This window comes from Mycobacterium sp. NGS51 (genome assembly GCF_059812525.1).
Genome location: NZ_JCALCV010000008.1, coordinates 1 through 115,343, shown reverse-complemented (window position 1 = coordinate 115,343; position 115,343 = coordinate 1). Strand labels below are relative to the sequence as shown.

The following is a 115,343-nucleotide window of genomic DNA, read 5'->3' as shown; positions in this document are numbered from 1 at the left end:
CAGCACAGAGTGTGCCAGAGTGCCAGCAGTCAGGCGCAACGTGGGAAACTGGGGATTGTGTTGATTTCCGCGTTTCCCGCCGGGTTGCTGCAGTGCAACTGCTACGTGCTGGCGCCGCATCCCGGGGCCGACGCCATCATCGTCGATCCCGGTCAGCGGGCCATGGGCCCGCTGCGGCGCATCCTCGACGAGAACCGGCTGACCCCGGCGGCCGTGCTGCTCACCCACGGCCACATCGACCACATCTGGTCAGCTCAAAAGGTGTCCGACACCTTCGGCTGCCCGGCCTACATCCACCCCGAGGACCGGTGCATGCTGACCGATCCGATCAAGGGATTCGGCCCGCGGCTGGGCCAGGCCCTGTTGGCGGCGATGTTCCGCGAGCCCAAGCAGGTCGTCGAACTCGACCGCGACGGCGACAAGATCGACCTGGCCGACATCGCCGTCACCGTCGACCACACCCCTGGCCACACTCGGGGGTCGGTGGTGTTCCGGGTAACCGTCGACGGGTCCGACATCGTGCTCACCGGTGACACGCTGTTCGAGCGCTCGGTTGGGCGCACCGACCTGTTCGGCGGCAGCGGCCGCGACCTGCTGTGCTCGATCGCCGACAAACTGCTGGTCCTCGACGACAAGACCGTGGTCCTGCCCGGACACGGCCCCAAGACCACGATCGGCGCTGAACGCCGGCACAACCCGTTCCTCGAAGGGCTGTGAGCGGGTGACTCAGTTCCAGGCTCCCAAGGGTGTGCCGGATTACGTCCCGCCGGATTCGGCGCGGTTCGTCGCGGTGCGCGACGGGTTGCTCGACGCCGCGCGGCGGGCCGGCTACAGCGACATCGAGTTGCCGATCTTCGAGGACACCGCGTTATTCGCGCGGGGGGTGGGGGAGTCCACCGATGTGGTGTCCAAGGAGATGTACACCTTCGCCGACCGCGGCGACCGGTCGGTGACGCTGCGCCCGGAAGGCACCGCCGGGGTGGTGCGCGCGGTGATCGAGCACGGGCTGGACCGCGGGGCGCTGCCGGTCAAGCTGTGCTACGCGGGCCCGTTCTTTCGCTACGAGCGCCCGCAGGCCGGCCGCTACCGCCAGCTGCAGCAGGTCGGGGTGGAGGCCATCGGCGTCGACGACCCCGCGCTGGACGCCGAGGTGATCGCCGTCGCCGACGCCGGCTTCCGCTCTCTGGGTTTGGAGGGGTTTCGCCTGGAAATCACCTCACTGGGTGATGACACCTGCCGTCCGCAATACCGAGAGCTATTGCAGGACTTCTTGTTTCAACTCGACTTGGATCCGGAGACCCGCAGACGCGCCGAGCTCAACCCGCTGCGGGTGCTCGACGACAAGCGCCCGGAGATCAAAACGATGACCGCCGATGCGCCGGTGATGATCGACCACCTCTCCGATGTCGCCAAGCAGCACTTCGAGACGGTGCAGGCGCATCTCGACGCGCTCGGCGTGCCGTATGTGATCAACCCGCGGATGGTGCGCGGTCTGGACTACTACACCAAGACCACCTTCGAATTCGTGCACGACGGGCTGGGCGCGCAGTCGGGCATCGGCGGCGGCGGCCGCTACGACGGGCTGATGCGCGTGCTGGGTGGCCAGGACCTCTCCGGCATCGGGTTCGGTCTCGGCGTGGACCGCACCATGCTGGCATTGCAGGCCGAAGGCAAAACCGTTGGCGCGACGACACGGTGCGACGTGTTCGGAGTACCGCTGAGTGAGCAGGCCAAGCTGCGGCTGGCGACGTTGGGCGGTCAACTGCGTGCCGCGGGCATGCGGGTGGATGTGGCCTACGGCGACCGCGGACTCAAGGGTGCGATGCGGGCCGCCGACCGGTCCGGCGCGCGGTTCGCGCTGGTGGCCGGTGACCGCGAGATCGAGGAAGGCATCGTCGGCGTCAAAGATCTTGCCTCGGGCGAGCAGGTGGACGTTGCGACGGACGCGGTTGTCGCCGAGGTGCTTTCGCGGCTCACCCCTTGACCGCGAGCGTGCGTGTTCCCGGCTATCAGCCCGGCGTGTCGACCGGGGACGCGCACGCTCGCGCACAATGGCGTCAGTGCTTGACCTGGTTGAACGGCACACCACGATCGGCGGCGTATTCACGCGGAAAGCCCAGGACCCGTTCGCCAATCACATTGCGCGCCATCTCGGTACTGCCGCCCCCGAGCGCCGCGGTCTGCCGGGACAGATAACGTTCGCCGATGGCGAGCAGTTCGTCGACCACCCCGAAGCTGCCCGCGATCGCCAATGCGGTGTCGACCTCGAGTTCGATGGCCTCGGCATGGAAAAGCCGAATCAGCGTGCCCGCGGCCGGCGGTAGCGAGCCGTCGAGCACGCCGCGGTAGACGTGGTCGATCAGCTGATCACGCACCGCACGATGCACCAGTGCCCGGCCGGCCTTCTCACGGACCCGGTCGTTGCCGGTCTGTCCGATCGCCTGCAGCAGCACGCCGTAGTCGGGTGTCTTCTCCTGGGCGTTCTCGCTGCCGCTGCCGCTGGCGAACTCCGAGCCGCCGCCCACGGCGCGCCGCTCGTGATAGAGCTGGCGCGATGCGACGTCCCAGCCCTTGTCGACTTCGCCGAGCACATCGTCGTCGCTGAGTTCCAGGTTGTCGAAGAACTCCTCGCAGAATTCGGTGGAACCGTTGACTTGTTTGATGCGCCGCAACGTAATTCCGGGGCTGTCGATGCGCACCAAGAACATGGTCAGCCCGTCGTGCTTGGGGACCTCCCAGTTCGTCCTGGCCAGCAGCAGCCCGTAGTCGGCGGCGAACGCTCCGGTGCTCCAGGTCTTCGCGCCGTTGACCACCCAGCTGCCATCGCGCCGCTCGGCGCGGGTGATCACGCCGGCCAGATCCGACCCGCCGCTGGGCTCGGAGAGCAGCTGAACCAGTACCTCATCACCGCGCAGGGCCGCTGAAATGTGTTGACGCTTCTGCTCTTCGCTGCCGGTGTCCAGAATTGTCGCGCAGCAGATCGTGAAGGTCGGTGTGTTGAGTATCAGCGGCATCTCGTAGCCGGCGCTCGCGGCGTCGAAGGCCTTCTGATATTCGATGCTCAGCCCGAGCCCGCCGTACTCGACCGGGAAACAGATCCCGGCGAACCCGCCGTCGTAGAGTCGCCGCTGCAGTTCGCGGGCCCGCTGCCATGACTCCTGCACGCCGCGATCGGCAAACGGCGGATTGCCTGGATCGATGCGCGGCATCGCCTCGGCCAGCCATCCGCGGGCCCGCTCGGCGAACGCGGCCACCGACTCGCTGGTGCGGGGAGGTGCGGTCATGACGGCAGCTCACGTGACGGCATGCGGCGCCTCCCGAGAGTCTCATTCGTCGAAAACGGAAATGACGTTACCAGAGGTCATGGGCCGCCCCGCGGCTTGGTCAAGGTGAATTGGTCGACGGCGGTGAGCGCGCCGAGTGATCCGGTGATCGCGTAGTGCGTCGCGGTGATCGATGTGTTGCCCCCGGGAGGGCCCGGGTCGACATCGAATGCCGCGAAGCCGTAGGGATGCGTGCGGTCGCGAAACGCCGACCATGGCGCGTCCTCCACGACATAGATCGGTGCTTTGCGTCCGGTCGCCGGGTTGAGTCGGCCGACGCCGGTCACGACCCGACATTTGGGCCGGTCGAAGAACATCGTGTTCGACGGCGCCGATGTGCCACCTCCGCCGATTACTACGTGCACGGTGCCCTTGGTGGCGTCGATGAGGTCGGCGCGGGTGTCGGCCGGTCGGGGGGTTCTGGTTTCGCCGTCCAACGCTCCGCGCACCGGATGTGAGCGTTCGTAGTGGTGTTCGTGACCGCACACCACTAAATCGACCTGGTAGCGGTCGAACAACGGTAGCCATTCCTGGCGGATGCCGAGGTCGGCGCCGTTGGTGCGGTCGGTGGTTGAGATCGCCGTCTGGTGCATGCAGACGACCACCCAGTCCACGTCGGGGTCGTGCCGCGCATCGGCGAGTTCAGCTTCCAGCCAACGCTTCTGCGTGCCACCGGAATAACCGTGCACATAGAAGTTGCCGCCGTCCTGAAAGCACACGTCGTCGTTGGACAGGCTGATTACCCGCACCGACCCGGCGGTGAAGGAATACCACAATCCGCGCAGCGCCGGGTCGGCTCCCGAGTCGGGCAGCGCAAAGTAGGTCTGGTAGGCCTCGAATCCGACCGCGCCGTTGCCCAATTCGTTTTCGTGGTTTCCCGCCGCCGGCATCCAGGGCCGGTAGCGCGCCGAACGTGAGTTGTTGTCGAACCAATCGGTCCAGGAGCGGATCCGGTCGTGGGCCAGGTTGGCGTAACAGAGGTCGCCGTTGACCAAGTTGAACAGCGGGCCGATGCGCTCGATCGCGGTCGTGGTGTCCGCGGCGGCCGGCGAGCCCAGGTTGTCGCTGGTGTACGTGGTGCCCGTCAGCCTGCCGAGCGTCGGGGTGGCCTGATCGCCGAAGCTGGTGAAACACAGTGATTTGCGTCCCGACGGCGCAGTGCGCACCGTGCCCAGCTCTGGGCTGGTGCCATCATGCACCGCGGCGTAGACGTAATCGGTGTCGGGAGCCAGATCGGTCAGCGCCGCATGGTGGACGCGAACTTCACTGCGCGACTTCGCGTCCCGGTAGACGCGGGTTTCGGCTTGGACCGTGCGCCCGAAGCCAGACGTCGGCATGCCCACCAGCACCCGGGGGTTGCCTACCGCGTCGGTGGTCTGCCAGGACACCACCACGTCGGTGGCGGCATTCCGGCCGAATTGCAGATGCAGGCCCCGCACCGGCGGTGCACCGCTGGCGTCGGGCTGCGTCCACACGGCCGGTCCGGGCGAGCGCAGCAGCGTTGCCCCGGCACCGCCGATGCCCACTCCCGCAATCGCCGCCGCCCCGGCCGTCAACAGCGTGCGGCGGCTGATGCCCGTCTCGTCGCTCATCCCTGCTTCATACCGCACCCGACAGCAGATTTCTGCGTTGGCAGTAACGCTCCGCTAGCACCAACTGTTGCAAGATGACACAGTGTGTCCTAACGTAATAATTAGTGTCATATCCCTACGATTCAGGGAGCCGCTGATGGCCACCACGTTCACCGATTCCAAAGCCGACTTGATGCGGCGCGCACAAGACCGCTTGGCTGCCAATGTGGGTGAGTCGGCGTTGTCGACCCGCCAGAAGCTGGCGCTGACCTGCCGCGCCCTGTTCGACCAAGGACATGATTCAGGGCTGGCCGGACAGATCACCGCCCGCGCCGAGCAGCCCGGCACCTACTACACCCAGCGGCTGGGATTGGGCTTCGACGAGATCACCGACGCCAACCTGTTGCTCGTCGACGAGGACCTCAATGTGCTCGACGGCCCCGACGATACTGGTATGGCCAACCCCGCCAACCGTTTTCACAGCTGGATCTACCGCGCCCGGCCCGATGTGCAGTGCATCGTCCATACCCACGCCTTCCACGTCGCCGCGCTGGCCATGCTGGAGGTCCCGCTGGTGGTGTCCCAGATGGACACCACGCCGCTCTACGATGACTGTGCATTTCTGGCGGAGTGGCCGGGGGTTCCGGTCGGCAACGAGGAGGGCGAGATCATCAGCGCTGCCCTCGGCGACAAAAAGGCCATCCTGCTGGCTCACCATGGCCAGATCGTGGCCGGTGCCAGCGTCGAGGAGGCGTGCTCGCTGGCGGTGCTCATCGAGCGCGCGGCCAAACTCCAGCTGGCCGCGATGTCGGCCGGCACGATCAAAGAACTACCGGAGAAGCTGGCCCGCGAAGCCCACGACTGGACGCTGCGGCCGGAACGTAGCCGGGCGAATTTCGCCTACTATGCGCGCCGCGCGCTCACGCAACACCCCGACGCCCTGACCAGCTGACCGAAGGAGTCCGCAGTGCCGAAAATTCACGGCATCATCGCCTACCCGGTGACTCCGTTCGCCGCCGATTCGGGCACGATCGACACCACGGCGTTGACCGCGCTGGTCGACCGGCTGGTGCGCGCCGGCGTCCACGCGATAGCCCCGCTCGGTAGCACCGGCGAGCTGGCTTATCTCGACGAAGGCGAGTTCGACACCGTCGTCGACACCACCATCGCCGCTGTCGACGGCCGGGTGCCCGTCGTCGTCGGTGTGTCAGACCTGACCACTGCCAACACGATTCGGCGTGCGCAGGTGGCCGAGAAGGCCGGCGCCGACGCGGTGATGATCCTGCCGGTGTCCTATTGGAAGCTGACCGAGCGCGAGATCGCCACGCATTACCGCAGCATCGGCGAGGCGATCGGAATTCCGATCATGGCCTACAACAACCCGGCCACCAGTGGCATCGACATGAGCCCGGAACTGCTGGTGCACATGTTCGAGAGCGTCGAGAACCTCACGATGGTCAAGGAGTCCACCGGCGACCTGTCCCGGATGCAGCGCATCGCCGAACTCAGCGATGGCCGGCTGCCGTTCTACAACGGCAGCAACCCGCTGGTGCTCGACGCGCTGCGGGCCGGCGCCGCCGGATGGTGCACGGCGGCCCCGTGTCTGCGACCGCAGCCATGCATCGACTTGTACGACGCCGTGCGGGCCGGCGATCTGCAAACGGCGCAAAAGATCTACGACGACCTCAAGCCGCTGTTGCAATTCATCGTTGCCGGCGGGCTCGCCACCACCGTCAAGGCCGGATTGGAGCTGCTCGGTGTCGGCGTCGGAGACCCGCGCCGTCCGCTGCTGCCGCTGGACGACGCGGGCCGCGATACGTTGCAGAAATTGCTGCCCGCTTGACAAGAACTCGAACTGGCGTTCGAATAGTGTATGCGGTGGGACGCCCAGAGCATCGACGTCGATGACGGCGCGCTGCCCGGTTTGCAGCGCATCGGATTCGTCCGCAGTGTGCGGACCCCGCAGTTCGACGGCATCACATTTCACGAGGTGCTGTGCAAGTCGGCGCTGAACAAGATCGCCAACGCCGCTGTCTTGCCGTTCCGGTACACCGTCAACGGCTATCGCGGCTGCTCGCATGCCTGCCGTTACTGTTTTGCCCGGCCGACCCACGAGTATCTGGAATTCAACTGCGGCAACGACTTCGACACCCAGGTCGTCGTCAAGACGAATATCGTCGACGTGCTCCGGCGCGAGCTGCGCCGTAAGTCCTGGTGCCGCGAGACCGTGGCCCTGGGCACCAACACCGATCCCTATCAGCGCGCTGAGGGCCGCTATGCGTTGATGCCCGGCATCATCGGTGCGCTCGCGGAGTCGGGCACACCGCTGTCGATCCTGACCAAGGGCACCCTGCTGCGGCGCGATCTGCGTCTGCTCGCCGACGCCGCCGGGCAGATTTCGGTCCGGGTGGCCGTCTCGCTGGCGGTCGGCGATCCCGAGTTGCATGCGGCCGTGGAACCGGGCACTCCCGGGCCTCGCGCCCGGTTGGGGCTGATCGCGGCGATCCGCGACGCCGGCCTGGACTGCCATGTGATGGTGGCGCCGGTGCTGCCGCACCTGACCGATTCCGCCGAACAGCTCGACAGCCTGCTGCGCCAGATCGCCGCGGCCGGTGCGACCGGCGTGACGGTGCTGGGCCTGCATCTGCGCGGATCGACACGCGGTTGGTTCTTGTCGTGGTTGGGCCGCACCCACCCCGAGCTGCTCGGCGGGTATCGCGAGTTGTACCGGCGCAGTGCCTATCTGCCGCAGCAGTACCGCGACGAGCTACGAGACCGGGTTACGCCGCTGATCGCCAAACACGGTCTGACCGGTGATCGGCGCCGCCCCGACCCGGCGCCGGCAGCAGTGCCCGCAGGGGCTTTGCAGCCCACGCTGTTCTAGCCGAGTTCTGCGGCGCGGAAGGTGTCGCACTGGTTGGGGTCACCGGTCTGGTAGCCGACGGTGAACCAATGCTGCCGCTGCTCGGATGACCCGTGGGTCCACGACTCGGGGTTGGTGCGTCCGGTCGCCTGCCGTTGAATACGGTCGTCGCCCACCGACGCCGCTGCCGACAGCGCGTCGTCAATGTCCTTGTCGCTCAACGGCTCCAGAAATGGCACACCGGTACTTTCCTGCTTGGTGATCGACGCGTAGTGCGCCCACACCCCGGCATAGCAGTCGGCCTGCAGCTCGGTGCGCACGCCGTTGCCGCCGGCACCCTGCGCACCGTGCTGGGCGCGGCCGAGTACCCCCTGCAGGTTCTGCACATGATGGCCAAACTCATGCGCCACCACGTACTCCTGTGCCAATTTCCCGTCGCTGGAACCGAATTGGTCCACCAGCACTTCGAAAAAGTCCGTGTCAAAATACGCCGTCTTGTCCAGCGGACAGTAGAACGGGCCGACGTCGCTAGTGGCCGCGCCGCAGCCGGTGCTGACCTGGCCGCTGAACAGCCGCACGCGCGGGCGGGTGTAGCCGCGCATCAGCTGCTTCCACACGCCGTCCACCGAGTTGCCGGTAGCCACCACGCGGCACTGGACGTACTTGTTGGCGTCGGCCCCGGTGCGGCAGGTGCTCAAGTCAAAGCCCGGCGCGACGTCCTGGTTGGTGTTCATCGGTTGCTGGCTGAGCACATTGCCCGGATCGACGCCGAGGAACATGGCCACCACCACGATCACCAGCCCGCCGAGACCGCCGCCGATCGCCATCCGCCGACCGCCGCCGCCGGACGACGACGTGGTGCTGGTGTCGATCTGCATACCCTCGTTGAAGGTCATCGCACGCTCCGTTTGCCGCTAGATCGGGTCGCCGGATCAGCTTTTCACACTACGGTTCGGCGCGCCGGTGGATGAGCGCTCCGTGGCTCAGCCCGGGCCGTCGCTGGCGGCAGCCAGCAGCGGTACGACGACGTCGCTGATCGGCGTGGCCAGGCCATGCGTGCGCGCCTTGCGGACGATCACCCCATTGCGGATATCCCACTCCAGCCGCCGGTGAGCCTCCCGGTCGGCCAGCATCGAGGTCCCCATATCGGTCGGGGCGCGGCGGAATATCTCGACCAGCTCCTCGACCACGTCATCGCCGAGGTCGGCGCCCTCGGCGCGGGCCACGGCAAGGCATTCAGCGAGGTAGCGGCGACTCAATGCGGCAACGTCGTCGCGCCCGAACATGCCGGACCGCCGGCCGGTCAACACCATCAGCCCGGCCAGCGCATTCACCAGCAACTTGCGCCAGGCCGAGGTGGTGAAGTCCGGTTCGCCGTCCACCACGCAGCCGGCCTCGCGCAGCACCGTGGCGAGCCGGTCGGCGGCCGGACCAGTGGGCAGCACCAGCCGCGGCTCGGTGCGTAGCCGCACCCACCCGTCCGGCTCGGTCTCGGCGCTGTACCAGACGATGCCCGCCAGGACCGTTGACGACGGGCAAAGCGGCTGCACCTGCTCGACCTGTTCCACTCCGTTCTGCAGCACGGCCACGATGGTGCGCTCATCGCACAGGCGGGCCAGCCAGTCGGCTGCGGCGTCGTTCTGCGTGGCTTTGATCGCGAGGATGACGATCTGGACCGGGGCGCTGATCTCGCTCGGGTCGGTGTGCACTGGGCCCGGCACCACGATCGGATCGGCGCCGTCGGGCCGCAGTTCGATCCGGTCGCGTGGTGTTCGCCCGCACAGCAGCACCCGATGACCGGCCGCATGCAGATACGCCGCGACCGTCGTGCCGACAGCACCGGGACCGACAAGGGCAATATCCATGACGAGCGTTGAAATTACCGCCTCTAGACTGGGCTGTCGTTCCCAACCGTTTTGCAGAGGAGTAGTTCGTGCTGCGCAGTCACGTCGCCGGTTCGTTGCGCGCCGCCGATGCCGGTCAGAAGGTGACGTTGGCTGGTTGGGTGGCGCGCCGCCGCGACCACGGCGGGGTGATCTTCATCGACCTGCGCGACGCATCCGGCGTGTCCCAGGTGGTGTTCCGCGCAGCTGATGTGCTGGAGCAGGCGCACCGACTGCGCGCCGAATTCTGCATCGCGGTCGAGGGCGTCGTCGAGATTCGCCCGGAAGGCAACGCCAACCCGGACATCACCACCGGCGAGATCGAAGTCAACGCGACGGCGCTGACCGTCCTGGGCGAGTGCGCGCCGCTGCCGTTTCAGCTCGACGAATCCGCCGGCGAGGAGACCCGGCTGAAGTACCGCTACCTCGACCTGCGCCGCGACGGGCCCGGCGGTGCGATTCGGTTGCGCTCCAAGGTGAACGCCGCCGCGCGTGCGGTGCTGGCCGAACACGACTTCGTCGAGATCGAGACACCGACGATGACCCGCTCCACCCCGGAAGGCGCCCGCGACTTTCTGGTGCCGGCCCGGCTGCAGCCGGGCTCGTTCTACGCCCTGCCGCAAAGCCCGCAGCTGTTCAAGCAGCTGCTGATGGTCGCGGGCATGGAGCGCTACTACCAAATCGCCCGCTGCTACCGGGACGAGGATTTTCGCGCCGACCGCCAGCCGGAGTTCACCCAGCTCGACATGGAGATGAGCTTCGTGGACGCCGACGACGTATTGGCGATCTCCGAACAGGTGCTCCGCGCGCTGTGGGCGCTGATCGGCTACGACCTGCCGTTGCCGTTGCCGCGAATCAGCTACGCCGAAGCGATGCGGCGATTCGGCTCCGACAAACCCGACCTGCGATTCGGGCTGGAGCTCGTCGAATGCGCAGAGTTCTTCAAAGACACCACATTTCGAGTGTTCCAGGCCCCTTATGTCGGGGCGGTGGTGATGCCGGGCGGGGCGTCGCAGCCGCGACGCACGCTGGACGGCTGGCAGGACTGGGCCAAGCAGCGCGGGCACAAGGGTCTGGCCTATGTGCTGGTGGGAGAGGACGGTGCGCTGTCCGGGCCGGTGGCCAAGAACCTTTCCGACACCGAACGCGCCGGCCTGGCCGACCATGTCGGTGCCGGGCCCGGCGATTGCATCTTCTTCTCGGCCGGGCCGCCGAAGTCCTCGCGCACGCTGCTGGGCGCGGCCCGCATCGAAATCGCCAAGCGACTGGACCTGATCGACCCGGCCGCCTGGGCGCTGACCTGGGTGATGGACTTCCCGCTGTTCGAGCCGGCCGACGAGGCCGCCGCCGCCGGTGAGGTTGCCGTCGGCGCCGGCGCCTGGACCGCGGTGCATCACGCGTTCACCGCGCCCAAACCGGAATCGGAGGCAACCTTCGACACCGACCCGGGCAGCGCGCTGGCCGACGCCTACGACATCGTGTGCAACGGCCACGAAATCGGCGGCGGCTCGATTCGTATCCATCGCCGCGACATCCAGGAGCGGGTCTTCGCGATGATGGGTATCGACGCGGCGGAGGCGCAGGAGAAATTCGGATTCCTGCTGGACGCCTTCACCTTCGGGGCACCGCCGCACGGCGGCATCGCGTTCGGCTGGGACCGCATCACGGCGCTGCTGGCCGACATGGATTCCATCCGGGAAGTCATCGCGTTCCCGAAATCCGGCGGCGGCGTGGACCCCCTGACCGACGCTCCGGCGCCGATCACCGCGCAGCAGCGCAAGGAATCCGGGATCGATGCTCGCCCCGAGGACCGAGATCGACGCTAGCGCCGATTTCCGCGCTCATTTGGAGCGCTGACGTCGATTTCCGCGAAGCGGATAACGCGGGTCGGGCAAGCTGCCTACATGGACACCAACAACCTGGCTGCTCTCATCCCCTTCGCCGGGACCCTGGGCATCGACGTCGCCGAGGTAACCCCGCAGCGGGTGACAGCCACCATGGATTGGGCCGAGGACCGGTGCACCACGGGCGGAATCCTGCATGGGGGAGCGCTGATGGCGTTCGCTGACACGATCGGCGCACTATGCGCGGTGGCAAACCTCCCGCCGGGAGCCGGCACCGCCACAATTGAGTCGAAAACGAACCTATTCCGCGCCGTGCGCGCGGGCACCGTCACCGCAATTTGCGAGCCGCTGCACGTCGGGCGGACCACCATCGTCGCGCAGACCAACCTCACCGACGACCGCGGGAAATTGGTCGCCCAGGTCACCCAGACCCAGGCCGTGCTGACCGGATAGCCGGGCGGGTGCGGCCAGCGGCCGCTAATGCGGGATCGCTTTCGACCACAGTTTTCTCAGCGTGGTCCGGACCGGATGTCCCGACCGCAAAATGTTGACCACTTCCGTCGGAAACAGCGTTTGGTTGGGACCGCATTTGGGCCAGGCCTCGGGCCCTTGGGTCTTCAGCACCCGTTCGGCCACCGCGATCTGTTGCTCGCGCGAGGCGTCCGCCGGCGAGCCGACCCCGCCGTTGGCGTCCCACGTCGACTGCTTGAACTGCAGGCCCCCGTAGAAGCCGTTCCCGGTATCAGCCGACCAGTCGCGTCCCGACTCGCATTCGGCCACGGCGTCCCAATTGACCGCGTCGGCATAAGCCACGCCGGTGGCCGGATCAATCACCAGCGAAATGGCGATGACGACGACTGCGCCTTTCATCAATGACTTGCACAACGTTTTCGAAATTGATGCTGCACCGTGATGCGCCATTAACGACATGTAACAAACCATAGTGAAAGCTGTCAACAGATGAGGCTGAATTCGCTTAGCGAGATGCTTGTTGTTCTGGGGTTTAAACGGTAAATCGGTACAGATGTTGCCTCTGTTATTTTAGTGATAACTGATGTTTGAGTTGCCGTATTTATATTCCTGTGATTGATGTTACTCAAGTGGTTAGAGTTGCAGATGTTGTCAGAGTTACATCAGTGACGAGCACAAGCTGGGTCTTCAGGCCCGTCGCAAACCCGCGGGACCGTTAGTTCGGCTCGTTGAGGAATTCCTCGACCAGCCGTTTGGGCGCCTGCGTCAACCAGGCCTCGGTGAGCAGTTCGGCCAGCCCGAGCTCGTCGATCTCCGCCAGCCGAACCAGCACCGCCGGATAGCCGTCGAAATGCGGAGTGGTGAAATACACGTCCGGCTCGTCGTCGATCAGCGCGAACTTGACGCCCTCGTCGGCTACCCGGATACCGAGGATGTCGCCGGCAGGAGGCTCAATACCCGATGCCGCCAATGCTTCTCGGTCGGACGCGCGTAGCGGACGCTCCCAGGCGACCAGTTTCTTGCCCACCCGCCAATCGTGGGGTGACCGCTCCTCGGTGAGCGGGAGCTCGGCGACGATACCGGCGACGTCGTCCCAGGTGGCCACCCCATAATTGTGCGCCCGCAAGCTAATGTGCGGATCGTGTTGCACTTGCGGGTGATCGCCCCGCCGGAGTTGCGGGACGACCTGGTGGAGCTGCTCGAGCGCGAACCCGGCGTCGCGCACATCGCGCTGCACAAGCAAGCCGGCATCGACCCAGCCGGCGATCTGCTCACCGCCGACATCGCACGGGAAGTGGCCAATGACGTCGTCGAGCGGCTCAAGGCACTGGGGCTGGCCGATCGTGGAGCGATCACCATGGAGGCCATCGACACCGTGGTGTCCAAGGCCGCCTACCGGGCCGAGAAGAAAGCGCCGGGGGATCCCGCCGACGCGCTGGTCTGGGAGGAGCTCATCGGGCGGACCCGTGAGGAGTCCACGCTGAACCTCACGTTCCTGTTGTTTTTGTGCCTGGCCTGCCTGATCGCTGCGATCGGGGTGATCACCGACTCGACGGTGACAGTGGTCGGCGCGATGGTGGTCGGTCCGGAGTTCGGTCCGTTGGCGGCGCTCTCGGTGGCGCTGGTACGACGGCGGATGGACCTGGCCCGGCGCGCGTCTACCGCGCTGGCCGTCGGGTTTCCGGTGGCGATGGTGGTGACTGCGATCGCCACGCTGGCCGGCGAGGCGGTCGGTTGGGTGGACCTGGGCAACCTGCGGGAGTTCAGGCACGTCGACTTCATCTTTCAGGTGGGCCCGTTGTCGGTTGTGGTCGCGCTACTGGCCGGCGCCGCCGGCATGCTGTCGTTGGTGTCGGCGAAGTCGGCGGCGCTGGTCGGAGTGTTCATTTCGGTCACCACGGTCCCGGCCGCCGGATTCGCGGTGGTGGCGGCCACCACCGGCGATTGGGGTGTGGTCGCAAAATCGGTGGCGCAGTTGGCGATCAACCTGGTCTGCATCACGGTGGCCGGCGTACTGGTGCTGACCGTGCGGCGCGGCGGCACCGCAAGTCGGCTGCGGCGTTCCTAGGATCGCTCGGGTGACCGACCGCTACGGAACCGACGTTCTTGCCAATGACCCGCACAGATCACGACGAATCCGCTCGGTCGAGCTGCCGGTGGAGCTGGGCATGGTCGTCGAAGACGCGCAGACCGGCTACGTGGGCGCCGTGGTGCGTATCGAATACGGGCGCATGGACCTCGAGGACCGGAACGGTCGCCGCCAAGGCTTCCCGGTGGGCCCCGGCTACTTGATCGACGGCAAGCCGGTGATCCTGACCGCGCCGCGTGGCCACGCGCCCAAGGCCCCCGCGCGTACGGCGTCGGGTTCGGTGGCGGTTGCCGGCGCCCGCGCCCGGGTGGCGTCAGCCGGCCGGATCTACGTCGAGGGCCGCCATGACGCCGAGCTCGTCGAGCAGGTCTGGGGTGACGACCTGCGGATCGAGGGCGTGGTGATCGAATATCTCGGCGGCGTCGATGACCTCGTCGGCGTCGTCCGGGAGTTCCGCCCCGGCCCGGCGCGGCGGCTGGGCGTGCTGGTCGACCACCTGGTGCCCGGCTCCAAGGAGGCCCGGTTGGCCGAAGCCGTGCGCCGGGGACCCGGTGGCCCGCACACGCTGGTGGTCGGCCATCCCTTCGTCGACATCTGGCAGGCCGTCAAACCGAACCGGCTGCGCGTGTCCGAGTGGCCCGTCGTACCGCGCGGCATGGACTGGAAGCACGGCATCTGCCAGGCGCTGGGCTGGCCGCACGCCGGCCAAGCCGACATCGCCGCGGCGTGGCAGCGCATCCGTAGCCAGGTGCGGGACTGGCAGGATCTGGAGGCGGCGCTGATCGGCCGGGTCGAGGAGCTGATCGACTTCGTGACCCAGCCGCAGGTCAGCTGAGCGGCGCCACCTGCCCGCCGGAGAGGCGTCGGTAGGTGTAGGTCTGGATGAGCGTCGCCAACGGGCCGGCCACCAGCAAACCCACGGCGCAAATCACCGTTCCGACCAGCAGCACCGCATACTGCACCAGCCAGGACAGCAGTGCCCCGCCGACGTTGTTCTTGGCCGTGCTGATGCTGGCCTTCAACCCGGCGACGGGGGAGAGGGACCGGTCGACGACGAACGCGACGGCGAACTGGGCGAGGAATCCGATGATGATGCCCGGGACGACCAGCAGCGCCAAACCGACCGCGGTCACAACACCGACCAGCAGGGCGGTGAGGATCATCGCGCCGAAGTTGCGCGGCTTGAAGAACGATCCGACGCGCACCGGCTTGCCGTCGGCGATGTCGAGGCAGCCGGTCAGGAAAGCGGCCTGGATGAACATCGACAGCGCGAAAATGACGATGTAGCCGACGATCATGACGACGATCGAGGTGGCAGTCAGCGTTCCGGTGACCGAGGTGTCGTAGTACCCGTCGCCGCTGACGGTCACCGTGTCGGTGTCGGCGGTGGCGAAGATCAGCGCCACCAGGACACCGCCGAGCACCATCAGCAGCAAAACGTAGAGCAAGGTCGAGATGATCAGCGGGCCGGCGTTCTGGCTGAACTTGTTCCACGCCCAGTTGAACGCATCGCCGACGTCGAATCCCTGGCGCGGCGGCGGGTAGCCGCCCGTCTGCGGATAGCCGGGCGGGGTGGGTGCATAGCCGGGCGGAGCACCGGGAGGCGGGGGCGGGGGTGCCCCGTAGCCCGGGGGCGGCCCATACCCGGGCGCTGGGTAGCCGGGGTTTGTGCCCGGCGGATCGGTTGGGCTGCCGGGGTGCTCCGGGGGTCCGCTCATCTGCCGCTCCTAGCTGGTGGGCTGAAATATCGCGTCCGCCGAACGTAACAACAATTCGCGCTCATCGCCGGGAACGCGCCGTCGACGGCGACGTGGTATGCCTGAGTTCGTGTCCGACGGTCTGTTCGACGTCCCGGCGAGCCTCACCGAACCCGCTCACGACGGGTCGGCGGCTGCGCCGCTGGCTGTGCGCATGCGGCCGGCAACCCTCGAGGAGGTGGTCGGTCAGGATCACCTGTTGCAATCCGGTTCGCCACTGCGCCGGCTGGTCGAGGGCTCGGGCGTGGCGTCGGCCATCCTCTACGGTCCGCCCGGCAGTGGGAAGACCACGCTGGCGGCGTTGATCTCGCAGGCCACCGGCCGACGGTTCGAGGCGCTGTCGGCGCTGTCGGCCGGCGTGAAGGAAGTCCGGGCGGTGCTAGAAGGGGCGCGTCTGGCGCTCCTTAGAGGCCAGCAAACCGTGCTGTTCATCGACGAGGTGCACAGGTTCTCCAAGACGCAGCAGGACGCGCTGCTCTCGGCCGTGGAGAACCGGGTGGTGCTGCTGGTGGCGGCGACCACCGAAAACCCGTCGTTCTCGGTAGTGGCGCCGCTGCTGTCGCGGTCATTGATCCTGCAACTGCGGCCACTTTCCACCGACGACATCCGCACCGTGGTGCAGCGCGCCATCGAGGACCCGCGCGGCCTGAACGGTCGCGTCCAGGTGGCCGCTGATGCGGTCGAGTTACTGGTGCGACTGGCCGCCGGCGACGCTCGCCGCGCGCTGACGGCGCTGGAAGTGGCGGCCGAGGCGGGGGAGCAGGTCAGCGTCGAGACCATCGAGCAGTCCCTGGACGAGGCCGCTGTCCGCTACGACCGCGACGGCGACCAGCACTACGACGTCATCAGCGCGTTCATCAAGTCGGTGCGCGGCTCCGACGTGGATGCCGCGCTGCACTACCTGGCGCGGATGCTGGTCGCCGGCGAGGACCCGCGGTTCATCGCCCGCCGCCTGATGATCCTGGCCAGCGAAGACATCGGGATGGCCGACCCGACCGCTCTGCAGACTGCCGTCGCCGCGGCCCAGACCGTCCAGCTGATCGGCATGCCCGAAGCCCAGTTGACTCTCGCGCATGCCACCGTGCACCTGGCCACCGCACCCAAGTCGAACGCGGTAACCACCGCGCTGAGCGCGGCGATGGCCGACATCAAGGCCGGCAAGGCCGGCCTGGTGCCGCCGCATCTGCGTGATGGCCACTATTCGGGTGCCGCGGCGCTGGGCAATGCCCAGGGCTACAAATACTCCCACGACCATCCGGATGGCGTTGTCGCGCAGCAGTATCCGCCGAACGAAATAGTCGGTTCGGACTATTACCGCCCGACCGCGCGCGGCGGTGAACGCGAAATCGCCGGCCGCCTGGAACGGCTGCGCGCGATCATCCGCGGCAAACGCGGCTAGCTGCTAGCCCGCCGCAAGCGAGCTGGCCAGCGAGCGGCCGGCGTCCAGCACATGGCGTTCGGCGATATCGCGGGCGCGCTCGGCATCGCCGTCGCCGAGAGCAGCGACCAGGGCCTGGTGGTCGTCCAGCGCGTGATGCTCGTGTTCGGGAAATACCGCCAGGAAGTTCGACGGCACCACTCGCACGGCCTGGCGGATCTGTGCCATCAGCCGTGGCGAGTGCGCGGCCCGGTGGATCTCGCGATGAAACCGCCAATTCGCGTCGACGATGCGGCCTTCCCCAGCGCGCGATTCCACGTCGGTAGCCAACTCGCGCAACCGCTCGATGCCCTCGGGGGTGACCCGCTGCGCCGCCCACGCCGCGGCCTGACCGGTTAACACGCCGAGAATGGTGAAGCTGTCGAGCACGTCGTCGGGGCGGATGCCGATCACGGTGACGCCGCTGCGCGGCGCTACCCGCACCAACCCGTCGTAGGACAACTCCAGCAGCGCCTCGCGCACCGGGGTCCGGCTGGTGGCGAACTCCTTGGTGATCGCGTCGAGGTCGAGCCGGGTGCCGGCGGGCAGCGTGCCGGTGAGGATGCGGTCGCGCAACTCCCGCGCTGCGCGCTCCCGCACGGTACCGGCGATATCGACGTCGCTGCTGGTCATAGCGCGACTGTAGCCGAACCAGACATCTAACACTTGAAATCTGATATATCAGATGTTAGACATCAGAACATGACCACTTCGCGACAGATGGCGCTCGTCGCCTTCATGCAGGCCGGCAACAGCTCGGTGTACGCGGGATCATGGCGCCACCCCGCCACCGAGCACCGCTACCTGGACGCCTCCTATTACGCCAAGATCGGCCGGCAACTCGAAGAGGGCTGCTTCGACCTGATGTTCTTCGACGACCGGCTGGCGATGCCGGGAATCTATGGCGGGTCGGTCGCCGACGCGGTGCGCTACGGCGCGCGGCCGGTGAAGCTGGACTTGTCCATCGTGCTCGGGGTGCTTGCCCAGGCAACATCACGCATCGGGTTGGGCGCGACCTGCTCGACCACCTACTACCCGCCGTTTCACGTGGCCCGCACGTTCGCCACCCTCGATCATTTGTCGGGCGGTCGCGCGGCGTGGAACGTGGTCACCTCGGTCAACGACAGCGAGGCCCAGAACTTCGGCGTCGACGCGCATCTGGGCCACGACGCGCGCTACGACCGCGCCGACGAGTTCCTCGACGCCGTGGCCGGCCTGTGGGACACCTGGGAGGACGACGCGGTGCTGCACGACCGGGCCGGCGGGCACTATGCCGACCCGGACAAGGTGCACGAGCTCGGTCACGTCGGCGAGTACTTCTCGGTGCGCGGGCCGCTCACCGTGCCACGCGGCCCGCAGGGACGGCCGGTGATCATCCAGGCCGGCTCCTCGGGCCGGGGCCGCGAATTCGCCTCGCGCTGGGCAGATTTGATTTTCACCGGCGACCCGGGAATCGAGGTGGCCCGCAGCCACTACGCCGACCAGAAGGAGCGGATCGCCGCCACCGGCCGCGACCCGGAGTCGGTCAAGCTGTGCCCGATGGCCTACGCGGTGGTCGGCGAGTCCGACGATCACGCCAAGCACCGCGAACAGGTCTTCCTCAACGACCTGGTGCACCCGATGGCGTCGCTCACCCTGCTGTCCGAGCTGATGAACTACGACTTCTCCCGCCACGACCTCGACGACCCGATCACCGACGAGTTGATCACATCGGTATCCGGTATCCGCGGGCTGGTGCAGAACCTGCGCGCCCACATCGGCGGCGACACCGTCACGTTGCGCGACCTGGCCGGCCACCGCGCCACCCTGCTGCAGGGGCCCCGCTTCGTCGGCACCGGCACGCAGGTCGCCGACCAGATGGAGGAGTGGTTCCACACCGGTGCCTGCGACGGATTCGTCCTGGCCGCAACGCATTTGCCCGGCGCCTTCGAAGACGTGGTGCGGATGGTGGTTCCCGAGTTGCAGCGGCGAGGGCTGTTCCGCACCGGCTACCACGGCGCGACCCTGCGCGACCACCTGGGTTTGCAGCGGCCGGCCTGCCGCAGCGCATGATGCTCGACGGCATCCGGGTGCTCGACATGGCCACGCTGGCCGCCGCGCCGCTGGTGGCCACCTACCTCGGTGAGTTCGGCGCCGAGGTCGTCAAGGTCGAACAACCCGGCGGCGGAGACCCGATCCGCAGCTGGGGACACCAGCGCGACGGGGTCGGGCTGATGTGGAAGTCGGTGTCGCGCAACAAACGTTCGATCACCTGCGACCTGCGGGTCAACGAGGGACAAGCGCTGTTGCGTCGTCTGGCCGGGCAGGCCGACGTCGTGATCGCCAACACCCGGCCCTCGACATTGGCGAACTGGGGGCTGGACTACGGCGCGCTGCGCAAGGTCAACGACCGAATCATCATGCTGCACATCACCGGATATGGCCTGTCCGGCCCGAAAAGCGACCGCCCGGGCTTCGGCACCCTCGGCGAGGCGATGAGCGGATTCGCCAACATCACCGGCCAGGCCGACGGACCGCCCACGCTGCCCCCGTTCATGCTCGCCGACGGGGTGGCATCGCTGAACGCCGCCTACGCAGTGATGATGGCGCTGTATCACCGCGACGTGCACGGGGCACCCGGCCAGTTGATCGATGTCAACCTGATCGATCCGCTGGCGCGGCTGTTGGAGCAGACGCTGCTGGGCTACGACCAACTCGGGCTGGTGGCGAGCCGGGCAGGCAACCGCTGGGACATCTCGGCGCCGCGCAACACCTACCGCACCGCCGACGGGCGCTGGCTGGCGATGTCGGGCAGCTCACCGGCGTTGGCGCTGCGGGTGTTTCGGGCCATCGGGCGCGCTGACCTGGTCGACGACGCCGACTTCGCCGATCCGCAGCGGCGGCTGGCGCGGGCGCGCGAGGTCGACCAGGTGGTGGCCGATTGGGTGGCCGGCAAGACACTGGCCGAGGCCATGAAGATCTTGGACGCTGAAAACGTCGCGGCCGCACCGGTTTACGACATCACCGACCTGGTCGCCGATGAGCAGTTGACCCACCGCGAAGTGTTCGTCGAAGTCGACGACGATCAGCTGGGCGCCATGACCGTGCAAGCACCGGTGCCGCGGTTCTCCGCAGCACCCGGCCGCGTCGAGCACCTCGGCCCCCGGCTCGGTGAGCACAACGCCGAGGTTTACGGCGAGTTGCTCGGCCTGTCTACCCCCGAAATCGACGATCTGCACGCCCGCGGCGTGCTGTGACCAAGGAGATCCACCGATGTTGTTACGCCGCTCGGAGCTGGCCGTCCCCGCCAGCAACGACCACATGTTCGCCCACGCCGCCGCCTCCGGCGCCGACCTGGTGTTCCTCGATCTCGAGGACGCCGTCGCGCCGGCGCACAAAGAGACAGCCCGCGCCAAAGCCATTGCGGCGCTGAGAGAATTGGACTGGGGACGCACCGTTCGAGCGATTCGCATCAATGGCCTGGACACCCAGTGGTGCCACGACGACCTCATCGAGGTCGTCACCCAGGCGCGCGACCATCTCGACACGATCATCATCCCCAAAGCCCGCACCGCCCGAGACGTCTGGTGGGTCGACGTGCTGCTGACCCAGCTGGAAGCCAAGTTGGAGTTGCGGCGCCCGATCGCCCTCGAGGTGCTGATCGAGGAAGTCGAAGGCCTGGCCAACGCCGAGCAGATCGCGGCGGCCAGCCCCAGGCTGGACGCGGTGATCTTCGGGGTCGGCGACTTCTCGCTGTCCCAAGGAGCCAGGGTGGACACCAATTTCGTCCCGCTCGGCGACTACCCGGGCGATTTTTGGCACTATGCCCGCAACAAGGTGTTGGTCGCTGCCCGCATCGCCGGTATCGAAGCGATCGACGCGCCCTATCCCGACTACCAGGACCTCGACGGGTATGAGCGCGACGCGCGGCGGGCCGGGCTGCTCGGCTACACCGGCAAGTGGGCGATCCACCCCAGCCAGGTCCCGGTGGCCAACCAGGTGTATGCGCCGACGCCGGCCGAGATCGAGCTCGCCGAGCGCAACATCGCCGCCTATCGCGACGGCGAGGACAAGGGCCTGGGCGCGGTCGGCGTCAATGGGGTCCTGGTCGACGCCGCCCATGTCAAGATGGCGCAGGCGACGCTGGCGCGCGCCGCCCTGATCGACGGGGCGCGCTAGGGATCTGGCGGCGACCCGCGGCGCCCGGCTTCGCCGCGCTTGCGATCGCCTACACCAACTCGGGCACCCGCAGGTGGGCCAGCGCCAGCTCGAACTCACCGACGTCGTACTGGTCGGTGCCCAGGTCGCGAAGCCGGGAAGTGCGCAGTGAACGGGCCGCATCCCCATTGCGCTCCATCGCCTCAACGCTGTCGAACGTCGACGACGACACCGCCCGCCAGGAGGCGCGGTCCAGCATCAGGCTGGCGCTGCAGAAACCCTCGAGTTCCTCGATCGCGGGCAGCACCGACTCCCGGTAGAACGCGATGGCCTTGTCGAATTGATCGGGCCGCACCTTGAGCCAGGTGGCCCGCACACAGGCGCCCGGACCGGAGTGGTGGTCGCGGTGCAGCACGGCGATCTCCCAGTCGTCGACGGTCGGGCTGCCGCCGAACGCCTCGGCGGCCTGATCACGAACCGGCCGTACTCGCTCGCCGCTGGCCTGCATCGCCTGTTGGGTCTCCCAAGAACTGGTCGCGATGCAGCGACCGGCCTGACGGTCGACCAACAACGACACACCGACACATCCGTCGATCTGCTGGAGTGTGGGCATGACCACATCACGAACGTGCGCGACACCCGCGTCGATGGACGACGGCTGCGCCTCGATGGTGGTAGAGCGCGCGTACACGATCACCCTCCCTTTCTGGTCGAATCCGCTTGGCGGCAGCGCCCCGGTGGCGCCACCGGTCCAGTAACCACCTTCCTCCAACCGGATAAGCGTCGCAATGGTTTTGCGGCGGGTCGGGGCTTGCGATTGGGAGGTAGCCGAGTGCGGCCCGTAGGCTGGTCAACGTGGACAGCGATGTGCTGGAGGTGGACACCAAGCGTCGCCGCATCGTGGATTTGACCGAGGCGGTGCGCTCGTTTTGCGCGTCCCGCGCGGAGGGCTCGCGTGCAGAGGGATTGTGCAACGTGTTCGTTCCGCACGCGACGGCCGGGGTGGCGATCATCGAGACCGGCGCCGGTTCCGACGACGACCTCGTCGAGACGCTGGAGCGGTTGCTGCCCCGTGACGACCGCTACCGGCATGCGCACGGCTCACCGGGCCACGGCGCCGACCATGTGCTGCCGGCCCTGGTTGCGCCGTCGGTGACGGTGCCGGTAGCCGGTGGCGAACCGCTGCTGGGCACCTGGCAGAGCGTGGTCCTCGTCGACCTCAACCGGGATAACCCCAAGCGGTCGGTGCGGTTGAGTTTCGTCGGCGGATAGCCACCCGGGCGGGGCCGGTCGGCACGATCGCCGATCTGTGCAGGCCGGTAAGGTAATGCGGTCGATTTAATTACTAGGACAGCGACGGACACGTGCAGACACACGAGATCAGGAAACGGTTCCTCGATCATTTCGTGAAAGCGGGCCACACCGAGGTGCCCAGTGCTTCGGTGATCCTCGACGACCCCAACTTGCTGTTCGTCAACGCCGGCATGGTCCAGTTCGTGCCGTTCTTTTTGGGGCAGCGCACTCCGCCGTACCCGACGGCCACCAGCATCCAGAAGTGCATCCGCACGCCGGATATCGACGAAGTGGGCATCACCACCCGGCACAACACATTTTTTCAGATGGCCGGCAATTTCTCGTTCGGCGGCTATTTCAAGCGTGGCGCCATCGAATTGGCCTGGAGTCTGCTGACCAACAGCGTCGCCCATGGTGGATATGGCCTGGACCCGGAAAGAATGTGGGCCACAGTCTATTTCGACGATGACGACGCCGCACAATTGTGGCAGGAGGTCGCCGGCCTGCCGGCCGAGCGGATCCAGCGCCGCGGGATGGCCGACAACTACTGGTCGATGGGCATTCCCGGGCCGTGCGGCCCGTCCTCGGAGATCTACTACGACCGTGGACCGGAGTTCGGGGTCGAGGGCGGCCCAGCGGTCAACGAGGAACGCTACATCGAGATCTGGAATCTCGTGTTCATGGAAAACGAGCGCGGCGAAGGCACCACCAAGGAAGATTTCGAGATCCTCGGACCATTGCCGCGCAAGAACATCGACACCGGCATGGGAGTCGAGCGGGTTGCGTTTCTGCTGCAGGGCGTGCACAACGTCTACGAGACCGACCTGCTGCGCCCGGTCATCGATGTTGTGGCCGCACGCGCACCGCGTCAATATGATGTCGGCAACGCTGACGACGATGTGCGCTACCGGATCATCGCCGACCACAGCCGCACCGCGGCGATCCTGATCGGCGACGGAGTCAGCCCCGGCAACGACGGCCGCGGCTACGTGCTGCGCCGACTGCTGCGCCGGGTGATCCGCTCGGCCAAACTGCTCGGCATCGAGGACCCCATCGTGGGTGACCTGATGGCCACCGTCCGCGACGCGATGGGCCCGTCGTACCCAGAACTCGTCGCCGACTTCGACCGGATCAACCGGATCGCGGTGGCCGAAGAAACCGCGTTCAACCGCACCCTGGCGTCGGGTTCACGGCTGTTCGAGGAGGTGGCCGGCGCCACCAAAGCCTCGGGTGCCACGGTGCTGGCCGGGCCGGATGCGTTCACCCTGCACGACACCTACGGATTTCCGATCGAGCTCACCCTCGAGATGGCCGCCGAAGCCGGGCTGCAGGTCGACGAAGCCGGCTTCCGGGAGTTGATGGCCGAGCAGCGCGGTCGCGCCAAAGCCGACGCCGCCGCGCGCAAACACGCACACGCCGACCTGAGCGCCTACCGCGAGTTGGTGGACGCCGGTCCCACCGAGTTCACCGGCTTCGACGAGTTGAGCTCGGACGCGCGGATTCTGGGTATCTTCGTCGACGGCAAACGGGTGCCGGTGATCGCGCATGGCCCAGAAGGGGCAGCAGGCGCCGTTGAACTGGTCCTGGACCGCACTCCGCTCTATGCCGAATCGGGTGGGCAGGTCGCCGACGCCGGGACGATCAGCGGTACCGGCGCCGGCGAGACCGCACGGGCGGCGGTCACCGATGTGCAAAAGGTCGCCAAAACCCTGTGGGTGCACCGCGTCAATGTGGAGTCCGGCGAATTCGTCGAGGGCGACACCGTCGTCGCAGCGGTTGACGCCGGTTGGCGCAAGGGTGCCACCCAGGGACATTCGGGCACCCACATGGTGCACGCCGCATTGCGACAAGTGTTGGGGCCCAATGCTGTTCAGGCTGGCTCGCTGAATCGGCCGGGCTATTTGCGGTTCGACTTCAATTGGCAGGGCGCGTTGACCGATGAGCAGCGCAGCCAAATCGAGGAAGTGACCAACCAGGCGGTGCAGGCCGATTTCGAAGTGCACACCTTCACCGAACAACTCGACAAGGCCAAGGCGATGGGCGCGCTGGCGCTGTTCGGCGAAAGCTACCCCGACGAGGTGCGGGTCGTGGAAATCGGCGGGCCATTCTCACTGGAACTCTGCGGCGGCACGCACGTGCACAATTCGGCGCAGATCGGTCCGGTGACCATTCTGGGTGAATCCTCGGTGGGTTCCGGGGTCCGCCGGGTGGAGGCCTACGTCGGATTGGAATCGTTTAAGCACCTGGCCAAGGAGCGCGCGCTGATGGCGGGGCTGGCGTCGTCGCTCAAGGTGCCCTCGGAGGAGGTGCCCGCCCGCGTGGCCAACCTCGTCGAGCGCCTCAAAGCCGCCGAGAAGGAGCTCGAACGTGCCCGGCTGGCGAATGCCCGCGCCGCTGCGGTGAACGCCGCAGCCGGCGCACAGCGCATCGGTAACGTGCGTGTGGTGGCGCAGCGGATGTCGGCGGGAATGACGGCCGGTGATTTGCGTTCGCTGGTCGGCGACATCCGCGGAAAACTCGGCAACGATCCCGCCGTCGTCGCGTTGATCGCCGAGGGCGACAGCGGCACGGTGCCGTATGCGGTCGCCGCCAACCCTGCCGCCCAAGACCTCGGGATCCACGCCGACGACCTGGTCAAGCAGCTGGCCGGAGCGGTCGCGGGGCGCGGCGGCGGCAAGCCGGATCTCGCCCAGGGCTCGGGCAAGGACCCGGCGGGCATCGACGCTGCACTCGACGCGCTGCGGGCGCAGATAGCGCGGGTCAGCTGAGTGGATACCACAGCGCACCGCCTGCCGGATCGGCCCGGCCGGGACGATCCTGGACGGGGTCGGCGGCTGGGCGTCGATGCCGGCAGCGTGCGCATCGGCGTGGCCTGCAGTGACCCGGACGGGATCCTGGCCACCCCGGTGGAGACCGTGCGCCGCGACCGGTCCGGCGGCCATCTGCGCCGGCTCGGTGAGCTGGTCGCCGAACTCGACGCGGTCGAGGTGGTCGTCGGGCTGCCGCGCACCCTGGCCGACCGCACCGGCCCATCGGCGCGCGACGCGATCGAGTTGGCCGATCTGCTGGCCCGCCGGATCGCGCCCGTTCCGGTGCGGCTGGCCGACGAGCGGCTGACGACGGTCGCCGCGCAGCGGTCGCTGCGGGAGGCCGGTGTCCGGGCCAAGGGCCAGCGCGGAGTCATCGACCAGGCGGCGGCGGTGGCGATCCTGCAGGGGTGGCTCGACCAACGCCGCGTCGCGCTGCCCGGGGAGCTCGACGGTGCGTGACGGCAGTGGACACGGCCGGGCCCAACCTCGTCGCGATCGCCAGCCCCGCGAAGCCGGGCGCAGTGGGTCGCGACCAGGTCCGGTTGCGGTTGGGCCCCCTCGCCGCACGATGACGCGCGCCGAGCGGATCCGCGCCGAGCGGGGCCGCCGGCGTCGACGCATCGTCGGAGGGTTCGCCGCGGTCCTGCTGATCGTCGTAGTCGTCGCGGCCGTCTTCGTCGGTTCCAAGTTGTGGCACACCTTCGGCTCGTCGACCGACTACCGCGGTAGCGGCAAACAGGATGTGGTCATCCAGGTCCAGGCCGGCGACTCGACCACCGCGATCGGCGAGACCCTGCACGATCGCGGCGTGGTCCGCACGGTCCGGGCGTTCATCGACGCCGCGCACGGCAATTCCGCCATCTCGGCCATTCAGCCCGGCTTCTACCGGATGCGCACCGAAATTCCCGCATCGTCGGCGGTCGAACGACTCACCGACCCCGACAGCCGGGTGGGCAGGCTGGTCATCCCCGAGGGCCGTCAACTCGACGACACCACCGACGTCAAGACCAACGCCGCGACGCCCGGCATTTTCACCCTGATCTCGCGGGCCACCTGTGTGGAACTCGACGGGGACCGGCATTGCGCGTCGGTGACCGACCTGCGGACCGCGGCCGCCGACACCCCGCCGTCGAAGCTGGGAGTGCCCGGTTGGGCCGTCGATCCGATGACGCAGATGGGCGCCGATCACCGCCGGATCGAGGGCTTGATCGCGCCCGGAACGTTCAACGTCAACCCGTCGGCCTCCCCGCAGACGATTCTGTCGACGCTGATCAGTACCAGCGCGGTGAGCTACGTGAAATCCGGGCTGCTCGATACCGCTAAGGCGATGAACTTGTCACCGCATGCCGTGCTGGTGGTGGCGTCGCTGGTGCAACGCGAGGCCACCCCGGAGGACTTCCCGAAGGTCGCCCAAGTCATCTACAACCGGCTCGCCGAGCACCGCACCCTGGAATTCGACTCGACGGTGAACTATCCGCTGGATCGCCGGGAGGTCGCCACCACCGACGCCGACCGCGCGCAGCCCACACCGTGGAACACCTACATGTCCGAGGGGCTGCCCGCGACGCCGATCTGTTCGCCCGGCACCGACGCGCTATCGGCCGCCGAACACCCCGAGCCCGGTGACTGGCTGTACTTCGTCACCATCGACGCGCAGGGCACCACCCTGTTCACCCGGGACTACCAGCAGCACCTGGCCAATATCGAGCTGGCCAAACACAACGGTGTCCTCGACTCCGCGCGATGAGCGTAGCCGCGCGGAGCGCGGCGGCGAAGAGCGCAATCAGACCCCGCGCGCTAGACGCGCGGGCGTCCTCGGCTCGCCGATCGCACATTCGCGCTCTCCGCAGTTGCACCTGGCGGCCTACCGCGCGCTGGGCCTGCAGGACTGGACCTACGACCGCATCGAATGCAGCGCCAACGAACTGCCGGGCGTCGTCGGCGCTTTCGGGCCGGAGTGGGTGGGTGTTTCGGTGACGATGCCGGGAAAGTTCGCCGCGCTGGCGTTCGCCGACGAGCGGACCCCGCGCGCCGAGTTGGTCGGTTCGGCCAACACGCTGCTGCGCACGCCGCGCGGCTGGCGGGCCGACAACACCGACGTCGACGGCGTCATCGGCGCGCTCGGCACCGCGCCGGGACGCGCGGTGGTGTCCGGCTCCGGCGGCACTGCACCGGCGGTGGTGGTCGCGCTGGCCGAACTCGGTGTCAGCGGCATCACCGTCGCCGCACGCAACCCCGATAAGGCCGCCCGGTTGGTGCAGCTGGGCAACCGGATCGGCGTCGCGACCCGGTTCTGCGAGCTGGACAGCGCCGAGCTGGCCGATGAAGTGGCCGCCGCAGGGGTGCTGGTCAACACGCTGCCGGCGGATGTGGCCGAGCGTTATGCGGGCGTTTTGGCTCGGGTGCCGGTGTTGTTGGACGCCGTCTACGACCCGTGGCCGACGCCGCTGGCCGCTGCGGTCGGCGCGGCCGGTGGGCAGGTGATCAACGGTCTGCAGATGCTGCTGCACCAGGCGTTCGCGCAGGTCGAACAATTCACAGGCCAACCCGCGCCCCGAGCGGCGATGACCGTGGCGTTGGGTTAGCCTCCCGCCGTGACGGCGGCCGTATTGCTGTGGATGGGTGCACTGACCGGCTACGACATCGCAGCGCGGCGGCTACCCAACTGGTTGACGCTGCCCGGGTCCGCGGTGATTCTGTTGGCCGCCGTCATCGCCGACCGCGGAGTGCCGGCGCTGGCGGGTGGCTCGGCGCTGGCCACGATATATCTGCTGGTGCACGTGGCGTCGCCGTCGGCGATGGGCGCCGGAGACGTGAAGCTGGCGCTCGCAACGGGCGCGCTGACCGGCCGCTTCGGCGTCGACGTGTGGGTGTTGGCGGCGCTGGGCGCGCCGCTGTTGACCGCGGCGACGGCGACGGTCGCCTTGCTTCGGGGCGTCCGCACCGTGCCGCACGGCCCGGCGATGTGCCTGGCCAGCCTGGCCGCGGTGGGGTTGGCGGCACTGTAGTCGTCGTACCTTCCTGGTAGGTAGGTCGACTATGGACAACGCCAAACCCAACTCAGGGCCCAATCCAGCGGAACCTAGGCCGGTTGCCGTCGTAGGCGACGTCTCAAGGCCGCCGTTGACGCTGGGGCGTTGTCTCGCACAGTTGCTGCCGCAGCGGAAGAAAATCATCGGAAGTGAACAAAGCCCCGGCGACATGACCCGCAACGGTCAGGGGTCATCCGGGGCAGTGCACGACGAAGTCTACCGGCAATGACCGACACTGAGGAGCCTGGCACATGGTTGGAGGCCTGGCTGTCGAGGCCGCGGTTTGCGGTCTATCTGGCGGCTGCGGGTGTGGATCGACGACGAGCGCTGGAACTTTACGAATGGAACACCGCCTTGTCGGCTGTATTTCTGCATGATTTGGCGCACCTGGAAGTGGCGTTGCGCAACGCTTACGACGCCGCGATCACGGCTAGCACAACGGCGGGGCTGCCGCATTGGACGACCGACCCATACCGGCTGTTTCCGGTTCGATGGCGAGCAGCGCGTGATGGCACCCGAATTGATGCAAACCGTGCTCCGCGCGAGCAGATAGAGCGAGCCGTACGGGAGGCGGGTCCTGGTGCGCCACCCGGCAAGGTAATCGCCGAATTGACGTTTGGGTTCTGGCGCTACCTGTCCACAACGGCGCACCACCATCCGCTGTGGATTCCACATCTACACAAGGCTTTCCGACCTGGCACGAGCCGGCGAGCGGTGGAAGATCCGGTCGGCCGACTGCATCAGCTCCGCAACCGGATCGCGCACCATGAACCGCTACTGCGGCGCGAGCCGGGGCAAGGTGTACTGAGCCTGACGACCCGCCATCTGCTCGACCGGCTTGCGGATCTGTTAATGGTTGCCGACCTGATTTCGCCCGAGCTGCGCGACTACATCGCGGCGGCGAGCAGTGTGCGGGACAAGCTGAGTGACCTTCCGCTGTAAATTACTGACAATACGAAGGCCCGGAGCTCCGAGTGTCTCGACAACGCACGTTCGCGGGGCAGTGATTGATGATCGTCTCTGGCGCCGGTCGCTTAGCTTGGCGCGGCTTGGGCGGTAACGACGAGATCAAGCGCACTGAGAACACCTGGGTTGGCCGCACACACTGCTGGAATTGCGTTCACCACCCGGGCGGCGGTAGCAGTTGAGCCGGGCAGCTCGCCGCCATTGAGCGCGAAGTCGAGCTGAACCGGGGGATCGCCTTCGACGGAAATCCGGGTGAGCCGTCGAGTCGGGCTACCGGACGCAATCGCAGGCTGCCAGTCTTCGACCGCCTCATCGGGCATCGACCAGATCGATGAATAACGCAACCGCGGCTGACCAGCGACGATGCCGTCGAAGCGCATCCGCACACTGGCGATCGTGCCGGCCGGGATCTCACCGGCGTCGAAGCGGTAATGACGACCGGCAATCGCGATGTCCCGGTCCTCGCGGACTTCGTCAAGCCGTAAGCCCAGTCCTTGGGCCAGGAGTCGTAGGGGCGGGGTGACGGTCGCGATCATTGATCCAGGCGGATACATCCGCGCGTCCTGTTCAGCCGTTCGACCGAAGCCCAGCATGGCGAAGAAACCGGGCACCCGATAAGCCCCGCACGGAATACGTTCCTCGACAGAGACCTTTGCGGGCAGTTCACACATACTCGCCGCGTGCACGGCAAGGATGTCGGTGGCGAAGCCCGGCGCGATACCGGTTGCCAGCAGGGAGCTGTTCCCTTGCTGGCATGCCGCTTCTAGCTTTTCTCTCAAGGCGTCGTCAAGAGAGGGTGGGTGAAATAACGCGTGATATGACGGTGTCACGACATTTTTTCCGCTGGCGAGTATTGCGGATATCTGGTCGGCGATCTCGCTAGCTTCGCGGCCGGATACAGCTGCGAAGTAGCTAACGCAGTCGGCGTCCAGCACAAGCAGATCATCAAGGCTGTCAGTGGCCACCACACCAATGGCGGCCTCGTTGACCAGTTCGCCGGAGTCTCTGCCGACCTTATCGTGGCTGTGAACGAGTTGGCCGACCAGCTTGAAACGTGGCGACCTAAGGATCTGTCGGAGCGCGATAGAGCCGGTGTAACCGGTGCCGACATGTGCTATCCGATACCGCTGTCCCATATCGAGTCCGCTCCTCAATCGCGGTTGCTGAGCGTCAAGAACGGTACGCTGGCCGGACTGCGCTCAGGCGTGGTTCGGCTGGGAAGGTATTGACTGGACCGCATCGCCCGCCGAACGTGAAGCGCCATTGCCAGATTGAGGCGCATTTTTCCGCAACAGCTTCACGTTGGGCGTTCACGCCGGCTTTTGGGTGGCGAGAACCCGGCGTGGGAGGATGGGACACGTGTTGCGTTGGACCACTGCTGGTGAATCCCACGGCCGTGCGCTGGTGGCCGTGGTGGAGGGCATGGTCGCCGGAGTCACCGTCACCTCCGAGGACATCGCCGACCAGCTGGCCCGACGGCGCCTCGGCTACGGCCGCGGCGCGCGGATGAAGTTCGAACGCGACCAGGTCACCGTGCTGGCCGGGGTCCGGCACGGCAGCACATTGGGCGGGCCGATTGCCATCGAGATCGCCAACACCGAATGGCCCAAGTGGGAAGAGGTGATGGCCGCCGACCCGGTCGACGCGGCGGCGCTCGAGGTTGCCCGCAATGCGCCGCTGACCCGGCCACGGCCCGGCCACGCCGACTATGCCGGCATGCTCAAGTACGGCTTCGACGACGCCCGCCCGGTGCTGGAGCGGGCCAGCGCCCGCGAGACCGCCGCTCGCGTCGCCGCCGGCACCATCGCCCGGCTGTTCTTGCGCCAGGCCCTCGGCGTCGAAGTGCTCTCCCACGTGGTGTCCGTCGGCGGGTCGGAGCCCTACGACGGTCCGCCGCCGCAGCCCGAAGACCTCGCAGCGATCGACGCCAGCCCGGTGCGGGCCTACGACAAGGCGGCGGAGGAAGCCATGATCGCCGAGATCGAAGCCGCCAAAAAGGACGGCGACACCCTCGGCGGCGTGGTGGAGGCCGTGGCGGTGGGCCTGCCGGTCGGCCTGGGATCGTTCACCAGCGGCGACAACCGGCTCGACAGCCAACTCGCGGCCGCGGTCATGGGCATCCAGGCGATCAAGGGCGTGGGCATCGGGGACGGGTTCGAGACCGCGCGCCGCCGCGGCAGCCGCGCCCACGACGAGATGTATCCCGGTCCCGACGGGATCGTCCGCTCGACCAACCGGGCCGGCGGGCTGGAAGGCGGTATGACCAACGGCCAGCCGCTGCGGGTGCGCGCGGCGATGAAGCCGATTTCCACCGTGCCGCGGGCACTGGCCACCGTCGACATGGCCACCGGTGACGAGGCCGTCGCCATCCATCAGCGCTCCGATGTGTGTGCGGTGCCGGCCGCCGGCGTGGTGGTCGAAACGATGGTGGCGCTGGTGTTGGCCCGTGCGGTGCTGGAGAAGTTCGGCGGCGATTCCCTGACCGAAACCCGCCGCAACATCGACGCTTACCTGCGCACTGTCGCCGAGCGGCAACCCGCCGCCGAAGCTCGGGTGTCGGGGTAATGGCGCCGCGGGCCGTACTGGTGGGGTTGCCCGGATCGGGCAAGTCCACGATTGGACGACGGCTGGCCAGAGCGGTCGGGGTCGAGTTGCTCGACACCGACGCCGCGATCGAGCAGCAGACCGGGCGCAGCATCGCCGACATCTTCGCCACCGACGGCGAGCAGGAGTTCCGTCGGATCGAGGAGCGGGTCATCCGTCAGGCGCTGGCCGATCACGACGGGGTGCTGTCGCTCGGCGGCGGTGCCGTCACCACCCCGGGCGTCCGAGACGCACTGGCCGGCCACACGGTGGTGTTCCTCGAGATCACCGCGGCCGAAGGGGTGCGCCGCACCGGCGGCAACACCGTGCGCCCGTTGCTGGCCGCGAAAGACGAGGCCGAGAAATACTCGAAATTTAAGGCGCTGATGTCGCAGCGGATTCCGCTGTACCGGCGCGTCGCCACCATCCGGGTGAACACCAATCGCCGCAATCCCGGCGCTGTCGTCAACTACATCGTGTCGCGGCTCGAGGACCCGGGCACGGCGGGTCGGGGTCGCCGTCGCGCGCCGTGGCGGCGCACGGCGCCGTCCGCGCTGGACGACAGCCCCGACACGGCACCCCAAAAGCCGGCGTCGCCACCGACTCCGGCCACCCCCGCCGCGCTGGCCGCCCGCCGCGCCGGAGCGCGCAAATGAGTGACATAGCCACCCCGGTCACTGTGCAGGTGGCTGTCGATCCGTCCTACCCGGTGGTGATCGGCACCGGGCTGCTCGGCGAGCTCGACGAACTGCTCTCTGGTCGACACCGGGTGGCGATCCTGCACCAGCCGGTGCTGGCCGAAACCGCGGAGGTAATCCGAAAGCGCTTGGCCGACAAGGGCGCCGACGCTCACCGCATCGAAATCCCCGACGCCGAAGCCGGCAAGGATCTGCCGGTGGTGGGATTCATCTGGGAAGTGTTGGGCCGCATCGGAGTCGGGCGCAAGGACGCGCTGATCAGCCTCGGCGGCGGAGCTGCCACCGACGTGGCCGGCTTCGCGGCGGCGACCTGGCTGCGGGGCGTCGACATTGTGCACATACCCACCACGCTGCTCGGGATGGTCGACGCGGCCGTCGGCGGCAAGACCGGGATCAATACCGATGCCGGTAAAAACCTGGTGGGCGCCTTTCACCAGCCGGCCGCCGTGCTCGTCGACCTGGCCACCCTGGAGACGTTGCCGCGCAACGAAATCGTGGCCGGCATGGCCGAAGTCGTGAAAGCCGGTTTCATCGCTGACCCGGTGATCCTGGATCTCATCGAAGCCGATCCGCAGGCCGCGCTGAACCCGACCGGCGACGTGCTGCCTGAGCTGATCCGCCGCGCGGTCACCGTCAAGGCCGAAGTCGTGGCCGCCGACGAGAAGGAATCGCAGCTGCGCGAAATCCTGAACTACGGGCACACTTTGGGTCACGCCATCGAGCGGCGGGAACGCTACCAGTGGCGCCACGGCACCGCGGTGTCGGTGGGGCTGGTGTTCGCCGCCGAATTGGGCCGGCTGGCCGGGCGGCTCGACGACGCCACCGCGGACCGGCACCGCACAATCCTGACCTCACTGGGATTGCCGGTCAGCTATGACGCCGACGCGCTGCCCCAGCTATTGGAATACATGGCCGGTGACAAGAAAACCCGCTCCGGCGTGCTGCGGTTCGTGGTCCTCGACGGGCTGGCCAAGCCCGGTCGCTTGGAGGGTCCGGACCCGGCGCTGCTGGTGGCCGCCTATGCGGAGGTCGCAGCCCAGTGACGACCGTCAACGTGATCAATGGGCCGAATCTGGGTCGGCTGGGCCGCCGGGAACCCGACGTGTACGGTGACACCACCCACGACGACCTGGCCGCAATGATCGAACGCGAGGCCACCGAGCTTGGGCTGAAAGTGGTTGTGCGGCAAAGCGATAACGAAGCACAGTTGCTGGACTGGATTCATTCCGCCGCCGATGCCGAAGAGCCGGTGATCCTCAACGCCGGCGGCCTGACGCACACATCGGTGGCGCTGCGCGACGCGTGCACCGAGCTACGCGCGCCGTTGATCGAGGTGCATATCTCCAATGTGTATGCCCGCGAGGAGTTTCGGCGCCATTCGTATCTGAGCCCGATCGCCAGCGGGGTGATCGTCGGCCTCGGCGTGCAGGGCTATCTGCTGGCGCTGCGCTATCTGGCCGGCGTTTAGCGCTGATCCTTCTCGGTTTTGGGCACCGGCTCGGTCTGCTCCGCCTCCGCTGCCGCGGCGGTCTCCTGGTCGTAATCGGCCAGCTTGATTTCTTCGGTCGGTGACTCGCTGTAGGCCGGCTGCGGTGCGGTGTGCTCGTCGCGCTCGGCGGTGGCGACCGCACCGGCTCGTTCCTCGGGCATTGCGCCGCCCTCAGCCGCAGCCGTCGCGTCGTCAGGCCGGACGGCGGCGAACACGTCGGTGTCGACCCGGTCCTCTTCAGCGCCGGGGCGAGGGGCGTAATCACCCTTGCGGTCAGTGCGCCAACGGCCGACTGTCGCCCCGGCGATGCCGCCCAAAAACACCAGCAGCGCAGTGAAGGCGGCGAAGGTGGTGATCTCGTTGATCAGCCCGCCGACATAGAGGCCCTTGTAGACCAGTCCGATCAGCCAGGCGACCACGCCGCTGAGCACCCCGGCGACCAAGCCGGCCAGCAGCCACGTCATCGCCAGATCGTCACGACGGTCCGGGTCGGGGTTTGCCCTGGCGTCAGCGCGGCCGTCGATCACGCCCCACACGACGACGCCGGCAAGGAAGAGCAGCAGCAGCACAATGCTGATCATGGCGGCCGCAGTCTGAAAGGCATTGATCAATGCGCCCTGGAACAGGCGGACAACGACCATCGCGGCGGCAAAGACCAGACCACGCAGCATCCAGTTAGTCATGAGGGCACAGCGTAGACGAGTACCGTCGTCGGGCGTGACACATTCTCAGCGTCGAGACAATCTCAGCCTCCGAATTGACGGCAACGGGCTGGACGCGATGCTGATCACCGACCTGATCAATGTGCGATACCTTTCCGGATTTACTGGCTCGAACGCCGCGTTGCTGGTCTTCGCCGACCGCCGGCCCCCGGTGCTGGCCACCGACGGCCGCTACCGCACCCAGGCCGCTGCGCAGGCACCCGACGTGGAGGTGGCCATCGAGCGGGCCTGCGGTCGTTACCTGACCGGACGGGCCGCCGCCGCCGGCGTGCAGCGGTTGGGCTTCGAGAGCCACGTCGTCACCGTGGACGGGTTCGACGCCTTGGCCCGCGAGGCCATGGGCACCGAGTTGGTCCGCGCGTCGGCGACCGTCGAAGCGCTGCGCGAGGTCAAAGATGCCGGCGAGGTAGCCCTGCTGCGGCTGGCCTGCGAGGCGGCCGATGCCGCGCTGACCGAATTGGTGCAGCGCGGCGGGCTGCGGCCGGGCCGAACCGAACGCCAGGTGGGCCGCGAGTTGGAGGCCCTGATGCTCGACCACGGCGCCGACGGCGCTTCGTTCGAGACGATCGTGGCCGCCGGAGCCAATTCGGCGATCCCACATCACCGGCCCACCGACGCGGTGCTGGCCACCGGCGACTTCGTCAAAATCGACTTCGGGGCGCTGGTCGGCGGTTATCACTCCGACATGACCCGTACCTTCGTGCTGGGTGCGGCCGCCGATTGGCAGCACGACATGTATCAACTGGTCGCTGCCGCCCAACAAGCCGGCCGCGAGGCGCTGCGGGCCGGAGCGAGTCTGGCCGACGTCGACGGCGCGGCGCGGCGGGTTATCGACGACGCCGGGCACGGTGACCATTTCGGCCACGGGCTCGGCCACGGGGTGGGGCTTCAGATCCACGAAGCGCCGGGGATCAGTGCCGGCGCCGCCGGTACACTACTGGCGGGCTCCGTGGTGACTGTGGAGCCCGGTGTCTATGTGCCCGACCGCGGCGGTGTTCGCATCGAAGACACCCTCGTTGTGTCGGACGCGGTGCAAGCCCCTGGGCAGACCCCTGAATTGCTGACCCGGTTCCCCAAGGAACTGGCCATTCTCTAGGAGACTCGTGGCATCGACTGCCGACTTCAAGAACGGACTCGTGCTGGTGATCGACGGCCAGCTGTGGCAGATCGTCGAATTCCAGCACGTCAAACCCGGCAAGGGGCCGGCGTTTGTGCGCACCAAGCTGAAGAACGTCGTCTCCGGCAAGGTGGTCGACAAGACCTACAACGCCGGGGTGAAGGTGGAGACGGCCACCGTCGACCGCCGCGACACCACCTATCTGTACCGCGACGGCTCGGACTTCGTGTTCATGGACAGCCAGGATTACGAGCAGCACCCGCTACCGGAGTCGCTGGTCGGCGACGCCGCGAATTTCCTGCTGGAGGGCATGCCGGTGCAGGTCGCCTTCCACAACGGGTCGGCGCTGTACATCGATCTGCCGGTGACTGTCGAGCTGGAGGTCACCCACACCGACCCGGGCCTGCAGGGCGACCGCTCCAGCGCGGGCACCAAGCCGGCGACTCTGGAGACCGGTGCGCAGATCAACGTGCCGCTGTTCATCAACACCGGCGACAAGCTCAAAGTCGACTCCCGCGACGGCAGCTACCTCGGCCGTGCTTGATGATGGCTGAGGCCAAGCCGGCGAGGCCTATCAAGGGACGACACCAGGCCCGCAAACGCGCCGTCGACCTGTTGTTCGAGGCCGAAGCCCGCGGTCTGACACCGGTTGAGGTCGCCGACGCCCGGGCCGCGCTGGCAGCGGCGAAACCCGACGTCGCGCCGCTGCATCCGTACACCGAGACGGTGGCTCGCGGGGTCGCCGAGCACAGCGCCCATATCGACGAACTGATCGCGTCGCACCTGCAGGGCTGGACTCTGGAACGTCTACCGGCGGTGGATCGGGCCATCCTGCGGGTCGCGGTGTGGGAGTTGCTGCACGCCGACGACGTGCCGGAGCCGGTGGCAGTCGACGAGGCGGTGCAGTTGGCCAAGGAGTTGTCGACCGACGACTCGCCCGGATTCGTCAACGGCGTGCTCGGCCAGGTGATGCTGGTGACACCGCAGATCCGCGCTGCCTCGCAAGCCCTCCGGGGAGGGAACCACCAGTCGTGACCCGGCTGGAGTTGCGGGTGGTCATCGCTGGCGTGCTGGCGGCGACGGTGGTGCTGGGCGCCGTCGTGTGCGCGGCCTACGGGCAGGCGGCGATCGCGGCGGCGCTGGCGATTTACGCGCTGGGGGTGGGGGCGTGGCTGTATCACTCGATCGAGCGTTACGTGGTGGCCCGGCGCATCAATACGGTTCGCTCAGTGGCCAAGCCGCTCTCGCCGCTGCTTCCGGTGATGGCCGCCATCATGGGGCTGACGCAGGCCGTGGTGCGCTCGCTGTCCGACGTCACCGAGGTGCCGGCGCGGGGGTGGCGGTGGATGGCCATCAGCCGCGGTTCCCCGGACGACGAACTGGAGAGCTGACGGCGGCCCGCGTCGGCGAAACCGCCTCATCGTGATCACCGGCGAGACACACTGGCCACATGGATCGAAACGGCGAGCGCCCGAGACGACTTCGTGTTTCCGCGCTGGCGGCGGTAGCCAACCCGTCGTACTCGCGGATGGATACCTGGAACCTGCTCGACGACGCCTGCCATCAGCTCGCGGTGGTCAACCGTGCCGGGTTGGACACCACTCATGAAGCGGCCCGGGTCAAGCGTCTGCTTAATCGCCTCGGCGCCTACGAGCGGTATTGGCTTTACCCCGGCGCGGAGAACCTCGCCACCTTCCGTCGGTATCTCGACAACCTCGCCACCGTCAGCCTCTCCGACGGGGTGTCGCTTGCGGTGCGGCTGCTCTCCGAATACGGCGACCGCGCAGCGTTGTTCGACACCTCGGCGTCGCTGGCCGATCAGGAGTTGGTGGCCCGGGCCAAAGAACAGCAGTTCTACACCGTGCTGCTCGGCGACGATGCCCCGGAGACGGCTCCGGAGAGCCTGGCCGAATGCCTGCGCGCGCTGCGCGATCCGTCCGACGACGTGCAGTTCGAGCTGTTGGTGGTGACCAGTGTCGAGGACGCCATCACCGCGGTGGCGTTGAACGGCGAGATCCAGGCCGCGATCATCCGCCATGACCTTCCGCTGCGTTCTCGCGACCGGGTGCCGTTGATGACCACACTGCTGGGCGGCAACGACGACGTGGTCGCCACCGACCGCACCCACGACTGGGTGGAGTGCGGCGAGTGGATCCGCGAGCTGCGGCCGCACATCGACCTGTACCTGCTCACTGACGAGTCGATCGCCGCCGACACCGAGGACGAACCGGACATCTACGACCGCACGTTCTACCGGCTCAACGATGTCACCGACCTGCACAGCACCGTCCTTGCCGGGATCCGGAATCGCTTCGCCACACCGTTTTTCGACGCGCTACGCGCCTACGCGGCGCGGCCCGCCGGCCAGTTTCATGCTCTTCCGGTCGCCCGTGGCGCCAGCATCTTCAATTCAAAGTCGCTGCAGGACATGGGAGAGTTCTACGGCCGCAACATCTTCATGGCCGAGACGTCGTCGACGTCGGGGGGACTGGATTCGCTGCTGGACCCACACGGCACCATCAGGGCGGCGATGGACAAAGCCGCGCTGACCTGGAACGCCAACAACACCTACTTCGTCACCAACGGCACCTCGACCGCCAACAAGATCGTCGTGCAAGCGCTGACCCGGCCCGGCGACATCGTGCTGATCGACCGCAACTGCCATAAGTCACACCACTACGGCCTGGTGCTCGCCGGGGCCTACCCGTTGTATCTGGATGCCTACGAGCTGAAGCCGTTCGCCATCTATGGAGCGGTGTCGCTGGACACCATCAAAAGGGCGCTGCTCGATCTCGAGGCGGCCGGACAGCTGGACCGGGTACGGATGCTGCTGCTGACCAACTGCACCTTCGACGGCGTCGTCTACAACCCGCGCCGGGTGATGGAGGAAGTGCTGGCTATCAAACCGGACATCTGCTTTTTGTGGGACGAGGCGTGGTACGCGTTTGCCACCGCGGTGCCGTGGGCGCGGCAGCGCACGGCGATGATTGCCGCCGAGCAACTGGAATCGATGCTGTCGTCTGCCGCCTACGCCCAGCAGTACCGGGAGTGGCAGGCGTCGATGCAGGGAGTCGACCGCGAACAATGGCGTACCCGGCGGCTGCTGCCCGACCCCGACCGGGCGCGGGTCCGGGTGTATGCGACGCATTCGACCCACAAGTCGTTGTCGGCGCTTCGGCAGGCGTCGATGATCCATGTCCGCGACCAGGATTTCAAGGCGCTCAGTCGTGACGCGTTCGGTGAGGCGTTTTTGACCCACACCTCGACCTCACCCAACCAGCAGCTGCTGGCCTCGTTGGATTTGGCGCGCCGCCAGGTCGACATCGAGGGCTTCCAGATGGTGCGCTACGTCTACGACATGGCGCTGGTCTTTCGCCACCGGGTGCGCAAAGACCGGTTGATCGGCAAGTGGTTTCGCATCCTCGACGAGTCCGACCTGGTGCCCGATGAGTTTCGGGCGTCGACGGTCAGTTCCTACCGTCAGGTCCGGCAAGGCGCGCTGGCGGAGTGGAACGAGGCCTGGCGCTCCGATCAGTTCGTATTGGACCCGACCCGCGTGACGTTGTTCATCGGCAAGACCGGGATGAACGGCTACGACTTCCGTGAGAAGGTCCTGATGGACCGGTTCGGCATTCAGATCAACAAGACCTCGATCAACAGTGTGTTGTTGATTTTCACGATCGGCGTCACCTGGTCGAGCGTGCACTATCTGCTCGACGCGCTGCGCCGGGTGGCCGGCGATCTCGAGCGGAGCCAATGCGCGGCCAGCAAGGATGACCGTGCCCTGCAACAGCGCCGGGTCGAGGAGATCACCGAGGACTTGCCGCCGCTGCCCGACTTCAGCGAGTTCGACAACGCATTCCGCCCGGACAAGGTCTGTTTGTTCGGCGACATGCGATCGGCGTTCTACGCCGGGTACGAAGATGCCGACCGTGAACACGTCCAGCTCGGCGCCGCCGGGCGCCGGCTAGCCGAGGGAAAGCCGTTGGTGTCCACGACGTTTGTGGTGCCCTATCCGCCTGGCTTCCCGGTGCTGGTGCCGGGTCAGGTGATCTCCAAGGAGATCCTGTATTTCCTTGCCGAGCTCGACGTCAAGGAAATCCACGGCTACAACCCGGAGTTGGGACTGTCGGTGTTCACCGAGGCAGCGTTGCAACGAATGACCACGGCTCGTCGCGCCGTGGCCGAGGCAAGCGGCAACGGCAACGCCGCGCAGGTGGCTGTGGCGTCGACGCGCGCCGTCCTCGGGTAGCTCCCTTCTCGCCGCGAGCGTGCGTGTCCCCGGCCGACACGCCGAGCGTGTCGCCGGGTCCACGCACGTTCGCCCCGGGCCGCCATAGGGAAAGGGTGCATTATGCGGTTGGTGGAAGCGCGATCGGCGCCCCGTCCGTGACGGTGACGGGCACAGCAGCCAGCCCTTAGCGGCGGTCTTGTCGGAAAGCGACAACAGCGCACGGCGGGCTTGTCGCGTTGTGGCAAGCGCTGCGGTGCCAGCCTGGCCGACAATGGGTCTTGGTAGCCGTAGATACAGAAGGATATGACCCAAAATGACTGCGACCGAACGAGTTTGTATGACGCGGCAGGACTATGTCCGCTTGCAGAACGAATTGGCTGCCCTGCGCTCCCGACCCGGCATTGAAGTCCCCGACGACTTGATGGATTACGACGGGAATCTCGTCGTCCGTGACCCGGCACTGAAAAAGCGCATTCACAAGATTCAGGATCTGCTCACCAGCGCCGTCGTTGATGAGAAGGCTGCCGGCGACGGCATCGCCCAGCCAGGAACGGTGCTCACCATCCGCTACGACGCCACCGGCGAAACCGAAACGTTTTCGCTTGGCAGGCGTGCTAAGGACACGGAAGACGCGCGCATCAAGGCCTATTCGATGGCATCGCCATTAGGTCGTGCGATCGCAGGTGCGCGCCCCGGCGAACAGCGCAGCTACGCGATCCCTGATGGCGCGCACCTGCCCGTGACCTTGCTCAAGGTTGTGCCGTACCGCGCGCATAGCCGGAAAAGCGCGCAGCCTCAATCGTTTTCACCGGCGCGCAGTGAGCGTCTATGGCGGTCAAGTTCATTGACAGCACCGTCCCCTAAAGCTTTGGCAGCTGCCGCGAAGTAAACAATCAGGAGGCCTAGTGTCTATCGCTAACAAGACTTGTGGCGTGAAGCGCCACACACGCCAGCTTGCCCCAGGTGGTTGTGTGGCAACCGTTCGGCCCGGCGTTTCGCTGAGTGCACATGTCCAACCGGATGTGACCGCTGTCGAGGCGCGTGGCGTGCTCGACTCTTACGGTGCCGCCCGGCTGAACGATTACGTCATTGAGCTGGCTAACCCAGGACGATCTCTCATAGTTGACCTCTCCGGAGTGAATTTCGTTGGTGGCCAAGGCTTCCAAGCCTTGATTAGATTCGCCCAACACTGCCAGCGGACAGGCGTGCAATGGGCTCTGGTCGCCAACGAAGCGGTGAGCCGACTGCTGCGCGCAATGGACAGCACCGACCGATTGCCGATCGCAGCCGACCTGAAGGGCGCCCGGCGGCTGCTGGCGCTTTATCACCAGACATGGGCGCCAACGGTATCGCGTCGCCGAGCGGCGGTCAGATGAGGCAGAGCGGGCAGGACTACCGCAACGCGTGGCACATGGCTTGAAGGACCCGCGAAGGGAACGAGGTGGCGAACTATGAACGCGATCGAGCGGCTCGATGAGGACGATCTGTGGGAAATATCCCAGCGAACCGACAAGCTCGGGGTGTTGTCCGTCTACCTAAGCGCAGATCCCAGCCAAGACCCGAACCTGCAAGGCGTCGCAATCGACCTGAGAAACCGTTTTCGGGAGTTGCAGCGTCGGGTTGCCGAGGTTGCCGGTTCTGATCAGCGCCGCGACGTGGCTGCCGCGCTCGAGCGACTCTGGCCGCAGATAGAGAGCCTGGCAAGCCCGACAGCATCGGGACGAGGGCGCGTCGCCTTCGCCGCGTTGGATGGCGACTGGATTCTGCGATTTGAGAGCGCCATGCCAGTGGCCAATCGGGTGGTGTTCGACGATGGACCGTTCATCCATCCGTTGCTGGAGTTGCTCGACGAAGGTCGGACGGCTGGTGTCGTGCTGGTGTCAGCGGAGCACGCCCGGCTGCTCGAGTGGCGAGTCGGGGCGCTTCGCACGCTGAGTGAGATGGCGCAGCCGTACGCTGAGGCGCCGCATGAGCGTGCCGGCCAAGTCGGCGGCGGCCCGGAAGGGCAGTTCCACACACCGGTCCGCGAACAGCGCCAAGCTCGCGACCGCGACCGGATCGAGCGGTTCTTAGACCAGGTGACCAAGGCCGCTGCGGAGATGGCCGATGATCGTGGCTGGCAGCGGATCCTCATCAGCGGCGGCGAGCGCTGGACCGAACCGACCGTCGCGAGGTTCCCCCAAACGCTTCGCAGCAAGGTATTCGCCGACGCTCGGGTTCTCAACGGGCTGGATGATGTTGCGCTCGCAATGGCCGTCACGGAATGGGTACATGCGCAGCACGGCCAACGGGAAAGGCAGCTCCTGGAACATGTCCGCGATGCCGCCGGGTCGGGTATCGCCGCCCTCGGGTTGTCCGAGGTGGCTGCAGCGTTGAACGCCGGGAGAGTCGCACACTTGGTATACGACCCGCAGGTCCGCTACACCGGGATGGTAGGCGCCGGCGGGGCGTTGTACGCCGGCGAGGAGGTCGGCCCCGACGGACAAGCGGAAACGCCGGAGCCCCGATTGACCGAAAGGCTGGTCGAACGAGCACTCAATACTGGGGCCCGAATTAGTCCCGTCGAGGGCGCGGCCGATGGAGTGCTGAGAGACACCGGCGGTGTGGCTGCGCTGCTGCGCTGGTAAACGCGGATGAGAAGGGCAGAGGGGTAGCGATGACGTCGACAGTAAGGCTGGGGCGGGTAGCCGGTGTGGCCGTCGGTGTGCACTGGAGCGTATTGGCCATCGTGGTGCTGCTGATCGGCGGTCTGTCGGTGCGATTTTCGCGGCTCGCCGCAGGGTTCCCGTCAGGCGCATACCCGCTGGCGGCGGTGGTGGCCGCTGTGCTGTTCGTGGTGTCGCTGCTGGCCCACGAACTAGCTCATGCGATCGTGGCACGACGCAACGGCGTGGAAGTGGAAGGCATCACGCTGTGGCTGCTGGGCGGGGTCGCCCGGCTGCGCGGCGAGGCCGCCACGCCCGGTGCTGATTTCCGCATTTCTGCGATCGGTCCCCTCACTAGTCTGCTGCTGGCAGCGGTGTTCGGTGCAGTGGCCTGGCTGGGCAATCTGGCCGACATGAACGCCTTGATGGTGGCGGTGCCCGGCTGTTTGGCCGTGATCAATGTGGTGCTGGCCGTCTTCAATACGATCCCGGCGGCGCCATTGGATGGCGGGCGTATCCTGCGCGCCGCGGTATGGGCGTGGCGAGGCGATCGGCTCACCGCGACGGTGGTAGCCGCAAGGGCGGGCAGAATTTTCGGCTTCACTCTGATCGCGTTGGGCATACTGCAAGCTATCGGTGGCGGCCTCGGAAACGGGCTGTGGTGGATCCTGCTCGGCTTGTTCGTAGTCACCATGGCCAGCGCCGAGGAGCACCATGCCCGGACAAGCGCGGCGCTGGCGGGAGTCCGGGTTCGCGACGTCATGACCGAGCACCCCGAAACGGCGGACGCCAGCTCCAGCATCGCCGAGTTCCTGCGCGACATCGCGCTGTTGCACCGACATTCCGCATTCCCGTTACTCGACAACGCCGGACAGCTGCAAGGCCTCGTCACCCTCAACCGGATCCGCGCCGTTCCGGCCGCGCGGCGGGCGACCACCCTGTTGCGCGAAGTGGCCTGCCCGCCGGATGAGATTCCGCGAGCCCGGCCGGACGAACCGTTATCGGCCTTGCTCTCCCGGCTTAAAGGATGCGCAGATGGCAGGGCGCTCGTATTCCGCGATGACGACGTGGTTGGCATCGTCTCGCCCAGCGACATCAGCCGCGCGGCCGCGCTTCACGGCCTGGGTGTGCGGTCTGGCGCCAGCGGCGCCGACATCGCCGAAACGACCTCTGGGGTGAACTAGCCTTCAGTCGCGCGCTGCGGGCGCCGCCGCGTTAATTGAGGAACGTCGCGATGAGGGCGTTCACGCGTTCAGGTTGCTGTCGGTTGGCCGAGTGCCCGGCGCCGTCGATGAGCTCGAAATGCGCGCCGGAGACCGCGTTCGCGGCTGCGCGTGTGTGCTTGGGATTAACACCGATGTCGCGGCTTCCTTGGATGAAGAGCGTGGGACACGAGATTGTGTGCAGCCGCGGTCGAAGATCGACGCGCATCCGGCAGAAGTCAATCGATCCGTTTTGCCAGTCCGAAAAGCCGGCGCCGTTGCGGAAGACATCGGCACGATATTCGTCGACGATCTGCTCGAAATCATCGACCGGCTCCTGACCAGCCCAGCCGCGCGACGTGCAGGTGGCCGTCGGCCAAAGCGGCGAATTTCGGCAATCGGTGCCTGCCTGGATGGCTAGGCTTGGCGAGCGTGGCGGCTTCGGGTAGTTCAGCCAATTCCCGGCTCTCCGTGGAGGACTGGGTGCAGGAGGGTTTCCGGGTACTCGCCGAGGACGGCATCAAGGCATTGACCCTCGACCGGCTCTGCCGTCGGCTCGGGGTCACCAAGGGCAGCTTCTACTGGCACTTCAGCGACATGAAGGCCTACCGCACGGCGCTGATCGATGCCTGGGCGGCCGTCCGCGACGAGGACCGCGGGTACTTCGACGACTTGGCGGGCGACCCGCCCCGCCAGCGGCTGTCGCGGATGATGACCGCGCTGGTCGGCCCGCGGCACTGGATGCTGGAACGCGCGATGCGGGAATGGGCACGCTCGGAGACTGCGGTCGCTCATGCGGTGCGCGCCTCGGACCAACGTGTCGTCGCCGCCGTGCGGCAGGCTTTCGTCGACGACGGTTTCGACACCGACCAGGCCGAAATGCGGGCCAATGCCACGTTTGCCGCGGGGATCGGGTTCCTGCACCTGTCCGGTTCGCGACCGAGCCCGCAGGCCGCCGGCCGTCGCGAAGCGTTCCTCGAGGTGATGTTGCGCCATTGATGGCGCAATGATGCCCAAAACCGGCCTCCGCGCGGGCTTTTCACCGTCCGCGGCCTCGCGGTCGCTCTACCATACCAAAAGGTATGGTATGGTGCCTGGCATGACGGCATCGCCCGCGGCTGCGCCGGGGATCACCGACGACTTCGTGGGCCGGTTGGCAGCGCGTGCGGGCGAGGCGGAGAAACTGCGCCGACTACCGCAGGACACCATTGCCGACTATCGGGCCTGCGGACTGGCGCGGCTGTTGCAACCGGCGCGGTACGGCGGGCAGCAGGCGGAGTTTCCCGAGATCCTCGATGCGGTACGGCGAATGGCCCACGGCTGCGCGTCGAGCGCCTGGACGCTGGGCTTCTACACCCTGCACAACTGGATGCTGGCGCTGCTGAGTGAGCAGGCCCAGGACGAAGTGTTCGCCGACGGGCCGGTGCTGTGTCCGGCGCCGCTGGCACCGACTGGACGGGGAACACCGGTCGACGGCGGCATCCGGTTGACCGGACGGTGGTCATGGGCGACCGGCGTGATGGATGCCGATTGGGTGTTGGTGGGCGCGTTCTGTGACCCGGATCCGGCGCTGGTGCTACTGCCGGCCTCCGACATCCGAGTCGACGACGTCTGGCATACCGCCGGGATGTGCGCGACGGGCTCCAACGACGTCGTCGTCGACGACGTATGGGTGCCCGGCCACCGCCTGGTCAAGGTCACCGACATCTACGCCGGCACCACACCGGGTGCCCAGTTGCATGACGCGCCGACCTACCGCTGGCCGCTGGTGCCCGCACTGGCCCTGACAGCCGCGATGCCCGCGCTGGGCTCGGCGGAACTGGTCGCCGACACTTATGCTCGGCGACTCGGCGAGCGGGTGCTCGCATATTCCGGTGTGGCGCAAAAGGATCAACCGGCCGCCCAACTGCGACTCGGTCAGGCGCGGGTACGGCTGCGGGCGCTGCGCGCGTTACTCGAAGACACCGCAAATCGCATCCAGGACACCGTCGGTAGCGGGCAGCGGATCAGCCGTGCGGCCCGTGCGAACGCCCGGGTGGCCGCCGCGCATATCGTGCACGAATCGCGTGCGGTGATCGCCGATCTGCTGGAAGCCTCCGGGGCCAGCGCGCAATTTCTGGACAATCCGTTGCAACGGGCCAAACGCGACGTCGACGTCATCTCCGGGCATGTGGTGTTCGACTACGACGTCAGCCGCGAACTGGCCGGCGCGCTGGAGGTCGGGGTGAAAGTCTCACCGATCGCGATGATCTGACTCAGCGGGGGCCTACAACCCCAACGCGCGGTAGGTGCGGCGCACGAACTTCGGCTGCACGGCTTGCAGTCGGGCCTGCGACGTGTTCCCCCCGACCGCGGCGGCCGCATCCGATGACAGCGTGGGCAGATTCTGCACCAGGTACAGCAGGATCAGGTTGGCGGCTGGATCGGCCTGCCACCACGTCCCGTAGGCCCCCGGCCAACTGAACGTGCCCAGGCCGCCGGGTCCGAACAACGGTGCCGACTTGGCTGGATCGGTCACCACCGAAAGGTTCAGCCCGAACCCGCGGCCGATCCAGAACGGCGCTCCCAAAAAGGAATGCCGCTTCTGCTCGGCGGTGAGCCGGTCGGTGCGCATCGCGCGCGTCGACTCTTCGGACAGCACGCGTATTCCGTCGAGAGTTCCGTCAGCCATCAGCATCTCGGCGAATCGCAGATAGTCGTCGGCCGTCGACCACAGTCCGCCGCCGGCGTTGCAGAAATTCGGCATCGTCAGGTGCGGCGGCCCCATCGCGTCGTCACGCAGCCGGTCGTTCTCATCGAGCCGATACATCGTCGCGGCTCGCCGCCGCCCCTCGACCGAGACGCAGAACCCGGTGTCGGTCATGCCCAGCGGCTGCAGAATCCGTTCGTCGAGAACCTGGTGAAATGGCTTGCCCTCGATCCGCGAGACCAGCACGCCGATCACGTCGATGCCGTGACTGTAGGTGACCCGGTCACCCGGTTGATGGACCAGCGGCAGCTCCGCCAGCGCGGCCAGCCAGGTGTCGGGACCTTGACTGAACGGCAACCGAACGTATGCCCGCGAGATCGGACCGCCGACCGAGAATCCGTATGCCAGACCGCTGGTGTGGGTGAGCAGGTCCTCAACCAGGATCGCCCGCTGCGCCGGATGTGTCCGATCCAGTGGACCAGCCGGGTTGTCGAGCACGCGCATCTCGGCGAACTCGGGCAGCCAGCGCGAGATCGGCGCGCGCAACGCAAGCTTGCCCTCGTCGACCAGGCTCATCGCGGCGGCAACGGTAACCGGCTTGCTCATCGACGCGATGCGAAACAGCGTGTCGCGCTGCATCGGCAGCCCGGCGTCGAGGTCGCGGTAACCGATCTCGTTGACCTGCAACACTTTTCCGCGCTGCCACACCATGGTCAATGCGCCGGCGAGCAGCCCGGCGTCGCAGGCCTCGCGGATGGAGGTCTGATTTCCCTCGAGATTCACTCGGCCCGCCGTTGGGCATGGACGTACCAGAACACCATCTCGCCGCCCCACCCTTCCCGGTACACCGCCGCCGGTTCCAGCGACTCGATGTCCCAGCCCGCATCGCCGAGCACGTCGCGCAGCGTCTGCTCAGACACCGCGGGCCGCGGCCAGTCCTCGTCCGGCGGGTTGGCGTCGGAGAAGCAGCTGAGCAACAAGGTGGCGCCGGCCCGAGTGGCCCGGTGCACCGCGCCGGCGTAGCTGCGTTTGCCGTCCTCGTCGAGGCAGTGGAACATGCCGCTGTCGATGACGGTGTCGAAGGCGTCGGTGTAGCCGGCCAGGGTGGTCGCGTCGCCCACCGTGAACGTCACCTGCACGCCCGCGTCCCTGGCGCGGCGCTCGGCGGTGATCAGGGCGGTCGGCGAGATGTCCAGCCCGGTGACGCGGAAACCCTGGCGGGCAAGATAGACGGCGTTGTCACCGAGACCGCAACCGACGTCGAGGACCTCACCGTGCACCAGGCCCTGCTCCTGCCAAGCGACGACGTTGTCCTTGGGTGCCTTGGTGTCCCAGGGCGGCGTCGTCACCGCCGGCCGGCCCCCGCCCGGGCTTTCGCCGCGGTAGAGGGCGTCAAAATCGATACCGGAAAAGCCGGACGATTCGGTGCCTGTCATTTTCGCCAGGGTAGTGGGCAGTGCTAGGCTGCCGGGCAGTCGACATCCTTTAACGATCCGTCCGGTGAGGCGGAGAAGGAGGTCAAGGTCTCGCATGGGTGCTGCGGGTGACACCGGCACCGGCCGCGAATTGATGTCGGCGGCCGACGTGAGCCGCACCATTTCCCGTATCGCGCACCAGATCATCGAAAAGACCGCGCTGGACGGACCCGACGCGCCGAGGGTGGTGCTGTTGGGCATCCCGACCCGCGGGGTGGCGCTGGCCGAGCGGCTGGCCGCCCACATCGCCGAGTTCGCCGGCGTCGAGGTCGCCTGGGGTGCTTTGGACATCACCCTGTACCGCGACGACCTGATGCAAAAGCCGCCGCGCCCGCTGGAGGCCACCTCGATCCCGGTCGGCGGCATCGACGACGCGCTGGTGATCCTGGTCGACGACGTGCTCTACTCCGGACGGTCGGTGCGTTCGGCGCTCGACGCGCTGCGCGACCAGGGCCGGCCGCGGGCCGTGCAGTTGGCCGTGCTGGTCGACCGCGGCCACCGTGAGCTGCCGGTGCGCGCCGACTACGTGGGCAAGAACGTGCCGACCTCCCGCAGCGAGAGTGTGCACGTACTGATGGTCGAGCACGACGACCGTGATGGGGTGGTGATCTCCCGATGAGCCCGAGGCACCTGTTGGCGGCCGGTGACCTGTCCCGCGACGACGCCACCGCGATCCTCGACGACGCCGACCGGTTCGCCGAGGCCCTGGTCGGTCGCGAGGTGCGCAAGCTGCCCACGCTGCGCGGGCGCACCGTGATCACCATGTTCTACGAGAACTCCACCCGCACCCGGGTGTCGTTCGAGGTGGCCGGCAAGTGGATGAGCGCCGACGTGATCAACGTCAATTCGACGGGATCGTCGGTGGCCAAAGGGGAGTCGCTGCGGGACACCGCGCTGACGTTGCGTGCGGCCGGCGCCGACGCATTGGTGATCCGCCATCCGGCCTCGGGTGCGGCGCATCGGCTCGCGGACTGGACTGCCAGTTCCGAGGGCGGGCCGTCGGTGATCAATGCCGGCGACGGCACCCACGAGCATCCGACCCAGGCGCTGCTGGACGCCCTGACCATTCGTCAGCGGCTCGGCGGCATCGACGGTCGACGGGTCGTCATCGTCGGCGACATCCTGCACAGCCGGGTCGCCCGCTCCAACGTGATGCTGTTGGCGACCCTAGGTGCTGAAGTGGTGCTGGTGGCGCCGCCCACGCTGCTGCCGGTCGGGGTCGCCGACTGGCCGGTCACCGTGTCCTACGACCTGGACGCCGAACTGCCCGCCGCCGATGCGGTGCTGATGCTGCGGGTGCAGGCCGAGCGGATGAACGGCGGCTTTTTCCCCACTGCGCGCGAGTATTCGGTGCTCTACGGGCTCTCCGACCGGCGGCAGGCCATGCTGCCCGGCCACGCCGTGGTGCTGCATCCGGGCCCGATGCTGCGCGGCATGGAGATCGCGTTCTCGGTGGCCGACTCTTCGCAATCGGCGGTGCTGCAGCAGGTTTCCAACGGGGTGCATGTGCGAATGGCAGTGCTGTTCCACCTGCTGGTGGGGGCGGAGGATATCGCAGCGTGAGTGTGCTGATCCGCGGTGTGCGTCGCTACGGCGCGGAAGACCGGGTCGACGTGCTGGTCGACGACGGTCAGATCGCCGCAATCGGCGCGGGACTGGCGATTCCCGATTCCGCCGATGTGATCGACGCCACCGGGCAGGTACTGCTACCGGGATTCGTCGATCTGCACACCCATCTCCGTGAACCGGGCCGCGAATACGCCGAGGACATCGAAACCGGTTCGGCCGCAGCCGCGCTCGGCGGCTACACCGCGGTGTTCGCCATGGCCAACACCAATCCCGTCGCCGACAGCCCGGTGGTCACCGACCACGTCTGGCATCGCGGCCAGCAGGTCGGCCTGGTCGACGTGCACCCGGTCGGAGCGGTCACCGTCGGCCTGGCCGGCACCCAGCTCACCGAGATGGGCATGATGGCCGCCGGCGCCGCACAGGTGCGGATGTTCTCCGACGACGGCAAGTGCGTCTACGACCCGCTGGTGATGCGCCGCGCCCTGGAGTATGCGACCGGCCTCGGTGTGCTGGTCGCTCAGCACGCCGAGGAGCCACGGCTGACGGCCGGCGCCGTCGCCCATGAGGGCCCCAATGCGGCGCGGCTGGGGCTGTCGGGATGGCCTCGGGCGGCCGAAGAGTCGATCGTCGCCCGTGACGCGCTGCTGGCCCGCGACGCCGGTGCCCGGATACACATCTGCCATGCCTCCACCGCCGGCACCGTCGAGCTCCTGAAATGGGCTAAGCAGCAAGGGATTTCCATTACCGCCGAGGTGACACCGCATCACCTGCTGCTCGACGACAGCCGGCTCGCCAGCTACGACGGAACCAACCGGGTCAACCCGCCGCTGCGCGAGACCGCCGACGCCATCGCGCTGCGTCAGGCCTTGGCTGACGGGGTAATCGACTGTGTGGCCACCGATCACGCACCGCACGCCGAGCACGAGAAGTGCGTCGAGTTCGCCACGGCGCTGCCCGGCATGCTCGGATTGCAGACCGCGCTATCGGTGGTGGTGCAGACGATGGTGGTTCCAGGCCTGCTGACCTGGCGGGACGTGGCGCGGGTGATGAGCGAAAATCCCGCCCGCATCGCGCGGCTGCCCGATCAGGGCCGCCCGCTGGAAGTTGGCGAACCGGCGAACCTGACCGTGGTGGATCCGGACGCCAGCTGGACGGTAACCGGCGCGGAGTTGGCCAGCCGATCGGCCAACACGCCCTACGAATCGATGACGCTGCCTGCGGCGGTGACCGCGACGCTGTTGCGTGGCAAGGTCACTGCCCGCGACGGAAAGAGCCCGGCGTGAACTCCGGGACGCTGGTCATCTCGCTGATCTTCGCCGCCGTGTTGGTGGTGGGAATCGCGTTCGTGATCCAGCTGATGATCCGCGGTTGGCGCCGCCGCGGCGAACGGCAGGCTGCGCTGGTCGGCACGCTGCCGCCGGTACCCGACACGGTGGGCGCGCCCACTGTTGCGCCGACACGCGGCATCTACGTCGGTTGCACGCTGGTGCCCAGCTGGCACGACCGGGTCGCGGTCGGCGATCTGGGCTACCGCACCAAGGCGGTACTCACCCGCTATCCGGAAGGGATCATGGTGCAACGCAGCGGCGCCCGGCCGATCTGGATTCCGCAAGAGTCGATCAGCGCCATCCGCACTGAACGCGGCATAGTCGGCAAGGTAACCCCGCGCAACGGGATCCTGGCGATCCGCTGGCGGCTGCCGTCCGGCGCCGAGATCGACACCGGCTTTTGCGGCGACAACCGCGACGACTACGCCCGCTGGCTGCCGGAGGAAGCGTCATGAGTAAAGCAGTGCTGGTCCTCGAGGACGGCCGGATGTTCACCGGGACTCCGTTCGGGGCGATCGGCCAGACGCTTGGTGAAGCGGTGTTTTCCACTGGGATGTCGGGTTATCAGGAGACGCTGACCGATCCCAGCTACCACCGTCAGATCGTGATAGCTACTGCGCCGCAGATCGGCAACACCGGTTGGAACGACGAGGACGCCGAGAGCCGCGGCGATCGAATCTGGGTCGCCGGCTACGCCGTGCGGGATCCCTCGCCGCGCCCGTCGAACTGGCGGGCTACCACCACGCTCGAAGACGAACTGGTGCGCCAACAGATTGTCGGGATCGCCGGCATCGACACCCGCGCGGTGGTGCGGCATTTGCGCAGCCGCGGTTCGATGAAGGCGGGTGTGTTCTCCGGCGCGGCGCTCGCCGACCCCGAGGAGCTATTACAACGGGTGCAGGGCCAGCAGCCGATGCTGGGCGCCGACCTGGCGGGCCAAGTCAGCACCGACGGCAGCTATGTCGTCGATCCTGAAGGGCCGCAACGGTTCACCGTGGCCGCGCTGGATCTCGGGATCAAGACCAACACGCCGCGCAACTTCGCCCGCCGCGGCATCCGCAGCCACGTGCTGCCGTCGTCGACGACCTTCGACCAGATCGCCGAGATCAGGCCGCACGGCGTGTTCTTGTCCAATGGTCCGGGCGACCCGGCCACCGCCGCGCATATCGTCGAGGTGACCCGAGAGGTGCTGGGCGCCGGAATCCCGTTGTTCGGCATTTGTTTCGGCAACCAGATCCTGGGCCGCGCGTTGGGCCTGTCCACCTACAAGATGGTGTTCGGCCACCGCGGGATCAACATCCCGGTGATGGACCATGCCACCGGGCGGGTCGCGGTGACCGCGCAGAACCATGGCTTCGCCCTGGAGGGCGAGGCAGGGCAGCGGTTCGACACACCATTCGGCCCGGCGGTCGTCAGCCATACCTGCGCCAACGACGGTGTCGTGGAAGGCGTCAAACTTGTTGATGGGCAGGCTTTCTCGGTGCAATATCATCCGGAGGCCGCTGCCGGCCCGCACGACGCGGAATACCTGTTCGACCAGTTCGTCGACCTGATGGAGGCCCGGCGATGAGCCCTCTCATCACTACCGCGAGCGTGCGTGTTCCCGCCCGACACGCCGGGCGTGCGGGCGGGAACACGCACGCTCGCGCCAGAAAGGTGGGCAACTAGTGCCGCGTCGCAATGACCTCAACCATGTCTTGGTGATCGGCTCGGGCCCCATCGTCATCGGGCAGGCCTGCGAGTTCGACTATTCGGGCACTCAGGCCTGCCGAGTGCTGCGCGCCGAGGGGCTGCAGGTAAGCCTGGTCAACTCCAACCCGGCCACCATCATGACCGACCCGGAGTATGCCGACCACACCTACGTCGAGCCGATCACCCCGGGCTTCGTCGAACGGGTCATCGCCCAGCAGGCCGAGCGCGGCAACAAGATCGACGCGCTGTTGGCCACTCTGGGCGGCCAAACCGCACTCAATACCGCGGTCGCGCTCTACGAGAACGGGGTTTTAGAGCGCTACGGCGTCGAGCTGATCGGCGCTGATTTCGACGCCATCCAGCGCGGCGAGGACCGGCAGCGGTTCAAGGACATCGTCGCCAAGGTCGGTGGCGAATCCGCGCGCAGCCGCGTGTGTTTCACTTTTGACGAGGTCCGCGAGACCGTCGACGAGCTTGGGCTGCCGGTGGTGGTACGGCCGAGCTTCACGATGGGCGGTCTCGGCTCGGGAATGGCGCACAGCGCTGAGGAAGTCGATCGGATGGCCGGCGCCGGGCTGGCCGCCTCACCGAGCGCAAACGTGCTGATCGAAGAATCGATCTACGGCTGGAAGGAATTCGAACTCGAGCTGATGCGCGACGGCAACGACAACGTCGTGGTGGTGTGCTCGATCGAAAACGTCGACCCGATGGGTGTGCACACCGGTGACTCGGTGACCGTCGCGCCGGCGATGACGTTGACCGATCGGGAATACCAGCGGATGCGGGATCTGGGCATCGCGATTCTGCGTGAGGTCGGCGTGGATACCGGCGGCTGCAACATCCAGTTCGCGGTCAACCCGCGCGACGGTCGGCTGATCGTCATCGAAATGAATCCGCGGGTGTCGCGGTCCTCGGCGCTGGCGTCCAAGGCCACCGGATTCCCGATCGCCAAGATCGCGGCCAAACTGGCCATCGGCTACACCCTCGACGAGATCCTCAACGACATCACCAAAGAAACCCCGGCCTGTTTCGAACCCACGCTGGACTACGTCGTGGTCAAGGCGCCGCGGTTCGCGTTCGAGAAGTTCGTCGGTGCCGATCCGACGCTGACCACCACGATGAAATCCGTCGGCGAGGCAATGTCGTTGGGCCGCAACTTCGTCGAGGCGCTCGGCAAGGTGATGCGGTCGCTGGAAACCAGTCGTGCCGGGTTCTGGACCAAGGCGGACCCGCAAACGGGCGTCGAGGACACCCTGCAACGGCTGCGCACCCCGACCGAGGGCCGGCTCTACGACATCGAGCTGGCGTTGCGGCTGGGCGCCTCGGTCGAGCAGGTGTCGGACGCATCCGGCGTCGATCCGTGGTTCGTCGCACAGATCGCCGAGCTGGTGGGACTGCGGCGCGAGCTGGCCGACGCCGCGGTGCTCGACGTGGATCTGCTGCAGCGCGCCAAGCACAACGGCCTGTCCGACCGCCAGATCGCCGCGCTGCGACCGGAATTGGCCGGCGAGGACGGCGTGCGGTCATTGCGGGGAAGGCTGGGCATCCACCCGGTGTACAAGACGGTGGACACCTGCGCAGCTGAATTCGAGGCCAAGACGCCGTACCACTACAGCAGCTACGAGCTCGACCCGGCCGCCGAAACCGAGGTGGCACCGCAGACCGACAAACCCAAGGTGCTCATCCTCGGGTCGGGCCCTAACCGGATCGGGCAAGGTATCGAGTTCGACTACAGCTGTGTACATGCGGCAACCACGTTGTCGCGGGCCGGCTTTGAGACCGTGATGGTCAACTGCAACCCGGAGACCGTCTCCACCGACTACGACACCGCCGACCGGTTGTACTTCGAGCCGCTGACCTTCGAGGACGTGCTGGAGGTGTTTTACGCCGAGTCCCAGTCGGGCATCGGTGGTCCGGGAGTGGTCGGTGTCATCGTGCAGCTCGGCGGCCAGACGCCGCTTGGTCTGGCGCAACGGCTCGCCGACGCCGGCGTGCCGATCGTCGGAACGCCGCCGGAAGCCATTGATTTGGCCGAAGACCGCGGCGCCTTCGGCGACGTGCTCAATGCGGCCGGGCTGCCGGCACCACGGTTCGGCACCGCGACAACCTTCGAGCAGGCCCGCCGGATCGCTGCCGAGATCGGCTACCCGGTGCTGGTGCGGCCGTCGTATGTGCTGGGCGGTCGGGGCATGGAGATCGTCTACGACGACGAGACGTTGCAGGGTTACATCGCCCGCGCCACCGAGTTGTCGCCCGAGCACCCGGTGCTGGTCGACCGCTTCCTCGAGGATGCGATCGAAATCGACGTCGACGCATTGTGCGACGGCAGCGAAGTCTATATCGGCGGCATCATGGAACACATCGAAGAGGCCGGCATCCACTCCGGGGACTCGGCGTGCGCGCTTCCTCCGGTCACGCTGGGGCGCACCGATATCGACAAGGTGCGACAGGCCACCGAGGCGATCGCGCACGGCATCGGCGTGGTGGGGCTGCTCAATGTGCAATTCGCGCTGAAGGACGACGTGCTCTACGTGCTGGAGGCCAACCCCCGCGCCAGCCGCACCGTGCCCTTCGTCTCGAAGGCGACGGCGATACCGCTGGCCAAGGCCTGCGCGCGAATCATGCTGGGCGCCACCATTGCCCAGCTGCGCTCCGAGAAGCTGCTGGCGGTCTCCGGTGACGGTGCCAGCGCGGCGCCGCACGCACCCATCGCGGTCAAGGAAGCGGTGTTGCCGTTCCACCGTTTCCGCACCGCCGACGGGTCCGGAATCGACTCGTTGCTGGGCCCTGAGATGAAATCGACCGGCGAGGTCATGGGCATCGACCGCGACTTCGGCAGCGCATTCGCCAAAAGCCAAACCGCCGCCTACGGTTCGTTGCCGGCACAGGGCACGGTGTTCGTGTCGGTGGCCAACCGCGACAAGCGGTCGCTGGTGTTCCCGGTCAAGCGGCTGGCCGACTTGGGCTTTCGGGTGCTGGCCACCGAAGGCACCGCGGAGATGTTGCGCCGTAACGGTATCCCCTGCGACGAGGTGCGCAAGCATTTCGAACCGCCGCAACCGGACCGGCCGCCGCTGTCGGCAGTCGACGCGATCCGCGCCGGTGAGGTCGACATGGTGATCAACACGCCCTACGGCAACTCCGGGCCTCGCATCGACGGCTACGAGATCCGTTCGGCGGCAGTGGGAATGAACATCCCTTGCGTGACGACGGTGCAGGGCGCCTCGGCTGCCGTCCAGGGCATCGAAGCGGGAATCCGCGGAGACATCGGCGTGCGCTCGCTGCAAGAGCTGCACAGCGCCATCGGCGACCATCGACCATGACCGGATTCGGCGCCAAACTGGCCGAGGCCAGGTCGCAGCGCGGACCGTTATGTCTTGGTATAGACCCGCATCCTGAACTGTTGCGCAGATGGGATCTGCCGCTGACACCCGACGGTTTGGCGGCGTTCTGCGATACCTGTGTGCAGGCGTTCGCCGGATTCGCCATGGTCAAACCGCAAGTGGCGTTTTTCGAGGCATATGGTGCCGGCGGATACCAGGTTTTGGAGCGCACGATCGGCGCACTGCGTGCCGCTGGTGTGCTGGTGCTGGCCGACGCCAAACGGGGTGACATCGGGTCGACGATGGCCGCCTACGCCGAAGCGTGGCTGGGCGAGTCGCCGCTGACGGCCGACGCGGTGACAGCCTCGCCCTACCTGGGATTCGGTTCCCTGCAGCCGCTGCTGGACACCGCGGCGACCCGCGAGCGGGGAGTGTTCGTACTGGCCGCGACGTCCAACCCGGAAGGTGCCGGCGTGCAGCGGGCGATGAGCGGCGGTCGCACTGTTGCGCAGACCGTGGTCGACGACGTCGCCGCGTGGAACCGGACCCGCCAGCCAGCTTCGGTCGGGGTTGTCGTCGGCGCCACGCTGGCCGAGGTACCCAATCTCAGCGACCTCGATGGACCGGTGCTGCTACCTGGTATCGGCGCCCAGGGCGGCCGGCCCGACGCGTTGTCGCGCCTGGGTGGGGCGAGCTCAAATCAGCTGTGGCCCGCGGTGTCGCGCGACGTGCTGCGGGCCGGACCGGACGTCGTCGCTCTCCGCGCGGCCGGCGAGCAGATGCGCGATGCGGTCGCATACCTGACGGCGCGCTAGCGCGCACCCGCCTTGCGTCTGGTTAGGCGGACTGTCCGGGTGTTTCGACGATCACGGTGGTGGCCTTGACGACGGCCACCGCGACGCTGCCAGGCTCCAACTCCAACTCGCGAGCGGCCTCGGCGCTCATCAGGGATACGACCGTGAACGGTCCGCATTGCATCTCGACACGGGCCATCACCTTGTCGGTCTCCACTTTGGTGACCAAGCCGACAAAGCGGTTGCGTGCCGAACTGCCGACGCCCAGCGGGTTTGGCGGCTGTAGCGGCGCGTTGGTCCGCGCGAATTCCGCCAAGACGTCGCCGGCGATCACCTTTCGGCCGGATTGGTCGTGGCTGACGGACAGGGTGCCCTGGTCGATCCACCGCCGGACGGTGTCGTCGCTGACCCCCAGCAGCTCGGCGGCCTCACGGATCCGCATCGTCGGCACGAACCGATCCTATCCTGTGCGACTACCGGCGACGTGGCTTGTACGCACGCCTGTGCGACGTAGGGCATCGCTATAACCGCAGTTGGCGGGTGGTCGGGGGAGCGGCTGCGGTACGTCGGACCCGCACGCCGGCACAAATCCACCGCTTACTACAGAGCGTAGTAGCTCCCGCCGCATGCCCCGAAACGCGGCATCCCGCCGCCCAGAGCCCGGTAAACGCCGAGAGCCGCGTTGCCGGCCCCAGCGCGACGCGCCGCGCGACACGCGCGACACGCCGTGACGTGCGTAATTGTTCGAATTTCGGGTTGTCAGCACCTTTTGAGGCCGTCCCGACCCTGCGGCCCCGCCCAGTATCAGGCTGGACCGATAGCCCAAAGCCCCTGCTAGACAGCCGGATCCGGGCTCCGCTTACGAAGCGGTAGCTCGTCGGGACGGTGCCTGGCCAAGTCGCCGCGCGACCTGCCGAAGTACCGCCGCACCGCCCCGCACGCTGGGCCTTTGTAGCTCTAACCAGGGGGGCGGGTTAGATTTCGTCTGGCACCGTGAGTACGGTCGTCTCCGCTGGCTGGAGTACCCGGCTGAGATAAACCAAAGATCGATGAGACGGAGGAATCGTGGCCCTTCCCCAGTTGACCGACGAGCAGCGCGCGGCCGCGTTGGAGAAGGCTGCTGCCGCGCGTCGAGCACGTGCCGAGCTCAAGGACCGGCTCAAGCGCGGCGGCACCAACCTCAAGCAGGTGCTCAAGGATGCTGAGACCGACGAGGTTTTGGGCAAGATGAAGGTATCTGCGCTGCTGGAGGCGTTGCCGAAGGTAGGCAAGGTCAAGGCGCAGGAAATCATGACCGAGCTCGAAATCGCACCGACCCGCCGCCTGCGTGGGCTCGGCGATCGTCAGCGCAAGGCACTGCTGGAAAAGTTCGACTTCTCCTAACCCGACGACGATGCGGGCCGGAGGGCCTGAGCACCAGTCGGGCGAGTTAGTTGAGGGGAGTCGGTGACCGCCGACGGAGGACCGGGCGGCCAGCGCGACGAACGACTGCGGCCGCACGCCGCAGGACGGATTGTCGTGCTGGCCGGTCCCTCCGCGGTCGGCAAATCGACGCTGGTCCGCTGCCTGCGTGAGCGCATCCCCGACCTGCATTTCAGCGTGTCGGCAACGACTCGGGAACCCCGTCCAGGCGAGGTCGACGGTGTCGACTACCACTTCGTGACGGCTGCGCGATTTCAGCAGCTGATCGACGAGGGCGCGCTGCTGGAGTGGGCTGACATCCACGGCGGGCTACACCGGTCCGGCACGCTGGCCCAGCCGGTCCGAGAGGCCACCGAATCCGGCCATCCGGTGCTTATCGAGGTGGACCTGGCCGGAGCGCGCGCGGTCAAGCAGGCGCTGCCAGAGGCGATCACTGTGTTCCTGGCGCCGCCGAGTTGGGAAGTGCTGGAGGCCAGATTGGTCGGCCGCGGCACCGAGACCGCCGACGTAATCCGTCGTCGGCTTACCACCGCGCGGACCGAAATGGCAGCTCAGGGTGATTTCGATGAGATCGTGGTGAACAGTCGATTGGAAACTGCCTGCTCGGAGTTGGTATCCTTGCTGGTGGGCACCGCGCCGGATACGGCGTGATCCGCCATCTAGAGCCGATTCACCACCACACATTGTCCGCCGCTCTACGCCGCCAGGAGAAAGACTTACGTGAGCACCCCGCAATCCGACGCCCAACTTGCCGCCGTCTCCACCATGGATCAGCTGGATCCGGCGTCCGGCGCGGTCGGCTACGACACGCCGCTGGGCATCACCAACCCACCCATCGACGAGCTGCTGGACCGCGTGTCGAGCAAATACGCGCTAGTGATCTATGCGGCCAAGCGCGCCCGGCAGATCAACGACTACTACAACCAGCTCGGTGAGGGCATCCTCGAGTACGTCGGGCCGCTGGTCGAGCCGGGGCTGCAGGAAAAGCCGTTGTCGATCGCGATGCGCGAGATCCACGCCGACCTGCTCGAGCACACCGAAGGCGAATAAGACGGTCAGGCGCCACGGCATGCTCGAAGAGCGGGAGTGATGGACCGCAAACGGATCGTCGTCGGCGTTTCGGGTGGCATTGCCGCCTACAAGGCGTGCACCGTGGTGCGCCAGCTCACCGAGGCCGGCCATCACGTGCAGGTCATCCCCACCGAATCCGCCCTGCGCTTCGTCGGGGCAGCGACCTTCGAGGCGCTCTCCGGCCAGCCGGTGCGCACCGGCGTCTTCGACGACGTCCCGGCGGTGCCGCACGTCGCGATCGGCCAGCAGGCCGATCTGGTCGTCGTCGCGCCGGCCACCGCCGACCTGCTGGCCCGGGCCGTCGCCGGGCGGGCCGACGATCTGCTCACCGCGACCCTGCTGACCGCGCGATGTCCGGTCCTGTTCGCGCCCGCCATGCACACCGAGATGTGGTTACATCCGGCCACCGTCGACAACGTCGCGGTTCTGCGCCGTCGCGGTGCAGTGGTACTGGAACCCGCGTCCGGGCGGCTCACCGGCGCCGACAGCGGCGCCGGCCGGCTGCCCGAGGCCGAGGAGATCACCACACTGGTCCACCTGCTGCTGGAGCGGCACGACGCGCTGCCCTACGACATGGCCGGCTGCCGGCTGCTGGTGACCGCCGGGGGCACCCGCGAGCCGATCGACCCGGTGCGCTTCATCGGCAACCGCAGCTCGGGAAAGCAGGGCTATGCGCTGGCGCGGGTGGCCGCCCAGCGCGGCGCTGAGGTGACGCTGATCGCCGGACACACCGCCGGGCTCATCGACCCCGCCGGCGTCGAGGTGGTGCACGTCAGCTCCGCGCAGCAGCTGCGCGACGCGGTCTCCAAGCACGCACCCGACGCCCACGTGCTGGCGATGGCCGCGGCCGTCGCCGACTTCCGTCCGTCGCAGGTGGCGACCGCCAAGATCAAGAAAGGCGCCGAGGCGCCGCCGGTCATCGAACTCGTCCGCAACGACGACGTGCTGGCCACCGCAGTGCGGTCCCGCGCCGACGGCCAACTGCCCAACATGCGGGCCATCGTCGGGTTCGCCGCCGAGACCGGCGACGAGAACGGCGACGTGTTGTTTCACGCCCGGGCCAAGCTGCGCCGCAAGGGCTGCGACCTGCTGGTGGTCAACGCCGTCGGCGAGGGTAAGGCTTTCGAGGTGGACAGCAACGACGGTTGGTTGCTGAGCTCCGACGGCACCGAGACAGCGCTGCAGCACGGCTCCAAGACGCTGATGGCCAGTCGTATCGTGGACGCAATCGCCACCTTTCTGCAGGGCGGCAGCGGGTAGGCGCGTTATCGTGTGACGCCCGGCCCCGCAGGCCGGACGACGGACATGGCGATATACTTCGCCTAACTAACATTTTGTGGAGAATGGGAAGGATCTGGGTGTGAGCGATAAGGGTCGGCTGTTCACCAGTGAGTCGGTAACCGAGGGCCATCCCGACAAGATCTGTGACGCGATCAGCGACTCGGTGCTCGACGCGCTGCTGGCCGACGATCCGAGGTCCCGGGTGGCGGTCGAGACGCTGGTCACCACCGGCCAGGTTCATGTGGTCGGGGAGGTGACGACGACCGCGAAGGAAGCGTTCGCCGAGATCACCAACACCGTCCGCAGTCGCATCCTCGACATCGGTTACGACTCATCGGACAAGGGCTTCGACGGGACCACCTGCGGTGTCAACATCGGCATCGGCGCCCAGTCGCCCGACATCGCCCAGGGCGTCGACACCGCCCATGAGACCCGCGTCGAGGGTGCGGGTGACCCGCTGGACGCGCAAGGCGCCGGTGACCAGGGCCTGATGTTCGGCTATGCGATCAAAGACACCCCGGAGTACATGCCGCTGCCGATCGCGCTGGCGCACCGGCTGTCGCGCCGGCTCACCGAGGTTCGCAAGAACGGCGTGCTGGACTACCTCCGGCCGGACGGTAAGACCCAGGTCACCGTCCAGTACGACGGCGCCGTCCCGGTGCGGCTGGACACCGTGGTGCTGTCCACCCAACATGCCGACGGCATCGACTTGGAAGCAACGCTGACCCCGGACATTCGCGAGAAGGTCGTCAACACGGTGTTGTCCGACCTTGCGCACGACACCATGGACACCTCCGACTGCCGGTTGCTGGTCAACCCGACCGGCAAGTTCGTGCTCGGCGGGCCGATGGGCGACGCCGGGCTGACCGGCCGCAAGATCATCGTCGACACCTATGGCGGCTGGGCCCGCCACGGCGGCGGCGCGTTCTCCGGCAAGGATCCGTCGAAGGTGGACCGCTCGGCGGCCTACGCGATGCGCTGGGTGGCCAAAAACGTCGTGGCCGCCGGGCTGGCCGAGCGGGTGGAGGTGCAGGTCGCCTACGCCATCGGCAAGGCCGCCCCGGTGGGATTGTTCGTCGAGACGTTCGGCACCGAGACCGTCGACCCGATCAAAATCGAGAAGGCCATCGGCGAGGTGTTCGACCTGCGGCCCGGCGCGATCATCCGCGACCTCGACCTGCTGCGGCCGATCTACGCGCAGACCGCCGCCTACGGCCACTTCGGCCGCACCGACGTCGACCTGCCCTGGGAGCGGCTGGACAAGGTCGACGCGCTGAAATCAGCTATCTAGCGGCGAGCAGACGCAGAATCGCATGCGAAACGCCCGCGCAGTGCGATTCTCTGTCTGCTGGCGTACCTAAGCCGTGAACCGGTAGTCGTCGAGGTCGAAACGACGGCTGCGCCAATAGGCCTCGACGGTAGTAGTGGGCCGCAGCGGCACATCGCCGTTCTTGTCGAAGTAATAGCTGTTGGCCTGCCGGCAGCTGTCCTGCCAGAACACCTGGCGGTGCCGACGTCGCATCATCTCGGCGAAGTACCGGTCGTTGGCCTGCTCGGTGACTTCGACGCGGATCGCGCCGTCGTGACCGGCCCGCTTCAGACACCGCACGATGTGGTGTGTCTGCGCTTCGATCAGCGCGAAATACGATGACCCGACATAGCCGTAGGGGCCGAACACGCTGAACAGGTTCGGGAAGCCGGGAATGCTGACCCCTTCGTAAGCCTGCAACCGGTGCTCGTCCCAAAACTGGCTCAGCGAGCGCCCGCCGCTGCCGCTGACCGCGAACGTCGGCACGCTGTCGGTGTCCATCACCTTGAAGCCGGTGGCCAGCACCAGCACGTCGATCTCGTGGCTGTCGCCACCCGTGATGGCCACCGACGACGGCGTGATCTTGTCGATCGGCTCGGTCACCAGCCGGACGTTGTCGCGGTTGAACGTCGACAGATAGCTGTTGTGGAAGCCGGGCCGCTTGCAACCCACGGCGTAACGGGGTGTGAGCTGTCCACGCACCTCCGGATTCTCGACCTGTTGGCGCAGATAGGCCCGCCCGGCCCGTTCCATCCACCGGGCCATCGGGAATACCGTGAAGTACTGCGCCGGGATCGGGAAGGTCGCCTCGACATAGGCTTGGCTGGCCCACCGCTGAACCGCCTTGCCGCCCGGGATCCGCATCGCCCAGCGCGCCGGCTTGGGCAGCGGCACGTCGAACTTCGGAAAACACCAAATAGGTGTGCGCTGAAAAACGGTGAGCTGCTTGACGATTGGCGCGATCTCCGGAATCACCTGAACGGCCGAGGCGCCGGTGCCGATGATGCCGACCCGCTTACCGCTCAGGTCCTGCTGGTGGTCCCAGCGCGCGGTATGCATCGTGATGCCGTCGAACGAGTCGACGCCATCGATGTCAGGCAGCTTGGGCACGGTGAGCACACCGCTGGCGTTGATCAAAAACCGCGCGGTGACCACGCCGCCGGGATCGGTGTGCACCTGCCACAGCGCCTGCTCGTCGTCGAACTCCGCGGACAAGACCTTGGTGTTGAACCGGATCTTGGGCCGAATGCGGTACTTGTCGGCGCAGTGTTCGGCATAGGCCTTCAGCTCGTTGCCCGGTGCATACGTTCGCGACCAGTCGGGCCGCTGCTCAAACGAGAACTGGTAGGAAAACGACGGAATGTCCACGGCGATACCGGGATACGTGTTCCAGTGCCAGGTGCCGCCGACGCCGTCGCCCGCTTCGATCACCAGATAGTCACCGAGTCCGGCCACGTCGAGTTTGATGGCGGCGCCGATGCCGGAGAATCCGGCGCCGACGACAAGGGTGTGGTAGTCGGGCTGCGTACTCGTCGTCATGCCCGCCGCTCCCGACGATGCGCGCCCCATGCGGTGATCATGCAGCAACTCTATGAGCTACGACGTCGGCCCGTTGCGGACCTGCGGGATCAACTCATGCTTGGTCAAGCAACACGAAGTGGGCGCCCTCTTCGTCCACTCGTGCGTCCAGCACCTTGTCGTCCAAAAACTCGGCGACCCGCGGTTCGAGGAACACCCGGGCGCCCTCGCCCTCCACGACCTGGTCGCCGTCGCCTGGCCCCTCCGTCGCGCTGAGCTGCAAGGCGTTCTGTTCATCCGCGGTCGACGCGATCCGCAGCCCGGCAACCTCCGGGACGTTTGGGTCGGTGGTCACGGCCTTGACGGCCTGGGCCGCCGCGGGTGTCAGTACAAGCATGATTCGGCTCCTGTTCGACTGTTCGACGTTCGTGTGCACCGAAGTCGCCCACTGTAGTGGCGGATGGGTACGCTCGCATCGACCCAGGCCAGGAACGGTGACGCCCTATCCGTGCAGCGCCTTCTTCAGCGCGGCCAGCCCACGGTTGGTTGCCTCGGCCGCGGCGGGGACCAACAGCGCGAAGCTGACGAAGCCGTGCACCAGCGTCGGCCCGCCGTGGTCACGGGCCAGGTGCGCCATCACCGCCGACAGGTTGCCGCCGGCGGAGTCGCCGGCCACGGCGATCCGCTTCGGGTCACCGCCCAGCTCGCCGGCGTGCTCACCGACCCACTGCAATGCGGCCCAGCAGTCGTCGACCCCGGCCGGGAACGGGTGCTCGGGCGCGAGCCGGTAGTCGACCGAGACCACGATGGCCTCAGCGCCCAGGGCATGCAGGCGGGGCAACCGGGTCGTGGGTGTTCAGGTCGCCGATCGACCATCCGCCGCCGTGGTAGAAGACGACGACGGGCAGATCGGTGTGCTCGGCGTCCGGCGGCCAGTAGATGCGCACCGGGACACCCGCCCCGATTGTGCGTTCCTCGATCCGCAACTGCGGCAACATCTCTGGCGGAGCCTGCAATTGGCGCAGCTTTGCCCGCGCGACTTCCACACCGTCGCCGGCAGTGAACGTCAGCGATGCCGCGTCCAGCAGCGCCTTGAGGGTGGGGTCTATCTCGGGGCGGCGATCATCGGTGAAGCCCATTGCGCAGCGCCGCCAGTCCACGGTCCGTGGCCTCGGTGGCAGCGGGCACCACAGCGGCGTAGGCGACGTAGCCGTGTACCAGCGTCGCGGCGTTATGCACCTCGACGGAGACACCGGCGGCGCCGAGCAGCTCGCCGTAGCGCAGCCCGTCGTCGCGCAGCGGGTCATGTCCGGCGACGGCGATGTACGCCGGTGCCAAGTTCGCCAGATTCTTCGCCCGTCCCGGCGCCATCCCCGCTGGCGGCTCGCGTAGGTCGACTTCGCCTGCGTACCAACGGGAGAACGTGGCGACGGCGTCGCGGCCCAGGACCGGCGCCGCGGCGTTTTCGGTGAACGACGGCAGCGACGAATCCCACAGCGTGGACGGGTACCACAACAGCTGGAAGGCGATCGGCGGGCCGCCTTCGTCGCGAGCGCGCTGTGCGATCACCGCGGCGATGGTGCCGCCCGCCGAGTCCCCGGCCACTGCTAACCGGGTGACGTCGGCTCCGAGCTCGTTGCCGTGCTGGGCGACCCATTGCGTTGCGGCCCAGGCATCCTCAATGGCCGCGGGATAGGGGTGCTCGGGTGCCAGCCGATAGTCCACCGATACCACGACCGCCTCGGCGCCGACGGCGTGCTGGCGACAGGTGCCGTCATGGGTGTCCAGATCGCCGACGACGAAGCCGCCGCCGTGGAAGTACACCACCACCGGCAATACGGCATCCGTTGAGGGCCAATAGATTCTGATGTCAATACGTCCGTCAGGGCCGACGATGGTGCGGTTGTCGACTCGCAGCTCCGGGTGCACGGAACGCCGCGGCAGGTCCCGAAACCGTTTCCGGGCTGCCTCGAGCCCGTCGTCGAGCGATAACCGGAACGGCACCTTATCCAGTACCTTCAGCAGAATGGGGTCGATAGCAGAACCGGTGTCGTCGGGCATGCAGACACCGTACGCACCGCGCATGGTGAGCGGCGCCTGGGTGCTCGCCGGCTGGGCAGGGGTCGGTTACGGGTTATTTCTGACAGTGACGGCACTACGTTCGCTGCCGGGCGCCGAACTGACCGGGCGGTTCACCGGCCAGCCGATAGTCAAAGCCTCGATGGCGCTGCTACTGGTCGGCGCGGCAGTTGCGCATCCGATTGTCAGCGAGCGGCGCTGGCTGATGCCGGCGCTGATGTTTTCGGCGATCGGCGACGTGTTGTTGGCCATCCCGTGGTGGCCGATGTCGTTCGTGCTGGGGCTGGCGTCGTTCCTGCTGGCGCACCTGTGTTTTCTGGGGGCGCTGGTCCCGCTGGCGGCCCGGTCCCTTCCGCGTCTGCTGGCGGTCGCGGCGACGTGCGTAGCGTGTCTGGCGCTGCTGGTGTGGTTCTGGCCGGGGCTGGCGCGCGAAAACCTCACGGTGCCGGTGATCCTCTACATGGTGGTGCTGGGCGCCATGGTCTGTGCTGCGCTGCTGGCGCGGCTGCCCACGGCCTGGACCGCAGTGGGCGCGGTGTGCTTTGCGGCATCGGACGCGATGATCGGTATCGGCCGGTTCGTGCTGGGCAATGAAGCGTTGGCGGTGCCGGTCTGGTGGACCTATGCGGCAGCGCAGATCCTGATTACGGCCGGTTTCTTCTTCGGCCGCTCTCCCGCGAGCGTGCGCAAATCCGGGAATTAGCGCGGCGTGTCGGCCGGGGACACGCACGCTCGCGGGAGTAGGCGGCAGCCCGCGGAGCATGAACCCATCGCCCGGGTGCTGCCCCTGTTGACGGTGCCGCATCTGGACCGCGAATTCGACTATCTGGTCGCAGCCGACCAGTCCGACAACGCGCACCCCGGGGTGCGGGTACGGGTGCGATTCCACGGCCGACTGGTCGACGGATTCGTCTTGGAACGCCGCACCGACACCGATCATGTCGGCAAGCTGGCCTGGCTGGACCGTGTCGTCTCGCCCGAAGTGGTACTCACCGGGGAGACCCGTCGACTCGTCGACGCGGTCGCTGCACGCTACGCCGGCACTCGAGCCGACGTGCTTCGGCTGGCGATACCGGCCCGACATGCCCGGGTAGAACGCGAAACGGCAACGCCACCAAGCCAACCCGTGGTTAAGCCGGTCGATCCGGCCGGCTGGCAGGTCTATGGTCGCGGCGGCCAGTTTCTGGCTGCGCTGGCCGAGTCGCGCGCCGCGCGCGCGGTCTGGCAGGCGTTGCCCGGTGAGCGCTGGACCGACCGGTTCGCCGAGGCGGCCGCGCAGACGGTGCAGGCCGGTCGGGGAGTGTTGGCGGTGGTGCCCGATCAGCGCGACGTGGACGAACTGTGGCAGGCGGCGACCGCGCTGCTTGATACGGCCAGCATCGTGGCGTTATCGGCCGGACTGGGACCCGCCGCACGCTATCGGCGCTGGCTGGCGGCGCTGCGCGGCAGCGCGCGACTGGTCATCGGCACCCGCAGCGCAGTGTTCGCCCCGGTGACCGACCTGGGTCTGATCATGGTCTGGGACGACGGCGACGACACGCTGGCCGAACCGCGGGCCCCGTATCCCCACGCGCGCGAGGTGGCGATGCTGCGTGCGCATCAGACGCGCTGCGCGGCGCTGATCGGCGGCTATGCCCGTACTGCCGAAGCGCATGCGTTGGTGCGCAGCGGATGGGCCCACGACGTCGTCGCGGCCCGCCCGGTAGTGCGGGTTCGTACCCCGCGGGTGGTCGCACTCGAGGACGGCGGATACGCCGACGAACGCGACCCGGCGGCCCGCAGCGCGCGGTTGCCTTCGGTTGCCTTGCGGGCCGCGCGTTCCGCGTTGGATGCCGACGCGCCGGTGCTGGTCCAGGTACCCCGCCGAGGTTATGTGCCGTCGCTGGCCTGCGGACGCTGCCGCGCGATCGCACGATGCCGGCACTGCACGGGCCCTGTGTCGCTGCCCGATACCGGTGCTGCGGTCTGCCGCTGGTGCGGACGCGCCGATGCCGCACTGCGGTGCCCGCGGTGCGGCTCGACCGCGCTGCGTGCGGTCGTCGTCGGCGCCCGGCGCACCGCTGAGGAACTCGGCCGGGCATTTCCTCAGACGACGGTGATCACGTCCGGTGGTGAGGCGGTGGTGTCGGAAGTCGCCGACCGCGCGGCCCTGGTGGTCGCCACCCCGGGAGCCGAACCGCGGGCGGCCGGCGGCTACGGCGCGGCGCTGTTACTGGACAGCTGGGCGCTGCTGGGTCGGCAGGATCTGCGCGCGGCCGAGGACACCCTGCGGCGCTGGCTGGCCGCCGCGGCGCTGGTGCGTGCCCGCGGCGACGGCGGGGTAGTGGCGGTTGTCGCCGAATCGGGGATTCCGACCGTGCAGTCGCTGATCCGGTGGGATCCGGTCGGGCACGCCGAAGCCGAGTCAGCGGCCCGCGCCGAGGTTGGGCTGCCGCCGAGTGTGCACATCGCCGCGCTCGACGGCAGCACCGTCGCGGTCGCTGCGCTGTTGGACCACACCCAACTGCCGGGCGGCGCCGAGCTGCTTGGCCCGGTCGATCTGCCGGCCGGCGCGCGTCGCCCGGCGGGCACCGCCGCGGACCTGCCGGTAGCCCGGATGTTGGTGCGGGTGCCGCGTGAGCAGGGTTTGGCGCTGGCAGCGGCACTGCGCCGGGCCGTCGCGATGCTCAGCGCCCGGCAAGACCACGAGCCGGTGCGCGTGCAGGTCGATCCATTGCACATCGGCTGAGCGGATTCACCGGCTCAACTGGGTACTCGTTATACGGGCACGTGCCAGTATCGCCACCAGATAAGGAGCCGGTATGTCACTGAATGTCACGCAGAAGTTGATCGACTCGCACCTCGAAGCGGGTGAGATGTCCCCCGGCGAAGAGATCGCCATCCATATCGACCAGACGTTGACACAGGATGCCACCGGCACGCTGGTGATGCAGGAACTCGAGGCACTGGAACTCGACCGCGCCTGTACCGAGGTCAGTATCCAGTACGTCGACCACAACCTGCTGCAAACCGACGAGAAGAACGCCGAAGATCACGAATATCTGCGCACCGCCGCGCAGCGGTTCGGGCTGTGGTTCTCCAAGCCCGGTAACGGGGTCTCGCACCCAACACATATGCAGCGGTTCGGGATTCCAGGCAAGACGATGGTGGGCTCGGATTCACACACACCGGCTGCCGGTTCGCTGGGCATGCTGGCGATCGGGGTGGGCGGGCTGGAGGTCGCGCTGGCGATCACCGGGAGACCGCTGCACATCCGCATGCCGGAAGTGTGGGGCATCCGGCTGGAAGGCGAGCTGCCGGAATGGTGTTCGGCCAAAGACGTCATCCTGGAGATGCTGCGCCGACATGACGTCAAGGGCGGGGTGAACCGGATCATCGAGTACTACGGCCCTGGGCTGGCCAGCCTGACGGCCATGGACCGTCACGTGATTGCCAACATGGGCGCCGAACTCGGCGCCACCACAACAGTTTTCCCCAGCGATGACGCTGTCCGCGAGTTCTTGCGCGCAGAAGAGCGCGAGGACGACTGGGTAGAGCTGCTCGCCGACGACGACGCCGGCTACGACGTCGAGGACAGCATCGATTTGTCTAAGGTCGAACCGCTGATCGCCAAACCATCGTCACCGGGCAACGTGGTGGCGGTACGCGAGGTCGCCGGCGAGGAGATCGCGCAAGTGGTCATCGGCTCGAGCGCCAACCCCGGGCTGCGCGATTTCGCGATCGCGGCCGCGATGGTGGCCGGACGCCAAACAGCGCCGCAGGTCAGCTTCGACGTCAACCCGACGTCGCGGCAGATCCTGGCCGATCTGACCAAAATGGGCGCGACGGCCGAGCTGGTGATCGGCGGGGCGCGTATCCATCAGAGCGGATGCATGGGCTGCATCGGCATGGGCCAAGCGCCGGCCGTCGGCCGCAACTCGCTGCGCACCATGCCACGCAATTTCCCCGGCCGCTCCGGGACGAAAGAAGATTCGGTCTGGTTGTGCTCGCCGGAGACCGCCGCCGCGTCCGCATTGACCGGCGTCATCACCGACCCGCGGGACTGGGCGCGCGACGTGAAGATGGACTACCCCAAGCTCGACCTGCCCGGGCAGAGCTCGGTCAACACCGCGATGTTGGTGGAGCCATTACCGGAGGACGAAGCCCGAAAGGTCGAACCGGTCAAAGGACCGAATATTTCCAGCCTTCCGGAACTTTCGGCGCTGCCCGACGAAATCGAGGCTCCGGTGCTACTCAAGGTGGAGGACAACATCTCCACCGACGAAATCTCACCGGCTGGTGCGCGGGCACTGCCATTTCGCTCCAACATTCCCAAACTGGCGATGTTCAGTTTCACCCAAATCGACGAGTCCTATCCGGAGCGGGCCCAGGAGGCCGGCGAGGACGGTCATATCGTTGTCGGCGGCGAGAATTACGGTCAGGGTTCCTCCCGGGAGCACGCCGCGATCGCCCCACGCTATCTGGGTTTGCGGGCGGTCATCGCAAAGTCGTTCGCGCGCATCCACTGGCAGAACCTCGCCAATTACGGCGTCCTGGCACTCGAGTTCGACAACGCCGACGACTACGACACGATCGATCAGGACGACACCCTGCGCATCCAGAATGTCCGCGATGCCCTGGCCGACGGCGACACCATCCAGGTGGACAACGTCACCAAGGACAAGTCTTTTACTGTGCGGCATCGGCTTTCGCCGCGGCAGGTCAAAGATGTGTTGGCGGGTGGGCTGATTCCGCGATTAGCGGAGGAAGATCAATGACGCCGGGCTGTCCGGACATTGTTGTCCATTGACCGGCTGGTAAATGCGGTTGCATGCACCGACCATTCTGGTTGGCACGGCAGACCAGTCACGACGAAGACGACAAAAATGAAGATGACGGCAGCTTTCAACGGTGTTGCGATCGCCGTAAGCATCGGGTTGGCAGGCTGGCCAATCCACCAGGAGGGTGGGTCGCCGTTTCCAAATAAAACGGTCGATGGTGTCACTGATGGATGCGACAATCGCCCAATGCCGCCACATGTGACTCTCAACTTCCCAGATGGGTCTGCCGTCCTTGAGCACGGCTTCCGATTTCGGCCGGTTTGGTGGACGGCCCGACTCCCGCACGCGGACTGGGGGGGATTTCTTAATTCGTTGCCGGCGATCGACCGCGGGTACCACTGCATCGCACGTGCAGACGTCTTGAAGGCTGGTAACTGCCATGGGCAGGAACCGCCCTTGCTACCACGTGCCCTAGTGGCCGGCTACGTCTGGGGTACCGGTTCGTCAGCGTTTCTTGTCGGGCGGAGAGCTCGCGTATTTCGTGACAATCCTCCCGACCGTATCGCTGAGGCGCTAACCTCGGCGGTCGACGTTCTTCGAGAACTCGGACCGGTAGACGCGTATGAGTCTTTCTTGCACGGTAAGCCGAACAACCTCAAGCATCTCGGGCCCTCGTTCTTCACCAAGTTCCTCTATGCGGCCGACGCGTCCGGCGACAATCCCGGTCGGGCTCTAATTCTCGACCGGTTCGTTGTCGCGGCGCTGAACGAAATCGACAGCTGGGGCATCCCACGCAACGGACCGTGGGACTCGGGTACATACAACCGCTGGCTGGACCACGCACACAGCCTCGCCGCCACCCATACCCACCAGTCCGGGCGTCTTGTCCGTGTTGACGCCGTCGAAATGGCCTACTTCCAATACGGGCGCAGCCTCGGGTAGGGGAGGACCCTCACGATCGGTTCACCGCCGCTGTCAGTGGTCGCTGCTAGCGTGCCGAAATCCGACGGCAAACGGCGTGAGGAGCTTCAAGTGACTGGACCGACGCAGCTGACGGCCGACGTCGTGCAACGTATCAACTGTGGCCAGGACGAGCCAGAGGCCGTCCTGCGTGCTGACTTTTTCGCCTGGCAGCTTGACGGATCACAGCCGTTTGTCGAGCGCCAATCGATCAATGTCAAGTGCGACCCCTCGTCCTTGATTCCTGAAGACCTCGCGGTGCAACGCCAGTTCATCGGCGGTGTCAACGGTTCGTCGTTCAAGCAGACAGTGCTCGTCCGCGGCCACGAATGCGGCGCGCTGATCGACGTCCAACGCGATAACACCATGGTTTATGTGAGCGCCAGCACGGCTGCGGCAGCCCGATCAATCGTCGATTCGATCGTCGCACGCGCTCCCGTGGTCGAAGAAGAGACACCCGGAGATGTCCACGTCCTGTTTTGGTATCGCGATACGTCGGGCTACCCCGGTGGCATGGGAAAACCTATCTCGGCACCGGCCTGGAACGACATTGCCCGAAACTATCCGCCGCGTGTCGCTAGGGCCTTAGGTGAACTCATCGCGCTGGACCGTCCATCGGACCGCGGCAAACTCATTCTCTGGCACGGGGAGCCCGGAACCGGCAAGACGACCGCCCTGCGGGCGCTGGCGCGTGGATGGCAGGACTGGTGCTCCACCCACTACGTGTCCGATCCAGAAGCGTTCTTCGCTGACCCCAAATATCTGATCGAGGTGCTGAGTCGCCCACCCCTCCCATCAATCAAAAAGGTTGACGACCGCTGGCGTTTAATCATCGCCGAAGACAGCGACGAGCACCTACGCACAACCGCGCGCCGAGAGGCCGGGGCCGCTCTCGGTCGCCTGCTGAACCTATCGGATGGCATATTCGGGCAGGGATCTAACACGTTGGTCGTGCTGACCACCAACGAACGGATCGACCGGCTCCATCCGGCCCTCACCCGCCCCGGACGTTGTCTTGCCGAAATCTCGTTTTCCCGTTTCACCGCGGAAGAAGCGTCCGCGTGGCTGCCCGACGGCGCCGCTGTTCCGACAGAGCCGACAACGCTTGCGGATCTGTTCGAACGATCTGGGAATCATCAACGGATTACGAGTGGGTCGGCGAACGAACACCATGGCGCGTACCTCTGAGTCCCAAACCTCAACCGGGGCGTTGCGTCAGGTAGTGGATGACGTGGATGACAGGCAAAACATCCGCCTACCATACAAATACCGGAACACCTCCAGAAAATGTCGCGAAGCATCAGTGACGCCGGCTGGGGCCGGTTCATCTCGGTTCTGGTTGCCAAAGCGGAAGAGGCTGGGCGCATCCGGATTGAGGTTGACCCCCGTTACACCGCCAACCGCTGCGAGGCCTGCGGGTACACGGCGCCGGACAATCGCTTCACCCAAGCGGTATTCGATTGCCAGCGATGCTTGCATCGCGCCCAGGTTCACGAACACGCCGCGCGTAATCTCCTACGGCCCGGACTGGCCCTTCACGCGCAAGTCGTGTGAGAAGAAACCGACGGCTTTCAGCCGTCGGAGAAAGCATCGACGACCACACGACGATCACGACATAGGGGAGTATCCATCGCGGCCTTCCTGGCTCGCGTATTCCTAAACTGAGCCAATGCGCCTCGTTTTCGCCGGCACCCCCGAACCTGCGTTGCCCGCACTGTGCCGGCTCATCGACTCCCCGCGCCACGAGGTTGTCGCGGTGCTCACCCGGCCCGATGCCGCGTCGGGCCGGCGTGGGCATCTGCAGCCGTCGCCGGTGGCCCGGCTGGCGCTCGATCGCAACATTCCGGTGCTGCGGCCGACGCGACCGAACAGCCCTGAGTTCGTCGCTGAGCTGGCCCAATTAGCGCCGGACTGCTGCCCGGTGGTGGCCTACGGCGCGCTGCTGCGTGACGGGTTGCTGGCGGTGCCCCCACACGGCTGGGTCAATCTGCACTTTTCGCTGCTGCCCGCGTGGCGCGGCGCCGCGCCGGTGCAGGCCGCCGTGGCGGCGGGGGACCCGATCACCGGCGCGACTACCTTCCAGATCGAGCCGAGTCTGGATTCCGGACCGGTCTACGGCGTCGTCACCGAGACGATCCAGCCGGGCGACACCGCCGGAGATCTTCTTGACCGGCTGGCCGTTTCGGGAGCCGCTCTGCTGGAGACGACGCTGGACGGCATCGCCGACGGGGCGCTGATCCCGGTGCCGCAGTCGGCCGACGGGGTCAGCGTCGCACCGAAGATCACCGTCGACGAAGCCCGGGTGCGCTGGGATCTGCCCGCCCAGGTCGTCGAGCGTCGCATCCGCGCCGTCACACCCCATCCCGGCGCGTGGACGTTGATCGGGGGCTTGCGGCTCAAGCTCGGGCCGGTTCGCGTCGACACCGAGACGTCAGACACCCTGCAGCCCGGGCAGATTCAGGCCGGTCGCCACATGGTGCAGGTCGGCACCGGTTCGCAGCCGGTGCAACTCGGTGAAATCCAGCCGCCGGGAAAGAAGTTCATGAAGGCCGTGGATTGGGCTCGCGGCGCCCGGCTGGACTCCGCGGCGCGCGCCTCATGACGCCGGCCAAGCCGCGCCGCAGCCAACCAGGCCGACGGCCACCCCGGCGCCGGCCGCTGGACCCCGCCCGGCGGGCCGCGTTCGACGTGCTGCAAGCCGTCACTGAGCGCGACGCCTACCCCAACCTGGCGTTGCCCGCGCTGCTGCGTGAACGTCAGATCACCGGGCGCGACGCCGCTTTCGCCACCGAACTCACTTACGGCACCAGCCGCACCCGCGGTCTGCTCGACGCCGTCATCGGCGCGGCCGCCGGACGGTCTCCCGACGCGATCGACCCGGTGCTGCTCGATCTGCTGCGGCTCGGCACGTACCAATTACTGCGCACCAGGGTAGAAGCGCACGCCGCGGTGTCCACCACGGTCGAGCAGGCAGCGATCGAATTCGACTCGGCGCGTGCAGGTTTCGTCAACGGCGTACTGAGAACCGTCAGCGCTCGCGACGAGCGGTCGTGGGTCGAGGAGCTGGCGCCCGACCGGGCGACCGATCCCGTCGGGCATGCCGCCTTCGTCCATGCCCACCCCCGCTGGATCGCCCAGGCTTTCGCCGACGCATTGGGCGCCGCTGCCGGCGAACTCGACGCCGTGTTGGCCAGCGACGACGAGCGCCCGCAGGTGCATCTGGCGGCGCGGCCCGGGATCCTGACGGCCACCGAGCTGGCCGATGCGGTGGATGGCACCGTCGGCCGGTATTCGCCGTATGCGGTCTACCTGCCGGCCGGCGACCCGGGAGAGCTACCCGCAGTGCGCGACGGCCAAGCGCTGGTCCAGGACGAGGGCAGCCAGTTGGTGGCCCGCGCGTTGACACTGGCACCGGTGGCCGACGACGCGGGCCGTTGGTTGGACCTGTGCGCCGGGCCCGGCGGCAAGACCGCGCTGTTGGCCGCGGTGGGCGCCGGACGCGGAGCCCGGGTCACTGCGGTGGAGCCGGCACCGCATCGCGCCGACCTGGTAGCGGCGAATACCCGCGGTCTATCGGTCGACGTGCTGCGGGCCGACGGGCGCGAAACCGGCCTGGACCCGGGCTTCGATCGGGTGCTGGTCGACGTGCCCTGCACCGGGCTGGGCGCGCTGCGGCGCCGGCCCGAGGCCCGCTGGCGGCGGCAGCCCAGTGACATTCCGGCGCTAACGCGGCTGCAACGTGAATTGCTCACGGCCGCAATCGCACTGACCCGGCCCGGCGGGGTGGTGCTGTATGCCACCTGCTCTCCGCATCTGTCCGAAACCGTCGGTGTCGTCGCCGACGCGCTGCGCCGCCACCCGGTGCGTGCGCTGGACACCCGGCCGCTGTTCGAGCCGGTCGCCGATTTGGGGGAGGGTCCCTATGTTCAGCTGTGGCCGCACCGGCACGGCACCGACGCCATGTTCGCCGCCGCGCTGCAAGTAGGCCCACAGTAGGCTGATCCCATGCCCGCCAACACCGATCGGCCCCTGATCGCGCCGTCGATCCTGGCCGCCGATTTCGCCCGTCTTGCCGACGAAGCCGCTGTGGTCTCCGGCGCCGACTGGCTGCATGTCGACGTGATGGACGCGCATTTCGTGCCGAACCTGACCATCGGTCTGCCGGTGGTGGAAAGCCTCCTGCAGGCCAGCGATATCCCGATGGATTGCCATCTGATGATCGAGAACCCGGACCGGTGGGCGCCGCCCTACGCCGAAGCCGGCGCCTACAACGTCACCTTCCATGCGGAGGCCACCCACAACCCCGTCGGCGTGGCCCGCGACATCCGGGCCGCCGGCGCCAAGGCAGGGCTGAGCATCAAACCCGGCACGCCGCTGGAGCCCTATCTGGACATCCTCAAAGATTTCGACACGTTTCTGGTGATGTCGGTCGAGCCCGGCTTCGGTGGCCAGGAGTTCATCCCCGAGGTGTTGAGCAAAGTGCGCACGGTGCGCAAAATGGTCGACTCCGGCGAGCTGACCATCCTGGTGGAGATCGACGGCGGCATCAACGCCGACACCATCGAGCAGGCCGCCGAGGCAGGTGTCGACTGCTTCGTCGCCGGATCGGCCGTCTACAACGCCGACGACCCGGGCGAGGCGGTCGAGGCGCTGCGGCGACGCGCCGGCGCCGCGTCACCGCATCTGCGCCGATGAGTACTGCGGCGGCCATCGACCACGACGGCGCGATGCGCCTGGCGGTCGAGCACGCGGACCTGGTCAAGGGTGCCACCTATCCGAATCCGCCGGTCGGGGCGGTGATCCTGGACCGGGAGGGCCGGGTGGTCGGGGTGGGCGGCACCGGACCGACCGGCAGCGCGCATGCCGAGGTAGTGGCGCTGCGGCGGGCCGGCAGTTTGGCTGCGGGCGGTACCGCGGTGGTCACCTTGGAGCCGTGCAATCACCACGGGAAAACACCGCCCTGCGTGGATGCGCTGCTCGATGCCGGTATCGCGTCGGTGGTGTATGCGGTTGCGGACCCGAATCCGATCGCGGCCGGCGGTGCCGCGCGGTTGGGGGCCGCCGGGGTGCACGTCGTCACCGATGTGCAGGCCGATCTGGTGATCGCCGGTCCGTTGCGGGAGTGGCTGCACAAGCAACGAACCGGGCTGCCTCATGTGACGTGGAAATACGCCACCAGCATCGACGGGCGCAGCGCGGCCGCCGACGGCTCCAGCCAGTGGATCACCAGCGAGGCGGCCCGCGCCGACGTGCATCGCCGCCGGGCAGCCGCCGACGCGATCGTGGTAGGCACCGGCACGGTGCTCGCCGACGACCCGGCGTTGACCGCCCGGCTCGCCGACGGCAGCCTGGCGGATCGCCAACCGCTGCGCGTCGTGGTGGGAAAGCGTGAAATCCATTCCGAAGCAAAGGTTCTCAACGACGACTCGCGGACGATGGTGATCCGCACCCACGACCCGGCCGAGGTGCTCAAAGCGCTGTCGGATCGCACCGACGTGTTGCTGGAGGGTGGGCCGACGTTGGCCGGCGCCTTTTTGCGGGCCGGGGCGATCGACCGCATCCTGGCCTACGTGGCGCCGATCCTGCTCGGCGGGCCGATCACCGCGGTCGACGACGTCGGAGTGCCCAGCATCGCGCGGGCGCTGCGCTGGCGCTTCGACGGCACCGAACGGGTCGGGCCCGATCTGGTGCTCAGCCTGGTGCCGCGTTAAACCTTCGGTGCGACCGCTTCGCGCTCGGGCTGCTCCGGCTCTTCGGTGTGCACCCGCCGGCTGGACAGCAATAGACCCAGCAGCGCGCCTACCACGCAGACGACCGCGGTGACGGTGAAGATCCCGCCGTACATCTCGGCGAACGACTCTCGGTAGAGCTGGCCCTGCAGGGCCAGCCGAACCGCAAGGCTGGCGTTGTCCGGAACCGCTGCCGATTTGGCTGCGATGATCTGGTTGAACCGGTAGAAACCCCAGGCGCTGAGCGCCGCCACCCCGATCAGCATGCCGGTCATTCGGGCCACTACCACCAGTGCCGAGGCGATGCCGTGCTGCGCCGACGGCACCACCCGCAGGCTGCCCGAGGTCAGCGGCCCGATCACCAGGCCCAGCCCCAGCCCGGCAATCACCAGGTCGGTGTCCTGCGCGGGCAGGCTGAACAGGCCCAGAATGTCGTGGCGCTGCGACAACAGGTCGATGGTCCACTTCGACGTCAGCCAGTAGCCGCCGGCCGCAATGAGCAGCCCGATGAACGTCATCAGCCGATCACCGATTCTGGTGGCGATCCATCCGCCCGCCAGCGCGCCGACTGGCAGCGCGGCCAGGAACCACAGCAGCATCAGCGCCGCCTCGTCCTGGTCCTTGCCGAGCACACCTTGGGCGAACAGCTCCACGTCGACCAGCGTCACCATCAGCGCCGCGCCCGCGGCCACCGATGCGCCCAGCGCGGCCAGGAAAGGCCGGAAGCGCACACCGGCTGGGTCGATCAGTCTGGTCCGGGAGAAGCGCTCCCAGACGGCGAACGCCACGGCCACGCCGATCGCGGCGATGACCAGCGGCGGCCCGTAGCTCGGCAGCACCTCGTGCCCGTTGGGGTTCGGGTTGTAGAGCCCGACGACTGCCAAACCCAACGCGATCGCCAGCAACACCCCACCGACCAGGTCGATCTTTTCCGGCGCAGTGCTGCGGTCCCGCGATGGCAAGCTGAAGTGGATCATCAGCATCGCGAGGGCGGCCAGCGGCACGTTGATCCAGAACACGTCCTGCCAGCGGCTGGTCAGCCAGACGATGAAGATCCCGTACAGCGGACCCAGCACGCTGCCGAGTTCTTGCGCGGCGCCGATCCCGCCGAGCACACCGGCGCGGTTGCGTTGTGACCACAGGTCGGCGCCCAGGGCCAGCGTCACCGGCAACAGTGCGCCGGCGGCCAGACCCTGGATGATGCGACCAACCACCAAGATGTCCAGGCCGTCGGACAGCGCGGTGACCACCGAGCCGACGGCGAACACGGCCAGGCTGGCCTGCAGCATCAGTTTGCGTCCGAACCGGTCGGAGGCCCGGCCCAGCAGTGGCATCGCCGCGATGTAGCCCAGCAGGTAGCAGGTGATGATCGGGGTGATCCGCTGCAACTGGTTGATCGGGATACCGATGGTCATGATGATGTCGCGCATGATGGTGACCACGACATAGGTGTCGAGGGCACCCAGCAGCACCGCGAGGCTGCCGGCGCTGATGGCGACTTTGCGTCCAGCCTGCATCGACTCAGCTCACCGCTGGCTTGGTGACCTGGACTGGCGCACCCCAGTTGGACAAGGTCATCTGGATCGAGTTACCCGCACTCGGATCCAATTTGGCCTGCACCAACTGGTGGTCGCCGTTCTCCTGGATCCACACGGTCGCCGGCAGGGGTTGGGTCTCATTTACCGTCGGCACAAGCCGATGCAGCGCCTCGCCGGAGACTTTTCCGGTGATGCGAACCGTGTCCTGCCCGTTGATGTTCTCGCGGCCTTCGGCTTTGGCGTCGGTGAAATTGGCCAGCACGTTGGCCAGGCCGTCCTCGGGATTCAGGATCGTGGAAACGTCGTAGATATCGGCGGCCGGGCCGAAGTCGGTCCATTTATTGGGTGTCATTGCCGCATACAGCGTGCCGTCGTAGACAACGAAATCGGCGTCGATGTCAGACCCCGAAAACGTGATTGTGGTTTTCCCCGTCGCAGCGGTGGGGTCGGTGGTCAGGTCGCCGGACAGCGTCTTTATCGGCAGCCCTTTGATTTTCCCGGTCGTCGACAGCACCAGGTGCACGCTTTTGACGTTCTTGGTGGTCTGGCTGGACTGCTTGACCAGGTTCGCCGCATCCGGTAGCGGGGAGGTGTTCTTTTTCGAGGACGACGAGCAGCCGGCGACCAGGGCGGTGGCCAGGCTGACGGCGGCAAGGACAACGAATAGTCGACGACGCGTCTGCATAGGTTGCATCGTAGAGGGTGGCACCGGCAGCGCCGTCGCGCGAGGGCAAGCGAGTCACTAGCCTGAGGCGGTGTTCACCGGGATCATCGAGGAATTGGGCGAGGTGGTCGCCAAGGACGACCTGGCTGATTCGGCGCGCTTCACCATTCACGGCCCGGTGGTCACCGCCGATGCCGGTCACGGCGACTCGATCGCCGTCAATGGGGTCTGCCTGACGGTGGTCGAGGTGCTACCCAGCGGCCGGTTCACCGCCGATGTGATGGGCGAGACGCTCGACCGCTCCAGCCTGGGCGCACTTGCCGCCGGCAGCGCGGTCAACCTGGAACGCGCCGCGGCGCTGGCCAGCAGACTGGGCGGGCATATCGTGCAGGGCCACGTCGACGGCACCGGCCAGATCCTGGCGCGCAACCCAGCCGAACGCTGGGAAGTCGTGCGGATCGAGTTGCCCGCAGTGCTGGCCCGCTACGTCGTGGAAAAGGGCTCTATCACCGTCGACGGCATCTCGCTGACCGTCTCCGGACTCGGCGAGGACTGGTTTGAGGTGTCGCTCATCCCGACCACATTGGAACTGACCACGTTGGGCCGTGCTGCGGTGCGGACCTCGGTCAATCTCGAGGTCGATGTGATTGCGAAATATGTCGAACGCCTGCTCAACCGTCCCGCTCAGTAAGCCACCGCAATACCAGCGCGACCCTCGTAGTTCATACTGAATACAACGATTCGGACTGCGTTCCCAGCCGGGAACAGACCAGGGTGGCACAGATGACGAGGTTGGACTCCGTCGAACGGGCGGTTGCCGACATCGCGGCCGGCAAGGCCGTTGTCGTCATCGACGACGAGGATCGGGAAAACGAAGGCGACCTGATCTTCGCCGCCGAGAAGGCCACCCCCGAACTCGTCGCGTTCATGGTGCGCTACACCTCTGGATATTTGTGTGTACCGCTGGACGGCGCAATCTGCGACCGGCTGGGGCTGTTGCCGATGTATGCGGTGAACCAGGACAAACACGGCACCGCCTACACCGTCACTGTCGATGCGAAAAATGGTGTGGGTACCGGTATCTCGGCTTCCGATCGGGCGACCACGATGCGGCTACTTGCTCAGCCGGCAAGTATTGCCGACGATTTCACCCGGCCCGGGCATGTGGTTCCGTTGCGCGCCAAAGACGGTGGGGTGTTGCGCCGTCCCGGTCACACCGAAGCCGCTGTGGACTTGGCGCGGTTGGCCGGGTTGCAGCCGGCCGGTGCGATCTGTGAGATCGTCAGCCAAAAAGACGAGGGCGCGATGGCGCAGACCGATGAGCTGCGGGTCTTCGCCGACGAGCACGGTCTGGCGCTGATCGCCATCGCCGACTTGATCGAGTACCGGCGCAAGCACGAAAAGCACATCGAGCGGGTCGCCGAGGCCCGCATCCCCACCCGGCACGGCGAATTCCGGGCGGTCGGCTACACCAGCATCTACGAAGACGTCGAACATGTGGCGCTGGTTCGCGGTGAGGTCGCCGGTCCCAACTACGACGGGCATGACGTGCTGGTGCGCGTGCACTCGGAATGTCTGACCGGCGACGTGTTCGGGTCGCGCCGCTGCGACTGCGGCCCGCAACTCGACGCCGCGATGGCGATGGTCGCGCGAGAGGGCCGCGGGGTGGTCCTCTACATGCGTGGTCACGAGGGGCGCGGTATCGGCCTGATGCACAAACTGCAGGCCTATCAGCTGCAAGACGCCGGCGACGACACCGTCGACGCCAACCTCAAACTCGGATTACCGGCAGACGCACGCGATTACGGCATCGGAGCGCAGATCCTGGTCGATCTCGGAGTTCGCTCGATGCGGTTGCTGACCAACAATCCCGCCAAACGGGTCGGCCTGGACGGCTACGGGCTGCACATCATCGAGCGGGTGCCGCTGCCGGTGCGGGCCAACGCTGAAAACATTCGGTATCTGATGACCAAACGTGACCGGATGGGCCACGACCTGGTCGGCCTGGAGGATTACCACGAATCTGTCCATCTGCCAGGCGAATTCGGGGGAGCTCTATGACGCGCCGGCGACGATGCAGAGCGAAGCGATGAGGCGGGGGCACGCCCCCAGAGGGGGGACCCCCGCCCGCATGCGTTGGGAGAGCGGCGCAATATGACGGGAGGCGCCGGTGTGCCGGAAATGCCGGCGCTCGACGCGTCCGGCGTGCGGCTGGCGATCGTAGCCAGCACCTGGCACACCACGATCTGTGACGCGCTGCTGGCCGGTGCCTGCAAAGTCGCCGGTGATTGGGGTGTCAGCGACCCCACGGTCGTCCGGGTCCTCGGCGCAATCGAGATCCCGGTGGTGGCTCAGGCGCTGACGCGCGAGCATGACGCCGTCGTCGCGCTGGGTGTAGTGATTCGCGGTGCCACACCGCATTTCGACTATGTCTGTGACGCGGTGACGCAGGGCCTGACCCGGGTCTCGCTGGACGCTTCCACGCCGGTCGCCAATGGCGTGCTGACCACCAACACTGAAGAGCAGGCCCTGGACCGGGCGGGATTGCCGACGTCGGCCGAGGACAAGGGGGCTCAGGCGACGGCGGCCGCGCTGAGCACCGCATTGACCCTGCGCGACCTGCGCGCAAAGTCGTGACCGCGGAGTCCGGCCGGTCCGATTGGGATGTCGTGGTACGTCCGCACCTGACGCCGTATTTCGCCTATGCCGCGGCCTTCGTGATCGCCGCGGCGCACATCGCTGTGGGCTTTTTGCTGAAAATCAAGTCCAGCGGGGTGATCTTCCAGACCGCCGACCAGGTGGCGTTCGTGGTGCTGGGTCTGATCCTCGCCGGCCTGGCGCTGCTGTTCATCCGCCCACGGCTGCGGGTGGGCAAGCCCGGGCTGTCGGTACGCAACCTGTTCGGCGACCGACTGGTTCCCTGGTCTGACGTGGTCGGGGTGTCGTTTCCCGCCGGTGCCCGCTGGGCGCGGGTCGACCTGCCCGACGACGAGTACATCCCGCTAATGGCGATCCAGGCCGTCGACAAGGACCGCGCGGTGGACGCCATGGACGCCGTGCGGACGCTCGTGGCGCGCTACACCTCCCGCGAGCAGACGTAAAATCGCACTCTCCGGGCCTCGCTGATGCGATTCTGCGTCTGCTCGCGGCGTCGACCTCACCGACTAGCCTAGAAACGTGCCAGATCCCGCGACGTATCGCCCCGCGCCCGGGTCCATCCCGGTCGAGCCGGGCGTCTACCGATTCCGGGACCAGTACGGCCGAGTGATCTACGTCGGCAAGGCCAAGAGCCTGCGCAGCCGTCTGACGTCGTATTTCGCCGACGTCGCCGGCCTGCACCCGCGGACCCGGCAGATGGTGACCACCGCGGCCAAGGTCGAGTGGACGGTGGTCAACACCGAGGTCGAGGCGCTGCAGCTGGAATACAACTGGATCAAGGAGTTCGACCCGCGGTTCAACGTCCGCTACCGCGACGACAAGTCCTACCCGGTGCTGGCGGTCACGCTCAACGAGGAATTCCCGCGGCTGATGGTCTACCGCGGCCCCCGGCGCAAGGGCGTGCGCTATTTCGGCCCGTACTCACATGCCTGGGCCATCCGGGAAACCCTGGACCTGCTGACCCGGGTGTTCCCCGCACGCACCTGTTCGGCCGGAGTGTTCAAGCGCCACAAGCAAATCGACCGGCCATGTCTGCTCGGCTACATCGACAAGTGTTCGGCGCCGTGCGTCGGCCGGGTCAGCGCCGAGCAGCATCGCCAGATCGTGCTGGATTTCTGCGACTTTCTGTCCGGCAAGACCGACCGGTATGCGCGGACCCTGGAACAGCAGATGAACGCCGCCGCCGAGCGCCTCGACTTCGAGCGGGCCGCGCGGCTGCGTGATGATCTCTCCGCGTTGAAACGAGCGCTGGAAAAGCAGGCCGTGGTGCTCGGTGACGGTACGGACGCCGACGTGGTGGCGTTTGCCGACGACGATCTGGAAGCCGCAGTCCAGGTATTTCACGTCCGTGGCGGGCGGGTCCGCGGGCAGCGCGGCTGGATCGTCGAAAAGCCAGGCGACCCTGGTGATTCGGGGGAAGCGCGCCTCGTCGAGCAGTTCTTGACCCAGTTCTACGCCGACCAGGCCGAGCTCGACGGCGCCGCCGACGAATCCACCAACCCCGTGCCCCGCGAAGTCCTGGTGCCCTGTCTGCCGCCCAACGCCGATGAGCTGGCCAGCTGGCTCTCGCAACTGCGCGGTTCGCGGGTGAAACTTCGGGTGCCGCGCCGTGGTGACAAGCGGGCGCTGGCCGAAACTGTGCAGCGAAACGCCAAAGAGGCGTTGCAGCAGCACAAACTGAGGCGGGCCGGTGACTTCACCGCCAGATCGGCTGCGCTGCAGAATATTCAGGAAGCGCTTGGCTTGGCGGACGCGCCGCTGCGGATCGAATGCGTCGACATCAGCCACGTGCAGGGCACCGACGTCGTGGGTTCGCTGGTGGTATTCGAGGACGGGTTGCCGCGCAAGTCGGATTACCGCCACTTCGCCATCCGGGAAGCCGCCGGGCGCGGCCGCTCCGACGACGTCGCCTCGATCGCGGAAGTGACCAGACGCCGGTTCGCGCGCCACCTGCAGGACGCGAATACCCTTGCCCCGGAGGGGAAGTCGCGCAAGTTTGCCTATCCGCCCAACCTCTACGTCGTGGACGGCGGCGCGCCGCAGGTCAACGCGGCCAGCGCAGTGCTCGATGACCTCGGCATCACCGATGTCGCGGTGATCGGGCTGGCCAAGCGCCTGGAAGAGGTGTGGGTGCCCTCGGAACCGGACCCGATCATCATGCCTCGCAACAGCGAGGGCTTGTATTTGCTGCAGCGGGTCCGCGATGAGGCGCATCGGTTCGCGATCACCTATCACCGCAGCAAACGGTCCAAACGGATGACCGCATCGACGCTGGACGCGGTGCCGGGGCTCGGCGAGCATCGCCGCAAGGCACTGGTCACCCATTTCGGGTCGGTGGCCCGGCTCAAGGAGGCGACCGTCGAGGAGATCACCGCGGTCCCGGGTATCGGTGTGGCGACCGCGACCGCGGTACTCGAGGCGCTGCGCGGCGGCGACCAGATCGCTGAACGGGCTTCGGGATGACAGGCGACGGAACGGAGTTGGTGCGCAAGCCCGATAATGCCGGCGGCACAACCGAATCCGGAATTGACGTGGTTCTGGTGACCGGCCTGTCGGGCGCGGGACGCGGCACGGCGGCAAAGGTGCTCGAGGACCTCGGCTGGTATGTCGCGGACAACTTGCCGCCGCAGCTGATCACCCGGATGGTGGACTTCGGGCTGGCGGCCGGGTCGCGTATCACCCAGCTCGCGGTGGTGATGGACGTGCGGTCCCGCGGGTTTACCGGGGACCTGGACTGGGTGCGCACCGACCTGGCCACCCGCAACATCACTCCGCGGGTGCTGTTCATGGAAGCCTCCGACGACATGCTGGTGCGCCGCTACGAGCAGAACCGCCGCAGCCACCCGCTGCAGGGCCAGCAGACATTGGCCGAGGGAATCGCCGCCGAGCGCGAGATGCTGGCGCCGGTGCGCGCGAGCGCCGACCTGATCATCGACACCTCGACGCTGTCGGTGCGGGCGCTGCGGGAAAGCATCGAACGCGCATTCGGCACCGAGACCGTCGCCCACACCAGCGTCACCGTCGAGTCCTTCGGCTTCAAGTACGGGCTGCCGATGGACGCCGACATGGTGATGGACGTGCGTTTCCTGCCCAATCCGCATTGGGTCGACGAATTGCGCCCGCATACCGGCCAGCATCCGGCGGTTCGTGACTACGTGCTCGGCCAGAGTGGCGCGGCGGAGTTCCTGGAGACCTACCATCGGTTGCTGTCCCTGGTTGTCGACGGGTACCGCAGGGAGGGGAAGCGCTACATGACCGTCGCCATCGGCTGCACCGGCGGCAAGCATCGCAGTGTGGCCATCGCCGAAGCGTTGGCGGGGCTGCTCGAGCCCAACGCTCGACTGTCGGTGCGGGTGCTGCACCGGGATCTAGGTCGCGAATGAGTCCCGAGACTAGTCCCAGCATTGTCGCCCTCGGCGGTGGTCACGGGCTGTATGCGACGCTCTCGGCGGCCCGCCGGCTGACGCCGCACGTCACCGCGGTGGTCACCGTTGCCGACGACGGTGGGTCCTCGGGCCGGCTGCGTAGCGAACTAGCTGTCGTGCCACCCGGTGATCTGCGAATGGCGTTGGCGGCGTTGGCGTCCGACAGCCCGCACGGGCAGCTGTGGGCGACCATCCTGCAGCACCGGTTCGGCGGCAGCGGCGCGCTGGCCGGGCATCCGATCGGCAACCTGCTGGTCGCCGGCCTGTCCGAGGTGTTGGCCGACCCGGTCGCCGCGCTCGACGAACTGGGCCGCATTCTCGGTGTCCGGGGCCGGGTGTTGCCAATGTGTCCGATCGCGCTGCAGATCGAGGCCGACGTGTCCGGTCTAGAAGCCGACCCGCGGATGTTCCGGCTGATCCGCGGCCAGGTGGCGATCGCGACCACTCCCGGCAAGGTGCGGCGAGTACGACTGCTGCCGGGCGACCCGCCGGCCACCCGGCAGGCCATCGACGCGATCATGAGCGCTGATTTGGTGGTATTGGGCCCGGGGTCGTGGTTTACCAGCGTGATCCCGCATGTGCTGGTGCCGGGGCTGGCCGCGGCGCTGCAGGCCACCACCGCCCGCCGGGCGCTGGTCCTCAACCTGGTCGCCGAGCCAGGGGAGACGGCGGGCTTCTCGGTGGAGCGCCATCTGCACGTCCTTGCCCAGCACGCCCCGGACTTCACCGTCCACGACATCATCATCGACGCGGAGCGGGTGCCCAGTGAGCGGGAGCGTGACCAGTTGCGCCGCACCGCGACGCTGCTGCAGGCGCAGGTTCAGTTCGCCGACGTGGCCCGGCCTGGTACACCTTTACATGACCCCGGCAAGCTGGCCGCCGCGCTGGAAGGGGTGGGGGTGCGCGACACCGGCCCAGCAGCGCCGTCAGTGACGGCCCCCATGTCGATTGAAGGTAAAGGTCGAAAGACCGGCGCAGACGGACCGAGAGGTGACGACGGGTGGCAATGACGGCCGAAGTCAAAGACGAGTTGAGCCGGCTGGTGGTGAGCTCGGTGAGCGCGCGGCGGGCCGAGGTCACCTCCTTGCTGCGGTTCGCCGGCGGACTGCACATCGTGGCGGGCCGGGTAGTGGTCGAAGCCGAGGTTGACCTGGGCAGCATCGCCCGGCGGCTGCGCAAGGACATCTTCGACTTGTATGGCTACAACGCGATCGTGCATATGTTGTCCGCCAGTGGGATTCGCAAGCAAACCCGATATGTGCTGCGGGTCGCCAACGACGGCGAGGCGCTGGCCCGCCAAACCGGACTGCTGGATTTGCGGGGACGCCCAGTGCGGGGCCTGCCCGCGCAGGTCGTCGGCGGCAGCGTCGGCGACGCGGAGGCAGCCTGGCGCGGGGCCTTCCTAGCGCACGGCTCGCTGACCGAGCCGGGGCGTTCGTCGGCGCTGGAGGTGAGCTGCCCTGGCCCGGAGGCCGCGCTGGCGCTGGTGGGCGCGGCGCGCCGACTCGGTGTCAGCGCGAAGGCCCGCGAGGTACGGGGGGCCGATCGAGTCGTGGTTCGCGACGGCGAGGCGATCGGCGCCTTGCTGACCCGGATGGGCGCCCAGGACACCCGGCTGGTGTGGGAAGAACGCCGGATGCGCCGCGAGGTGCGGGCCACGGCTAATCGGCTGGCCAACTTCGATGACGCCAATCTGCGCCGCTCGGCGCGGGCGGCGGTGGCTGCGGCGGCCCGGGTGGAGCGGGCGCTGGAGATTCTCGGTGACAGCGTGCCCGACCATCTGGCCGCGGCCGGCAAGCTGCGCGTCGAACACCGGCAGGCCTCACTCGAGGAGCTGGGTCGGCTGGCCGATCCGGTAATGACGAAAGATGCTGTGGCAGGGCGTATTCGACGGCTGCTGTCGATGGCTGACCGCAAGGCCAAACAGGACGGCATCCCGGACACCGAGTCGGCGGTTACTGCGGACCTGCTGGAAGACGCCTAACCCGGCCTACGCCCTTTAGAGCAGTCCGAGCAATTGTAAGTCGGTGGCGTATTTGACGATGATCGGCGCCGAGATGTGCGGGATGTCCGGATCGTTCTTGTCGGGGCCGATTTTGGCTTCTTGGACCGCAGCCCGGAACCGCTCGGCGGGTGCGTAGGAGCCGTTCGGCGGCTCCAGGGGCTGCCATTGATGGGAACCGCGCAACAGCAGCATCTGCAGCACCGAATGCCGGCGCTGTCGATTCGGCAGGGCACGCAGCCCGGTCTCGAACCGCTGCAACCACTCCTGAAAGTCATCGATGCGCTGGATCGGGTAGCCGGCCTCGATCAGCCAGTCCACGTACTCATCGAGCCCGATGCCGTCGTCGTGCGGGTTCACCACGTGATAGGTCTGATAGCCCGTCACCGATGAAGTGGCCACTTGAGCGCCCAGCGTGGCGATTGCCTCGGCGACGAATGTGACTGGCAGCCCGTCGAAGTGGGCGCGTTGCCGCCTGCCGTCGGAGTCGAGCTGGTAGAACGACCGGGGCGCGATCCCGGCGGCCACCAGGCTCAACATTCCCCGGGTGAACATGTCCGTCATGTTGAGCTGGCCGGCGTAGGTGGCGTCGGCCAGGATCACGTCGCAGCGGAACACCGCGACGGGCAGCCCACACAAGTCGTTGGCCTCACGCAGCAGCACCTCGCTGGCCCACTTGCTGTTGCAGCCGTTGGCCAACCGGTCGTCGATTGCGCGGGTGGGGCTGATGACCCGAATGTCGGCATCTTCGGTGAACGCCGACGGCTCGATTTGGTGGCCCACGTTGGCACTCGAAACGTAGGTGTAGAGCTTGAGTTTCGTGGTGAGCGCGATACGGATCAGCTCGGCAGTGCCGACGACGTTGGGCCCGAACAGTGCACTGTAGGGCAGGACCGCGTTGACCACGGCTGCGGGATCGACGATCAGATCGACGGTGTCAGCGAGCCGCTGCCAGGTCTCCTGATCCAGACCTAGGTTGGCTTCGCCCTTGTCGCCGGCGATGACCTGCAGATGATCGGCGGCCAGTTCTCGGAAGCGCTGCAGGAGTTGCGGGTCGCCCTCGAACTCCCCACCGGCGAAGGTATTTTCCAACCGTTGCCACGCGTCGTCGTCGGATTTGGCCCGCACCAGGCAAATTAGCGTGCCGTCGATCAGCTCGAGCTGCTCGAGCCAATCCAACACCAGGTGGCGCCCAAGGAAGCCGGTCGCCCCGGTCAACAGGACCGTCCGCACCTCGGCGATGGGGCCCGGCAGGGTCGGAGCGGATGCCAGCGTCGCAGCGTCGATGAACTTGTCCAGCGTGAGGTCGGCGGCGTGCACCTCGGTGGTGTCGTGACCGTGCACGGACACAAAGCGCGGATCGCTGGGCTGGCTGTCCAACTGTTGACTCAAGCCGCTCACTGTCGGCGCGTCGAACAGGGCGCGGACCGTAAGGCTGAGGTCCAAAGATGTGTTGACCGCGGCGATTACGCGTATCGCAGAAAGTGAATCGCCGCCCAGGTCGAAGAATGAGTCGTCGGCTCCGACCCGCTCGAGCCCCAGGACCTGACCGTAAATGCCGGCCAGGATCTCCTCGATGGCGTTGGCCGGCGCGCGGTATTGATTGGCGCCCTGGTAGTCGGGCGCCGGCAGGGCGCGTGTGTCGAGTTTGCCGTTGAGCGTGAGCGGCAGCGCCGGCACCACCACGACCGCGGCGGGGACCATGTAGGCCGGTAGCCGCTTGGCCAGCTTCGCGCGCGCGCTGGCCAAATCCACCGTGTCCGGCATCGTCTCGATGACGTAGCCCACCAGGCGTTTGTCGCCAGGGCGGTCTTCGCGGGCGATGACCACCGCCTGCTCGACCCCGTCCAGTTCGGCCAGGGCTGCGGACACTTCACCGAGTTCGATGCGGTACCCGCGAATTTTGACCTGTTCATCGATGCGCCCCACATAGTCCAGCTGCCCATCGCTGCGCCAGCGCACAAGGTCGCCGGTGCGATACATCCGGATACCGGGCGCCCCGGTTGTGCCGAACGGGCAGGCCACAAACCGCGACGCGGTCAACGCCGCTCGGCGCACATAGCCTGTGCCCAGCCCGCGGCCGGCCACATACAACTCACCAACCACCCCGGCCGGCACCGGGTGGAGCCGGTTGTCCAGCACGAACAGCGCCGCCCCGGCGACGGGCGCACCGATCGGCACCCCGCACCCCGACTTCAACGGCGCACTGACCGTCACACACAGCGTGGTCTCGGTCGGGCCGTAGGCATTGTTCATGACCCGGCCGGGCGCCCACCGGTCGACCAGTTCCGTCTGGCAGGGCTCGGCGGCCACGATCAGCGCGGCGGATTCCAAGCCCTCAGGGGAAAGCGCCCCCACCGCAGAAGGGGTCTGATGCACGACATCGACCTTCTCCGCAACCATTAAGGCCTGGAAGTCTTCCGGTGCGGCCGCCACCGACTCGGGCACCACCAGCAGCCGCCCGCCGTGGAACAGCGCACCCCAGATCTCTTCAATGGAGGCGTCGAAGGCATACGAATACCACTGCGTCCCTACCTGTCCCGGCGCCAGCAGGGCAGTATCCAACGACTCGATCAGTTGGGTGACGTTGTGGTGGGTGACCGCCACGCCCTTGGGCGTACCGGTAGTGCCGGAGGTGTAGATGATGTGGGCGATGTCGTCGGGGCGCGGCGCCGGTAGCGCGGTGCTGGGTTGCCCGTCAAGAGCGGGGTCGTTCACATCGATGACCCGCAGGTCGCACCCGTCGAACAGGTCGGTCAGCCGGCTGGTGGTGATTGCGGCGATCGGCGCCGCATCGGCAACCATGAACCCGAGCCGCTCCCGCGGCACCGCCGGATCGATCGGCAGATAGGCCGCCCCGGTCTTGAGCACCGCCAAGATCGCGATGATCGCCTCGGCCGACCGTGGAAACATCAGCGCCACAGACTCACCCGGGCCGGCGCCCTGGCCGGCCAGCAGATGCGCCAACCGGTTAGCGGACTCGTCAACCTCGCGATAGCTGAGTGAGCGGCCCGCACAGGTCACCGCCACCGCCTCGGGCGTGCGCGCCACTTGGGCGGCCCACAACGCCGGAATCGACACCGGCGTCGGCGCGGGCTGGGTCAACACCGCCCGGTTGCCGATCTCATCCAGGTGGGCATGCTCACCGGCGTCGAGCACGTCGATCGACGAAAGCCGCTGGGCGGGATCGGCGGTCATGGCCAGCACCACCCGCTGTAGCCGTTCGATCAGCCCCTCGATGCGGTCCGCATCGAACACGTCGGTGCGGAATTCCACGCCTCCCCAAATCCCGTCGGGCTCACCGGCCTCGGTCCAGCGTTCCCCCAGGGAAATGGATAGGTCCGTGCGGGCGGTGTGGGTGTCCACCGGCATGGGAGTGACCTGCACGTCCCCCAGGGCCAACCCGGCGGCCGGCCCGTCATGCTGCCAGGCGAAGTTCTGCCAGGCCAATGCCACCTGGATCAGGGGGTGATGGCTCAGGCTTCGGATGGGATTAAGCCGTTCAACGAGTACCTCAAAGGGCACGTCTTGGTGCTCGTAGGCGGCCAGGCTGCGCTGTCGCACCTGGGCGAGTACCTCGGCGACGCTCGGGTCACCGGCCAGATCGACCCGCAGCACCAAGGCGTTGACGAAGTAACCCACCAGCTCATCGAGCGCGGGATGGCGGCGACCGGCGATCGGGAACCCGAAGGCCACATCGCTGCTGGCGCTGAACTTGGACAGCAGCACGGCCAGAGCGGCCTGTATGACCATGAAGCTGGTCGCGTTGTTTTCGCGGGCCGCCCGGGCGACCTGCTGCTGCAGCTGCGCCGACCACTCCACCGCGATCCTGGCGCCGCGGTAATCGGCGACCGCCGGGTAGGGCCGATCGGTGGGCAGCACTAGGCGCTCGGGCATCCCGGCCAGGGCGTCCTCCCAATAGGCCAGCTGGGCGGCGATTGGGCTGTCGGCATCGTCGAGATCACCAAGGTGGGCCCGCTGCCACAGCGTGTAGTCGACATACTGCACCGGAAGGTCGGCCCAATCGGGTGCCCGTCCCACGCATCGGCTCGCATAAGCCAAACCCAGATCACGCATCAGCGGGGTGATCGACCAGCCGTCGCCGGCGATGTGGTGCACCGCAGCCACCAGAACATGGTCATCGTCGGCGACGCGGAAAAGAGCTGCCCGCAAAGGGATCTCGGCTATCAGGTCAAAACTGTGACGCGCCGCAGCGACGATGGCCTCGTCCAGCTGGACCGCCGACCATCCGGTCCCGTCGATGATCTGCCAGCCGAAGTCGGCCCGCTCGGCGGCCACCACCAGCTGCTGGGGAACCCCGTCGGCCGCCGTAAACGAGGTGCGCAAGCTCTCATGGCGGCCCACCACATCGCCAATTGCCGCACCCAACGCGTCGGCATCGAGGCGACCACCCAGCCGAAACGCCGCCGCCATGTTGTACGTCGGCGACGGACCTTGCAACTGATCCAGGAACCACAATCCGCTCTGGGCAAACGACAACGGAATCACCGAAGGCCGCTCCCCGGCCACCAACTGCTGCAACCCACCCGCCTCGGTACCGACGTGAGGTGCCAGCTGGGCCACCGTGGGCGCCTCGAAAACGGTCCGCACCGAAAGGCCGGTACCCAGGCTGGTGTTGATCGCGGCGATCACTCGCATCGCCGACAGCGAATCACCGCCGAGATCGAAAAACGAGTCATCTACTCCGACGCGTTCCGCGCTGAGCACTTGGGCGTAGATCCCGGCCAGGAGTTCTTCGACGGTGCTGGCCGGAGCCCGGTAACTATCGCCGTCCTGATACTCCGGTGCCGGCAGCGCGCGGGTGTCCAGTTTGCCGTTGATCGTCAGCGGCAGCGCGTCGATCGCCACCACCGCAGCGGGAACCATGTAGGGCGGCAACCGATCCGCCAGCTGGGTGCGCAGCCCGCCCGGGTCGGCGGTCCCGACCGCATAGCCCACCAGGCGCTTATCGCCGGGGCGGTCCTCGCGGACCATTACCACCGCTTGCTGCACACCGTCCAACGCGCACAACGCCGCCTGGACATCCCCGAGTTCGATGCGATAGCCGCGGATCTTGACCTGCTCATCTGCGCGCCCCACATACCGCAGCTGCCCATCAGCACCCCACCACATCAGATCCCCGGTGCGGTACATCCGTTGTCCCGCAAGGCCTTCGCCGGAGAACGGACACGCCACAAATCGAGACGCCGTCAATGCCGATCGGCCGAAATAGCCGTAGGCCGCGCCGGCACCGGCCACGTACAACTCGCCGACCACCCCGGCGGGCACCGGCCGCAACCACTCGTCCAGCACAAAGAAGCCAAGATGGGCCAACGGCCTTCCGATCGGGCTGGCAGTGCTGTCGACGTCGACAGGAAGAATCTCCCGGAACGAGGCATGCACCGTCGTCTCGGTGATCCCGTACATGTTGATCAGGCGCGGTGGTTCCGGGTGATGGTCAAACCACGCCGCAAGCCGCGGCGGTTCCAGTGCCTCGCCGCCGAATATCACCGTCTCGAGCTTGAGTCGTTGTCTCAGCTTCGGTGCCAGGGCATCGGCCGCCTGCAACGCATAGAACGCCGACGGGGTCTGGCTCAACACGCTGACCTGTTCGGCGACCAGCAATGCGTGGAACTCTTCGGGCGAGCGCGTTACCGACTCGGGCACGACTACCAGCCGCCCACCGCGCAGCAGTGCCCCCCAGATTTCCCATACCGAGAAGTCGAACGCCAAGGAGTGGCTCTGCGTCCATACCTGGCCGGGCGACGGCTTCAGCCCGCCGTCCAGCGCATCCAGCAGCCGGATCACGTTGTGATGAGGCACGGCAACACCTTTGGGCACGCCCGTCGTGCCCGACGTGTAGGTGAGGTAGGCGATGTCGTCGGCGGCAGGCGCCATGAGCGCCGTGCTGGGTTGGCTGTCGGTAGCGGGATCGTCGACATCGATGACCAACAGATTGTGCCCGTCGAGCCGATCGGCAAATTCGGCGGTGGTCAGCGCTGCGATCGGCGCCGCGTCGACAACCATGAACTCAATCCGCGCCCGTGGCACCGCCGGGTCGATCGGCACGTAAGCCGCCCCGGTCTTGAGCACCGCCAAGATCGCGATGATCGCCTCGGCGGAACGGGAAAACATCAGCGCCACCCGCTCACCCGGGCCCGCGCCGTGGGAAACCAACAGGTGCGCTAACCGATTGGCCGCCTCGTCGAGTTCCCGGTACGTCAGTGAACGGCCCTGGGCTGTCAGTGCCACCGCCTCTGGGGCGCGCTCGACGTGTGCGGTGAACAAGCCCGGGATCGACACCGGCGCGGCTGCCGGCCCGCCCGATGGCGCCCGGTTGCCCCAATCATCCAGCCGGGCATGCTCAGTGGGGTCCAGCAGATCCAGCGACGACAGCGATCGACCCGGATCGGCGGTCATCGCCATCAACATGCGCTCCAACCGCTGAACTAATTCGCTGGCGTCGCGATCGGAGAACAATTGGCCTGGGCCGGCCATCCTGAGAAAGAGCTGCTCATCGGCCCGGATGAACCACAACTCAAGCTGCTCCTCGAAACCAGAATGGGTCACGACGCCCGATCCGGCAGCGTCCGCAAAGTCTGCTACCCGTGTCGTCGGGATGAAATTGACAATGACCCTGTTCGGGGCCTCGCTGGAGCTGCGAAGGCCCGCCTTCTTCTCGAGAAAGTGCACCGGGAACCGCTGGTGCTGCACCGCTTCTCGCATGCGCGTGTCGACATGGCGGCAAAAATCGGCAACCGCCGAACCCGGTGAAGCCTTCAACACCAGCGGCACTACTCCGGAAACCATTCCGGGCACCGTCTGCGCCACCGGACGCACACGTCTGCTTACTGGAAAATCGAGCACTACCTCCGTACCCTCGACGTCGCATCCGTGCACCAGCAGCGCGCACGCCGCAGTGATCACCGATGCTCGACGCACTCCCAATGCGGTTGAGAACGTGCGGATCTCGGCGACGACGAACGGGTCTATCTGCGCCAGCGCCGACGACTCGCCGGGATCGCGCCTGTCCGCGGCATGCGCCAATCGATGACGTGACCCGCGTTCCTGCGGAAGGTTCGCCGTCCAATAAGCCTGATCATCAAGATAATCGGTGGACGCTTCATATTCTGCTTCACACTCGATGAGTTCACGCAGCGACCCAAAAATCGCAGGGGGAACGGATGCCCCCGTCGCGATCGCGGAATAGACGGTAGCGATCCGATGACAGACGGCCGCAATGCCCATTCCGTCTATCACGATGTGGTGGCCGCACACGAATAGATACGATTCGTCTCCGCGCGTCTGCAACACCGCAAACCTGAACAGCGGGCCATCGAGCGGCATGGGCGTGCGTTGGATCGATGCCGCTATGCGATGGGCATCTTGCGCGGGATTTCGCGAGTCCAGGAGGTCGTAGCGGGCAAGCTCAACGTCCGGGTGCTCGACTACCTGTTGGAAAACTCGCCCATCCACTTCGAAAAAAGCTGCCCTGAGCGGCTCGGCCTCGCTCACCACCTGCCGGACCGCCCGCTCGAGCAAGACCGGGTCGATCGCGCCCTCGAGCCGCACGAGCACGCCCAGCTGCCACTTCGCGGCAAAGCGACCAGTCTGCTGGGCAAGCCAGATATCCAGTTGCGCCCGAGTCAGCCCAACTGCTCCGTTGGCCACAGTCATGCGTGGCTGTCCAAGTAGCCTCCGTGGCCAAAGTATTCATCGCCCCGGTGCTCGACGCCGGCCGCGGTACGAATGCGAGTGATCACCAGACCGGTATTGTCGCTTCGATATGCATTGGGGCCGCAGACAACTGCGCCGCCTTCCTCCTGCACTATCACCCGGCCCGGGGTACCGCCGTAACGCGCCTCGGAAACACGCGCCTCGATGACTTCGATCCGCTCACCGCGGTAATAGGTAAACGCGCGGGGATAGGGATCGGACAATGCCCGTACGAACCGGCCGAGATCTTCGGCGGGCCAGGTCCAGTCGATCAAACTGTCGCGCTCCGAACGCTTGTGGCAGTACGTTCGTTCGGCTTTGTTCTGTGGCTGCCAATCCGCGGTGCCGGATTCCAACAGGTCCAGCGCTTCGGCCAGCGCACCAGGAATGAGGTCCATGCCTCGCAGTACCAACTCGGTGCCCGTGTCGGTTGGACGGATCGGCAACGAATGCTGCACCAGGATGTCCCCGGTGTCCAGGCCGTCGTCCATCCGGTGCACGGTCAACCCGAATTCGGACTCGCCACTGATCAACGCCCACAAGACAGGGGAGAACCCGGTGAACCTGGGCAGCAGCGAATCGTGCAAGTTCAGAGTTCCGTGCGGCGGGAGGTCATATAGCTCTACGGGCATCCGGTAATACCAGCTGTTGACGATGATCACATCGGGTTCGGTGCGCTTGACCAAGTCGATGGTCTCGGCGTCAACCCGCTCAGCAAGGTGCACCGGAATGCCGTGCTCTTGCGCGAGTTCGTCGACCGGGGCCGACCAGATCGCCTTGTAGCACTCCTTGCTAGTCGGATGGGTGACGGCGAGTACGACGTCGTGATCCAGGTCGATCAGCGCCTGCAGGGTCCTATAGCCCCAGGTCTGAAATCCGAAAAACGCGATGCGCATCAGCAAGCCCCTACCTCGTCGTCGTCGGCCAGGGCTATCCGCGCTCCGGAGCGCCGCCCATCCGGCGAGGAGCTTACGTTAGCCTTGCCTAAGTTCTGCGGCGGGTCTGTTAGGCGAGTTGCGCGGCGCCTGATTTTCGACGGGCGGTTCGGCTGAGCCGGGTGGGCGATGGCATCCGGTGCGTAGCGTGGAGCCAAGGTGACGCTCGAAGAGGGGAAAAAGAAAGGGGAAGTTCTTTGCCGAATTCCGTTGATAATTCAAGTGATCGCAATTCGGGAACGAGCCGTAACCCGGAAAAGGGCTATATCGCGCTGCTGGGCTGGAGCCTGAACGCCATCGATGCGGTGGATCGCTTCGACCGCAGGTATGTCGTGGTCGCGCCGGAATGGGCCGAAGAATACTGTCAGCAACACGGCATCCCCCACATCGCGTGGAACTTCGAGCGGCTGAACGAGCGTTCGATGGAAATCGCCGAGACCCTCAAGGAGCGCGGCGTCGATGTCGCGATCCCGCTCTTCGAGGAGACTGTCGAGTGGGCCAGGGCGATCAACTCAGTGCTGCTCGACAGCCCGCGGCTGTTGGGCCAGTCGATGCTGCTGCGAGATAAGTCGCTGATGAAGCGACGCGCCCAGCTCGGCGGGATCCGGGTCGGCATCTTCGAAGAGGCCCACGACCGCGACGACGTCTTCCGCTTCCTCAAACGCGTCAATCAGACCTTGCTGAAACTCGACGGCGATCCGAACGACCCGATCCACTTCAAGGCCTTCGACAAGGCCGGATGCCTGGGCCACCGGGTGATCCGGACCCCGGATGACATTGACTCGATCCCCGACGAGGAATTCCCCGCGCTGATGGAATCGCATCTGGACGGCTGGGAATTTGCGGTGGAGGCGTGGGTGCACAACGGCAAGATCCGCTTCCTGAACATCTCCGAATACGTGACGCTGGGATATTCCGTCTTCGTCCCCGCATCGCCGGAGCTGGAACAGTACCGCCCGCAGATCACCCGCCAGATCGAGAAGCTGATCAAGACCTTCGACATCGACTTCGGGTTCGTCCATCCCGAGTATTTCGTCACCAGCGACGGGGAAATGTACTTCGGTGAGGTCGCCTACCGGCCGCCCGGCTTCAAGGTCTTCGAACTGCTGGAACGCACCTACGGGTTCAACGGTTACCAGGCGCTGGTGCTGGCGTTCGACCCGAAAACGACCGAGGACGAGCTTGAAAAATTCTTTCCACGGGAGGTCGTGGACGCCAAAGGACACGCGGGATGCTTCGGGGTGTATCCGCGGCGCCGGGTGGTCAGCAACCTCGCGATGCCTGAGGAGACCGAGGACCACGAGTATTTCGAGTCGCATGAGCTCACCGCGCCGCTCGAGGAGACGGTAACCAAGCGCACCGCGTTCGGCACCCATTGGGGTCTGATCTACTTCTTCGGGGAGGACCCGTATGAGATGCGGCGGCTACTGAAGCGGCAAGAAGAGCTCGATTTCTACGTCTGAGGCGGCGGCGGCAGGGACGCGAGGAACCTGGTTGAACGCGGTAAGCAGCGACGTGAACAGTGACAATGCGGCGTTGAGCAAGCGTCTGGCGACGCTCAGCGACGCAACCCAGGCACTGGCGGAGGCGGGCGATGTCGGCAAGCCCGCCAAGTTGCGCCGTGTCCTCGACGGCCTGCGGCTGGTGTTACTGCAGCCGGGCGGCTGTGCCGCGGTGCAGCCGCGCGCGGCGGAGTTGGAAGCCGCGGGTCTGTTTCTCGGGACGGACTGGGTGTCCCCGCAGACCCTGCTCCCCGCGCTCAGCACTGGCTCGCTGCGCAGCGAACTTCAGGACACAGTGGTCTTGGAGGCGGTCAGCCTGCTACGCCTGCTCGCGGTCGCCAAGGGCGACTATGTGCACCCGCTGATCTCGGCCGAGCAGGCCCGCCACCATCTGTCTCAGGTGCTGGCGATCAACCTCTCGCTGCTGTTTACCCCGCCGACCGAGGCGGAACGCGAACTGCAGGGCCGGATGGCGAAAGTGACCCGCGATCTGTTTCGGCATCTGGTCGACGAGATCGGCTACGACAGCGTCCTGGACCGTCTCGTGGAAGAGATTTGGCGGGTCCTGCGGCAGCGGCCCATCCAGGTTGACCAGATCAAGCAGATGATCACGCAGATCTCGATCGCCCGCAGTGATCCCGACATCGACCTGGGCAACGGCGGTCTGGGCGTGGACCGCCTGATCACCAGCCTGTACGGAACCACCGACGCGTGCCGCGAGGACCCGGGTGCCGAGGTCTACCGCGCCCGGCTGGAGTCGATGGACGAACCCACCCTGCAATACGAGGCAGCCGGCTTCGCGCGCTCGATGCACGACACGGGGCTGGTGTCGCCGTACCACGCGGTGTTGCTGCGTTTCTCGCTGGAGAAGGGCGACTATCTACTCGGCGAGGCGCTGGGCCTGTCGAGCACCGGGCGCGACTGCCTGCTGTGCTACCACGACCTCGTGCACGCCCTGATCGCCGCGGCGGTCCACACCGAAACCGCCCAGTGCATCTATGGGCTTGCGTTGCTGCTCGAGCGCGGCATTCTCTACCAGCCGCCGGTGGCGCCGTCGCTGTGGCGTCAGTTGGCTCTCCCGCTCTCGGCCTACTCGCGCGAAAGGCTGACCCTGGGTTTCGGGTCCACACAAGACCCGCACACCTGGCTGTTGGCCGGGACGCTCTCGATGCTCGGGCTGCCGCTGGGTGTCGGCCAGGGCGATAACCCCACATGTCAATCCGCGCGGGCGCTTTCGATGTGGGCATACAACGATCCGGATTATCTGCTGCAGACCATCGCGTGGGCGGCCCGCGACGACGAGATCGTCATGCACTTTGAGGGGCAGCCGATTTCGTCGCGGGAAGTCCACGCGGGGGTAGCGACGAAGTTGCCGATCGACTTGGACCCCGTCTCCCTGTTGGTGGTTCCACACCTGGACCGCATCTACGCCGAGATGGGCCGGCGGTGCGCCGGTCGCGAGGGTGACCCACACCGCTGGGTCAATCCGGAGTTTCACGGATGGTGGTCCGGGCGCGGATTCCGGATCAACGTCGATGTGGCGACCGGCGATCTCGTTGACGTCGACGGATTTCTGCGGCACTTCTACGCCGCCTACCACCCCTTCTACAACGGCAACCAACCACTGATCCACCCGCAGCCGGCCGGTGTCGCGGTGACTGACAGCGCTGCCCGCTTCATCGGATGGCATGCGATCACCGTGCTGCGGGTCAGTCTTGACCCCGAGGAGACGATGCGCGTCTACTTCTACAACCCGAACAATGACAGCGGCCAGGACTGGGGCGACGGCGTTGTCGTCAGCACCGCCGGCAACGGTGAGCGCTTCGGCGAGGCGTCCCTGCCGTTCGAGCAGTTCGCCTCACGGCTCTACATTTTCCATTTCGACCCGCTTGAGCCGGGCGAACGGGCGTCGGTGACCCAGGCCGAACTCGACCGCGTCATTGGATACCTGCAGCGGAGCTGGGGTGTGGGCCGCATGGCCGGGGCCGACGCGACTGGCTGAGGCAGCGGGTGACGAAATCGGGCGGCCGATGGACCGCAGCCGGCCGCTCATGAGAGCATCATGACAGCATTCCTATTGCTGCTATGATGACATCATGCGGACGACCGTGACGCTCGACGCTGATGTTGTCGCTGCGCTGCAGCGCGCAGCACGCGAGCGGGGAACGTCGTTCAAGGCGGTGCTTAATGACGCCGTGCGGCGCGGATTGAGTGGCGAACCGACTCGGCGCCGCTTTCGTACGCCGAGCCGCGACATGGGCCTGCGGGCGGGTTTTGATATCGACAAGGCATTGGCGCTGGCCGGGGCGGACGAAGACGCGGAGACCCTGCGCAAGCTCGCGCTGCGCAAATGAAACTGCTCGATCTGAACATCCTCGTCTATGCGATGGACGAGTCGTCGCCTCGTCACCAGGCGGCGCGGGACTGGCTTGATGAAACGCTTTCCGGTTCCGACACCGTCGCATTCGCATGGCATGTCCTCATCGGCTTTGTGCGGCTATCCACCCGGTCGGCGGTGTTTGCCCGCCCGTTGACGGTTGACGAGTCGTTTGACGTGGTCGATCAGTGGCTACAGCAGCCATGCGTGACGGTCCTGCATCCGACCGAGCGTCATGCGAGTGTGCTTCGCGGGTTGCTTGCTCCGCTCGGAGCGGCGGGGAATCTGACGAGCGATGCGCACCTCGCCGCGTTGGCCATCGAATACGGTGCACAAGTGTGTTCCACCGACGTCGACTTCAGTCGATTCTCCGGTGTGCGGTGGATCGATCCGCTCTCGGCGTAGCCGTCCTGTAGTCGCATGTGGGCCGCTGACGCCACGATCAGCCGGCTGTCGTGCTCGTCGGGAAATGATGGTCGGTCACCGCCTGCACGACAGCGGCGCCATCCTATTAGGCTGGCGCGTGAATCACATCAGCAATCAAGGAGACGAGAGACGTGACGGTCCGGGTAGGCATCAACGGCTTCGGGCGAATCGGGCGCAACTTCTACCGGGCCCTGCTGGGGCAGCAGGCTCAGGGAACCAGCACCGACATCGAGGTGGTGGCCGTCAACGATCTCACCGACAACGCGACGCTGGCGCATCTGCTGAAGTTCGACTCGATCCTGGGCCGGCTGCCCTACGACGTCAGCCTCGAAGGTGACGACACCATCGTGATCGGCAACAACAAGATCAAGGCGCTGGAGGTCAAAGAAGGGCCCGCGGCCCTACCGTGGGGTGACCTCGGCGCTGACGTCGTCGTCGAATCCACCGGCATCTTCACCAACGCGGCCAAGGCCAAGGGCCACTTGGAGGCCGGCACCAAGAAGGTCGTCATCTCCGCACCGGCCACCGACCCGGACATCACCATCGTCTTGGGCGTCAACGACGACAAGTACGACGGCAGTCAAAACATCATCTCCAACGCGTCGTGCACCACGAACTGCCTTGCGCCGCTGGCCAAGGTGCTCAACGACGAGTTCGGCATCGTCAAAGGCCTGATGACCACCATCCACGCCTACACCGCCGACCAAAACCTGCAGGACGGCCCGCACCAAGACCTGCGCCGCGCCCGCGCTGCCGGGCTGAACATCGTGCCCACCTCAACCGGTGCCGCCAAGGCCATCGGCCTGGTGATGCCCGAGCTGAAGGGCAAGCTCGACGGCTACGCGTTGCGGGTCCCGATCCCCACCGGCTCGGTGACCGACCTCACCGCTGACCTGTCCAAATCGGCCAGCGCCGAAGACATCAACGCCGCGTTCAAAGCCGCCGCCGAAGGCAAGCTCAAGGGCATCCTCAAGTACTACGACGCCCCGATCGTCTCCAGCGACATCGTCACCGACCCGCACAGCTCGATCTTCGATGCCGGGTTGACCAAGGTGATCGAGAGCCAGGCCAAGGTGGTGTCCTGGTACGACAACGAATGGGGTTACTCCAACCGCCTCGTCGACCTCGTCGCCATGGTTGGCAAGTCGCTTTAACCGTGAGCATCAAGACACTCGACGACCTTCTCGCCGAAGGAGTTTCGGGTCGCGGCGTATTGGTTCGCTCCGACCTGAACGTTCCACTCGACGGCGCCGGCGCGATCACCGACCCCGGCCGCATCAGTGCGTCGGTGCCGACACTGAAAGCGCTGACCGACGCCGGCGCCAAGGTGGTGGTGACCGCACATTTGGGCCGGCCCAAAGACGGTCCAGACCCGAAATCGTCGCTGGCGCCGGTCGCTTCGGCGCTCGGTGAGCAACTGGGCCAGCACGTGCAGTTGGCCGGCGATGTCGTCGGCACCGATGCGCTGGCCCGCGCCGAGGGGCTGACCGACGGGGATGTGCTGCTGCTGGAGAACGTCCGCTTCGACGCGCGCGAGACCAGCAAGGACGACGCGGAGCGGCTCGCGCTGGCCCGGCAACTGGTCGAACTGGTCGGCGGCCCAGACGGTTCGGCTGGCGCTTTCGTGTCCGACGGCTTCGGGGTGGTGCACCGCAAACAGGCCTCGGTCTACGATGTCGCCACGTTGCTGCCGGCCTACGCCGGCAGGCTGGTGGCTGCGGAAGTCGACGTGCTCGAACAGCTGACCAGCTCCACCCAAAGGCCCTACGCGGTGGTGCTCGGCGGCTCGAAGGTCTCGGACAAACTCGGCGTGATCGAAAAGCTGGCCACCAAAGCTGACAGCATCGTCATCGGTGGTGGGATGTGCTTCACTTTCCTTGCCGCACAGGGTCTTTCGGTTGGCTCATCGTTGCTGGAAGCTGAGATGGTCGATACCTGCCGGCGGTTACTGGACACCTATGCCGACGTGCTGCGCCTGCCCAGGGACATCGTGGTGGCCGAGAAATTCGCCGCCGATTCGCCGCCGGAGGTCGTCGCTTGCGACGAGATTCCGGACGACAAGATGGGCCTGGATATCGGGCCGGGATCGGTGCAGCGCTTCACCAAGCTGTTGTCCAACGCCGAGACCATCTTCTGGAATGGCCCCATGGGCGTCTTCGAGTTCCCGGCGTTTGCCGCCGGAACCAAAGGCGTCGCCGAAGCGATCGCCGCCGCAACCGGGAAGGGCGCATTCAGCGTGGTCGGTGGCGGTGACTCCGCGGCCGCGGTGCGGGCGCTGGAGCTGCCCGAGGACGGCTTCTCGCACATTTCCACCGGCGGTGGCGCGTCGCTGGAATACCTTGAGGGCAAGACATTGCCCGGCCTAGAAGTATTGAGCAGCTGAGGTAAGGATCCCGATGAGCCGTACGCCGCTGATCGCCGGCAACTGGAAGATGAACCTCAACCACTTCGAAGCGATTGCGCTGGTGCAAAAGATCGCCTTCTCGCTGCCGGACAAGTACTACGACAAGGTCGACGTGACGGTCATTCCGCCGTTCACCGACCTGCGCAGCGTGCAAACCCTGGTCGACGGCGACAAGCTGCGGCTGACCTATGGCGCCCAGGACCTCTCACAGCACGACTCAGGCGCTTACACCGGCGAAATCAGCGGCGTCTTCCTGGCCAAACTCGGCTGCAGCTACGTCGTCGTCGGCCACTCCGAGCGGCGCACCTACCACAGCGAGGACGACGCACTGGTGGCCGCCAAGACCGCCGCCGCGCTCAAGCACGAACTGACCCCGATCGTGTGCATCGGTGAGCATCTGGAGATCCGGGAAGCCGGTGAGCATGTCAGCCACAACGTCGAGCAGCTGCGCGGCTCGCTGGCGGGGCTTTCCGCCGAACAGATCGGCACGGTCGTCATCGCCTATGAGCCGGTGTGGGCCATCGGCACCGGCCGGGTGGCCAGCGCCGCCGACGCCCAGGAGGTGTGCGCGGCCATCCGCAAAGAGCTCGGCGAACTGGCCTCACCGCAGGTCGCCGAGTCGGTGCGGGTGCTCTACGGCGGATCGGCGAACGCCAAGAACATCGGCGACCTCATCGCCTGCGACGACGTGGACGGCGCTCTGGTCGGCGGGGCGTCGCTGGACGGGGAGCAGTTCGCGATCATGTGCGCCATTGCTGCGGGCGGGCCGATTCCGTAGCCGGCCTCTGCGGCCGGCGGAACCGAACCCGGTAGGGTAGCGGCCATGGAATTGACCCTGCAGATCATCCTGGTGATCACCAGCGTGCTGGTGGTGCTCCTGGTGCTGCTGCATCGCGCCAAGGGTGGCGGTCTATCGACCCTGTTCGGCGGCGGCGTGCAGTCCAGTCTGTCCGGGTCCACGGTGGTGGAGAAGAACCTCGACCGGTTGACGCTGTTCGTCACCGGGATCTGGCTGGTGTCCATCATCGGAATGGCTCTGATGATCAAGTACCGCTGAGCGGCTGTTCACCTCACCCGGGCGATAGCCCGCTAGCCGTCGCCTTGAGTGCGACTTGAGTCAGGAGAGATCGATTCCCAGCGATACCAAGGTGCCGCCGGCCAAGCTCGCGCGCCTCGTCGAAACCGCGCGTCACTACCTCTACCGGCTGCACCAGAAGACCGTTCCGGCGCCGGCAGCCATGAGCGAGATGATCCTCGCCGGGTGGACAGCGCAGGCGATCACGGTGGCTGCCGACCTCGGCGTGGCCGATGCGCTCAGCGATGGGCCGCTGTCCATCGACGAGTTGGCTCGCCGCGTCGGCGCCGACCAGGACGCGCTTCATCGGCTGTTGCGCGCCCTGGTCAGTCGCGGCGTTTTCCGTCAGCGTCGCGACGGCCGTTATGCCCTGAGTCCGCTGGGCGACACGTTGCGGTCCGATGCACCCGTGTCGATGTCGGGAGCCGCGCGTTTCTACGGATCACCTCAGCATCACGAGCATTGGAGTGCGCTGGCCGATTCGGTGCGGACCGGCAAAGCCGCCGTGCCGGCGTTGCGCGGCATGGACTTTTTTGAGTACGCCGCTGCCAACCCCGAATACGGCGAGAAGTTCAACCAGGCCATGACCAGCAGCTCGGAGTTGTCGCTGGCGCCGGTGGTGGCCGCCTACGACTTCAGCCCGTACTCGACGATCGTCGACGTGGGCGGCGGACACGGCAGGCTGCTGGCCGCAATCCTGGCCGCCACGCCCGCCGCGCGAGGCGTGCTGTTCGATATGCCCGAGGTGGTGGCCAATGCGCCGACCCTGCTGGAGCAACGGAACGTCGCCGACCGCGTCGATGTGGTGGCCGGCTCGTTCTTCGATCGCATCCCCACCGGCGGCGACGCGTACGTGCTCAAACACATCATCCACGATTGGTGCGACGACGACGCGGTGCGGATCCTGGGTAACGTCCGCGCGGCCACCGAGACCTCGGCGACAGTGCTGCTCGTCGAATTCGTGATACCAACTCACCAGCGGGAATCTCTGGGCAAGTGGGCCGATTTGGAGATGCTGCTGTGCGTGGGCGGTCGCGAACGCACCGAGTCGGAATTCGGTGAATTGCTCGGCCGGGCCGGATTCCGACTGACCCGGGTGGTGCAAACCGCCAGTCCCGTCAGCGTCGTCGAAGCTCGGCCCATCTAAGAGACTGCTACTGCCGGGCGGTCCGATTCCGCAAACTGTTGAACACACCACGCACCGCGTGCTCGGTGATCGACAACGGCGACATCACCGTCTCACCCACACTCACGATGTAGTCAATGCGCTCCACGATGGCCTCGACGGGCTCGATGAGCGTGACCAGTCGCCGCGCCAGATCGTCAAGCCCCGCCATCGTGTCCTCGAGATGGTCTAAGCCGCTCCCCAAGCGTTCGACCGTGGCATTCAAGTTCGCCAGCGAACTGTTCAGTTCATTCATGGTGTCGCCCAGACCGGACAGAACGTCTTCGAGTTGCCCCACCGTCACGTCGGCGTTCAACGCTGCCTGTGCGAGGGTTTTGATCCGTTCCCGGGGGGCGCGTTCGCTTTTGTCTGCCATGACGTCATTATGACCTGAGCCGGAACCGCGACAGCCCGCGCCGCGTCCGATTAGGTGTGCGGCAAAAACACTGTGACCTTGACGGGCGGCGCCATCTGATGGCCATGCACGGCGCGCGACGTGATGTCATCCGCCGGCTCGAAGCGTATGCGGCCGGGTATGCCGAACGGCAAGCCGAGCACCGACGCTAGGTCGGCGCTGAAGCTGGAGTCTGGGTCGTGGCGACCCCCAAAGTCACGACTCAGGCTTCTTTTTACCCGGAGGCCGGCGAAAGCTTGGAAGCTGCTTCGCTGTCGAGAAACCAGACGGTGCGCTCCCGCCCGATGGCGCCGGCCGCGGGCACCGACACCGGGTCGGCGCCGGCCACAGCGGCGGCGACCGCGTCGGCTTTCTCCGCACCGGACACCATCATCCAGACCTCACGGGCGCGCTGAACAGCGGGCAGCGTCAAGGTGATCCGTTGCGGCGGTGGCTTCGGAGAGTCGTAGACGGGCAACACCAGCCGGGCGGTTTCGCGCACGGCAGGGGTGTCGGGAAACAACGAATTGATGTGGCCCTCGGGTCCCACGCCCAGAAAATGGACGTCGAAAACAGGTGCGGCTTCCCCCGCTTCGGCATTGGCGGCCAGGACTTGCTCGTACGCCAGCGCAGCGACGTCCAGATCGCTGCCGTATTCGCCGTCGCTGGCCGGCATCGCGTGCACGTTGCGCGCCGGGATGTCGATGTGATCGAGCAACCCAGCTTGGGCCTGCTTCTCGTTGCGCTCGTTGTCGTCGTGGGCCACGTAGCGCTCGTCGCCCCAAAACAGGTGCACCTTGGCCCAGTCGACCCGCTGCTTGTGCGTGTCGAGATAACGCAGCAGCCGGTTGCCGTTGCCGCCCCCGGTCAACACGATCAGCGCCCGGCCTCGCGCCGACACGGCTGCTTCGAGGACGCCGATCAGACGCTCGCCCGCCGCGGCGACGAGCGCGTCGCTGTCGGGGAAGGTCTCAACAGTGCTACTCACAAATACTCCACTCGGTCGATACCCTCCAGCGCGGAACAGTAGATCGCGTCTGCGTCCAGTCGTCGCAGATCCTCCGCCAGGCATTCACGGGTTTCCCTGCGCGGCAACGGAACCAACGCATCCGGTCGGGCGGTGCGGCTCAGTGTCGCCGTCGCCCCCTCCTGTGGTCGGCTCAGCGTCACCGTTTCGGTATTGCGTACCAGTTCCACCTTGAGTTCGCCGACCGCGCGCCGCACCGGCCCGTCGATACGGCTGGCCAGCCAGCCCGCCAGCACGTCCAGGGCAGGTTCGGTCCTCAGGCCGGAGATCAGTGCCGAGGTGATCGGCTCGTGCGGTGGCTGATCGACGGCAGAGGTGAGCAGCGCACGCCAGTAGGTGATCCGGCTCCACGCCAGGTCGGTGTCGCCGGGCGTATATCCGGGCAGTCGGCTCTTGATCGCCGAGAGCGGGTCGACGCCGTAGGTTGCGTCGGTGATGCGCCGGATCGCCAACTTACCCAACGGATCTTGGGCCGGCACCGCGGGCGCGACATCGGGCCACCACGCCACGACCGGGATATCGGGCAGCAGGAACGGCACCACGACACTGGCGGAATGCCCGGACAGCGGACCCGACAGCCACAGCACCACCACCTCGCCGGCGCCACTATCACCGCCGACCCGCAACTGGGCATCCAGTCGCGCCTCGGCGGCATCCGCGTCCCCGGTCATCACCACGATCACCCGGCTGGGGTGCTCGTGGCTGGCGGCGTTGGCGGCGTCAATGGATTCTTCGAGCACCGCCTCGCTGTCCGGCGCGATGACCAACGTCAGGACTCGGCCGAGCGTGACGGCGCCCACCTTCTCGCGCAATTCGTCGAGTTTCTTGTTGATCGCGTTGGTACTGGTATCAGGCAGATCGAGGATCATGGCCGCCGCCATTCCCGACCGGTTCGGCGCAACATTTCGAATGACGAGGCCGGCCCCCAGGTGCCCGCTTCGTATGGCACGGGCTTCCCGTGACTGGCCCAGTTCTCGAGTGCCGGGTCCAATATTTCCCAGGCCATTTCGACTTCCTCGTTGACTGGGAACAGCGATGGTTCACCGAGCAGCACATCGAGGATGAGCCGCTCGTAGGCTTCGGGGGAGTCTTCGGCGAACGCTGAGCCGTAGGAGAAATCCATGTTGACGTCGCGGACCTCCATCGCGCTGCCCGGCACTTTCGAGCCGAACCGCAGCGTGACGCCTTCGTCGGGCTGCACCCGAATCACCAGGGCATTGGCTCCCAATTCATCGGTCATGGTCGCGTCGAACGGTAGATGTGGTGCTCGTTTGAAGACCAGTGCGATTTCAGTCACCCTGCGGCCCAACCGTTTTCCGCTGCGCAGGTAGAACGGCACACCGGCCCACCGGCGGGTGTCGACCTCCAGCGTGATGGCCGCAAACGTCTCGGTAACGGAGTCCTTGGCGAATCCCTCCTCGTCCAGCAGCCCGACCACCTTCTGCCCGCCCTGCCAGCCCGCGGTGTACTGGCCGCGACTGGTGGTCTCGTCCAACGGTTGTGCAAGTTGGGTTGCCGATAACACCTTGATCTTTTCGGCCTGCAATTCCGACGGCTGAAAACTGACCGGCTCTTCCATCGCGGTCAGGGCCAGCAGCTGCATCAGGTGGTTCTGGATCACGTCGCGGGCCGCGCCGATCCCGTCGTAGTAGCCGGCGCGCCCACCCAGACCGATGTCCTCGGCCATGGTGATCTGCACGTGATCGACGTAGTGCGCGTTCCAGATCGGGTCGAACAGCTGATTGGCGAATCGCAGGGCCAGGATGTTCTGCACAGTCTCTTTGCCCAGGTAGTGGTCGATGCGAAACACCGACTCCTCCGGGAAGACGCTATTGACGACCTTGTTGAGGTCACACGCGCTGGCCAGGTCGTGGCCGAACGGTTTCTCGATGACGACCCGGCTCCAGCTGCCGTCCTGCGGGCGGGCCAGCCCCGCCCGGTCGAGCTGCTCGCATACCGTCGGAAAAGCCTTCGGCGGGATGGCCAGATAGAAGGCGTGGTTGCCGCCGGTGCCGCGTTCGGCGTCGAGCTTCTCCAGGCACTCGGCCAGCCGGGCGAACGCGTCCGCATCGTCGAACGTGCCTTGCACGAACCGGATTCCCTCGGACAGTCGCTCCCAAATCGCCTCCCGGAACGGTGTGCGGGCGTGCTCTTTTACCGCCTCGTAAACGACTTGGCTGAAGTCCTGGTCCGCCCAGTCCCGACGGGCGAAACCGACCAGGGCGAAGGTGGGTGGCAACAACCCGCGGTTGGCCAAGTCGTAGACCGCGGGCACCACCTTCTTGCGGGCCAAATCGCCGGTGACACCGAAGATCACCAATCCGCATGATCCGGCGATCCGGGGCAGCCGCTTATCGCGCTTGTCCCGCAACGGGTTTTGCCACTGCCCGGCGCTGCCCCTGGCACCGGCCGGGCTCATTTGGCGGCGGACTGCAGCTGGGCTTGCGTCTCCTCCAACAGTTCGGTCCAGGACTTCTCGAACTTCTCCACGCCCTCGTTCTCCAGCACGATGAACACGTCGGTCAAGTCCACTCCGACCGCCTCGAGCTTGTCGAACACGTCCTGGGCCGCCGCGGCGGTGCCGGTGACGGTGTCGCCGGTAACCACACCATGGTCGGCGACGGCGTCAATCGTCTTCTCCGGCATGGTGTTCACGGTATGTGGAGCGACAAGTTCGGTGACGTAGAGAGTATCGGCATAGTCGGGGTTTTTGACACCGGTTGACGCCCACAGCGGTCGCTGCACCCGCGCACCGTCGGCTTTGAGCTGCTCGTAGCTGTCGCCGCCGACGAAGACTTCCTGATAGGCCGCATAGGCCAGCCGGGCGTTGGCCACGCCGGCCTGTCCGCGCAGTGCCATCGCCTCGTCGGTGCCGATCTTTTCCAGTCGCTTGTCGACCTCGGTGTCCACCCGAGAGACGAAAAAGGATGCCACCGAGTGGATCTTGGACAGATCGTGGCCGGCCTGTTTAGCTTTCTCCAAACCCTTCAGGTAAGCGTCCATCACCGCGCGGTGTCGCTCAACCGAGAAAATCAGCGTGACGTTGACCGAAATCCCTTCAGCCAGCGTCGCAGTGATGGCCGGTATGCCTTCCTCGGTCGCCGGGATCTTGATGAACAGGTTGGGCCGGTCGACGGTTTTCCACAGATCGACTGCTTGCTGGATCGTCTTGTCGGCATCGTGCGCAACCCTCGGGTCAACCTCGATCGACACCCGGCCGTCCACCCCGTCAGAGGCCTCCCACTGCGGCCTGAACACATCGCACGCCGTCCGCACGTCGTCGGTGGTGACGGTGCGCACGGTAGCGTCGACGTCGGCGCCGCGCTCGGCCAGCTCGCTGATTTGGCCGTTGTACGTGTCGCTTTCCGCCAGCGCCTTCTGGAAGATCGTCGGGTTGCTGGTGACCCCGACAACGCTCCTCGTGTCGATGAGCTCTTGCAGGTTGCCGGACTCCAGCCGCTCCCTGGACAAGTCGTCCAGCCATACCGACACGCCCGCGGCGCTCAAGGCGGCGAGGTTGGGATTCTGTGTCATCGCAATACCCTCCTTGTCAATTGTCCAGCGCTCGTTCGGCGGCGTCCACCACAGCTTCGTGGGTGAAGCCGAACTCACGGAACAAGGTCTTGTAATCCGCCGATTCGCCGTAATGCTCGATCGAAACGACCTCGCCGGTGTCACCGACCAGTTTGTGCCAGCTCTGCGCGATACCGGCCTCGACGGCCACCCGGGCCGACACCGACGGCGGCAGCACACTGTCACGGTAGTCGTAGGGCTGGGACTCGAACCACTCGACGCAGGGCATTGACACCACTCGCGTCGCAATACCCTTGTCGGCCAGCACCTTCTGCGCCGCCACGACGATCTGAACTTCCGAGCCGGTGGCGATCAGCACCACGTCGGGCTCGTCGCCGCCCGCATCGCCGAGCACGTAACCACCGCGGCCGACACCCTCGAAGCTGGTGCCTTCCAGCACCGGCACCCCCTGGCGGGTCAGGCAGAGCCCGACCGGACCGCTGCCGTTGCCGCGGGCCAGGATCGTGCGCCAGGCGTAGGCGGTCTCATTGGCGTCGGCGGGGCGCACCACCGACAGATTCGGGATGGCGCGTAGCGCCGCCAAGTGCTCGATCGGCTGATGGGTCGGGCCGTCCTCACCCAGCCCGATCGAGTCGTGCGTCCACACATAGATGGTGTCGATGTCCATCAGTGAGGCCAGCCGCACCGCCGGACGCATGTAGTCGGAGAACTGCAGGAATGTGCCACCGTAGGCGCGGGTCGGGCCGTGCAGCACAATGCCCGACAGGATGGCGCCCATGGCGTGTTCACGGACGCCGAAGTGCAGTGTGCGGCCGTACCAATGCGCGGTGAAGTCTTTGGTCGAAATCGACGGCGGCCCAAAAGAGTCGACGCCGTCCATGGTGGTGTCATTGCTGCCGGCCAGGTCAGCCGAACCGCCCCACAATTCCGGCAGTTTGGGTCCCACCGCAGACAGCACCGCGCCGGAGGCTTTCCGGGTGGCAACTTCCTCGGACCCGGGTTCCCACGACGGGACGTCGGCGTCCCACCCGTCGGGCAGCTGTTCGGCGGTCAGCCGGTCCAGCAGCGCCTTGCGTTCGGGTTCCCGCTCGGCCCAGGCGTCGAATTCCGGCTGCCACTTCTGGTGCGCCTCCTTGCCGCGCTCCACCAGTTTGCGGGTGTGGGCCAGCACCTCGTCGCTGACGTCGAAGTCCTTGTCGGGATCGAATCCGAGAATTTTCTTGGTGGCTGCCACCTCGTCGTCGCCGAGGGCCGATCCGTGCGCCTTCCCGGTGTTCATCTTGTTCGGCGCCGGATAGCCGATGATGGTGCGCAACTCGATGAACGACGGCCGGTCGGTGACCGCCTTCGCGGTGGCGATGGCCTCCTCGATGGCGACCACGTTCTCGCCCCCCTCGACTCGCTGGACATGCCAGCCGTAGGCCTCGTAGCGGGCCGCGGTGTCCTCACACAGTGCGATGTTGGTGTCGTCTTCGATCGAGATCTTGTTGTGGTCGTAGAACACGATGAGGTTGCCCAGCTGCTGGACCGCGGCCAACGACGACGCCTCCGAGGTCACGCCCTCTTGGATGTCGCCGTCGGAGGCGATCACATAGATGTGGTGGTCGAAGGGGCTGGTTCCCGGCGCGGCATCAGGATCGAACAGGCCACGCTCGTAGCGCGACGCCATTGCCATTCCGACTGCCGACGCCAAACCTTGGCCCAGCGGGCCGGTGGTGATCTCGACACCCCGGGTATGGCGGAACTCCGGGTGGCCAGGAGTCTTGGACCCCCAGGTGCGCAGCGACTCGAGATCGGACAACTCCAAACCGAAACCGCCGAGGTAGAGCTGGATGTACAACGTCAGGCTGCTGTGTCCGCAGGACAGGACGAACCGGTCGCGGCCCAACCAGGTGGTGTCGCTGGGGTCGTGGCGCATCGTCCGCTGAAACAGCGTGTACGCCAGCGGAGCCAGGCTCATCGCCGTCCCTGGGTGCCCGCTGCCGCATTTTTGCACTGCGTCGGCGGCTAGTACCCGGATGGTGTCGACCGCAGCCGAGTCGATGTCCGTCCAGTCATCGGGATGGTACGAACGGGTGAGCGCAGAGATGTCTTCCAATGTGGTCACGAACTCAGTCCTCGCGTCGACAAGCGGATTCAATCCCACCCTAATGCGCCGTGCCCGCGCGTTGCAGGTGGAGATTGCGACATACCACGTGGAGCCGCGTGGTAAACGAACAACCGGCTACCGACCCTGCGGTGCAAGGAGATCAGCCCGGCGGTCTACCATCGTCTGTAGTAGAAGCTGCGCGCTGCTGCGAGCCGAGGAGTTATTGCGTGAGTATTCGCGAGCGCGTCGCGCCGAGCAGAGTACGCAGCACGGCGCTCGCATACTTGGCGCTGACCAAGCCGCGGGTCATTGAGCTGCTGCTGGTCACCGCGATACCGGCGATGCTGCTCGCCGAACGCGGCGCCGTGCACCCAGTGTTGATCCTCAACACGTTGATCGGCGGGATGCTGGCCGCCGCGGGCGCCAACACGCTCAACTGTGTGGCCGACGCCGACATCGACAAGGTTATGAAGCGCACCGCGCGCCGGCCGTTGGCGCGGGCGACCGTGCCGACCCGCCATGCCCTGGTGTTCGGGCTCGCGCTGAGCGTCGGGTCGTTCTTCTGGCTGTGGTGGACGACCAACCTGCTGTCGGGGCTGCTGGCGGTGGCCACGATCGCCTTTTACGTGTTCGTCTACACGCTGTTACTCAAGCGGCGCACGTCGCAGAACGTGGTGTGGGGCGGGGCGGCCGGCTGCATGCCGGTGATGATCGGTTGGTCAGCAGTTACCGGCACCATCGGTTGGCCGGCGCTGGTGATGTTCGCGATCATCTTCTTCTGGACACCGCCGCACACCTGGGCGCTGGCCATGCGCTACAAGGAGGACTACCAAGCCGCCGGCGTGCCGATGTTGCCGGTGGTGGCGACCGAGCGGCAGGTCACCCGGCAAATCCTGCTCTACACCTGGCTGACGGTGGTCGCGACGCTGGTGCTGGCATTAGCCGCCGGATGGCTGTACACGGCGGTGGCCGTGCTGGCCGGAGTGTGGTTTCTGGCGATGGCTCATCAGCTGTATGCCGGCGTGTGCCGCGGCGAGCCGGTCAAGCCGCTGCGGCTGTTCCTGCAGTCGAACAATTACCTGGCCGTCGTGTTCTGCGCGTTGGCGCTCGACTCGGCCATCGCTCTACCGACTCTGTTCTGAGCGCCTCTAAGCGCCTCTAAGCGCGAGCGTGCGTGTCGCCGGTCGACACGCCGCGATTTTTGCCGGGAACGCGCACGCTCGCGACAGCTAAAGCGCTTGAAATACCGGACGTCATGGTATTGAATATTCGATAATGAAAATCATGTTCAGTACGGTACGGGTAATGGAGGAGTGTCTGGCATGACGTTGCGCGTCGTTCCCGAAGGCTTGGCAGCCACCAGCGCGGCTGTCGAAGCGTTGACCGCGCGCCTGGCAGCCGCACAGGCCGGCGCGACGCCGCTGATCTCGGCGGTGGTGCCGCCCGCGGCGGACCCGGTATCGCTGGAGAGCGCGCTCGGCCTCAGTGTTCGAGGCGGCGAGCATGCCGCTGCGGTGGCAGACGGTGTGCAGGAGTTGGGTCGTGCCGGTGTCGGGGTGGGTACATCGGGCGCCAGTTACGCCGTCGGTGATGCGGCGGCAGCGTCGACGTATCTGATCGCGCGCGGCTGATCGTGACGGCTCCGGTATGGATGGCTTCGCCACCGGAAGTGCATTCGGCGTTGTTGAGCAGTGGCCCGGGGCCCGGCCCGTTGCTGGCGGCAGCGGCCACCTGGTCGTCGCTCAGCGCTGAATACGCTTCGGTCGCAGACGAACTCAGTGCGCTATTGGGGGGCGTGCAAGGCGGGGCGTGGGAGGGGCCGAGTGCTGCGCAGTATGTGGCCGCACACATGCCGTATCTGGCGTGGCTGACCCAGGCCAGCAGCGACAGCGCCGCGGCGGCCGCGCAGCATGAGACCATCGCCGGCGCCTACATCAGCGCGCTGGCTGTAATGCCGACTCTGCCCGAGCTGGCCGCCAACCACGCGACGCATGCGGTGTTGGTGGGAACCAATTTCTTTGGCATCAACACGATTCCGATCGCGCTCAACGAGGCCGATTACGTGCGGATGTGGACCCAGGCCGCGACCACGATGGCGACCTATCAGACGGTGGCCGGCACGGCGGTGGCGTCGACGCCACAAACCACCGCGGCACCGCCGATCCTGAACCATGATGACCACAATCACGGCCACGACGATGACGACCCGGCGCGGCACTTGAGCCCGCTCGACCCGCGCTGGTGGATAGATGTAATCAACGAGCAGCTCAAGAACCTTCAGCTGCTGTTTACCGATCCGGCCGCATTCCTCGCCGAACTTCCGTTCATTCTGGCCGACTTGGCCTTCCATGCCACCCAGCTGCTGGTGACTTACCTCCCACTCCTCTCACCTCTGCTGGCGGCTGCCGCCGTCGGGTTCGCCGCGGCGATTATGGGATTGGTTGCCGCCATCGCGAGGGCGGCCACACCGATTCCTCCTGTCGGGGAGCCGATCCCGGTTCCGATCGGCGCCACCAACGTGTGGCCGGTCGCCGGAATCGCCCCGACCACCGCTCCCGCTGCTGCCCCTGCTGCTACTGCACCCGCGACCGCACCCGCGCCGACTGCCAGCGCGGCACCCAACTCGCCCGCGCCGGCGCCCGCCGGAGTGGAAAGCTTCGCCTACCTGGCGGGCGGCGGCGCCGGCCCGGGGACGAGATTCGGGCCGACGATGCGCTCGCGCAGCAGTGCCTCCGAGTCGGCGTCTGAAACCGCCGCAGCCCCATCGGCCGCGGCGCGGGCGTCGAGCCGCGAGCAAGCGCGGGCGCGTCGGCGCAAGCGAGCCACGGAAAAAGAACGCGGCTACCGCGACGAGGTCATCGGAATGGGTATGGGCGCAGGCCCAGCGACTGCGACCGCTGACGATCAGCGGGCCGTCTCCGCGAACGGTGCGGGGCGGCTGGGATTCGCCGGAACCGCGGGCAAACGCACTGTCGCCGCGGCGGCCGGGTTGACCACGCTGGCCGGTGACGAGTTCGGCGGGGGGCCGGCAATGCCGATGGTGCCGGGCAGTTGGGAACGAGACGAAGTGCAGGGTGACGGTATCGATGACGAAAGGGAGTGAGTGATGAGTTTGTTGGATGCCCATATTCCGCAGTTGGTGGCGTCGCAGTCGGCGTTTGGGGCTAAGGCGGGGTTGATGCGGTCCACGATTGGGCAGGCTGAGCAGGAGGCGCTCTCGGCGCAGGCGTTTCATGTCGGGGAGTCTTCGGCGGCGTTTCAGGCGTC

Annotated in this window: 105 protein-coding genes and 3 pseudogenes; 78 read left to right on the top strand and 30 right to left on the bottom strand. The window is 66.8% G+C overall.

The annotated features are described in order from the left end of the window. The first annotated feature begins 57 nt into the window (after positions 1-57). Positions 58-717 carry an MBL fold metallo-hydrolase gene (locus AC5Y5W_RS12260; RefSeq protein ID WP_500009664.1) on the top strand — a complete coding sequence of 220 codons (660 nt, stop codon included), beginning with the start codon at positions 58-60 and terminating at the stop codon, positions 715-717. 4 nt (positions 718-721) lie between these two features. Further along, the gene (gene hisS, locus AC5Y5W_RS12255; RefSeq protein ID WP_500009665.1) at positions 722-1,984 is read left to right on the top strand and encodes a histidine--tRNA ligase; all 1,263 of its coding nucleotides are present in this window, start codon (positions 722-724) and stop codon (positions 1,982-1,984) included. 73 nt (positions 1,985-2,057) lie between these two features. Here the strand turns inward: hisS and AC5Y5W_RS12250 are convergent, their stop codons facing one another. After that, entirely contained in the window at positions 2,058-3,284 is a 1,227-nt protein-coding gene (locus AC5Y5W_RS12250; protein WP_500009666.1) for an acyl-CoA dehydrogenase family protein, read from the bottom strand. A 77-nt stretch (positions 3,285-3,361) separates the two neighbouring features. Then, entirely contained in the window at positions 3,362-4,915 is a 1,554-nt protein-coding gene (locus tag AC5Y5W_RS12245) for a purple acid phosphatase family protein (protein ID WP_500009667.1), read from the bottom strand. 136 nt (positions 4,916-5,051) lie between these two features. Between AC5Y5W_RS12245 and AC5Y5W_RS12240 the strand changes: the two genes are divergently transcribed. From AC5Y5W_RS12240 to AC5Y5W_RS12230, 3 genes are read left to right on the top strand one after another with little or no spacing between them, the layout of a single operon-like run. Continuing rightward, complete coding sequence (locus tag AC5Y5W_RS12240) at positions 5,052-5,846, top strand: aldolase (protein ID WP_500009669.1); 795 nt, start codon at positions 5,052-5,054, stop codon at positions 5,844-5,846. 15 nt (positions 5,847-5,861) lie between these two features. Further along, positions 5,862-6,737, top strand: a complete 876-nt coding sequence (locus tag AC5Y5W_RS12235) for a dihydrodipicolinate synthase family protein (RefSeq protein WP_500009671.1) — start codon at positions 5,862-5,864, stop codon at positions 6,735-6,737. Between the two features lie 30 nt (positions 6,738-6,767). Continuing rightward, positions 6,768-7,778 carry an Rv2578c family radical SAM protein gene (locus AC5Y5W_RS12230; RefSeq protein ID WP_500009672.1) on the top strand — a complete coding sequence of 337 codons (1,011 nt, stop codon included), beginning with the start codon at positions 6,768-6,770 and terminating at the stop codon, positions 7,776-7,778. Here the strand turns inward: AC5Y5W_RS12230 and ypfJ are convergent. Then, a complete protein-coding gene (gene ypfJ / locus AC5Y5W_RS12225) occupies positions 7,775-8,653 on the bottom strand; it encodes a KPN_02809 family neutral zinc metallopeptidase (RefSeq protein WP_500009673.1) in 879 nt (292 codons plus the stop codon). The two genes, AC5Y5W_RS12230 and ypfJ, sit on opposite strands and share 4 nt — an antisense overlap. Positions 8,654-8,740: 87 nt before the next feature. Further along, a complete protein-coding gene (locus AC5Y5W_RS12220) occupies positions 8,741-9,622 on the bottom strand; it encodes an oxidoreductase (protein WP_500009674.1) in 882 nt (293 codons plus the stop codon). A 68-nt stretch (positions 9,623-9,690) separates the two neighbouring features. Between AC5Y5W_RS12220 and aspS the strand changes: the two genes are divergently transcribed. Together aspS and AC5Y5W_RS12210 are read left to right on the top strand one after the other, a co-directional pair. Beyond that, positions 9,691-11,466, top strand: a complete 1,776-nt coding sequence (gene aspS, locus AC5Y5W_RS12215) for an aspartate--tRNA ligase (protein ID WP_500009675.1) — start codon at positions 9,691-9,693, stop codon at positions 11,464-11,466. 78 nt (positions 11,467-11,544) lie between these two features. Continuing rightward, the gene (locus AC5Y5W_RS12210; RefSeq protein ID WP_499886159.1) at positions 11,545-11,937 is read left to right on the top strand and encodes a PaaI family thioesterase; all 393 of its coding nucleotides are present in this window, start codon (positions 11,545-11,547) and stop codon (positions 11,935-11,937) included. A 24-nt stretch (positions 11,938-11,961) separates the two neighbouring features. Here the strand turns inward: AC5Y5W_RS12210 and AC5Y5W_RS12205 are convergent, their stop codons facing one another. Further along, positions 11,962-12,354 carry a transglycosylase family protein gene (locus AC5Y5W_RS12205; protein WP_499886161.1) on the bottom strand — a complete coding sequence of 131 codons (393 nt, stop codon included), beginning with the start codon at positions 12,352-12,354 and terminating at the stop codon, positions 11,962-11,964. 316 nt (positions 12,355-12,670) lie between these two features. Next, positions 12,671-13,060, bottom strand: coding sequence for an MmcQ/YjbR family DNA-binding protein (locus AC5Y5W_RS12200; RefSeq protein WP_500009676.1), 390 nt, complete (start codon positions 13,058-13,060; stop codon positions 12,671-12,673). A gap of 36 nt (positions 13,061-13,096) precedes the next feature. Here AC5Y5W_RS12200 and AC5Y5W_RS12195 point away from each other — a divergent pair, with 36 nt between their 5' ends. Both AC5Y5W_RS12195 and AC5Y5W_RS12190 read left to right on the top strand, forming a co-directional pair. Then, the gene (locus tag AC5Y5W_RS12195; RefSeq protein WP_500009770.1) at positions 13,097-14,023 is read left to right on the top strand and encodes a DUF389 domain-containing protein; all 927 of its coding nucleotides are present in this window, start codon (positions 13,097-13,099) and stop codon (positions 14,021-14,023) included. Between the two features lie 10 nt (positions 14,024-14,033). Beyond that, complete coding sequence (locus tag AC5Y5W_RS12190) at positions 14,034-14,879, top strand: DUF3097 domain-containing protein (RefSeq protein WP_500009677.1); 846 nt, start codon at positions 14,034-14,036, stop codon at positions 14,877-14,879. Here the strand turns inward: AC5Y5W_RS12190 and AC5Y5W_RS12185 are convergent. Beyond that, entirely contained in the window at positions 14,872-15,762 is an 891-nt protein-coding gene (locus AC5Y5W_RS12185; RefSeq protein WP_500009678.1) for a hypothetical protein, read from the bottom strand. The two genes, AC5Y5W_RS12190 and AC5Y5W_RS12185, sit on opposite strands and share 8 nt — an antisense overlap. 97 nt (positions 15,763-15,859) lie before the next feature. Between AC5Y5W_RS12185 and AC5Y5W_RS12180 the strand changes: the two genes are divergently transcribed. After that, positions 15,860-17,200: a replication-associated recombination protein A gene (locus AC5Y5W_RS12180; RefSeq protein WP_500009679.1), complete on the top strand. Its 1,341-nt coding sequence runs from the start codon at positions 15,860-15,862 to the stop codon at positions 17,198-17,200. Between the two features lie 3 nt (positions 17,201-17,203). On the opposite strand, the gene AC5Y5W_RS12175 is transcribed toward AC5Y5W_RS12180, so the two are convergent. Beyond that, positions 17,204-17,851 carry a GntR family transcriptional regulator gene (locus AC5Y5W_RS12175; protein ID WP_500009680.1) on the bottom strand — a complete coding sequence of 216 codons (648 nt, stop codon included), beginning with the start codon at positions 17,849-17,851 and terminating at the stop codon, positions 17,204-17,206. A gap of 69 nt (positions 17,852-17,920) precedes the next feature. Between AC5Y5W_RS12175 and AC5Y5W_RS12170 the strand changes: the two genes are divergently transcribed. The 3 genes from AC5Y5W_RS12170 to AC5Y5W_RS12160 are packed head-to-tail and all read left to right on the top strand — an operon-like array spanning position 17,921 to position 21,376. After that, positions 17,921-19,270 (top strand): LLM class flavin-dependent oxidoreductase, encoded by a 1,350-nt coding sequence (locus AC5Y5W_RS12170; protein ID WP_500009681.1) that lies wholly within the window; start codon positions 17,921-17,923, stop codon positions 19,268-19,270. Further along, entirely contained in the window at positions 19,270-20,454 is a 1,185-nt protein-coding gene (locus tag AC5Y5W_RS12165; RefSeq protein ID WP_500009771.1) for a CaiB/BaiF CoA transferase family protein, read from the top strand. Before AC5Y5W_RS12170 ends, AC5Y5W_RS12165 begins: the two co-directional genes overlap by 1 nt. Positions 20,455-20,470: 16 nt before the next feature. Next, complete coding sequence (locus AC5Y5W_RS12160) at positions 20,471-21,376, top strand: HpcH/HpaI aldolase/citrate lyase family protein (protein WP_500009682.1); 906 nt, start codon at positions 20,471-20,473, stop codon at positions 21,374-21,376. A 49-nt stretch (positions 21,377-21,425) separates the two neighbouring features. Here AC5Y5W_RS12160 and AC5Y5W_RS12155 read toward each other — a convergent pair whose 3' ends face one another. Then, the gene (locus AC5Y5W_RS12155; RefSeq protein WP_500009773.1) at positions 21,426-22,046 is read right to left on the bottom strand and encodes an antibiotic biosynthesis monooxygenase; all 621 of its coding nucleotides are present in this window, start codon (positions 22,044-22,046) and stop codon (positions 21,426-21,428) included. Positions 22,047-22,222: 176 nt separating this feature from the next. Here AC5Y5W_RS12155 and AC5Y5W_RS12150 point away from each other — a divergent pair, with 176 nt between their 5' ends. From AC5Y5W_RS12150 to AC5Y5W_RS12120, 7 genes are all read left to right on the top strand, one after another. After that, on the top strand, positions 22,223-22,627 hold the full coding sequence (locus AC5Y5W_RS12150) for a secondary thiamine-phosphate synthase enzyme YjbQ (RefSeq protein WP_500009774.1): 405 nt from the start codon (positions 22,223-22,225) through the stop codon (positions 22,625-22,627). A gap of 92 nt (positions 22,628-22,719) precedes the next feature. Next, on the top strand, positions 22,720-25,416 hold the full coding sequence (alaS, locus tag AC5Y5W_RS12145; RefSeq protein ID WP_500009683.1) for an alanine--tRNA ligase: 2,697 nt from the start codon (positions 22,720-22,722) through the stop codon (positions 25,414-25,416). Then, positions 25,417-25,917 (top strand): Holliday junction resolvase RuvX, encoded by a 501-nt coding sequence (ruvX, locus tag AC5Y5W_RS12140; RefSeq protein ID WP_500009684.1) that lies wholly within the window; start codon positions 25,417-25,419, stop codon positions 25,915-25,917. Positions 25,918-26,026: 109 nt separating this feature from the next. Beyond that, complete coding sequence (locus tag AC5Y5W_RS12135) at positions 26,027-27,205, top strand: endolytic transglycosylase MltG (RefSeq protein ID WP_500009685.1); 1,179 nt, start codon at positions 26,027-26,029, stop codon at positions 27,203-27,205. Next, positions 27,183-28,043, top strand: coding sequence for a shikimate dehydrogenase (locus AC5Y5W_RS12130; protein ID WP_500009686.1), 861 nt, complete (start codon positions 27,183-27,185; stop codon positions 28,041-28,043). The genes AC5Y5W_RS12135 and AC5Y5W_RS12130 overlap by 23 nt, the downstream gene beginning before the upstream one ends. A gap of 9 nt (positions 28,044-28,052) precedes the next feature. Next, positions 28,053-28,466 carry a prepilin peptidase gene (locus AC5Y5W_RS12125; protein WP_500009687.1) on the top strand — a complete coding sequence of 138 codons (414 nt, stop codon included), beginning with the start codon at positions 28,053-28,055 and terminating at the stop codon, positions 28,464-28,466. Between the two features lie 249 nt (positions 28,467-28,715). After that, positions 28,716-29,432, top strand: a complete 717-nt coding sequence (locus AC5Y5W_RS12120) for a hypothetical protein (RefSeq protein ID WP_500009688.1) — start codon at positions 28,716-28,718, stop codon at positions 29,430-29,432. A gap of 92 nt (positions 29,433-29,524) precedes the next feature. Here the strand turns inward: AC5Y5W_RS12120 and AC5Y5W_RS12115 are convergent, their stop codons facing one another. Continuing rightward, a complete protein-coding gene (locus AC5Y5W_RS12115; protein ID WP_500009690.1) occupies positions 29,525-30,592 on the bottom strand; it encodes a hypothetical protein in 1,068 nt (355 codons plus the stop codon). A 223-nt stretch (positions 30,593-30,815) separates the two neighbouring features. Between AC5Y5W_RS12115 and aroC the strand changes: the two genes are divergently transcribed. The 4 genes and pseudogenes from aroC to aroQ all read left to right on the top strand — a co-directional run bounded on the left by aroC (position 30,816) and on the right by aroQ (position 34,205). After that, the gene (aroC, locus tag AC5Y5W_RS12110; RefSeq protein ID WP_500009692.1) at positions 30,816-32,021 is read left to right on the top strand and encodes a chorismate synthase; all 1,206 of its coding nucleotides are present in this window, start codon (positions 30,816-30,818) and stop codon (positions 32,019-32,021) included. Continuing rightward, positions 32,021-32,536 (top strand): annotated as a pseudogene (locus AC5Y5W_RS12105) (shikimate kinase); the annotation flags it as partial. The gene aroC and the pseudogene AC5Y5W_RS12105, both read left to right, overlap by 1 nt. A gap of 155 nt (positions 32,537-32,691) precedes the next feature. After that, positions 32,692-33,780, top strand: coding sequence for a 3-dehydroquinate synthase (aroB, locus tag AC5Y5W_RS12100; RefSeq protein ID WP_500009694.1), 1,089 nt, complete (start codon positions 32,692-32,694; stop codon positions 33,778-33,780). Beyond that, entirely contained in the window at positions 33,777-34,205 is a 429-nt protein-coding gene (gene aroQ, locus AC5Y5W_RS12095; protein ID WP_499886193.1) for a type II 3-dehydroquinate dehydratase, read from the top strand. Before aroB ends, aroQ begins: the two co-directional genes overlap by 4 nt. On the opposite strand, the gene AC5Y5W_RS12090 is transcribed toward aroQ, so the two are convergent. Then, on the bottom strand, positions 34,202-34,909 hold the full coding sequence (locus tag AC5Y5W_RS12090; protein WP_500009696.1) for a B-4DMT family transporter: 708 nt from the start codon (positions 34,907-34,909) through the stop codon (positions 34,202-34,204). The two genes, aroQ and AC5Y5W_RS12090, sit on opposite strands and share 4 nt — an antisense overlap. A 34-nt stretch (positions 34,910-34,943) precedes the next feature. Here AC5Y5W_RS12090 and AC5Y5W_RS12085 point away from each other — a divergent pair, with 34 nt between their 5' ends. The 9 genes from AC5Y5W_RS12085 to AC5Y5W_RS12045 all read left to right on the top strand — a co-directional run bounded on the left by AC5Y5W_RS12085 (position 34,944) and on the right by AC5Y5W_RS12045 (position 44,128). Then, a complete protein-coding gene (locus AC5Y5W_RS12085; RefSeq protein WP_500009697.1) occupies positions 34,944-36,044 on the top strand; it encodes a M24 family metallopeptidase in 1,101 nt (366 codons plus the stop codon). 7 nt (positions 36,045-36,051) lie between these two features. Further along, complete coding sequence (gene efp / locus AC5Y5W_RS12080) at positions 36,052-36,609, top strand: elongation factor P (protein ID WP_500009698.1); 558 nt, start codon at positions 36,052-36,054, stop codon at positions 36,607-36,609. 2 nt (positions 36,610-36,611) lie between these two features. Continuing rightward, entirely contained in the window at positions 36,612-37,100 is a 489-nt protein-coding gene (nusB, locus tag AC5Y5W_RS12075) for a transcription antitermination factor NusB (protein WP_500009699.1), read from the top strand. Further along, a complete protein-coding gene (locus AC5Y5W_RS12070) occupies positions 37,097-37,456 on the top strand; it encodes an antitermination protein NusB (protein WP_500009700.1) in 360 nt (119 codons plus the stop codon). The genes nusB and AC5Y5W_RS12070 overlap by 4 nt, the downstream gene beginning before the upstream one ends. 59 nt (positions 37,457-37,515) lie before the next feature. Next, positions 37,516-40,317, top strand: coding sequence for an aminotransferase class I/II-fold pyridoxal phosphate-dependent enzyme (locus tag AC5Y5W_RS12065; protein ID WP_500009701.1), 2,802 nt, complete (start codon positions 37,516-37,518; stop codon positions 40,315-40,317). Positions 40,318-40,636: 319 nt separating this feature from the next. Beyond that, on the top strand, positions 40,637-41,188 hold the full coding sequence (locus AC5Y5W_RS12060; protein ID WP_500009702.1) for a GreA/GreB family elongation factor: 552 nt from the start codon (positions 40,637-40,639) through the stop codon (positions 41,186-41,188). 82 nt (positions 41,189-41,270) lie between these two features. Next, positions 41,271-41,675, top strand: a complete 405-nt coding sequence (locus AC5Y5W_RS12055) for an STAS domain-containing protein (RefSeq protein WP_500009703.1) — start codon at positions 41,271-41,273, stop codon at positions 41,673-41,675. A 75-nt stretch (positions 41,676-41,750) separates the two neighbouring features. After that, positions 41,751-42,926 carry an MSMEG_1130 family ribosome hibernation factor gene (locus AC5Y5W_RS12050; protein WP_500009704.1) on the top strand — a complete coding sequence of 392 codons (1,176 nt, stop codon included), beginning with the start codon at positions 41,751-41,753 and terminating at the stop codon, positions 42,924-42,926. 29 nt (positions 42,927-42,955) lie between these two features. Beyond that, complete coding sequence (locus AC5Y5W_RS12045) at positions 42,956-44,128, top strand: site-2 protease family protein (RefSeq protein WP_500009705.1); 1,173 nt, start codon at positions 42,956-42,958, stop codon at positions 44,126-44,128. Between the two features lie 31 nt (positions 44,129-44,159). Here the strand turns inward: AC5Y5W_RS12045 and AC5Y5W_RS12040 are convergent, their stop codons facing one another. Then, positions 44,160-44,561, bottom strand: coding sequence for an alpha/beta fold hydrolase (locus tag AC5Y5W_RS12040; RefSeq protein ID WP_500022323.1), 402 nt, complete (start codon positions 44,559-44,561; stop codon positions 44,160-44,162). Positions 44,562-44,578: 17 nt separating this feature from the next. On the opposite strand from AC5Y5W_RS12040, the gene AC5Y5W_RS12035 reads away from it, so the two are divergent. Together AC5Y5W_RS12035 and AC5Y5W_RS12030 are read left to right on the top strand one after the other, a co-directional pair. Beyond that, entirely contained in the window at positions 44,579-45,145 is a 567-nt protein-coding gene (locus tag AC5Y5W_RS12035) for a TetR/AcrR family transcriptional regulator (RefSeq protein WP_500009706.1), read from the top strand. Between the two features lie 100 nt (positions 45,146-45,245). Then, positions 45,246-46,400: an acyl-CoA dehydrogenase family protein gene (locus tag AC5Y5W_RS12030; protein WP_500009707.1), complete on the top strand. Its 1,155-nt coding sequence runs from the start codon at positions 45,246-45,248 to the stop codon at positions 46,398-46,400. A 12-nt stretch (positions 46,401-46,412) separates the two neighbouring features. Here AC5Y5W_RS12030 and AC5Y5W_RS12025 read toward each other — a convergent pair whose 3' ends face one another. Together AC5Y5W_RS12025 and AC5Y5W_RS12020 are read right to left on the bottom strand one after the other, a co-directional pair. Further along, complete coding sequence (locus AC5Y5W_RS12025; protein WP_500009708.1) at positions 46,413-47,618, bottom strand: serine hydrolase domain-containing protein; 1,206 nt, start codon at positions 47,616-47,618, stop codon at positions 46,413-46,415. Further along, entirely contained in the window at positions 47,615-48,271 is a 657-nt protein-coding gene (locus AC5Y5W_RS12020) for a class I SAM-dependent methyltransferase (RefSeq protein ID WP_500009709.1), read from the bottom strand. The genes AC5Y5W_RS12025 and AC5Y5W_RS12020 overlap by 4 nt, the downstream gene beginning before the upstream one ends. A 94-nt stretch (positions 48,272-48,365) precedes the next feature. Here AC5Y5W_RS12020 and pyrR point away from each other — a divergent pair, with 94 nt between their 5' ends. The 7 genes from pyrR to pyrF all read left to right on the top strand — a co-directional run bounded on the left by pyrR (position 48,366) and on the right by pyrF (position 57,037). Then, positions 48,366-48,929 (top strand): bifunctional pyr operon transcriptional regulator/uracil phosphoribosyltransferase PyrR, encoded by a 564-nt coding sequence (gene pyrR / locus AC5Y5W_RS12015; RefSeq protein ID WP_500009711.1) that lies wholly within the window; start codon positions 48,366-48,368, stop codon positions 48,927-48,929. After that, positions 48,926-49,873 carry an aspartate carbamoyltransferase catalytic subunit gene (locus AC5Y5W_RS12010; protein WP_500009712.1) on the top strand — a complete coding sequence of 316 codons (948 nt, stop codon included), beginning with the start codon at positions 48,926-48,928 and terminating at the stop codon, positions 49,871-49,873. The genes pyrR and AC5Y5W_RS12010 overlap by 4 nt, the downstream gene beginning before the upstream one ends. Continuing rightward, positions 49,870-51,162 (top strand): dihydroorotase, encoded by a 1,293-nt coding sequence (locus AC5Y5W_RS12005; protein WP_500009713.1) that lies wholly within the window; start codon positions 49,870-49,872, stop codon positions 51,160-51,162. Before AC5Y5W_RS12010 ends, AC5Y5W_RS12005 begins: the two co-directional genes overlap by 4 nt. Then, the gene (locus AC5Y5W_RS12000; RefSeq protein ID WP_500009714.1) at positions 51,159-51,662 is read left to right on the top strand and encodes a PH-like domain-containing protein; all 504 of its coding nucleotides are present in this window, start codon (positions 51,159-51,161) and stop codon (positions 51,660-51,662) included. Before AC5Y5W_RS12005 ends, AC5Y5W_RS12000 begins: the two co-directional genes overlap by 4 nt. Then, entirely contained in the window at positions 51,659-52,777 is a 1,119-nt protein-coding gene (gene carA / locus AC5Y5W_RS11995; protein WP_500009715.1) for a glutamine-hydrolyzing carbamoyl-phosphate synthase small subunit, read from the top strand. Before AC5Y5W_RS12000 ends, carA begins: the two co-directional genes overlap by 4 nt. Positions 52,778-52,874: 97 nt before the next feature. Then, positions 52,875-56,222 (top strand): carbamoyl-phosphate synthase large subunit, encoded by a 3,348-nt coding sequence (gene carB, locus AC5Y5W_RS11990; RefSeq protein WP_500009716.1) that lies wholly within the window; start codon positions 52,875-52,877, stop codon positions 56,220-56,222. Next, a complete protein-coding gene (gene pyrF / locus AC5Y5W_RS11985; protein WP_500009718.1) occupies positions 56,219-57,037 on the top strand; it encodes an orotidine-5'-phosphate decarboxylase in 819 nt (272 codons plus the stop codon). The genes carB and pyrF overlap by 4 nt, the downstream gene beginning before the upstream one ends. 22 nt (positions 57,038-57,059) lie before the next feature. On the opposite strand, the gene AC5Y5W_RS11980 is transcribed toward pyrF, so the two are convergent. Next, positions 57,060-57,467, bottom strand: a complete 408-nt coding sequence (locus tag AC5Y5W_RS11980) for a TOBE domain-containing protein (RefSeq protein WP_156657689.1) — start codon at positions 57,465-57,467, stop codon at positions 57,060-57,062. A 614-nt stretch (positions 57,468-58,081) separates the two neighbouring features. Here AC5Y5W_RS11980 and mihF point away from each other — a divergent pair. From mihF to metK, 5 genes are all read left to right on the top strand, one after another. Next, positions 58,082-58,399 (top strand): integration host factor, actinobacterial type, encoded by a 318-nt coding sequence (gene mihF / locus AC5Y5W_RS11975; protein WP_003932123.1) that lies wholly within the window; start codon positions 58,082-58,084, stop codon positions 58,397-58,399. A 63-nt stretch (positions 58,400-58,462) separates the two neighbouring features. Continuing rightward, positions 58,463-59,089, top strand: a complete 627-nt coding sequence (gene gmk, locus AC5Y5W_RS11970; protein WP_500009719.1) for a guanylate kinase — start codon at positions 58,463-58,465, stop codon at positions 59,087-59,089. A gap of 69 nt (positions 59,090-59,158) precedes the next feature. Further along, positions 59,159-59,488, top strand: coding sequence for a DNA-directed RNA polymerase subunit omega (rpoZ, locus tag AC5Y5W_RS11965; protein WP_499890324.1), 330 nt, complete (start codon positions 59,159-59,161; stop codon positions 59,486-59,488). Between the two features lie 36 nt (positions 59,489-59,524). Then, a complete protein-coding gene (coaBC, locus tag AC5Y5W_RS11960; RefSeq protein ID WP_500009720.1) occupies positions 59,525-60,769 on the top strand; it encodes a bifunctional phosphopantothenoylcysteine decarboxylase/phosphopantothenate--cysteine ligase CoaBC in 1,245 nt (414 codons plus the stop codon). 100 nt (positions 60,770-60,869) lie between these two features. After that, positions 60,870-62,081 (top strand): methionine adenosyltransferase, encoded by a 1,212-nt coding sequence (metK, locus tag AC5Y5W_RS11955; protein WP_500009721.1) that lies wholly within the window; start codon positions 60,870-60,872, stop codon positions 62,079-62,081. 66 nt (positions 62,082-62,147) lie between these two features. Here metK and AC5Y5W_RS11950 read toward each other — a convergent pair whose 3' ends face one another. The 4 genes and pseudogenes from AC5Y5W_RS11950 to lipI form a co-directional block, all read right to left on the bottom strand. Further along, a complete protein-coding gene (locus tag AC5Y5W_RS11950) occupies positions 62,148-63,638 on the bottom strand; it encodes a flavin-containing monooxygenase (protein ID WP_500009722.1) in 1,491 nt (496 codons plus the stop codon). A 94-nt stretch (positions 63,639-63,732) separates the two neighbouring features. Beyond that, positions 63,733-64,014, bottom strand: coding sequence for a hypothetical protein (locus tag AC5Y5W_RS11945; protein WP_500009723.1), 282 nt, complete (start codon positions 64,012-64,014; stop codon positions 63,733-63,735). A 198-nt stretch (positions 64,015-64,212) separates the two neighbouring features. Beyond that, a pseudogene (locus AC5Y5W_RS11940) lies at positions 64,213-64,756 on the bottom strand (alpha/beta hydrolase); the annotation flags it as partial. Then, positions 64,740-65,678, bottom strand: a complete 939-nt coding sequence (gene lipI / locus AC5Y5W_RS11935; RefSeq protein ID WP_500009725.1) for an esterase LipI — start codon at positions 65,676-65,678, stop codon at positions 64,740-64,742. The pseudogene AC5Y5W_RS11940 and the gene lipI, both read right to left, overlap by 17 nt. Here lipI and AC5Y5W_RS11930 point away from each other — a divergent pair. From AC5Y5W_RS11930 to AC5Y5W_RS11920, 3 genes are all read left to right on the top strand, one after another. Further along, complete coding sequence (locus tag AC5Y5W_RS11930) at positions 65,677-66,399, top strand: lysoplasmalogenase (protein WP_500009776.1); 723 nt, start codon at positions 65,677-65,679, stop codon at positions 66,397-66,399. The genes lipI and AC5Y5W_RS11930 overlap by 2 nt on opposite strands. A 75-nt stretch (positions 66,400-66,474) precedes the next feature. After that, complete coding sequence (locus AC5Y5W_RS11925; protein ID WP_500009726.1) at positions 66,475-68,424, top strand: primosomal protein N'; 1,950 nt, start codon at positions 66,475-66,477, stop codon at positions 68,422-68,424. A 73-nt stretch (positions 68,425-68,497) separates the two neighbouring features. Continuing rightward, a complete protein-coding gene (locus AC5Y5W_RS11920) occupies positions 68,498-70,453 on the top strand; it encodes an aconitate hydratase (protein WP_500009727.1) in 1,956 nt (651 codons plus the stop codon). Here AC5Y5W_RS11920 and AC5Y5W_RS11915 read toward each other — a convergent pair. Further along, the gene (locus tag AC5Y5W_RS11915; RefSeq protein ID WP_500009728.1) at positions 70,447-70,680 is read right to left on the bottom strand and encodes a hypothetical protein; all 234 of its coding nucleotides are present in this window, start codon (positions 70,678-70,680) and stop codon (positions 70,447-70,449) included. The genes AC5Y5W_RS11920 and AC5Y5W_RS11915 overlap by 7 nt on opposite strands. Between AC5Y5W_RS11915 and AC5Y5W_RS11910 the strand changes: the two genes are divergently transcribed. From AC5Y5W_RS11910 to ribD, 7 genes are all read left to right on the top strand, one after another. Then, complete coding sequence (locus tag AC5Y5W_RS11910) at positions 70,568-71,398, top strand: 8-oxoguanine DNA glycosylase OGG fold protein (RefSeq protein WP_500022322.1); 831 nt, start codon at positions 70,568-70,570, stop codon at positions 71,396-71,398. The genes AC5Y5W_RS11915 and AC5Y5W_RS11910 overlap by 113 nt on opposite strands. Positions 71,399-71,449: 51 nt before the next feature. Next, positions 71,450-72,604: a DUF5925 domain-containing protein gene (locus AC5Y5W_RS11905; protein WP_500009730.1), complete on the top strand. Its 1,155-nt coding sequence runs from the start codon at positions 71,450-71,452 to the stop codon at positions 72,602-72,604. Positions 72,605-72,703: 99 nt separating this feature from the next. Beyond that, a complete protein-coding gene (locus AC5Y5W_RS11900; protein WP_500009731.1) occupies positions 72,704-72,970 on the top strand; it encodes a zinc ribbon domain-containing protein in 267 nt (88 codons plus the stop codon). Positions 72,971-73,085: 115 nt separating this feature from the next. Further along, positions 73,086-74,018 (top strand): methionyl-tRNA formyltransferase, encoded by a 933-nt coding sequence (fmt, locus tag AC5Y5W_RS11895; protein WP_500009732.1) that lies wholly within the window; start codon positions 73,086-73,088, stop codon positions 74,016-74,018. Beyond that, a complete protein-coding gene (locus AC5Y5W_RS11890; RefSeq protein WP_500009733.1) occupies positions 74,015-75,412 on the top strand; it encodes an RsmB/NOP family class I SAM-dependent RNA methyltransferase in 1,398 nt (465 codons plus the stop codon). Before fmt ends, AC5Y5W_RS11890 begins: the two co-directional genes overlap by 4 nt. A 9-nt stretch (positions 75,413-75,421) precedes the next feature. Then, entirely contained in the window at positions 75,422-76,111 is a 690-nt protein-coding gene (gene rpe, locus AC5Y5W_RS11885) for a ribulose-phosphate 3-epimerase (protein ID WP_500009734.1), read from the top strand. Next, positions 76,108-77,127, top strand: coding sequence for a bifunctional diaminohydroxyphosphoribosylaminopyrimidine deaminase/5-amino-6-(5-phosphoribosylamino)uracil reductase RibD (gene ribD, locus AC5Y5W_RS11880; RefSeq protein WP_500009735.1), 1,020 nt, complete (start codon positions 76,108-76,110; stop codon positions 77,125-77,127). Before rpe ends, ribD begins: the two co-directional genes overlap by 4 nt. On the opposite strand, the gene AC5Y5W_RS11875 is transcribed toward ribD, so the two are convergent. Then, positions 77,124-78,662, bottom strand: coding sequence for an MFS transporter (locus tag AC5Y5W_RS11875; RefSeq protein ID WP_500009736.1), 1,539 nt, complete (start codon positions 78,660-78,662; stop codon positions 77,124-77,126). The genes ribD and AC5Y5W_RS11875 overlap by 4 nt on opposite strands. A 4-nt stretch (positions 78,663-78,666) precedes the next feature. Beyond that, entirely contained in the window at positions 78,667-79,368 is a 702-nt protein-coding gene (locus AC5Y5W_RS11870; protein WP_500009737.1) for an LppX_LprAFG lipoprotein, read from the bottom strand. Between the two features lie 70 nt (positions 79,369-79,438). On the opposite strand from AC5Y5W_RS11870, the gene AC5Y5W_RS11865 reads away from it, so the two are divergent. The 8 genes from AC5Y5W_RS11865 (at position 79,439) to whiA (ending at position 87,414) form a co-directional block, all read left to right on the top strand. Next, positions 79,439-80,038 carry a riboflavin synthase gene (locus AC5Y5W_RS11865; protein ID WP_500009738.1) on the top strand — a complete coding sequence of 200 codons (600 nt, stop codon included), beginning with the start codon at positions 79,439-79,441 and terminating at the stop codon, positions 80,036-80,038. Positions 80,039-80,130: 92 nt separating this feature from the next. Next, positions 80,131-81,408: a bifunctional 3,4-dihydroxy-2-butanone-4-phosphate synthase/GTP cyclohydrolase II gene (locus AC5Y5W_RS11860; protein ID WP_499890356.1), complete on the top strand. Its 1,278-nt coding sequence runs from the start codon at positions 80,131-80,133 to the stop codon at positions 81,406-81,408. Positions 81,409-81,501: 93 nt separating this feature from the next. Then, entirely contained in the window at positions 81,502-81,984 is a 483-nt protein-coding gene (gene ribH / locus AC5Y5W_RS11855; RefSeq protein ID WP_500009739.1) for a 6,7-dimethyl-8-ribityllumazine synthase, read from the top strand. Next, positions 81,981-82,448 (top strand): PH domain-containing protein, encoded by a 468-nt coding sequence (locus AC5Y5W_RS11850; RefSeq protein WP_500009740.1) that lies wholly within the window; start codon positions 81,981-81,983, stop codon positions 82,446-82,448. Before ribH ends, AC5Y5W_RS11850 begins: the two co-directional genes overlap by 4 nt. Positions 82,449-82,524: 76 nt before the next feature. Next, a complete protein-coding gene (uvrC, locus tag AC5Y5W_RS11845) occupies positions 82,525-84,468 on the top strand; it encodes an excinuclease ABC subunit UvrC (RefSeq protein WP_500009741.1) in 1,944 nt (647 codons plus the stop codon). Continuing rightward, positions 84,465-85,388: an RNase adapter RapZ gene (gene rapZ, locus AC5Y5W_RS11840; RefSeq protein WP_500009742.1), complete on the top strand. Its 924-nt coding sequence runs from the start codon at positions 84,465-84,467 to the stop codon at positions 85,386-85,388. Before uvrC ends, rapZ begins: the two co-directional genes overlap by 4 nt. Then, positions 85,385-86,440 (top strand): uridine diphosphate-N-acetylglucosamine-binding protein YvcK, encoded by a 1,056-nt coding sequence (yvcK, locus tag AC5Y5W_RS11835; RefSeq protein WP_500009743.1) that lies wholly within the window; start codon positions 85,385-85,387, stop codon positions 86,438-86,440. The genes rapZ and yvcK overlap by 4 nt, the downstream gene beginning before the upstream one ends. Beyond that, the gene (gene whiA / locus AC5Y5W_RS11830) at positions 86,437-87,414 is read left to right on the top strand and encodes a DNA-binding protein WhiA (RefSeq protein ID WP_500009777.1); all 978 of its coding nucleotides are present in this window, start codon (positions 86,437-86,439) and stop codon (positions 87,412-87,414) included. Before yvcK ends, whiA begins: the two co-directional genes overlap by 4 nt. A gap of 15 nt (positions 87,415-87,429) precedes the next feature. Here the strand turns inward: whiA and AC5Y5W_RS11825 are convergent, their stop codons facing one another. Next, positions 87,430-95,109 carry an amino acid adenylation domain-containing protein gene (locus AC5Y5W_RS11825; RefSeq protein WP_500009744.1) on the bottom strand — a complete coding sequence of 2,560 codons (7,680 nt, stop codon included), beginning with the start codon at positions 95,107-95,109 and terminating at the stop codon, positions 87,430-87,432. Then, entirely contained in the window at positions 95,106-96,044 is a 939-nt protein-coding gene (locus tag AC5Y5W_RS11820; protein WP_500009745.1) for a methionyl-tRNA formyltransferase, read from the bottom strand. Before AC5Y5W_RS11820 ends, AC5Y5W_RS11825 begins: the two co-directional genes overlap by 4 nt. Positions 96,045-96,505: 461 nt before the next feature. Here AC5Y5W_RS11820 and AC5Y5W_RS11815 point away from each other — a divergent pair, with 461 nt between their 5' ends. From AC5Y5W_RS11815 to AC5Y5W_RS11775, 9 genes are all read left to right on the top strand, one after another. Beyond that, positions 96,506-97,546, top strand: coding sequence for an ATP-grasp domain-containing protein (locus tag AC5Y5W_RS11815; RefSeq protein WP_500022321.1), 1,041 nt, complete (start codon positions 96,506-96,508; stop codon positions 97,544-97,546). Positions 97,547-97,577: 31 nt separating this feature from the next. After that, the gene (locus AC5Y5W_RS11810) at positions 97,578-99,587 is read left to right on the top strand and encodes a hypothetical protein (protein ID WP_500009747.1); all 2,010 of its coding nucleotides are present in this window, start codon (positions 97,578-97,580) and stop codon (positions 99,585-99,587) included. Between the two features lie 94 nt (positions 99,588-99,681). Beyond that, positions 99,682-99,939, top strand: a complete 258-nt coding sequence (locus AC5Y5W_RS11805) for a ribbon-helix-helix domain-containing protein (RefSeq protein WP_499890373.1) — start codon at positions 99,682-99,684, stop codon at positions 99,937-99,939. Next, positions 99,936-100,367 carry a type II toxin-antitoxin system VapC family toxin gene (locus AC5Y5W_RS11800; RefSeq protein ID WP_499897520.1) on the top strand — a complete coding sequence of 144 codons (432 nt, stop codon included), beginning with the start codon at positions 99,936-99,938 and terminating at the stop codon, positions 100,365-100,367. The genes AC5Y5W_RS11805 and AC5Y5W_RS11800 overlap by 4 nt, the downstream gene beginning before the upstream one ends. 152 nt (positions 100,368-100,519) lie before the next feature. Then, on the top strand, positions 100,520-101,542 hold the full coding sequence (gap, locus tag AC5Y5W_RS11795) for a type I glyceraldehyde-3-phosphate dehydrogenase (protein ID WP_500009748.1): 1,023 nt from the start codon (positions 100,520-100,522) through the stop codon (positions 101,540-101,542). A 2-nt stretch (positions 101,543-101,544) separates the two neighbouring features. Beyond that, entirely contained in the window at positions 101,545-102,771 is a 1,227-nt protein-coding gene (locus AC5Y5W_RS11790; protein ID WP_500009750.1) for a phosphoglycerate kinase, read from the top strand. A gap of 13 nt (positions 102,772-102,784) precedes the next feature. After that, entirely contained in the window at positions 102,785-103,570 is a 786-nt protein-coding gene (tpiA, locus tag AC5Y5W_RS11785) for a triose-phosphate isomerase (RefSeq protein ID WP_500009751.1), read from the top strand. A 45-nt stretch (positions 103,571-103,615) separates the two neighbouring features. After that, positions 103,616-103,849: a preprotein translocase subunit SecG gene (gene secG, locus AC5Y5W_RS11780; RefSeq protein WP_065013756.1), complete on the top strand. Its 234-nt coding sequence runs from the start codon at positions 103,616-103,618 to the stop codon at positions 103,847-103,849. 55 nt (positions 103,850-103,904) lie between these two features. Further along, positions 103,905-105,014, top strand: coding sequence for a methyltransferase (locus tag AC5Y5W_RS11775; protein WP_500009752.1), 1,110 nt, complete (start codon positions 103,905-103,907; stop codon positions 105,012-105,014). 7 nt (positions 105,015-105,021) lie between these two features. On the opposite strand, the gene AC5Y5W_RS11770 is transcribed toward AC5Y5W_RS11775, so the two are convergent. The 6 genes from AC5Y5W_RS11770 to tkt form a co-directional block, all read right to left on the bottom strand. Then, on the bottom strand, positions 105,022-105,408 hold the full coding sequence (locus AC5Y5W_RS11770; protein ID WP_499890386.1) for an ATPase: 387 nt from the start codon (positions 105,406-105,408) through the stop codon (positions 105,022-105,024). A 253-nt stretch (positions 105,409-105,661) separates the two neighbouring features. Continuing rightward, the gene (gene pgl, locus AC5Y5W_RS11765) at positions 105,662-106,414 is read right to left on the bottom strand and encodes a 6-phosphogluconolactonase (RefSeq protein ID WP_500009753.1); all 753 of its coding nucleotides are present in this window, start codon (positions 106,412-106,414) and stop codon (positions 105,662-105,664) included. After that, positions 106,411-107,322, bottom strand: a complete 912-nt coding sequence (gene opcA, locus AC5Y5W_RS11760) for a glucose-6-phosphate dehydrogenase assembly protein OpcA (RefSeq protein WP_500009754.1) — start codon at positions 107,320-107,322, stop codon at positions 106,411-106,413. The genes pgl and opcA overlap by 4 nt, the downstream gene beginning before the upstream one ends. Continuing rightward, a complete protein-coding gene (zwf, locus tag AC5Y5W_RS11755; RefSeq protein ID WP_500009755.1) occupies positions 107,319-108,872 on the bottom strand; it encodes a glucose-6-phosphate dehydrogenase in 1,554 nt (517 codons plus the stop codon). Before zwf ends, opcA begins: the two co-directional genes overlap by 4 nt. Then, entirely contained in the window at positions 108,869-109,987 is a 1,119-nt protein-coding gene (gene tal, locus AC5Y5W_RS11750) for a transaldolase (RefSeq protein ID WP_500009756.1), read from the bottom strand. Before tal ends, zwf begins: the two co-directional genes overlap by 4 nt. Positions 109,988-110,003: 16 nt before the next feature. Next, positions 110,004-112,094, bottom strand: a complete 2,091-nt coding sequence (gene tkt / locus AC5Y5W_RS11745) for a transketolase (RefSeq protein ID WP_500009757.1) — start codon at positions 112,092-112,094, stop codon at positions 110,004-110,006. A gap of 209 nt (positions 112,095-112,303) precedes the next feature. Between tkt and AC5Y5W_RS11740 the strand changes: the two genes are divergently transcribed. The 4 genes and pseudogenes from AC5Y5W_RS11740 to esxG form a co-directional block, all read left to right on the top strand. Further along, the gene (locus AC5Y5W_RS11740) at positions 112,304-113,218 is read left to right on the top strand and encodes a heme o synthase (protein ID WP_500009759.1); all 915 of its coding nucleotides are present in this window, start codon (positions 112,304-112,306) and stop codon (positions 113,216-113,218) included. 180 nt (positions 113,219-113,398) lie between these two features. After that, positions 113,399-113,707, top strand: coding sequence for a PE family protein (locus tag AC5Y5W_RS11735; protein ID WP_499890399.1), 309 nt, complete (start codon positions 113,399-113,401; stop codon positions 113,705-113,707). Positions 113,708-113,709: 2 nt separating this feature from the next. Beyond that, positions 113,710-115,179 (top strand): PPE family protein, encoded by a 1,470-nt coding sequence (locus AC5Y5W_RS11730; RefSeq protein WP_500009760.1) that lies wholly within the window; start codon positions 113,710-113,712, stop codon positions 115,177-115,179. Between the two features lie 3 nt (positions 115,180-115,182). Next, positions 115,183-115,343: pseudogene (gene esxG / locus AC5Y5W_RS11725) on the top strand (type VII secretion system protein EsxG); the annotation flags it as partial.

Coding starts and splice junctions, on each gene's coding strand:
- AC5Y5W_RS12250 (WP_500009666.1), bottom strand. CDS start 3,284: ATGACCGCACCTCCCCGCACCAGCGAGTCGGTGGCCGCGTTCGCCGAG.
- AC5Y5W_RS12245 (WP_500009667.1), bottom strand. CDS start 4,915: ATGAGCGACGAGACGGGCATCAGCCGCCGCACGCTGTTGACGGCCGGG.
- AC5Y5W_RS12240 (WP_500009669.1), top strand. CDS start 5,052: ATGGCCACCACGTTCACCGATTCCAAAGCCGACTTGATGCGGCGCGCA.
- AC5Y5W_RS12230 (WP_500009672.1), top strand. CDS start 6,768: ATGCGGTGGGACGCCCAGAGCATCGACGTCGATGACGGCGCGCTGCCC.
- ypfJ (WP_500009673.1), bottom strand. CDS start 8,653: ATGACCTTCAACGAGGGTATGCAGATCGACACCAGCACCACGTCGTCG.
- AC5Y5W_RS12220 (WP_500009674.1), bottom strand. CDS start 9,622: ATGGATATTGCCCTTGTCGGTCCCGGTGCTGTCGGCACGACGGTCGCG.
- AC5Y5W_RS12210 (WP_499886159.1), top strand. CDS start 11,545: ATGGACACCAACAACCTGGCTGCTCTCATCCCCTTCGCCGGGACCCTG.
- AC5Y5W_RS12205 (WP_499886161.1), bottom strand. CDS start 12,354: ATGAAAGGCGCAGTCGTCGTCATCGCCATTTCGCTGGTGATTGATCCG.
- AC5Y5W_RS12185 (WP_500009678.1), bottom strand. CDS start 15,762: ATGAGCGGACCCCCGGAGCACCCCGGCAGCCCAACCGATCCGCCGGGC.
- AC5Y5W_RS12180 (WP_500009679.1), top strand. CDS start 15,860: ATGCCTGAGTTCGTGTCCGACGGTCTGTTCGACGTCCCGGCGAGCCTC.
- AC5Y5W_RS12175 (WP_500009680.1), bottom strand. CDS start 17,851: ATGACCAGCAGCGACGTCGATATCGCCGGTACCGTGCGGGAGCGCGCA.
- AC5Y5W_RS12170 (WP_500009681.1), top strand. CDS start 17,921: ATGACCACTTCGCGACAGATGGCGCTCGTCGCCTTCATGCAGGCCGGC.
- AC5Y5W_RS12165 (WP_500009771.1), top strand. CDS start 19,270: ATGCTCGACGGCATCCGGGTGCTCGACATGGCCACGCTGGCCGCCGCG.
- AC5Y5W_RS12160 (WP_500009682.1), top strand. CDS start 20,471: ATGTTGTTACGCCGCTCGGAGCTGGCCGTCCCCGCCAGCAACGACCAC.
- AC5Y5W_RS12135 (WP_500009685.1), top strand. CDS start 26,027: ATGACGCGCGCCGAGCGGATCCGCGCCGAGCGGGGCCGCCGGCGTCGA.
- AC5Y5W_RS12120 (WP_500009688.1), top strand. CDS start 28,716: ATGACCGACACTGAGGAGCCTGGCACATGGTTGGAGGCCTGGCTGTCG.
- AC5Y5W_RS12115 (WP_500009690.1), bottom strand. CDS start 30,592: ATGGGACAGCGGTATCGGATAGCACATGTCGGCACCGGTTACACCGGC.
- aroB (WP_500009694.1), top strand. CDS start 32,692: ATGAGTGACATAGCCACCCCGGTCACTGTGCAGGTGGCTGTCGATCCG.
- AC5Y5W_RS12090 (WP_500009696.1), bottom strand. CDS start 34,909: ATGACTAACTGGATGCTGCGTGGTCTGGTCTTTGCCGCCGCGATGGTC.
- nusB (WP_500009699.1), top strand. CDS start 36,612: ATGGCTGAGGCCAAGCCGGCGAGGCCTATCAAGGGACGACACCAGGCC.
- AC5Y5W_RS12065 (WP_500009701.1), top strand. CDS start 37,516: ATGGATCGAAACGGCGAGCGCCCGAGACGACTTCGTGTTTCCGCGCTG.
- AC5Y5W_RS12060 (WP_500009702.1), top strand. CDS start 40,637: ATGACGCGGCAGGACTATGTCCGCTTGCAGAACGAATTGGCTGCCCTG.
- AC5Y5W_RS12050 (WP_500009704.1), top strand. CDS start 41,751: ATGAACGCGATCGAGCGGCTCGATGAGGACGATCTGTGGGAAATATCC.
- AC5Y5W_RS12045 (WP_500009705.1), top strand. CDS start 42,956: ATGACGTCGACAGTAAGGCTGGGGCGGGTAGCCGGTGTGGCCGTCGGT.
- AC5Y5W_RS12030 (WP_500009707.1), top strand. CDS start 45,246: ATGACGGCATCGCCCGCGGCTGCGCCGGGGATCACCGACGACTTCGTG.
- AC5Y5W_RS12020 (WP_500009709.1), bottom strand. CDS start 48,271: ATGACAGGCACCGAATCGTCCGGCTTTTCCGGTATCGATTTTGACGCC.
- pyrR (WP_500009711.1), top strand. CDS start 48,366: ATGGGTGCTGCGGGTGACACCGGCACCGGCCGCGAATTGATGTCGGCG.
- AC5Y5W_RS12010 (WP_500009712.1), top strand. CDS start 48,926: ATGAGCCCGAGGCACCTGTTGGCGGCCGGTGACCTGTCCCGCGACGAC.
- carA (WP_500009715.1), top strand. CDS start 51,659: ATGAGTAAAGCAGTGCTGGTCCTCGAGGACGGCCGGATGTTCACCGGG.
- pyrF (WP_500009718.1), top strand. CDS start 56,219: ATGACCGGATTCGGCGCCAAACTGGCCGAGGCCAGGTCGCAGCGCGGA.
- AC5Y5W_RS11950 (WP_500009722.1), bottom strand. CDS start 63,638: ATGACGACGAGTACGCAGCCCGACTACCACACCCTTGTCGTCGGCGCC.
- AC5Y5W_RS11945 (WP_500009723.1), bottom strand. CDS start 64,014: ATGCTTGTACTGACACCCGCGGCGGCCCAGGCCGTCAAGGCCGTGACC.
- AC5Y5W_RS11930 (WP_500009776.1), top strand. CDS start 65,677: ATGCAGACACCGTACGCACCGCGCATGGTGAGCGGCGCCTGGGTGCTC.
- lipI (WP_500009725.1), bottom strand. CDS start 65,678: ATGCCCGACGACACCGGTTCTGCTATCGACCCCATTCTGCTGAAGGTA.
- AC5Y5W_RS11920 (WP_500009727.1), top strand. CDS start 68,498: ATGTCACTGAATGTCACGCAGAAGTTGATCGACTCGCACCTCGAAGCG.
- AC5Y5W_RS11910 (WP_500022322.1), top strand. CDS start 70,568: ATGACGGCAGCTTTCAACGGTGTTGCGATCGCCGTAAGCATCGGGTTG.
- AC5Y5W_RS11900 (WP_500009731.1), top strand. CDS start 72,704: ATGTCGCGAAGCATCAGTGACGCCGGCTGGGGCCGGTTCATCTCGGTT.
- fmt (WP_500009732.1), top strand. CDS start 73,086: ATGCGCCTCGTTTTCGCCGGCACCCCCGAACCTGCGTTGCCCGCACTG.
- AC5Y5W_RS11890 (WP_500009733.1), top strand. CDS start 74,015: ATGACGCCGGCCAAGCCGCGCCGCAGCCAACCAGGCCGACGGCCACCC.
- rpe (WP_500009734.1), top strand. CDS start 75,422: ATGCCCGCCAACACCGATCGGCCCCTGATCGCGCCGTCGATCCTGGCC.
- ribD (WP_500009735.1), top strand. CDS start 76,108: ATGAGTACTGCGGCGGCCATCGACCACGACGGCGCGATGCGCCTGGCG.
- AC5Y5W_RS11875 (WP_500009736.1), bottom strand. CDS start 78,662: ATGCAGGCTGGACGCAAAGTCGCCATCAGCGCCGGCAGCCTCGCGGTG.
- AC5Y5W_RS11870 (WP_500009737.1), bottom strand. CDS start 79,368: ATGCAGACGCGTCGTCGACTATTCGTTGTCCTTGCCGCCGTCAGCCTG.
- AC5Y5W_RS11860 (WP_499890356.1), top strand. CDS start 80,131: ATGACGAGGTTGGACTCCGTCGAACGGGCGGTTGCCGACATCGCGGCC.
- ribH (WP_500009739.1), top strand. CDS start 81,502: ATGACGGGAGGCGCCGGTGTGCCGGAAATGCCGGCGCTCGACGCGTCC.
- rapZ (WP_500009742.1), top strand. CDS start 84,465: ATGACAGGCGACGGAACGGAGTTGGTGCGCAAGCCCGATAATGCCGGC.
- yvcK (WP_500009743.1), top strand. CDS start 85,385: ATGAGTCCCGAGACTAGTCCCAGCATTGTCGCCCTCGGCGGTGGTCAC.
- whiA (WP_500009777.1), top strand. CDS start 86,437: ATGACGGCCGAAGTCAAAGACGAGTTGAGCCGGCTGGTGGTGAGCTCG.
- AC5Y5W_RS11825 (WP_500009744.1), bottom strand. CDS start 95,109: ATGACTGTGGCCAACGGAGCAGTTGGGCTGACTCGGGCGCAACTGGAT.
- AC5Y5W_RS11820 (WP_500009745.1), bottom strand. CDS start 96,044: ATGCGCATCGCGTTTTTCGGATTTCAGACCTGGGGCTATAGGACCCTG.
- AC5Y5W_RS11815 (WP_500022321.1), top strand. CDS start 96,506: ATGGAAATCGCCGAGACCCTCAAGGAGCGCGGCGTCGATGTCGCGATC.
- AC5Y5W_RS11805 (WP_499890373.1), top strand. CDS start 99,682: ATGCGGACGACCGTGACGCTCGACGCTGATGTTGTCGCTGCGCTGCAG.
- AC5Y5W_RS11800 (WP_499897520.1), top strand. CDS start 99,936: ATGAAACTGCTCGATCTGAACATCCTCGTCTATGCGATGGACGAGTCG.
- tpiA (WP_500009751.1), top strand. CDS start 102,785: ATGAGCCGTACGCCGCTGATCGCCGGCAACTGGAAGATGAACCTCAAC.
- secG (WP_065013756.1), top strand. CDS start 103,616: ATGGAATTGACCCTGCAGATCATCCTGGTGATCACCAGCGTGCTGGTG.
- AC5Y5W_RS11770 (WP_499890386.1), bottom strand. CDS start 105,408: ATGGCAGACAAAAGCGAACGCGCCCCCCGGGAACGGATCAAAACCCTC.
- opcA (WP_500009754.1), bottom strand. CDS start 107,322: ATGATCCTCGATCTGCCTGATACCAGTACCAACGCGATCAACAAGAAA.
- zwf (WP_500009755.1), bottom strand. CDS start 108,872: ATGAGCCCGGCCGGTGCCAGGGGCAGCGCCGGGCAGTGGCAAAACCCG.
- tal (WP_500009756.1), bottom strand. CDS start 109,987: ATGACACAGAATCCCAACCTCGCCGCCTTGAGCGCCGCGGGCGTGTCG.
- AC5Y5W_RS11735 (WP_499890399.1), top strand. CDS start 113,399: ATGACGTTGCGCGTCGTTCCCGAAGGCTTGGCAGCCACCAGCGCGGCT.